This window comes from Thiosulfatihalobacter marinus, assembly GCF_016019955.1.
Lineage (GTDB): Bacteria > Pseudomonadota > Alphaproteobacteria > Rhodobacterales > Rhodobacteraceae > Shimia > Shimia marinus_A.
The window spans coordinates 282,353-396,497 of the sequence record NZ_JAECRZ010000002.1; the positions used below are offsets into that span (position 1 = coordinate 282,353).

Sequence of the window (114,145 nt, forward strand, 5' to 3'; positions counted from 1 at the left end):
GTCAGGTCAAACCCCTTGGAATTCACCCGCTCGGGCGCAAAAAGTTCGGGGCCGCGCGGCAGATGCGGCGCCGGATCGTCAAGCGCCTCGAACGGATCGCGGGCGACGGTTTCGGCGGGCACGTCCGCGTCGACAATCTGGTTCACAAACGAGCTGTTGGCGCCGTTTTCCAGCAGGCGGCGCACCAGATAGGCCAGCAGATCGCGATGCGCGCCAACCGGCGCATAAATGCGGCAGCGGGTGTCGCGCGTGGTCAGAACGATGTCGTGCAGCGCCTCGCCCATACCGTGCAAGCGTTGGAATTCAAAAGCGGATTTGTCGCTGGCCATGTCCAGGATCGCGGCCACCGTATGGGCGTTGTGGGTGGCAAATTGAGGGTAAATCCGGTCGGTCATGCCCAGCAGTTTGCGCGCGTTGGCGATATAGCTGACATCGGTCGCCGCCTTGCGGGTAAAGACGGGAAACCCGTCAATGCCCAGAACCTGCGCCCGCTTGATCTCGGTATCCCAATAAGCCCCCTTGACCAGACGCACCATGATCCTGCGGTCCAGCCTGTGCGACAGCTCGTAAAGGTAATCCAGCGTGGCCCCGGCGCGCTTGCCATAGGCCTGCACCACCACGCCGAACCCGTCCCATCCGGCCAGGGCGGGCTCTCCCAGAACCGCCTCGATCACGTCCATCGAAATGGACAGGCGGTCGGCCTCTTCCGCGTCGATATTCAGCCCCATTCCGGCGGATTTCGCCAGCAGCGCAAGCGAGCGCAGGCGTGGCACCAACTCGTCCATCACGCGGGCGCGCTGGGCGATTTCATAGCGCGGATGCAGGGCCGACAGCTTGACCGAGATGCCGGGATTGTTGCGGATGTCGTCGTCGCTACAGGCCGCGGCGATGGCCGTGATCGCGCGCGAATAGGCGAGGTGATAGCGCATGGCGTCAGCGTCGGTCCTGGCGGCTTCGCCTAGCATGTCATAGGAATAGGTGTATCCCTTTTTCTCCATGTTCGCAGCGCGTTGCATGGCCGATGTGATGCTTTCACCCAGCACGAACTGTCGCCCCATTTCCTTCATGGCGCGCGCCACGGCGGTGCGGATTACCGGCTCGCCCAGCCGCTTGACCGCACCGCGCAAGCTGCCGATCAGGCCGGGCTCGCGATCCTCCAGAACCTTGCCGGTCAGCATCAGCGCCCAGGTCGAAGCGTTGACCAATGACGAGGTGGAATGCCCCAGATGGCGCCCCCAATCGGACGGGGCGATCTTGTCCTCGATCAGCGCATCGATGGTTTCCGCGTCCGGCACACGCAACAACGCCTCGGCCAAGCACATCAGCGCGATGCCCTCGTCGGTCGACAGGCCGTATTCGGCCAGAAAAACCTCCATCAGCCCCGGCTGTGTCCGGTCGCGAATGGCGCGCACCAGATCGGCGGCCCGGGCGCTGATGCGGGCGCGGTCCTCGGGCGACAGGGCGGCCTCGGCCACCAGGCGATCCAGCAGCGCGGCCTCGTCGCAATAGGTGGTGGTATCGATCAGGGTGCGGGCTTGGGAACGGGGCATGGCGAACTCCATTGAATTGACATAGTATACGTGGCATTTGGCAGGCGGATTTGCCGAATTTTGGGATTTGGCGGGCGGAATGGCTGAAAATGGCGGGCGAAACGATGCAAATTGAACAGGTGGCTCTGGATCGGTTCGATCGCGCGATTCTGGAGGTTCTGGCGGCGGACGGGCGGGTTTCGATCACCGATCTGGCCCAGCAGATCGGCCTGTCCAAAAGCCCAACCCAGGCCCGGCTGCGCCGGCTGGAAAAGGAGGGCGTGATCACCGGGTACCGCGCCCTGCTGGATCCGGTGCGGCTGGGGCTGGACCATGTCGCCTTTGTCGAGGTCAAGCTGACCGACACGCGCGAAGCGGCGCTGCGGGCCTTCAACAAGGCCGTGGCACAGGTGCCCGAAATCGAGCAGGCGCATATGATCGCCAGCCATTTCGATTACCTGCTCAAGGTGCGCACCCGCGATATGGCGGCCTATCGCGCCGTGCTGGGCGAAAGGATTTCCGCACTGCCGCATGTGGCCAGCACGTCGACCTATGTGGCGATGGAGGCGGTCAAGGATACCGGCCTCGCAGAGATGTGACTTGGTTGAGGGCAGCCCTGCATGGCAGAATTTCAGGATGAAACCCGTATTTGTTGCCTTGCTGTTCTTGTCCACCCCGGCCTGGGCCTGTCCCGACGCCCCGGATCACAGCGCGCCGCTGAACGCACTGATCGCCCGGTTGCAAGCGGCGCCGGACGAGGCATCGGCGCAGGTGATTGCCAACCAGATGTGGGCGTATTGGGCCGATGCGCCTGACGACGCGGCTCAAGAGATCCTGGACCAGGGCATGACCCGGCGCGCGGCCTGGGATCTTCTGGGCGCGCGCGAGGATTTCGACAGGCTGGTGGACTATTGCCCGGATTACGCGGAAGGGTACAACCAGCGCGCCTTTGTCAATTTCCTGCGCGGTGATTTTGCGGCGGCACTACCCGATCTTGAAAAGGCACTGAGCCTGTCTCCCAATCACATCGGTGCCCTGTCCGGGCGGGCGCTGACACTGGTGGGGCTGGGGCGCGATGCCGAAGCACAGGATGCGCTGGCGCAGGCGCTGGAACTCAACCCATGGCTGCCGGAACGCAGCCTGTACCGCGCACCGGAAAGCCGACACAAATCCGGTCAGGAACTCTAGCCTTCCTCGCTTTACACCGAATTCGCATTGGGTATTGTCGCGCAACCGTCATCAGGCAGGCCCGCGTGGTGGAATGGTAGACACAGGGGACTTAAAATCCCCAGGCCGATGAGGCCGTGCCGGTTCGAGTCCGGCCGCGGGTACCACCATGAAATCGCAGGACAAAATTCGCGAATAGTGCCGGTCTGGTTGTATCAGTCGCGCCGGCCCGCAAAGCGGCCTTCCCATTCGGCGCGCTCTTCATCGGTGATCTTGCGGAACAGAACGTCAGGCACGCTGAATCCGTGTCCCGGCGCCAGGGTCTGCAATGCAGCGGGAACGTCGTCGGGCCAGGTCCGGTCGTCGCTGTGCATGGCCGCCATCATGGCTTGGCTGGCATCGGGAATGAAAGGGGCCGACAGCACCGCGTAAATCCGGATCAGGTTCAGCGCGAGCCGGATCTGCATGGCGGCGGTGTCGGGGTCTTCCTTGAAGGTCGACCAGGGGGCGGCGGTTTGCAGGTATTCGTTGCCCGCCACCCAGATTGCCCGCAATTCCTGGGCCGACTTGCGCACTTCGCGCGCGCCCATGTGATCCTGGTAGGCCCCGATGCGCGTGGTCAGCTCGTCGATCAGCGCGGTTTCCGTGGCGCCATGGCTGCCACCCGCGGGAACCACTTCGCCAAATTTCGACCGGCAGAATTTGGTCACGCGGCTGACGAAATTGCCCAGAACGTCAGCGAGATCCTTGTTCACCGATTGCTGGAAGTTTTCCCAGGTGAATTCGCTGTCAGAACTTTCCGGCGCGTGGCTGAGCAGCCACCAGCGCCAGTAATCCGGGGGCAGGATGTCCAGCGCCTGATCCATGAACACGCCGCGCCCGCGCGAGGTGGAGAACTGGCCGCCATCGTAATTGAGGTAGTTGAAGGACTTGATATAGTCGACGGCCTTCCAGGGTTCTTCGGAGCCCAGGATCGTGGCCGGGAAGGACAGGGTGTGGAAGGGCACGTTATCCTTGCCCATGAACTGGGTATAGGTCACGTCCCCGGCGCCCCTGTCGGTGCGCCACCAGCGTTCCCAATTGTCGCCCTTGCCCGCGTCCACCCATTCCTGGGCGCAGGCGATGTATTCGATCGGGGCGTCGAACCAGACGTAGAACACTTTGCCTTCCATGCCGGGCCAGTCTTCGGTGCCCTTTTTAACCGGGATGCCCCAATCCAGATCGCGGGTGATGCCGCGATCCTGCAAGCCGTCACCGTCGTTCAGCCACTTGTTGGCAATCGACGTGGTCAGAACCGGCCAGTCGGATTTGCTGTCGATCCAGTCCTGAAGTTTTTCCCGCATCTGCGACTGACGCAGGAACAGGTGTTTGGTTTCGCGCTCTTCCAGGTCGGTAGAGCCGGAGATGGTGGAATAGGGATTGATCAGGTCGGTCGGGTCAAGTTGTTTGGTGCAATTGTCGCACTGGTCGCCGCGCGCGCCTTCAAAGCCGCAATTGGGGCAGGTGCCCTCGATATAGCGATCCGGCAGAAAGCGGCCGTCGGCATTGGAATACATCTGTTTTTCAGTAACTTCGCTGATCAGGCCCAGCTCTGCCAGGCGCCCGGCGAAATGCTGGGTCAGACGGTGGTTGCGCGGCGAGGACGAGCGCCCGAAATGATCAAAGCTCACGCGGAATCCGTCCGCGATCCGTGCCTGTGCCTCGTGCAGTTCGGCGCAGTATTCCGCCACCGGCATACCGGCCTTTGCGGCGGCAAGTTCTGCGGGGGTGCCATGTTCGTCGGTGGCGCAAAGGAACAGCACCTCATGGCCGCGCGCGCGCAGGTAGCGGGCATACAGATCGGCGGGCAGCTGGCTGCCAACCAGATTGCCCAGATGCTTGATCCCGTTGATATACGGAAGGGCCGAAGTGATCAGGTGGCGCGCCATGTCAGGTTCCCTTGGTTGTGCGTGCGCATCGTCTAGACCAAAGTGGCGCGCTGTTCCAGAGGGGCAATCCTGCCCATCGGTACGGCCCCGGGATTTCATGGCTTACTCGTCGGGGTCGTTTTCATCCTTGGTGGTGCGTGGCGGGGTTTCGCGCTGACGGCGGGTCAGGCGCCCGATGGTGAAGGAGGTGCGCGGCGCATAGACGTAACGCGTCCGTTTTTCGGCCGTCGGGCGCGCGCGCATCCGGGTCAGGCCAAAGACGATCAGCACGACATGCCCGACGGCGATCATTACGAACAGGGCAGAGGGCCCGTACCGCTGGATGAGGCCCGAGGCGAAGAGCGGCGCGGCAATGGCGCCAAGGGCGTAAAAGAACATCAGCGCGGCCGAAAGCTCGACCCGCTCCTCCGAGGTGGCAAAGTCATTGGCATGGGCGGCGGCGACCGAGTAGATGGGAAAGGCGGTCAGGCCAAAGACAGTGGCGTTGAGCATCACAAGCGTCGTGTTGCCGCCCCCGATCAGGATGGTTGTGATACAGGAACCGACGGCGGCGGCGGACAGCCAGATCAGCACCCAACGCCTGTCATATTTGTCGGCCAGCCAGCCCACCGGATATTGCGCCAGCGCGCCGCCCAGCACGAAGGCGGCCAGGAACCAGGCGATCTGATTGGTCTGCAAGCCCACCTCTGTGCCATAGACCGGTCCGACCATGCGAAAGCTGGCCGAACTGAGTGCGGCGACGACCACGCCAGCGGCGGCCAGCGGCGAGCGCGAGACGGCCAGCATCGGGCGCAAGCGTGGGGCGTCCGGCGTGGCGGGCTGGGGAGATCTGGTCAGCGTGATCGGCAATAGCGCGGCGCAGAACAGGATGGCGAGGATGTTGTAGGAAACATAGGCTGCCGGTTCCAGAACGCTGATCACCAGCTGTGCGGCAAGCGATGCGCCCATGTCCACCACACGGTAAACGCCCATGGCGCGCCCGCGTGTCTCGTTTGTGACCTTGGCCTGCAACCATGCCTCGACAACGGTATAGCATCCCGCCACGCACAGGCCCGACCCGACGCGCATCAGCGCCCAGGCGATCGGGTCGACCACGACGAAATGCGCGATCATTGAAATGGCGCCCGTCGCGGTAAAGGCCGCGAAGGCGCGGGAATGGCCGACGTTGCCGATCAGGCGTGGCGCCCACCAGCAGCCGATGAAAAAGCCAAAGAAATGCGCCGAGCCGAGCAGGCCGATCTGAGACGTGGAAAAGCCCAGCACGATGCCTGAAAGCGCATCCAGCGGGCCGACTCCGCCGGAACTCAGCTGAAGCAGGATCACGGACAGGAACAGGGCGGAGAAGGAAATTATCATGCGCATAATTTCCCAGCATCGCGGCTGGGGCCGTGGCGGCAAGTGGTAATTCGACGATTAAGTGTCGTTTTTGTCGGTTTGAGGGATGTTGCCGCCGTGCCCTGTCACCCGCCTGATGTAGAGCGGGGCGTCACGCCGGGATATTGGGGATGCTGTCCGGGGTGGTCAGCCGGGGTTTGCCCGCAAGGTCCGTGACCCGCCAGCGTTTGACCGGGTCAGTACGGGCGCGCAGTCGTGTCAGGGTCCAGGCCTCGGTGTCGGGCGTATGGGCGGGGGCCATATGCCAGCGGCTTTCCACCCCCTGCGCGCCCCCATCTGCGGGGGTAAGGATCAGGCCCAGCGGCGGCTGCCCGGTATCGGCGGCGCCGGTTTCGGCTGCCAGGTGCAGGCGGCGCACCGGGGTCAGCCCCGGCAGGCCGGGCAGATCGGCCACCACCAATGGCACCAGCCCGGCGCGCAACGTTTCCTCCATGGTCCAGAGCACGTCCTCGGGGCGGCGCGGGGTAAGGAAGGTGAACCGCCCCGGATGCACGAAGCGGGCCATGCCATCGGGGTTGAGCGGCGCGGCACTCCATTCCGGGGCGATCCAGAACACAGGGCCGCGGCTGTGCCGGGCCAGCCACAGGGCAAAGCTGTGGCGCGCCGGGCCGCACCCCTCGTGCAGCCGGGCCAGCGCCAGCGCGATGCCGGGGGCGGGTTCGAGCATGAGGCGGGGGCGTTCGGGGCTGCGTGTGAGGAGGTGAGTCGGCATGTCGGAATTCTAGCGCGTTCCCGTATTGTTCTCAATATGGGATGCTTTACCCGGCACCGGGAATACGGCACCGTGACCGCAGGCAAGCGGAGGGTGACATGGCTGGGCACGGATATGAGAGCGGGCGGTTGAACCTGCCTTTCGTGGGAATAGCGACATTCGGCAAGCGGCCCTATGTCGAGGACTGGTCGGCCATCGCGGCGGATGTGGCGGTGCTTGGCGCGCCGTATGATTTTGGCACGCAATGGCGCAGCGGCGCGCGGTTTGGGCCCAGGGCGGTGCGTGAAGCCAGCACATTGTTCAGTTTCGGCCATGCCGGGGCATATGACCACGAGGATGACGCGAGCTATCTGGGGGGCGACGTGCGGATTGTCGATCTGGGCGACGCCGACATCGTGCATACCGACACCGCTCAAAGCCATGCCAATATCAAGGCCGGTGTGCGCGCGATACTGGATGCGGGGGCGTTGCCGGTGGTGATCGGCGGCGATCATTCGGTGAATATCCCCTGTATCAATGCGTTTGACACGCAAGGGGACATCCACGTCCTGCAAATCGACGCGCATCTGGATTTTGTCGATAAGCGCCACGGGGTGCGGTATGGCCATGGCAACCCGATGCGGCGTGCGGCAGAGCAGGCCCATGTCACCGGGCTGACACAGGTGGGCATTCGCAATGTCAGTTCGACAGCACGGGAAGGTTACGAGGATGCCCGCAGCATGGGCAGCGACATCCTGAGTGTGCGCCAGGCCCGTGCCCTGGGGCCAGAGGGCGTGATCGGGCGCATACCCGAAGGCGCCAGAGTGTACGTGACCATCGATATCGATGCGTTTTGTCCTTCGATCGCGCCGGGTACGGGCACGCCCAGCCATGGTGGTTTCCTGTATTACGACGTGTTGGAGATGTTGCAGGCGCTGGCGCGGCGGCACGAGGTGGTGGGCATCGATCTGGTCGAGGTGGCACCCGACTATGACCCGACCGGATCGACGGCGATCCTGGCGGCGCAGGTGCTGTTGAATTTTCTGGGTTTCATTTTCCACGCGCGCAAGGCGGGTTGAACTTGCCGCATCAGGCTCTACTCTGCGACCAACCGCGAATGAGACAGGATACCTGACATGAAAATGAACCCCTTGGGGCGGACCGGCATCAACGTGTCCGAGCTTTGCCTTGGCACGATGACATTCGGCACACAGACCGATGCGGCCGAAGCCCGCGCTCAGATGGATATGGCGTTGGATGGGGGGATCAATTTCTGGGACACCGCCGAGATGTACCCGGTGAACCCGATCAGCGCAAAGACCCAAGGTGACAGCGAAAGGATCGTCGGCAGCTGGTTCGAAAAGACCGGGCGCCGCAAGGACGTGGTGCTGGCGACCAAGCATTCCGGCAACGGCCTGCCCCATATTCGCGACGGGGCAGAGATCAGCGCGGCATCCATCCCCGAGGCGATTGACGGCTCGTTGAAGCGGCTGAACACCGACTATATCGACCTTTATCAGTTCCATTGGCCCAATCGCGGCTCTTACATGTTCCGCAAGAACTGGCGCTACGATCCGTCAGGGCAGGACCGGGCCAGCACCATCGCGCATATGGAAGAAACGCTTGATGCCTTGCAGCGCGAAGTAGAGCGCGGGCGCATCCGGGCCTTTGGCCTGTCCAACGAAAGCGCCTGGGGCACGTCTCAGTGGCTGCGCCTGTCCGAGGGGCGGGGCTTGCCGCGCGTGGCATCGGTGCAGAACGAATATTCGCTGTTGTGTCGGCTCTACGATACCGACATGGCGGAAATGAGCGCGAATGAAGATGTGGGGCTGATGGCGTTTTCACCGCTGGCCACGGGACTTTTGAGCGGAAAGTACCAGCACGGCGCGGTGCCGGACGGATCGCGTCTGGATGTGGCGCGGGCGCAGGGCGGCACGGCGGATCTGGGTGGGCGTCTGACCGCGCGGGCTTTTGAAGCGGTGGATGCCTATCTGGCAATCGCGCAGCGCCACGGGCTGGACCCGGTGCATATGGCGCTGGCCTTCACGGTGCAGCGCCCGTTTGTCTGTTCCGCGATTTTTGGCGCGACGCGGCTGGATCAGTTGGCGCATGTGCTGAAGATGGATGGGCTGCGACTGAGCGACGCGGTGCTGGCCGAAATAGACGAGGCACATCGCGATCATCCGATGCCCTACTAGGCGCATCGCGGCCGGTTTACCCGTATCAGGGCTTGCCAATCGGCCTGCCTCCGCGTTAGGGCGGTGCAGGCTGCGCCGGAGGACATATGCAGGACGAGATTTTGGCAGTCGTACGGGCTTCGGTCCTGCGCAGATGGTTCGGGATCGTTGTCATGGCGGCTTTGGGCGGATTGTTGATCTATCTGGCCATGTCCCGCCCGCCGGCCTTGCAGTGGCAGGTATTCCTGATCGGGATGGGCGTTTTTGCTTTGTGGCTTGCGGATGCCACGCGGCGGGCCACCGAAAACCAGATCGAGCTGACGCAAGACGGGCTGCGCAGCAGTTCGGGTGAAGTGATCGCCCTGATTGACGAGATCGAACGGGTCGAGCGCGGCATGTTTGCCATGAAGCCTTCCAATGGCTTCCTGTTAAGGCTGAAAAGCCGTCGGCAACGCAGCTGGCAGCCGGGGCTTTGGTGGGCGCTGGGCCGCCGCGTCGGGATTGGCGGCGTAACGCCCGGTTCTCAATCCAAGGTCATGGCGCAGATGCTGGAAGCGTTGCTGGTCGAGCGGGCTCAGGCCCCGGACCAGGCCAGCTGAGGTGCGAAACGGGGGCGGGTGAACACGAACGTATCCATGTCGACCGTCCCAAGCCCGATATTGATGGGCGGATCGTATTTGCCGAAGGTTTGCACGACAATCAGACGTTCGCCATTCACAAGCTCGGGCAGTTTGCTGGACATGTTGGCCAGGCTTTGCTCGGTCAGGCCCTCATCCAGCCCTGTGCCATAGCTCCAATCCAGGAAATAGTCTTCGTCGATGTCGCTCCAGGCCACAACGCTGACCCGCAAGGACGAGATCGAATCGAGGCTGGATATCGCCTTGAACAGATCAAGCGCGTTGTCGACATATTCTTCGTCCACCGCCGCCGTTTCCCGCGACAGCATGTCGGAAATGGTATAGGCCGCTTTTTCGGTGGTGCTGCGGGTCTGGTACATATCGAAAAAAAGCGCCATCGCCATGAACGCCCAGAACAGGACCGGCAGCATGATCGCCGCCTCGACCGCGACGGTGCCACGCGTGTCTTCTCGAAAGCGGTTCAGGAAGGATTTCAGGCTATGCAACATGTTGGATTACCTCGGTTCCTGAACAAATGCGGAGGTGGCCACGAGCGCATAATCCCCGGCGCTGTCCACATTAAAAGTGGCGCCCAGCCCGGTGGTTGGAAACAGCGGCTCGATCTTGGCACAGGCCCGCAACACCATGAGGGTGTTTTCGCCGCCGGCCTGGAACGATGTGAGCGGCTGCACCTCTTCGGCGCGGTTGGTGCAGACCGTGGTGGTCGGGATCCCCGTCCAGTCGCGCAGGTCAAGCGTGATCATTTCAAGTTTCAGATTGTTGGAGCAATCCGGGATCATTCCGGCCGCATCGCAGATCTGATCCCGTATCTCGTCATGTTCAAATTCGGCGCCTGTCGAAAGTCGGATGTCACGTACGACAATATCCAGCCCGCGTTCAAGAAAGGCATAGCGCATCGTCAACATGCCAAGCTCTACGGCAGATAGCATGATCACGAACAGGAAAGGCACCATGATCGCGAACTCGATTGTTGCGTGCCCGTCCTCGTTACGCCGGAACCGGGAGAGGAAGCTGCGTTTGTTCTGGGTCATTGCGTCAACCTCAGCTGGCGGATGGAGGTGGCAATCGCGGCAAAGGCATCGCGAATTTCCAACCCGTCCACGTCAAAATAGTGACTGTCGGAACTGGCGCAGTCCTTGAGCACCGCCTGCCCTTCGGAAGGGGCCTCGAAGCCGATGGTGAAGACGATGATGCCCTCGTCCTTGGCCGCATCGCAGACTGATTTGGCGCGCGAATTCTTTGTGCTGGTGCCGTACCATCCCTGAACTCCGTCATCCCAATAGGAGCGCGCGGAACTCTGGCCCATCCAGGGGGCATAAAGCTGATCGGCGACCCAGCGGGGCGAGGTGTAGGCCCAGAGATCGGGATATTTGACCACGACCGCCTCGCCGGGTTCGTCGACCTCGACGGTCGTTGTTGTCTTGACCCACTTGTAGCGCCTGCACGATCCGTTCCGGCGGTAGGATTTACAGACTTTTTCCTTTGTGGTTTCTTCTTCTTCGTAGACACCGTTGCCCCAGGCATGATCGAACCAGCCCTGGCGCCAGTTGCCATCGGGGTCAGTGTGGCCGGGCCAGTAGAACAGCGGCTCTTCGGTAACTCCGTCATTATCTTCGTCAAATTCATCCTGGCCGACATAGATCGAATAGATCTCTTCCTGTTCGTTCCACCAGATGTTGGAGGCACCTTCGGAGAACTCGTCCTTGATGTAGTATTGCGTGGTATTTTTGCCGTCCGTCATCAACACGATGACCTTGAGGGATTCGGCGTCGGCGTAAGAGAACGGGCGCCCGGAGAAATCCGCCGGTACCGTTCCGTCATCGACCATGTCTTCGATGGCGGGTTGCAGCGCCGGGTCCAGCAGCGCGGTACCCCATTTCATGCCGATGTCGATGGACGTGTTGCCGCCGCCCCACATGTCGTCGATGAAGTCTTTCAGCTCTTGGGTGTTATTTTGCAGCACGACCATCTGGCGCGAAGGATCGACCTCGCAGACCGGATCGCCATTATTGTAGCTGCCGGTCCTGCCGCCAACCGGGTAGCTGGGATCGTCGTCGCGCCAGTCGTTTTCGTTCCATGGGTCGAAATGGGCGGTTCGCTGAAGCTCTTGCGTAGGCGTAATGGCGGTTGTCGTGAAATCGTTGCTGTCGAAATCGACGCAGTTGGAATAGGTGTGTTCGGCGGTCACGTTCAGTTTGTCAAACAACGCCGTCGGCCCGGATACCTGGGTGGCATAGGGCACGATCGAGACAGACAGGGTGCCGTCCTCGGTGTTGTCGTCCATCGTCTGCACAAATTCCTTGGCCGCCACCTTCAGGTTGGTCAGGCGGCTGTTGCTGTTCATCGAGCCAGAAACGTCGAGCACCAGCGATATTTCGATATTGCCGATCCGTTCGACCGCGGTCCCGGATGCGGGCACCGAGAGCGTATCCACTCCGACCATCTTCATGAACATGGTTTTGGTTTCGGTCTTGGCCGAGGCCTCGACCTGACGATAATTCAGCCCCTCGCTGACGGTGACGTTGCTGAGATAGTCAGACATGCCGGCCTTGTTGAAATAATCTGCCACGACCTCGTCGGGTGAGCGGGTCTGATCCAGGTCGGCGGCGGCAAGAATGGCGCGATCCAGCGTGTGCTGCATCTTCGTGCGCTTCATTTCGGAATACATCACGTCGATGCCGACGCCGCCGATCATCAGGATGATGAGGAACAGGAACACCGCGAAACCGACGATGACACCGTCTTCCTCGCGCGCGAACCGCATCAGCCAGCCACGCATCCCCAGCCTGTTTTCACGGATCTTGCCCCGTAGAAAGTCTTGCTCGATCTCTCGCATCGGTCCTGTACCTCGCCTTGGCGCGAAAAGAATGCGGGCCGGATGCCGGATACTTTGCGCCACTGTCCTTTGTCTTTCATGAATCGGGCGAAAATGGGGCGAAACAGGGTTGCGATGGGGGATTTTGCCGGAAAATAACCTTTTGGATACATGTGCTTGATTACAGTGCCAGTGTTTTCGTCGGCTTTGTTGCGATGGGCGAAACAACCGCTAAAAATGTGCCTGTTTCTTAATCAGCCCTCGCTAAGGCTGACCAAACGGGCGTAGTGTGCCGAAAAGCCGCCTGTGGCGGCGAGTCGCAGTTTCGACGTAACGGGAGGATTGGATGAGCGCGATCAAGGAACCGAGTTTTCGTGAAAGTGTGGACCTGATGTTCAACAGGGCGGTGGCCCTGATGGACCTGCCGCCGGGGCTGGAAGAGAAGATCCGGGTCTGCAACGCCACGTATACGGTTCGGTTCGGTGTGCGCTTGCGGGGGCAGATCCAGACATTCACCGGATACCGCTCCGTCCATTCCGAACACATGGAACCGGTCAAGGGCGGAATCCGCTTTGCCATGGGGGTAAATCAGGATGAGGTCGAGGCGCTGGCCGCGCTGATGACCTATAAATGTGCGCTGGTCGAGGCGCCGTTTGGAGGTTCCAAGGGTGGGCTGAGGATCGATCCGCGTGAATATGACGAGCACGAGCTGGAACTGATCACCCGCCGGTTTGCCTATGAGCTGGCCAAGCGCGACCTGATCCATCCCAGCCAGAATGTGCCGGCTCCGGATATGGGCACGGGCGAACGCGAAATGGCCTGGATTGCGGATCAATATGCGCGGATGAACACGACCGACATCAATGCGCGAGCCTGTGTGACGGGCAAGCCGCTGAACGCGGGCGGGATTTCGGGGCGTGTCGAAGCCACGGGGCGCGGTGTACAATACGCGTTGCAAGAGTTTTTCCGGCATCCGGAGGATGTTGCAAAAACCGGCCTGACCGGCACGTTGGACGGAAAGCGCGTGATCGTGCAGGGGTTGGGCAATGTGGGCTACCACGCGGCCAAGTTTCTGAGCGACGAGGATGGCGCTTCGATTGTTGGCATCATCGAGCGCGACGGCGCCCTGTTCAACCCGGCCGGGCTGGATGTGGATGCTGTGTATCAATGGCTGGTCAAGCATGGCGGTGTAACCGGATACCCGGATGCAACGCACCTGCCCGAAGGCGCCGTTCTGTTGGAGGAAGAATGTGACATTCTGATCCCTGCGGCGCTGGAGGGAGTCATCAATCTGGGAAATGCCAAGCGCATTCAGGCCCCGCTGATCATAGAGGCCGCGAACGGGCCGATCACGGCCGGGGCGGATGACATCCTGCGCCAGAAGGGAACGGTAATCATTCCAGACATGTACGCCAACGCGGGCGGTGTAACGGTATCCTATTTCGAATGGGTCAAGAACCTGAGCCATATCCGGTTTGGCCGCATGCAGCGCCGCCAGGAAGAAGCGCGCCACCAACTGGTGGTGGATGAACTGGAAAAGCTGAGCAAGGCCGCTGCCATTCCTTACACGTTGTCGCCCGAGTTCAAGCTGAAATACCTTCGGGGGGCGGGCGAGCTGGAGTTGGTAAGATCCGGTCTGGATGACACGATGCGGATTGCCTATCAGTCCATGCGCGAGGTTTGGCACACGCGGGCCGATGTCGAGGATTTGCGAACGGCGGCCTATCTGGTGTCTATCAACAAGGTGGCCGCCAGTTATCGCGCCAAGGGGCTGTAGCTGGCGCAGGTCGGGGAGGGAGAACGCATTCCTGGAATGGGATCGTGGGCCTGTTGCGATTATTGGGGTTTGGACGCTGGACGAGCGTACATCCGTGACCCAGTGAGTAGACATCCGGGATGCCGGCACCGCGACACCGAGTTTTTGTCATCTGTTTGCCCAATCCGTTCGTAGGCATTTTGCCGGGCTGATCCGGCAGGATCAGGGATTGGGGCAGAATGACATCAGGAATTCGGAAATTGGGCGCTGTGGCATTGATCTCCTTGGGTGCCGCGAGCGCAGCCCGCGCGCAGGAGGCCGGGTGGACACCTGTTGTGGATGGGTTGGCCTTGTTTCAGTCCGACGCGGCGCTGAATGGTGGCGGGGGCTTTTCCGCGAACCGACAATATCTGCGGGCCGGCGCGCTGTATCGTAACCCCGAAGGCGCATCGTTCGGGTTTCTGCTGAGCTATGGGCAGGTGCAGTACGATTTCGCAACTCCGGGCGCCGCGCCGTGGGGCGACGTGAACGATGTCAGTTTCTCTGCGCCGTTCAGGTTTCGCGCCGGGGACCGGGCCAATGTACTGATCGCGCCTTCCGTGCGTTGGGATGGCGAGAACGGCACAGGCGCGGGCGCCATGACTTACGGTATTTTTGCCGGGGTCAGCTGGGAGATCAGCGAGCGGCTGGAAATCGGCCCGGCCTTTGGCGCGTTTTCGGAACTGGGGAACACGGATGTGAACGTGTTTCCGGCGCTGCTGGTCAACTGGCGGTTTGCCGACCGCTGGAGATTGAGCACCTCGACCGGATTGGGGGCGTCTCAGGGGCCTGGGCTGTCGCTGTCCTACAAGGCAAGCGATGTGGTTGATCTGTCACTGATCGCGCGGTCCGAGAGTAACCGGTTCCGCCTGGACAATGTCGGTCTGGCACCGGGTGGCGTGGGCGAGGACCGCAGTCTTCCGGTGGTGATGGCGTTACAATACCAGCCCAACCCCGGCATGACGCTGAGCGTTTTTGCGGGCGCGGAGCTTGACGGGCGCTTGCAGCTGGAGAACGCGGCGGGCGCTGTGATCAGCCGCCAATCCTATGACCCGGCCGGACTTGTGGGCGTGAGCTTTCGGTTGACGTTCTGATCCGGTCCGGCGCCTTGCGAATAATCGCGGCGAGTCGCGGGTTGACCAGCTTTTGTCGAATTCACTCTGGTTTTTTGGGGTTCAGTTTGTACTCATGGGCAAAGTGCGAATTGATGCTGCCGGGAGAGGATCATGCGGTTTTCAGGCTGGAAGGTTCTCAGGGAAGGGCTGACCGGGAACAAGGGTTGGCGCGCGCATTGGCGCGATGCCCATCCAAAGCCGGAATATGACCTGGTGATCATCGGCGGTGGCGGGCATGGCTTGTCGACCGCCTATTATCTGGCCAAGAACCACGGGCTGACCAATGTGGCCGTTCTGGAAAAGGGCTATCTTGGTGGTGGCAATGTCGGACGCAATACGACCATTGTGCGCGCCAACTATTTCTTGCAGGGCAATTCCGAGTTTTATTCCCATTCTCTGAAGCTGTGGGAAGGTCTGGAAGACGATCTGAATTACAATGTCATGCATTCCCAGCGCGGGCTGATCAACCTGTTTCACAGCGACGGACAGCGCGATGCCTTTGCGCGGCGCGGCAACATGATGGTCAATCAGGGCGATGACGCGATCCTGCTGGACCGCGAGGGGGTGCGCAGGCATCTGCCCTATCTGGATTTTGAACAGACGCGGTTTCCGATCTACGGCGGGCTGTATCACCCGCGCGGCGGCACGGCGCGGCATGACGCTGTGGCCTGGGGCTATGCGCGGGGGGCATCGGACCGGGGTGTGGATCTGGTGCAGAATTGCGAAGTGACCGGTATCGACATCGAGAGCGGCGTGGTCCGGGGCGTGCAAACCACAAAGGGGCCGATCCGCGCAAGGAAGGTGGGGATCATCGTGGCCGGCCGGTCCGGGCTGGTGGCGGGCATGGCCGGACGACGGCTGCCGATCGAAAGCCACGTGTTGCAGGCATTCGTGACCGAGGGGCTGAAACCGGTAATCAACCATGTCATCAGCTTTGGCATGGGGCATTTCTATATCAGCCAGTCCGACAAGGGGGGGCTGGTGTTCGGCGGCGACCTTGATTTTTATGCGTCTTATGCGCAGCGGGGCAATCTGCCGATGAAAGAACATGTGATGGAGGCGGGGATGACGCTGATGCCGATGATCGGCAAGGCGAAGGTGCTGCGCAGCTGGGGCGGGGTCATGGACATGACGCCGGATGGGTCGCCTGTCATCGACAAGATGGAAGGCATCGATGGGCTCTATATCGATTGCGGCTGGAACTATGGGGGCTTCAAGGCGGTTCCGGCGTCGGGCTGGTGCATGGCGCATCTGATGGCGACCGACACACCTCATGAGGTTGCCGCCGGATTCCGCCTGGACCGGTTCCGCACCGGTGTGGGCATCATGGACGAAGAGGGCACGGGCTCTCAGCACAATCTGCATTGAGGGCCGGGGCATGGGTATCGCGTTTCAACTTTTGACAACCGCAGAGAGGCCGAAATGAGACTGACCTGTCCGATTTGCGGCGAGCGTGACCGGCGCGAATTCTACTATGTCGGGGACGCGGTGCTGTTGCGAAGACCGGATCCCGAGGCCAGCGATGTGGTGTGGGACGACTATCTGCACAACCGCGACAACCCGGCGGGAGAGACGCGCGACCTGTGGTATCACGAAGCGGGCTGTGCCGGGTGGATTGTCGTGACGCGCAACACGCTCACTCATGAGGTGATCGCGACGGAACTGGCCTCGAAAGTGTCGGAGGCGCAGGCATGAGGGTGGCGGGCAAGGGGCTGGTGAACCGGTCGGCGCCGGTGACATTCCGTTTTGAGGGGCGCAGCTATCAGGGCTTTGAGGGCGATACGCTGGCCTCGGCCTTGTTGGCAAACGAGGTGCGCGTTTTGGCGCGATCCTTCAAGTACCACCGCCCTCGCGGGGTGATGGGCGCAGGCAGCGAAGAGGCGAATGCGCTGGTGACGGTTGGGCGTGGCGCAGCGCAGGAACCCAACCTGCGCGCCACGGTGCAGGAGATTTATGAGGGGCTTGAGGCGAGACCGCAGAATTGCTGGCCCAGCGTGAACCTGGACCTGTTGTCGGTCAACGATCTGGCGGCGCCGTTTCTGGGGGCCGGGTTTTATTACAAGACGTTCATGTGGCCGCGTGCGTTCTGGGAAAAAATCTATGAACCGATCATCCGGCGTTCGGCGGGGCTGGGCGCGTTGAGCGGTGCGCATAACCCGGACCGCTACGAAAAGGCCTTTGCGTTTTGCGACCTGCTTGTGATCGGCGCCGGGCCGGCGGGGCTGATGGCTGCATTGGTGGCGGGGCGGGCCGGAGCGGATGTGATCCTGGCCGATGAAGACAGCCTTTTGGGCGGGCGATTGAACAACGAGGTCGAGGACATCGACGGTCAGGCGGCATCGGACTGGGCCGCCGGGGTTGTGGCGGAGTTGCGCCAGATGCCGAATGTGCGGGTCATGAGCAGAACAACCGTGACCGGCGCCTATGATCAGGGAACTTACGGCGCGCTGGAGCGTGTAGCACATCATCTGGGCAACCGGGGCGGGCGGCCTTTGGAATGCTTCTGGCGGATCGTGGCCCGGCGCGCGATCCTGGCTGCGGGCGCGATTGAACGGCCCGTGGCCTTTCGCAACAATGACAGGCCGGGCATCATGACGGCCAGCGCCGTGCGCACCTATTTGAACCGGTATGGCGTGGCGCCGGGGCGGCGGGTGACGGTGTTTGGCAATAATGACGATGCGCATCGCACTGCCCGTGATCTGGTTGCGGCGGGTGTGCATGTTGCCGCCGTGATCGACAGCCGCCGGGACGTGCCCGAGAGCGATGCCTATCCGATCTTTCGCGGCGCCCAGGTGTGCAACAGCTCTGGGCGTAAGGGTCTGGAAAGCGTTACATTCCGGACCGCCAGCGGCGAAGACAAGGTGGAAACCGACTGTCTGGCCATGTCCGGCGGCTGGAACCCGACACTGCACCTGACCTGTCACATGAACGGGCGGCCAACCTGGAATGAGGAAATCCAGAGCTTTGTGCCCATAGCGGGCATGATCCCCGGATTGGAGGCCGCCGGAGCCTGCAACGGCGCGTTTTCCACCCATGGTGCGCTGCGCGAAGGGGCCGAGGCCGCGACGCGCGCTCTGGAGGCGTTGGGCATGAGGTCAGGCGAATTTGATCTGCCCGAGGCCGGGGACGCGCCCTATCGAATTGCACCGCTTTGGGCGGTGGGCGGAAAGGGGCGGGCCTGGCTGGATTTTCAGAACGACGTGACCGTCAAGGACGTGAAACAGGCCGCACAGGAAAACTTTGCCAGTGTCGAACACATGAAGCGGTATACGACGCAAGGCATGTCGCCCGATCAAGGCAAGAATTCGAACGTTGCGGCGCTGGCGGTTTTGGCCGACGCGACGGGACGCGGCATTCCCGAGACCGGGACAACAACATTCCGCCCGCCCTATGTGCCGGTGTCGATTGCGGCGCTGGGCGCCGGGGCGCAGGGCAGCGGTTTTGCGCCCCAACGTTACACCACCAGCCACAGGGCCAGCGTGGAACGCGGCGCACCGATGATCGAGGCCGGGCTGTGGTACCGCCCGGGCTATTTCCCGGTGCCGGGCGAAAAGACGTGGCGCCAGGCCTGCGATCGCGAGGTCAATATGGTGCGTAGCGCCGTCGGCGTGTGTGATGTTTCGACCCTTGGCAAGATCGACATTCAGGGACCGGATGCGGGGGTGTTTCTGGATTTTGTCTATACCAACATGTTCTCGACCCTGAAGGTGGGGCGCGTGCGCTATGGTCTGATGCTGCGCGAAGACGGAACGGTAATGGATGATGGCACCACGGCGCGGCTGGGGGAACACCACTATGTGATGACAACCACCACCGCCGCCGCCGGGCCGGTGATGCGGCACCTGGAATATGTACATCAGTGCCTGCGGCCCGATCTGGATGTGCAGATGATTTCTGTCACCGAGCAATGGGCGCAGTTCGCGGTGGCCGGGCCAAGGTCACGCGAGTTGCTCGATGCGCTGGTGGAAGAAGAAGTCAACGCCGGGACATGGCCGTTCATGGGCTGCGGCGAGATCACCGTTCAGGGTGTAGGGGGGCGGTTGTTCCGGATTTCGTTCAGCGGCGAACATGCCTATGAAATCGCGGTGCCGTCGCGCTATGGCGACAGCCTGTTCCGGCTTTTGACGGCACGCGCCGAGGCTTTGGGCGGGGGGCTGTACGGGATGGAGGCGTTGAACGTGTTGCGGATCGAAAAAGGGTTCATCACCCATGCCGAAATCCACGGGCGGGTGACAGCGTTCGATATTGGCATGGAGCGAATGGTGAGCGCCAGCAAGGACTGTATCGGCAAGACCATGAGCGAACGTCCCGGGCTGAACGGAGCCGAACGGGAGCAATTGGTGGGCCTGAAGCCGGTCGGGCCGGTCAAGCAGTTGACGGCCGGCGCGCATCTGTTCGAAAGGGATGCCGCGCCGGTACGACAGAACGCTCAGGGATACACGACATCTGTCGGGTTTTCCCCGACTTTGGAAAGTTTCCTGGGGCTTGGGTTTCTGAGAAACGGGCGCGCGCGCCATGGCGAAGAGGTGGTCATGGTGGATCACCTGCGCGGCGTGACAACCCGCTGCGTGGTGTGTGATCCGGTATTCCTTGATCCCGAAGGAGGGCGGGTGCGTGGCTGAGCTGATTGCGAAATCGCCTTGTGAGGGGCTGCTGCCGATTGAATGCGGTGGTGTGACGTTAAGCGAACTGCCCAGTATGCCGATTACCTCGGTCATGGCGCACAAGGGGCGGGAGAAGGCGCTGTCGCAGGCGTTGAAGGATGCGCATGGCATGGCGTTGCCTCAGCCTAACCGGATGACCGGCCGCGAAGGCGCCAGGGCGGTGTGGTTTGGCCAGGGGCAGGTCATGCTGATTGGACCCGTGCCCAACGCCGCATTGGCCGAACATGCGGCGGTAACGGATCAATCCGATGCCTGGGCGACCGTCCGGTTGGAGGGCGCGGGCTGTGAAGATGTGCTGGCGCGGCTTGTGCCCCTTGACCTGCGGCGGCACCGGTTCAAACGCGGTCATGCCGCCCGAAGCCAGTTGCAGCACATGAACGTGTCGCTTGCCCGTGTCGGTGACAATGCGTTCCTGATCATGGCATTCCGCTCCATGGCATCGACCCTGGTTCACGATTTGGAGACAGCGATGAAAGGGGTTGCAGCGCGCCTCTCATCCTGACATCACGGAAAGCACCTTTGTGAATTGGAGGATTCCGCAATGCGTCTGCTGCCTGTCTTTGCCCTTGTTGTCACTTCATTTGCGGCTGTGCCTGTCTTTGCCGACCAGAATGCGGAATGCGAGATGCAGGCCAGGATCGTGACTCGTGCCACGGAATTGCGCCTGGAACGCAAGAGTGAGAAAAAGGCGGTGGAAAGCATGATGTCCGGGCAGGATCCCGATGTCGCGGAAAAATACATTGCTGCCGTGCCGGCAATTGCCGACTGGGTTTATAACGGTCTGAAGCGCAAGCAGCTGAAGATGGATCCGGGTGCCGCCTACTTTCAAAGCTGCATGAGCCAGTAAAGAACCTGTCACGGGTTATGGACAGCGCCCATCGCGCGCTCCATATTACCTGACATGAGTCTGCCCCCCGGTTTCCTGGATGAATTGCGCACGCGCACCAGCCTGACACAGGTGGTGGGCCGCAAGGTCATGTGGGATGCCCGCAAGTCCAATCAGGGCAAGGGCGACATGTGGGCGCCTTGCCCGTTTCACCATGAAAAAACGGCTTCTTTTCATGTAGATGACCGCAAGGGATTCTATTATTGCTTTGGGTGTCATGCCAAGGGAGATGCGATTTCCTTTGTCCGGGAAACCGAGAATGTCGACTTCATGGAGGCGGTGAAGATCCTGGCCGAGGAGGCCGGGATGCAGATGCCCGCGCGCGATCCGAAGGCACAGGCAAAGGCCGACCGCCGCACCCAATTGGTAGAAGTGATGGAAATGGCTGTGCGCCATTACCGGATGATGCTGAGCACCTCTCAGGGGGCAACCGCGCGCGCCTATCTGGAACGAAGGGGGCTGGATGAGGGCGCGCGCGACCGGTTCGAGATCGGTTTTTCCCCCGAAGGGTGGCAGGGCTTGTGGGATCACCTGACGGCCAAGGGCGTGGCCCCCGATTTGATCGTCGGGGCGGGGTTGGCCAAACCCTCGAACAAGGGGGGCAAGCCCTATGATACGTTCCGCAATCGGATCATGTTTCCCATCCGGGATGCGCGCGGACGATGCATTGCCTTTGGCGGGAGGGCCATGGACCCGGACGACAATGCCAAGTACCTGAATTCACCGGAAACAGATCTGTTCGACAAGGGTCACAGCCTGTATCACCATGGACCCGCGCGCGAGGCGGCCGGAAAAGGCCAGCCGCTGATCGTGGCCGAAGGATACATGGATGTGATCGCGCTGGCCCAGGCAGGGTTTGGTGGGGCGGTGGCGCCGTTGGGAACCGCCATCACCGAAGGCCAGTTGCAGATGATGTGGCGCATTTCCGACGAGCCGATTATCGCAATGGACGGAGACACGGCAGGGCTTCGGGCCGCGATGCGGGTAATCGACCTTGCCTTGCCCCTTCTGGAAGCTGGCAAAAGCCTGCGGTTTGCGCTGATGCCGGAGGGGCAGGATCCGGATGACCTGATCCGCGCGCGAGGAGCGTCGGCGGTTCAGAAGGTTCTGGATGGGGCCATGCCGATGGTCCGGTTGCTGTGGCAGCGAGAGATTGAGGGCAAGGTGTTTGACAGCCCTGAACGGCGCGCGGCGCTGGACGCGGCGCTGCGCCAGAAGATCAAGCTGATCCGCGATCCGTCGATCCGGACACATTATGGCGAGGCGATCAAGGAACTGCGCTGGCAACTGTTTCGCCCACAGCGTACTGGTGGCGGGACGTTTCGCCCGGGCTGGAAGGTGGGCCCCAAGGTGCAGAGCCACACCAAGGCGTCTGTACTGGCCGCGAGTGTTGGACCGGTCGAGCACCGGTTGCGCGAGGCGGTGGTTCTGGGCGTTCTGCTGGTATCGCCGGAATTGCTGGACGATTTCGAATATGCCATCGAAAGCATGGAGTGTTTCGATGAGGATAATGCGCTGATCCGGGATGCGCTGTTGCGCAATGCCAACAGCCCGGACCCGAGAGAGGCGGTTGAAGCGGCGCTGGGGATCGAGGCTGTTGAAAAGCTTTTGCGCCAGCCCTATGTCGCCATCACCCCCGCCATCCGAAATCCCGGCGACGTGGACATCGCGCGACTGACGCTGACCGAGGAGTTGGCCAAGCTCAAGACGGAGCGGGGACTGAACGCCGAGATTGCCGAGGCCGAGGAGGATATCCAAGGCGTCGCAGACGAGGCTGTGACCTGGCGGCTGGGACAGGCCGCGGAGGCGCGCAACAACGCCGTGCGCAGCCAGAAGGAAGACAGCCGCGAATTCGAGGTAGGCCCGAACGGAGCGGCCATAGACAAGGATGAACGCGCGGCACTGGACGCGCTGACGGAAAGAATCGATTTCACCAGAGGTGGCAAGCCGCGGCGCGGATAACGTCTTTTGGTGAGGATTACGTAAAGAAAACAGGGTAAACAGGGTTGCGAATCACCCGACCGCAAGATTGATTCGGTACACGCGAATCACCCTCAGCCCGAATTTGCAGGAGCACCCGCATGGCCGCGAAGGACACCGACGACCAGAAGCCAGCCGATCAGGAAGACGTTACTTCGCTGGACATGAGCCAGACCGCTGTCAAGAAAATGATCGGTGAGGCCCGGGAAAAAGGGTATATCACCTATGATCAGCTGAACCAGGTCCTGCCGCCTGATCAGGTGAGTTCCGAGCAGATCGAGGATGTGATGTCGATGCTGTCGGAAATGGGCATCAACATTATCGAAGACGAGGAAGCCGAAGAGGAAGAACAGAAATCGACCGCCGTGGTCGATACGTCCTCGGCCAATCGCGGCGTGGCGCTGGCCTCTGGTACGGGCGAAAAGCTGGACCGGACGGACGATCCCGTGCGCATGTATCTGCGCGAGATGGGCTCTGTCGAGTTGTTGAGCCGCGAGGGCGAGATCGCGATCGCCAAACGGATCGAGGCCGGGCGCAACACGATGATTGCCGGGTTGTGCGAAAGCCCGCTGACATTCCAGGCAATTACGATCTGGCGCGACGAATTGCTGTCGGAAGAGATCCTTCTGCGCGATGTCATCGATCTGGAGACCACCTTTGGCAACCAGATGGGCGAGGAAGAAGAAACCGAAACGGTTGTTGATACCTCGAACGTGAATGCCGCGCCGAAGAAAGAAGATGACAGTCCCGAGCTTGACGCGGATGGCAATCCGATAGTCAAGGAAGACGACGACGATGATGACGAGCAGGCCAACATGTCGCTGGCCGCGATGGAGGCCGCGCTGAAGCCGCGCGTCCTTGAAACGCTCGACACGATCGCCCGCGACTTTGTGAATCTGAGCGATTTGCAGGATGCACGTATCTCGGCCACGTTGAACGAGGATGACAGCTTTTCCAAGAAGGAAGAAGCGACCTATCAGAAGCTGCGGTCGGAAATCGTGGAACTGGTGAACGAACTGCACCTGCACAACAACCGTATCGAGGCGCTGATCGACCAGCTTTACGGCATCAACCGGCGGGTGATGCAGATCGACAGCGCGATGGTGAAGCTGGCGGATCAGGCCCGTATCAACCGGCGCGAGTTTATCGATGCGTATCGCGGGCGCGAACTGGATCCGACCTGGCTGGACGACATGTCGCAAAAGCCGGGACGCGGCTGGCAGATGTTCATGGAGCGCTCTTCGGAAAAAGTGGAAGAGCTGCGCAACGACATGGCCCAGGTGGGCCAGTATGTTGGTCTGGATATCAGCGAATTCCGCCGCATCGTGCAGCAGGTCCAGAAGGGCGAGAAAGAGGCGCGTCAGGCCAAGAAGGAAATGGTCGAAGCCAACCTGCGGCTGGTGATCTCGATTGCCAAGAAATACACCAATCGTGGCCTGCAGTTCCTGGATCTGATCCAGGAAGGAAATATCGGCCTGATGAAGGCCGTCGACAAGTTCGAATACCGCCGGGGTTACAAGTTTTCCACCTATGCCACCTGGTGGATTCGGCAGGCGATCACCCGGTCCATCGCCGATCAGGCCCGCACGATCCGCATCCCGGTGCACATGATCGAGACCATCAACAAGCTGGTCCGCACGGGCCGCCAGATGCTGCACGAGATTGGCCGCGAACCGACACCAGAGGAATTGGCCGAAAAGCTCCAGATGCCGCTGGAGAAAGTGCGCAAGGTGATGAAAATCGCCAAAGAGCCGATCAGCCTTGAAACCCCGATCGGCGACGAGGAAGACAGCCAGCTTGGCGATTTCATCGAGGACAAGAACGCTGTCCTGCCTCTGGACTCGGCCATTCAGGAAAACCTGAAAGAGACCACGACAAGGGTTCTGGCCTCGCTCACGCCGCGTGAAGAGCGGGTTCTGAGGATGCGTTTCGGCATCGGTATGAATACCGACCACACGTTGGAAGAAGTTGGCCAGCAATTTAGCGTGACCCGCGAGCGGATCCGCCAGATCGAGGCCAAGGCGCTGCGCAAGCTCAAACATCCCAGCCGCAGTCGCAAGCTGCGCAGCTTCCTGGATCAGTAAGATAACAGCGGGGCCGGCAGGCCCCGTTTGTCTAGGTCACGAAGTTCTGATCGGCTTGCCATTGGTCGGCCGCCGCTTTGCCTGTAGCATCGCTCCAGTGCCCGGAGATTTTCATGTCGCGATTGAAGCTGAGTTTTTTTGTATTGGGGGTGCTTGTAATGGCCGGGCCGGCGGCAGCGCAGGCATTCGGAATCGCCGTTGGCGGATATCGGTTGCAAACCAACCCGTTGCCTGGAAACAGCAATTTTGAAGTGATTATCGAAAACGGGGCCGGGCCCAGGCTGATCTGGTGCGAGGCCGGAAACTATGCCACCGCGCGGCTGAGGTCTTCGGCGACGGCGCGGTTGTATCTGCTCAATCCGCGCGGTCCGGCCAAGACCAGGGCCAAGCGCAACTCTGTGGGCTTCACGCTTGACCCGTCCCCGGAGGTGTTGGAGCAGGCGTCGCGACCGGGGCAGGCGAACAATTACTCGGTCTCGATCACCGAGGTGGGGTATAATCTGTCCGTGGGTCACACCAAGAGCTTTTGTGATTTGGGCATCATGAACCGGTTTTGATCCGGCGGACGGGGCCGGGCGTATACCCTGCTGAGGGTGAAAAGGAGCATACCGATGAAAAGAATTCGTATGCTGGGCGTGGTCGGATTTGTCGGCGTGATGGCCACCGGTCCTGCTATGGCCCAGGAAGAAGTTTTTGACGCAGCGTGGTTTCGGCTGGAAGTGAATCCGCTGCCCGGAGATGGAAATTACGAAGTGATCGCCGAGCCGGGCTATGCGAACCACCATATCTGGTGTTGGGCGGGGAATTACGCGCAGGCCTATCTCAAGGTGCCCGCGACAACCCGGGTTTACCTGATGACACCGGTGGGCCCGGCCAAGACCAAGGCACGCCGTCGCGGTGTCGGGTTCACGGTAAACCCGTCGCCCGAAGTCAAGGCCAAGGACTCGAGGCCGGGGCAGGGTGGTAACTATTCCATCTCGATATCGAAGGTGGGATACAATCTTAGCATCGGCCATACGCGGAACTTTTGTGACATTGACCTTGGTAACTAAGGCTGATGCCGGTGCCGTCGATGATCCGCTTTGTGCCGGAACGCGTATCCTTTGAAAAAGGAGGACGCGATGAACGGAACATATGGACTTATCGTGGTGCTGGGCATCGCAATGGCAGGCGGGGTGTCCGCGAACACCAATGCGTTGAAGAATCCGGTTATCCAGCTGGGCAGGCCTGGCAGCTTTGAAGTGGTGAACAAGTGGAATGCCAAGGATCCATACATTTGGTGTTCCGCCGCGAAGACGGCCCGCTCCTTGGGCGTGCAAACGTCCGGGCGTTTATACGTCGCGCGTGCCTATGGTCCCAGCCTGACAGTTTCCGGAGAATACGGGGTGGTGTTTACCACCCGCCCGGATGAAAGCCTTCTGGTCCGATCCGGGGGCGCCTCGGGGGTGATGTCATTGCGCCATGTTGGCAGCAATATCAGCGTCGCGGCGGGATTGCGCAACTGCGTCAAGGAACTGGATCTCTGACCGGGCTTGAGCAACCGTCCTGACACAGACATCATGGCCCGATGCAGACAATGTTCGAAATACAAACGCGCGGCCAAGGCCTTTATGAATTCACCGACGAGGTCACGGCCTGGGTCGATGGGCAGGGTTCAGATATTGGACTGCTGACGCTTTTCGTGCGTCATACCAGTTGCAGTCTCCTGATCCAGGAGAACGCCGATCCCGAAGTTCAGACCGATTTGCGCAACTTTTTTTCCCGGTTGGTCCCGCCATCCACTGACCCGCGCATGGGATACCTGACCCACACTTATGAAGGCCCGGACGACATGCCGGCCCACATCAAGGCGGCCATGATGCCGGTCTCGCTGACGATCCCGGTGTCCCGGGGGCGGCCTGCGCTTGGCACCTGGCAGGGACTTTTTCTGTTCGAACATAGAAATGCGCCGCACACCCGTCAGGTGGCAGCGCATTTTTGTGCATGAATTGGCCCATTCCGAGCCCTCGAGCATGATATATGGCTTCTGGTCGCATTTTGAACGGGGAGGAAGAGGTATTTCTTCCCCTTCGCCTATGTAGCGGCGCGAATTGACCACTACCCAAAGATTTGTAGCTGCCCTATAGTACCTGTGGATAAGTGGGGGGCACACCCCATGCGCGGTGGAAAACAATAAGACTACGGACAGGGGGATGGCCCATGCGCTGCCCGTTTTGCGGAAATATCGACACCCAGGTAAAGGATTCACGCCCGGCTGAGGATCATGTTTCGATCCGTCGCCGGCGGTTCTGCCCGGCCTGTGGCGGGCGATTTACAACTTATGAGAGGGTGCAGTTGCGCGATCTTGTGGTGGTGAAATCGAACGGACGGCGCGAGGAATTCGACCGGGACAAGCTTGAACGGTCAATCCGGATCTCCATGCAGAAACGACCGGTCGAGCCGGAGCGGATCGACCAGATGATTTCGGGCATCGTGCGGCGTCTTGAAAGCATGGGTGAAACGGATATTCCGTCCAAGACGATTGGCGAAATCGTAATGGAGGCCTTGGCCCGTATCGATACCGTGGCTTATGTGCGGTTTGCGAGTGTCTACAAGAACTTCCAGGCCGCCGATGATTTCGACAAGTTCGTTTCCGAGCTTCGCCCGCACGCCCCGAACGAGGATTGATCCTGTCTGACAGTCGTTATATGGCGCTGGCCCTGCAACTGGGGCGGCGCGGTCTGGGACGTTGCTGGCCCAACCCCGCCGTGGGGTGCGTTATCGTGAAGGGAGGCAGGATTGTCGGGCGTGGCTGGACCCAGCCGGGCGGTCGGCCTCACGCGGAAACCGTGGCATTGCAGCAAGCCGGTGCCAGCGCGCGCGGTGCCACGGTCTATGTCTCGCTTGAGCCATGCGCCCATCACGGGCAGACCCCACCCTGCGCCAGGGCGCTGGTTGACGCGGGTGTGGCACGGGTGGTTGTGGCAGTCCAGGACAGTGATGCAAGAGTTTCCGGGCGAGGATTGGCGATGTTGCGAGATGCCGGCATCGCGGTGAAACTGGGTGTTTTGGAGGACGTGGCTGCGCGTGATTTGCAAGGGTTCTTTCTGAAAACCGATCTGGGTCGCCCGTTCTTGACGCTGAAGCTGGCAACAAGTCTGGACGGGCGCATTGCCACGGCCACCGGGGAAAGCCAGTGGATCACGGGGCCGGACTCTCGCCGGATGGTTCATGCGATGCGGATGCGCCATGACGCAGTGATGGTCGGCGGGGGAACAGCGCGCACGGATGATCCGATGCTGACCGTGCGCGGACTGGGTGCGAATGATCAGCCTGTACGGGTGGTGGTATCCCGTCGTCTGGACATGCCCCTGATGAGCAATCTTGCCCGTACGGCCCGTGACGCCCCGGTGTGGATTGCGCACGGCCCGGATGCCGACCCGGCCCTGTTGCGGGCATGGCGGGACCTGGGCGCAAAACTGTTGGCTTGCGACCTCGAAGGCGCGCATGTTTCCCCGGCTTCTGTGTTGGCCGCTCTGGGGGACAGGGGCCTGACACGCGTGTTCTGTGAGGGCGGCGGCGCGCTGGCGGCATCGTTGCTGGCGGCGGATCTTGTCGATGAACTGGTGACGTTTGCTGCTGGTGCGGTGTTGGGGGCCGAGGGCTATCCGGCCATTGGCGCATTGGGGGTCGAGCGCCTGCGAGATGCGCCACGGTTCGAATTGCAATCGCAGCGGGCGATGGGGGAAGACGTGATGGCAATCTGGCACCGCATCGAAGCCAGTTAGCGCCACATCCCCTGAAAACTGGCGAACTGCCCCTGAAGCTTGGACAGTAACCGATTGAACGTTCCAGGGTGGGGGATGTCGCCGTTGGCCAGCCTTTCGATGGCGGTCTCCACAGGGCAGGGCTGATTGCTGACCGGATCGAAATATCGCGGATAGTCGATCAGTGTGGCATGGACCAGTCCTGCCAACGTCGGCCTCGCCATGCGCCGCGCCGGTATCGTGCCGCGATCGTCTGTCAGACCCCAACCGGCATAGAACGGCGCCCCGAACGTGACAACGCGGCATCCCCGCAAAAGCGCTTCGAACCCGGTGAGCGAAGTCATTGTCCACACTTCGTCCACGTCTTGTAGCAAGGTGGCCATGTCAGCGTGGCGCACAACCATGTCAGCGATATCTCCGGCATCCGGCAGGGCGCCTGCCCGCAGTCCAGCCTCGACATCGGGGTGGGGCTTGTAGATCAGGACCGCATTCGGATTGGCCTGCCGCGCGGCCAGAAGCAATGCGCGATTGGTGCGGATCGTGTCGGCGCCGGTGAGGATCGAAGCGTCGTCCTCGACCTGCCCGGGCACCAGAATGCGGTGTCCCGGCATCAGATCGAACCTGTCGCCGTCAAGATTGTATTTGCTGATACCCATCTTGCATATGCGCCGCACCAATGCCTCTGCCCGCAAGGTTTGATCCGGGCGCAGGTTTTCTCGAGCGGCAATCAGCCGTTCCAGCCGGCTTGGCTGCTGCGGGTCATAGTAAATACCCAGGTCGTCACACACCAGTGACAAGGGGGGCACCAATTCCGCTCCCAGACCGCGAGAGCGCACAAACCCGTCCTCGACGCGCACAGACGCTTCCGGGCCCGGTTTGCTGGCCCAGACCATGGAGGGCCGGTCCGGCGCGGTTCTGTCAAATCTCAGCGGTTTGACGCTGCCAAAGAACTTCTGGAGGGGTTTGCGCTTCCACAGACGCATTCCATGGGCATTCCAGCCGCGCCGGTCCTCGCGCCAGGCGCGGGTTTGAGCCTCGAACTGGTTGATGGTCTCTTCCAGGGTGCAAAGCTGGTCCCGGCAGGGATCGTACCATGTCGGATACAGGAACATCGCCGCCGAAAACAACTGGGCGCGGGTCAGCTGCCTTTGTCGGCGGGCCACCGGAAACTCGTCTGTGGTTAATCCCCATCCGGCGTAGAACGGCTGCCCGAAAATGCGTGGTCTGTGTCCGGCGAAGATCGCCTCGAATCCCATTTGCGACGAAACGGTATAGACCCCAACTGCGCCCTCGAACAGTACCCATGGGCTAAGTGATTCTGTACAAACAGAAATTCTATCGTTTACATCCTCTGGGCCAAAATAGCCGGACCGCTGCCCGGCAGTGGTTTCCGGGTGGGTCTTGATGACGACGGGGCATCCGGGGTGTTCTTCCTGGGCCATGACAAGCATTTCACGAAACCGCGCGTGATCCGCGCCGCTGGCTGTGACGGACGCGTCGCCCCGTGTCTGATCGATGACCAGAACATATCCGGGCGGCGGCGGTGGCAGGGTGGGGTCGAGCCCGGCGTATTTGGTAAGATGGGCCTCGCGCAAACGTTCGATTGCGCCGCGTGCGCGGTTCAATAGCGCAGTGTCGTCAAGCGGATGGGTGGCGAGCAAGGTTTCGATGTCGCTGGGTCGGGACGGATCGAAATGCGGGGCTTTGGTGTCAAGGAACAGGCCCAGTGGCGCTTCCCTGGCGACGCGCCCCGGATGGAGAGACCGAAGAAAAGCGTCTTCGACATACAGCAGGCAGGCGCCGGTTTTCGCGGCGATGGCCTTGCCACGGTGCGCAGTTGGGCTTTGCCCCCAAACTGCAACCAGATCTTCCGCCTTGGGGCGCCCCAGCCGGATATCGTATCCGGCCAGAGACAGGATGCGACGCAAGCGGCGCTGGGTATAGAAGCCGCCATTGAATGCAAAAAGCCGCCGGGATGAGTTCCCGGCGGTTTTTTCGCCTGCCTGAGGTGTCACGGTCAGAGGCTGCCCAGACCGCTGAGCGTGTCGGCCGAGGTCAGAGTACCGGTGATGGCCGCGATGGTCTTGTTCCACGTTGTGATTGGCGCTTCGGTCACATAAAGCGTGTCACCGTCGCGGATCACGAAATCGCGGGCCATGAACATGCCGTTCGGCTTGGTGAGGTCCAGAACATAGACCATGCGTTGCGCGCCCTTGAGATCGGAGCGGCCCAATACCTGATTGGTTATCGCGTCGGCCTCGTTGCGCAAAATGAACACGCCGGTGGGATCGCCCGTGGTGGCGGACAGCCCGCCGACCTGGGCAATGGCTTCGATGGCTGACAGATCCTTGGTTGTGAAATTCACGCGGCTTTGCGTGCCGGTGGCACCCAAAGCGGTGAACGCGCGGGTATCTTCCTCGACCAGGATGCGATCGCCACCACGCAAAGCGATGTCCAGTTCCGGGTTGTCATAGAGATCCTGAAACCAGATTTGCCCGGATTGCTTGCCGCGCAAAACGGTGATCTGCGCAATTTCCGGCACGATGGTTACACCACCGGCATTTGCGAGCATGGTGGAAAGTGTCCGTGTCGGGCGTTCGATCGGATAGACGCCCTGGGCGCCGACCGAGCCGATCAACGACACAGTGGAGCCGTCCCCGGCTGCGCGACGCACTTCGACCTGGGGATCGGGTGTCTGTTCTTCGAGCTTGGCAGAAATGACGCGGCGGATACCTTCGGGTGTGTTGCCCGCTGCGCGGATTCGTCCGGCATAGGGCACGAAGATGAACCCGGCCCCGTCCACCTGTACTTCTTCCAGAATCGCCGCCACTTGGCCTTCGGGGCCAAGCAGGGGCTTGTCGACGTTTTCCCAGATTGTCAGCGAAAGGATATCACCGGGGCGGATCGTATCAGAGCCAAGTTGGCCAGCGTTCTTGAAATCTTCGGAAAATCCCAGAGCGGGGACCACGGCCGTGGCGCGGGTGACACGGTCATTTACAGCCACGACAAAGGCATCCCCTTCGCGCTGGACGGATCCGGCATAGATTTCGCGTTTGTTCGGACCGGGGCGTGGCACCAGCGAACAAGACGCCACGACGGCCCCAAAGGCCACGATGGTGGCGCACTTCGCCCATCGGGTTTGTAGGAGTTTCACTGCTCGGTCTCCTCGACCTTGTTATGTTCTGCCTCAGGTTTTTCCGACAACCTACCGGAATCCGTTCCAAAAATCCAGCGCTAGACCTTGTGTCGGTTACTTCACCAGACGCAACTGTTGCCTTGGCGCCGCTGTTCCCGTGCGCAGGGCGTCATAGGGATCATGGGGTGACAACATCATGTCGACCACATGGCGTAGCAACTGGCGGCGCCCACGCGCGGAATAGAACCCACCGGGCACCTGGCTGGTTTCAAGCAGAAAACGGCGATAGGTTTTATATGCCGCATTGTCAGGGCGGGTGGCCCCGGCAAAAAAATCCGTCAGGGGCTGCGTGCTGACGAATTCGGGCTGGTTGTAAACCGCATTGCCGAACACCTTGATCGGAATGCCGCGCCAAAGTACCTGCTGGGCTGCGGTGGAATTCACGGTAACAGCGCCCCGAGCATCGTTGAGAAGCTGTGCCAGCTTGCCCCCGCGCACGTAGTGGACTCTGTCGGCGATCCCGCTTTGTCGCGCCAGGCGCGAGATTTCGCGGCGCAGGGGAACGCGCCCGTCTTCGAGCGGATGCGCCTTGAAAACAAGGTGGTGATGGCGTGGCGCGCCTTTGGCGAAATTCGCGATCACAAGCTTCAGGAAATCTGTCATGCTGTCGAACGGAGAGTGCATTTGAAAGCTGCTGTCATGTTCAAGTTGCAACAGTGCGAGGTGATACGGAAAACCGCCATAACGAATGCGCAGCGTGGCGAGGCGACGCTCGATGGCCTGGAACGGCATCAGCACAAGCCTGCGCAGGTAAAGCTGAAACTCGCGTGTAACTGTCAGCGCCCTGTGGGGGCGGAAATTGCGGTAGTTGCGGTTCGCAAACATGACAAACCAGTGATAGAGCGCGCCATAAAACACATGCTGGCGCATGTCGCCCCAATGGCCCGGTGGCAGCGGCGCCTCCATGTCGGACCCTTCCAGCGCCTGCTCCATCTGCTGGACGGTCATGTTCATCAGGCGGGAATTGCCGTTGGAGCCGCCGCGTTCATAAGTCACCCAGTAAGGCCGCAGATAGCCCTCTTCGAAGACATGCACGGCGATCCCGGCTTGTCGGGCCCGGGCCACGGCCTGGGCATGGATCGGGCGGGTGTCGCCATAAAGGACAATGTCGGTGATGCCTTTTTCAGCCAGAATTTTGTCAAAGGTGGCGGGCCAGTCTTCCGGGGCATCGCGGTAGGGAATGTAGGTGGCGGCGTTACGCCAGAAGGCGCGGTCGCCGGCGTTGAAGCCCACGCGCCAGACCTGCGCGCCCGAGCGGCAAAGCATGCGCGCCAGCCCTGCAAAGAACGGGCCATGCGGCCCTTGCAGGAACAGGAATACCCGGTTATCGCCACTCGAATGGGTCATGTCAGCCTGTGCTCAAACGTTGTTTTCAAGTCAGATTAGCGGTTAGTTGCGGCAGAAATAAGGGGACATTTTGCCGAAGCGTGGCGGGTTGTCAGGCAGGGGTAGGGGCTGTAGGTCTGGAGCGAACAAGATATGGGGGTTGGCGGTGTTTACCGGGATCATCACGGATATTGGCGAAGTGCGCGCGCTGGAAAAGCGAGGCGATCTGCGGGCGCGGATCGCGACGGGGTATGACACGGGCGGGATCGAGCTTGGGGCGTCGATTGCCAGCGACGGGGTTTGTCTGACGGTGATCGACCTGGGGGCGGGCTGGTATGATGTGGAGATCAGCGCCGAAACCGTGTCCAGGACCAATCTTGGAGACTGGACGGTCGGCAAGCGGGTCAATCTGGAGCGCGCGCTGAAAGTGGGCGATGAACTTGGCGGTCATATCGTGTCGGGCCATGTCGATGGGGTGGCCGTGATCGTGGATATGAAGGACGAGGGGGACAGCACCCGGTTCACGTTCAAGACGCCGGAATCATTGGCGAAATTCATTGCGCCCAAAGGATCTGTGGCGTTGAACGGCACGTCGCTGACCGTGAACGAGGTGGATGGCTGCCAGTTCGGGATCAACGTGATCCCGCATACCAAGGAGGCCACGACCTGGGGGGACGCCCGGATCGGAGACAGGGTGAACCTGGAGATCGACACGTTGGCGCGCTATGTGGCGCGGCTGGCGGAGATGTCGGGTTAACGGCCATTCGGGGGTGAAATCGCCTGTCGGCGTCACGTCGGTATCATGTCGGTATTGTGTCGGTGCAAGACCTGCCTGTGTCAGGCAGATCCGTTCGTGTTGACGAGTGTTGCGAAAGCGTTGGCGGCGAGCGGCATCGCGTGCGGGGCAGGTTGGGGGGCCAGCCCCCCAAATGGGGAAATCGGAGATTTCCCCGCCCCCCGGAGTATTTCGGGCAAAATGAAGAGGCGGTGTTCCGTCGCGTCGGGGGCGAAGAACGCCGACCCGGCACTGGCATTCAAGCGGGTCATGGTCTATCTGAGCCACACCACTGGCCGGAGAGTATCCCATGACCTTTGAAACACCGGGTCCTGTCGAGCAGAGCCTGCGCGACGCGATCAGCCCGATCGAAGAGATCATCGACGACGCGCGCAACGGGCGCATGTACATTCTTGTCGATCACGAGGATCGCGAGAACGAGGGCGATCTTATCATTCCGGCCGAGTTTGCGGATGCGGCGGCGGTGAATTTCATGGCCACGCATGGGCGCGGGCTGATCTGTTTGCCGATGACGGCTGAACGGATCGACCGGCTGGGCCTGCCGATGATGGCGGTGAACAATTCGTCGCGCCACGAGACTGCCTTTACGGTGTCGATCGAAGCGCGCGAGGGGGTCAGCACCGGGATTTCGGCGCAGGACCGGGCGCTGACCATTGCCACGGCGATCAACGAACAGAACACGATGGCGTCGCTGGCCACGCCGGGCCATGTGTTTCCGCTGCGCGCCAAGCGGGGCGGCGTGCTGGTGCGGGCCGGGCATACCGAGGCTTCGGTGGATATTTCGCGCCTGGCGGGGCTGCATCCCAGCGCGGTCATCTGCGAGATCATGAACGCGGACGGCACCATGTCGCGCCTGCCGGAGCTGGTGACGTTCGCCAGGGCGCATGGGCTGAAGATCGGCACCATCAGCGACCTGATCGCCTATCGGTCGCGCAATGACAATCTTGTGGTGGAGACCAGGCGCGAACCTGTTGCCTCGGAATTTGGCGGCGATTGGGAGATGCGGATTTTTACCGACCAAATTCATGGCGTGGAACATGTGGTGCTGATCAAGGGCGACATCAGCACGTCCGAGCCGGTTCTGGTGCGCACCCATGCGTTGCACGAGGCCAGCGACGTTCTGGGGCTGGGGCCGAAGCCGGCAGACGAGCTGCCGCGCGCCATGCGGATCATTGCCGGGGCCGGGCGCGGGGTGGTGTGTCTGTTCCGCGAGCCGCGCCATAGCCTTTATGCTGACGAGGATGAAGGGCCGCGCACCATCAAGCATACCGGTTTGGGGGCGCAGATGCTGTCGAATATGGGGTTGAAGGAACTGGTGCTTTTGACGGATTCACCCCGGACGCGGTATCTGGGGCTGGACGCCTATGGGCTGAGTATCGTGGGCACGCGCCCGATTATGGCGGAGGACTAGACAATGGCGAGAGCGGAACAACATTACATTCTGCCGCGACCGGCGTTTGACAGGCCGGTCAAGCTGCTGATCGTGCGCGCGCCCTATTACAAGGATATCGCGGACAATTTGTTGGCGGGAGCGATTGCCGAGATCGAGGCCGTAGGTGGCCGCCATGACCTGGTGGATGTGCCTGGCGCGCTGGAGGTTCCCACCGCGATCGGGATTGCCGAGCGGATGAGCAATTTTGACGGCTATGTGGCGTTGGGATGCGTCATCCGCGGCGAGACCACCCATTATGAGACGGTGTGCAACGACAGCAGCCGCGCGCTTCAGATGCTGGGCTTGCAGGGGCTGTGCATCGGCAATGGTATCCTGACGGTGGAAAACCGCCCGCAGGCAGAAGTGCGTGCCGACCCGGAGGACCAGAACAAGGGTGGCGGCGCGGCGGCGGCGGCCTTGCATCTGATCGCGCTTGCCCGTAAGTGGGGCGGCCAGCGCAAGGGCGTGGGTTTTCTGCCCGAGTCCGAAGAGTACAGGATCGCTGGCGAGTTGAAGGACAACCCCACCGCATGACCCTTTCCGGCAATCAGAAACGCAAGATGAAATCCGCCGCGCGGCTTTATTCCGTGCAGGCATTGTTCCAGATGGAAAGCTCTGGCCAGACCGTGGATCAGGTACGGGTCGAGTTTCTGGACCACCGTTTTGGCGCGCAGGTCGATGAAGCCACCGACATGATCGAGGGAGATCAGGGCCATTTCATCAAGACGCTGGAAGATGCGGTGAATTATCAGGCGTCGATCGACCAGATGACGGATCGCGGCCTGGTGGCGAAATGGCCGATCAACCGGATCGATCCGACATTGCGCGCCTTGTTCCGGGCGGCGGGGGCCGAGCTTTTGCAATCCGGGACACCGCCCAAAGTGGTGATCAGCGAGTATGTGGCGATTGCCCGGGCATTTTTTCCGGAAGGCAAAGAGGCGAAATTTGTCAACGCCGTGTTGGATCACGTGGCGCGCGAGGCGAGGCCCGAGGCGTTCTGAAACCGCGGCGCGGCGGCTTGTCGCGTATGGCGGCGTTCAGCGGGACGTGACTTGCGATCTGCTGGCAAAGGCGTACATTCGAGGGGTCATTGGAGTTTGTTTCATGCCCAAGCTGGTCCGTCTTTATATCACACAAGTCATTGTCGGGTTCGGATTGTCGGCCGTGTTCGTGGGGCTGTTGCTTTACGCTAATGTCGGCAACCTGGGACATCTGGTGAAAAATTCATCGGGCGGCGGTCTCGCGCTGGTGATGTTGTGGGCGCTGAACGGGATTGTGTTTGCCGGGGCGCAGTTCGGCATCACGATCATGCGCATGAAGGACGATGGCGGGACAGGGGGCGGCGGCAAGCGCGACGACCTGCCAGTGATGCGGGCAGAGCCTGTGCCGGTGAAAGTGGCCGCGCGGCGCGGGTGAACGCCGGAGCGATTTTTCCTTTTTGAGTTGGAAGCTGGCGCAGTGTCAGGATGTGGCCCAGCCTGACGGGTCCAGTTGGAACAGCTGGCGCAACTGTTCGTAGATTGCGGGTTCGCCCTGTTTGAGGGCTTTGGGCCTTTCAAAGAAAGCTTCAACCGCGACCGCAAAAAATTCCTCGTGTCCTTCGGCGCCATAGGGATCGAGCACTGTTCGGTGCCCGGCCTGCACCATGGCGACATGATTTTCGTAGGCCGGCAGAAAGGCACGTTCCCAGGCGGCATAGCTTTGTGCGGGATCCAGGATGGGGACGCCGTCGGTTTGGCCGGACAGGTCATCGATCTGGTGGGCAAATTCGTGAAAGACGACGTTGTGTCCATCGCTGTCGTCAAGCGCGCCCTGTCGGGTGTGTGCCCAGGACAGCACCACCGGCCCGCGCGACCAGCTTTCTCCGGTGCGGATGATCTCGCGCTCGGTCACGACAAAGCCGCTTTGGCGGGCCTGGCGCGATTTGAAGGCGCCGGGATACACCAGAATTGTGGTGAGATGCGTGTACCAGGTGTTGGTGTTGGCAATCAGGAGGCAGGCCTGGGCGGATATCGAAAGGCGCATTTCCTCGGTGATTTCAAGCCCGTTGCAGCCGATGAAATCCACCTGGTCGAGAAAGGCATTGATCTTGCCTTCGAGCCTGTCCCGGAAATCTGCCGGAAGTTTGCGGATCAGGGGAACCTGTTGCAAAACGATGGCGCGTTCGCGATCGGTCAGGGGCGTTTCCAGAAGGCTTTGGCGGTGGTGTTTGTGGCTGATGTAGCGATACAGCAGCAGGCCGAGGGCGGGCAGCAGGGCCAGAAGAAGGAGGATGGTCGGCATGGAGGGGCCTTTGCTGTCTGGACAGGACAAAGTTAGGCGCTGGGGCGTGGAATGCAACGGGTGAGAGAAGTGGCGGGCCCGCAAACGCAGCCGTGGGGTTATCTCATTCCCGAGGACCTGTATATACAGGTGGGCGCCAGGTAATCAGGCCAGGGCCTGAACAGAGCCAGCTCCCTCGGAATTGCTTAAGGCCACCGGAATGCAACCGTATCACGAGAAGGGCAGAACCCGCCGTTCATGTATCTATGCGCGGGGCGCGGCGCGCACAAGGGGGGCGACCGGGAAACGCCGTACCGGTCAAGGGGAATTTCCAGGTACCTGTGCGGTGCGTCAATCGCCCCCACCGACACTGGCGGCTGGCGAAAAGGTCTTCAGGGCGCGCGCGCGCCGGGCCTGAATCTGACTTTCGGAGGCTTGTCATTTGTTCATGAATTGTTCACATTCGACGCATGGATGAAAACATGCAGCCCGGACAATTGCTGGCGCGTGGCGTGAGCCGTCATTTACGCGGCCACGGGTTCGTTTCAATCGAGGAATTTGTGCCCGCGCGCGGCCTGCGTGTGGACGTGGTGGCGCTTGGCCCAAAGGGGGAGATCTGGGTGGTGGAGTGCAAATCCAGCCGCGCCGATTTCCAGACCGATTCCAAGTGGCAGGGCTATCTGGAATGGTGCGACCGCTATTTCTGGGCAGTAGACAGCGCGTTTCCGACCGATCTGTTGCCCGACGATACAGGGTTGATCGTGGCCGATTCCTATGACGCGGAGATCATCCGCATGGCCCCCGAAGACAGGCTGGCGCCGGCGCGGCGCAAAAAGCTGATCCAGAAATTCGCGATGGATGCGGCGCGTCGCCTGCATCGGTACCGCGATCCGAAACTGCCCGCCTTGCCGGAAGACGAGCCCGGCATTTTCGGCAAGTAAAACACCGTATCAGGTGGCGCTCAGGTTGACAGCTTGCGCGCGGCGGCGGCGGCGGCCAGGATTTCCTCGGCGATTTCCTGGGCTTCGTCCGGGTCGAAATCCATCGGTATCTCGGCATCACCAGCTTCGATGAAAATGCGCACGAAACCCTGATCGGTGGGGCCGATTTGCAGATTGGCCTCGATATCGCGTTCGGTGTTGATACCCATTTCGGTTCTCCTGTGCTGCGGTTTCGGGTAGCCTGAAAGCCGTGGAAAGGCAAGCAGAGGCGAGGGCGGCACATGGCGGAGCACGGCATCATTCTTCGGGATTTCGGGGCGGGCGATCTTGAATGGCTGGTCGAGGCCCACGCCACGATCTATGCGCGCGACGAAGGGTTTGATGGCACGTTCGCCGCGCTGGTGGAGGAAATTCTGCTCGATTTTCTGAACAATCAGGACCGGACATGCGAACGCGGCTGGGTGGCCGAACACGAGGGGCGACGGCTGGGCAGTATCTTCTGCGCGCGCGGGCCGGGGCCGGGGCAGGCCAAGCTGCGCCTGTTTCTTGTGCTGCCCGAGGCGCGCGGGCTGGGGTTGGGCAAGCGGCTGCTGGACACCTGCATGAGCTTTGCGCGCGGGGTTGGCTATGACGGGATGACCCTGTGGACTCATGAAAGCCATGCCGCCGCCTGTGCCCTGTATGCGGCTTTCGGATGGCGTTTGACGGGATCGAAACCGGTGCACAGTTTCGGTGTCGATCTTGTCGAACAAACTTGGGAAATCACGTTTTAGGCGCTTGCAATCGAAGGCGCGGAGCGGTAAATCGCCCGGACAGTGCCGCCTTAGCTCAGTTGGTTAGAGCGCTGGATTGTGGATCCAGAGGTCCCCTGTTCAAGCCAGGGAGGCGGTACCATCTTTTTCTTATTTTCGGAAATTTGAACATATCGCACGCTAAATGGCCGGCGCATTGTTTCCTTTTTTATATCAAAGCCTTGTATTTAGGCGGTACTGTTTCCGCGGCGTGCCGGGCGGTGGGCCAGGCCGCTAAAAACCTTGCCAAATTGTCGCATATCGCCAACGATATGGGGTGGCGAACGAAACTTTTCAAATTCGCGGTTTTTTGAACGGGGGCGCAGGAATGATTGATCCTGCAATCGGCAAACGAGGGATGCGTCTTGCCCTGGGCCTGATATTGATGGCCCTGTCGGCGCTCGCGTTCAGCGCCCGGATCCCTGCGAGTGCGGAAATCGATCCCCTTTCAGCACCCTACGAGAAAGTTGCCTACACGGGTGATGAGACTTTGCGCGATTTTGTTGCCCGGCATCTGAACGACCCTGACCTGTGGCCAACCGTTCTGAAGATCAACCTGTTGGGCTCGCCGGCGGATCTGGTGCCGGGCGCGGTGCTGGACATGCCGGTGCGCCAGGTTGCATTGGCAGATGATGCGTTGATGGTGTCGCTGAACGCGATCCAGAAGGCCACCGCCGAGGGCGCTCGGCTGTTTGCACCCGAACAGATCGGCAGCGCGATCGACAGCCGGGATTCCGCGGTGGAGCAGCGCAGCCAGGGCGAATGGCGCGAGGTGGTTGTGTTGGCGGGGACGGCCACGGAATATGCCAACGAAGCCTTCGAGATCGCCGTGGCACAGCGCGACAAGTCGGCAGAGGCGCTGATTACGGACATCTATGGCGATGTCGAAGGCCGCGATCCGGCCGAGGCCAGCTGGACCGACCGGTCGCTGAACGACATTCTTGTCGAGTTTGAGCGATTGCGCACGTTGTCCAATTCCACGACGCAGGTCACGTTTCGCGATCTCAGCCGGTTGCGTTTGAATGCCAATTCCAACGCGACGATCCAGCGCATGAGATCGGATCCGCTGACCGGTAAGGAAGTGACCAAGGTCAGCCTGTCCAACGGGGATTTCTATGCGCTTTTGAACCAGCTGTCGGATCGTGACAGTTTCGAGATTGATGTTCCTGGGATCACGACGACCACGGAATCGGATGATTTCTGGATCAAGAACAACGACCAGAACGCGTTGTTCGTGAATTACGACACCGCGGCGCTGGACATTGCGTCGGGGCTGGAAAATGTGTCGCTGGGCAAGGATGAAGGTGTGGTGATCACCCGTGGCGGCGAAACCGCGCGCGCCACCGTGCTGGAGCGGGCGCTGTTGTCGCTGCCAGAGAACAAGGCGGATGTTTACGGCAGCGCGGTGGACCTGAGGTGGCAGGTTTTTCCCGAGGCCGCCGGATATTGGTTCGAAGTGGCCGCCGATCCTGGATTCAACCGGATGCTGGCGACGGAATGGGGTGTCAAGGAAACGGCGAACCGTGTCGAGAACCTTAAACCGGGGACGCATTACTGGCGCGTTGCGGCGCTGGACAAGCTGGGCCTGCCGGGGAAATGGAGCGAAGTGCGTCAGTTCGACCTGCGGGTGGACGCGACGCCCCCCTTCCTGACCCTGTTGGCCCCGCCCGAGAATACGCTTGTGGAGCGAGACAGGATCGAGGTGTTGGGCGCCTCTGAAAAGGACGTGACGCTGACGCTGAACGGCGATCCGGTGGAGGTGGCGGAAGATGGGTCGTTCCTGGTGGCCGCCACGCTGGTTCCGGGGAACAATTCGCTGTTGGTCGTGGCCACGGATGCGGCGGGCAACAGATCCGAAAAGCGCCGCCAGGTTTTGTTCGAGCCGCGCAGGGCTGTGGAGATCACCCTGGATGCGGATTTGCCGCGAACCGGCGAAGTTCTGGTCAGCCGGACCGCGGAAATGACGGTGCTGGCCACGAGTACTGCGGCGCCTGGAATGACGGTGATCTTGCGGGACGCGGCGGGCGCCGAGGTGGGCCGCACACGTGTGGGCGGCGGCGGCACCATTGGCATCAGCGTGCCGGTCACGACCGACGTGGTGCCGTATTCGCTGGAAATTCTGAGCCAGGGCGGCAGCCCGGCGGGGCAGATCGGCTTTGAGGTGCAGCGCGACAGCGAAGCGCCCGAGATCGTTCTGGATGTGCCGCCCCCGCGGGCCACATCGGATGATCTGCTGGACCTGACCGGGCTGGTGGGCGATGCGGTTTCGGCCACGCTGAACGGTGCGCCGATGGAAATCTTTGACGGCTTTTTCGTGATGCAAGTGACCTTGCAGCCGGGGCGGAACGTGTTCGAGTTCCGGGCCGAAGACGCGGCAGGCAATGCCGGTGTGTTGGTGGTGGAAACGGTTCTGGACCTTGATCCGCCCGAGATCGTCGAGGCGCGCATGACGCGCCCCGGCGGCGAGGGTGGCCCGATCGAGATCGTGGTGGAGGCGCGCGATGCCTCGGGGCTGCGTCAGGCGGCGCCATATCTGGTTGAGGTTGGTGACGAGGAATTTGAAGGATACCTGCGCTGTGACAGCGCCGGCGGCATCTGCCGGGCAAGCCTGCCCGCCGCCAGCGGTGACATGACCCTCGTTGAGGTGATCGTGCAGGATTATGCAGGAAACGAGGCGATCCGGTGACTGGGATGAATGAATTGATGCACCGCGTCAGGCGGCTGGGGCTTTTTGCGACGCTGGTGTTGGGGGCGACGGGGGTCTCGGCTCAGGACATGGCGCCACCGCTGGATCAGGGCCTGCTGGTTGTCTATGGTGTTCTCGCCCCGACGCGGGAAGGGGACGTGGACAATAAGGAAACCATTTTCTTCAGTGTTCCCAAAGATATGCGGGACCGTCTTTATGTGCGTATCTTCGACCCGGAAATGAGCGGAGAGCATGATTTCCGCTATGGTCGCTATGGCAATACCAGAACCGTGTACCGCATCAGCGGTGGCGACGGGGCTTATAGCGGTGTGACCCTGCCCGAGCCGGTGCGTTCGGGTTCGCAGCCCCGCAAGGTGCGCAAGGCCGAGTTGATGGCGACGATGCCGGGCGAGGTGCTGCGGGAGGAGACATTTGCGGGGGATCCCGCGACCAGCGGCACGTGGGTTTCGATCGGGTCCGTGCGTGCGCGGCAGGGCGAGGTGATCGGCGATCGCGCCTGGTTCCGGCTGGATGTGCTGGGCGCGGATGGTGACGATGGCAACGGGTTCAACGTGGATATCAGCCTGGCACGGGATGTGCATCGCCGCCCCGAGGGGCTTGAGATGGTGGCGTATCAGCCGACGGTGCGTTGGCCCGGCGGCAATATCGGCACGCGTGTCGAGTTTCTCAATCCGGGCGGCGGGCCGGTGACGGTTCAGAATTTTGACGGCGCGGCGGGGGATCTGCGACTGAACGGCATGTATGCCGACACCGTGCTGCGCGCCTCGGGGCAAAATCAATGGCTGTCTGAAGAGGTGGCGCCGGGCGAAGAGCTTTTGGCGATCACCCTGAAGGGCGGTTTCGAGACCCCGAATGACATTACGCTGAGCGTGTTTGACCAGACCGGCGCGGCGCTGCCGATCAACATGCCGCCGCGACAGGCGCCGAACCCGGAGCGGCCCGCGGCGCTGCCCCGGGCGCGCGAGCTGGCGGATTGTTCCAGCGTGGCCTTTGACGGCAGTTTCGAAGGCGCGGACCCGCTGTTGAGCTATCGCTGGGATTTTGGTGACGGCGGAACATCCGACGAGCCGGTGATTGTTTACAGCTATGCGACAGCGGGCCGGCTGGAGGCGCGCTTGCGTGTGCTGGAGGCTGGCACGCGCGCCGCGCGCGGCAACGAAGCGAGTGTGCCGGTGCATGTGCGCGTGGCGCCCAGAGCCGAGGCGGGGATGCCGGTGACGGTGGCGCCCGGTGACGTGGTGCCGTTCGATGCAAGCGGTTCTGTGCCCAGCGACAGCCCGATCACGAGCTATCTGTGGACATTTGGCGATGGTGACGTTTCGGCGCTGCCGTCGGTCGAGAAAGTCTATGGCGAACCGGGTGCGTATCGCGCGGTGCTGCGGGTGATGGATGACAGCAACCACCCGTGTAACTTTGGTGTGTCGACCCGGCTGGTGACGGTGAATTTTCCGCCGGTGGCCGAGGCCGGAACCGACATGAACACCATCGTGGGGCGCCCGATCACCTTGGACGGATCGGCGAGCTATGATGTGGACGGCGCGATTCTGTACCATGACTGGGACATGGGGGACGGCACCGAGCTGGAAGGCGCGCGCATCACCCATATTTTCACCGAGCCGGGCGTGTACAGCGTGGCGTTGTCGGTGACGGATGACAGCGGGGTGAGCAATGCCACCTCGCAGGATCGACTGACCATAAGGGTGAACGCACCGCCGGTGCCGGTGATCGAAGGGCCGGGCGAGCCTGTTGCAGTGGGTGAGGCGGTGTTGCTGGACGGGTCGAAATCCAGCGATGCGGACGGGGTGATCCTGAGCTACCTGTGGGATTTCGGCGATGGCGCGATGGGTGAGGGCGAGACCGCGGAATATGCCTGGGCCAGCCCCGGCGTATACGAGGTGACGCTGACGGTGATCGACAATTCCGGCACCGGTTCGGCGACCCAGACCGCGCGGTTCGAAGTGATCGTGAACACGCGCCCCTTTGCCGAGGCCGGGCCGGATCAGTTCGTGACCGCCTCGGAAGTTCAGTTCGATGGCGGCGCATCGCGCGACATCGACGGGCGGATTGCGCAATATCTGTGGGAGTTTGGCGACGGACGGACCGGGCAGGGCCCGCGTCCGGTGCATTCCTACGAGCGTCCGGGCACCTATCAGGTGGCGCTGACCGTCACCGATGACAGTGGCGCGCCCCAAAGCAGCAACCGCGACACGATGACCGTAACGGTAAATGCCGCGCCGATCGCCGATGCGGGGCCTGCGCTGACCGTGGCGCCGGGCGAGGAGTTTGTTCTGGATGCCGGGGCCTCGATCGATCCTGACGGGCGTATTGCCGCGTATGTCTGGCGCTTTGGCGACGGCACCACCAAGGCTGGTGAACGGGTGTCCTATGCGCTGACCCGGCCGGGGCTGCACCGGGTGCGTCTGGAAGTGACGGATGATTTTGCAGGCGGCGGTGCCAGTGACGAAGGCGAAGTGCTGATCACGGTCAACGAACAGCCCGTGGCCGTCGCCGGGCCGGATATCCGCATCGCGCCGGATGAAACCGTGCGCTTTGATGGGCGCGGCTCGTTCGACCGGGATGGCAAGCTGGCCGGGTATCGCTGGGAGTTTGACGACTTGCAGAAACCGCTGGAAGCGGCGGTGATCGAGCGGGCCTGGCCGACGGCGGGGATATACAATGCCCGTCTGGTCGTGCGCGACGCAAGCGGTGTTGCCAACAGCGCGGCGACGGATACCGTAACCATCCAGGTCAACCACCGCCCGGAGGCCGATGCCGGGCCGGTGATCGACACGGACCGGCTGAGCGTGCGGCTGGATGGCGGCGGATCAAGCGACGCCGATGGCGATGCGCTGATCTATATGTGGGATTTCGGCGATGGATCCGCGCCGGTCTTTGGACGCGAGGTGTCTCATGTCTTCCCCAAGGCGGGCCGCTACCCGGTGACATTGCGGGTGGATGACGGATCGGGCCTGAGCAATGCGCGCGATGTGGATGCCACGACGGTCATCATCAACGCACCGCCAATGGCGGCGGCGGGAGGCAACCGCAATGTGTGTTCGGGGCAGTCGATCCTGTTCGATGCTTCGGCCTCGAGCGATGCGGATGGCGATCTGTTGCGCTATGCGTGGGATTTCGGGGACGGCACGCAGTCGGAGATCGTGAACCCGACCAAGACGTATGAGTTGCCGGGCACCTATCCCGTGACGCTGCGCGTGGCGGATGAAAGCGGATCGGAGCGCGGCACGGATATGGACCGGATCGCAGTGATCGTGCAGGAAGGCCCGATTGCCGATGCCGGCAAGGATCTGACCATCTGTGTCAATCAGGAAGTGCGGCTGGATGGAACCGGATCCACCGATGCGGACGGGTCCGTCAATGCGTTTGAATGGACATTCGGCGATGGCAGCCGCGCCAGCGGGGCGACGCCGGTCAAGAGCTTTGAGCGCGCCGGTACCTATGCCGTGACCCTGACCATTACCGGCGACGCCAAGGGGCAGTGCAGCCCGCTGGACACCGACACGGTGAATGTGACGGTGTTGCCCGCGCGCAGCCAGTCGATCGAGGCGGTGGAGCGTGCTCCGGTCGGAGAGGCGGTGCGGTTCGCGGTGGTTCTTGGGGATGAAACCGGGACCGGTGCGCCGACGGCCTATCGCTGGAGTTTCTCGGATGGCGGTAGCGCCGAGGGTGCGGAAGTCAGCTATGCCTTCACCGAACCGGGCACCTATCTTGCAACGCTGGAAACCTCGCTTGAGGGCGAGCAGCTGGATTGCGGCACGCTTGTCACCCGTCACCAGATCATCGTGAACGCGGCGCCGCAGCCGGCCATTGACGGGCCCGAGGTTGTGGCCGTGGGCGAGCTGGTCAGTTTCGATGCGGGTGGTTCGGTGGACACCGATGGCGTGATCACCAGCTTTGCCTGGGATTATGGCGACGGGACCACCGGCACGGGCGTGGTGGGCAGCCACAGCTTTACCGAGCCGGGCACCTACACCCTGCGCCTGCGGATCGAGGACGATGCGAATGTGGGCAACAGCGTGGCCGAGATAGAGCGCGAAGTGGTGGTGAACCCGGCGCCGATTGCGGGGCTGGAAACGCCGCCCGCCCTGTGTGTTGGAACGCCGCGCCAGTGGGCGGTCACGACGGAACCGGGGGTGGACGTGACCTGGCAGTTTGGTGACGGTGCTACGGCAGTGGGGACATCGGTGGAGCATGTCTTTGACAGGCCGGGGCTGTATCCGGTGGCCGTGACCACGAATGACGGGCGCGGATTGCCCAATTCGGTTTATCGCGAAGAGGTTTATGCGCGGGTCAATGCGGTTCCCGAGGCCGACGCGGGACCGGATCGGCTGGTGTGTCCGGGTGAGGACGTGACGTTCAGCGCCGGGGCCTATGACGCGGACGGACAGATCGCGCGCCTGATCTGGCGTTTTTCGGACGGGATCGAGATGGAAGGGGCCGAAGTGCGCCGCAGCTTTGACACGCCGGGGCCGTTGGAAGTGGAGCTGAGCGTCATGGATGACAGCGGCGCCATCTGCAATGTGGGTACGGACATGGCGGCGATCCTGGTCAATGGCGCGCCGCAGGTCGATGCCGGGCCCGACCGTCAAACCCCGGTGGGGGCAGCGCATGACGTGCTGCGGTTCGATGCCAGCGGCGCCAGCGATCCGGACGGTCAGGGGCTTTTCATCAACTGGGACTTTGGCGACCAGACCAATATGGCCGGCGCGGTGGCGCGTCATCGCTTTGCCAGCCCGGGCACCTATACGGTGACGGTCACGGCGCGTGACAGCACGGGGCTGGCCTGTGGCGTGGCGACAGACACGGCCAAGGTGACGGCCGTGGCGCGGGAGACCGGCAACTGATGCGGTTTCCGCTACCGCTCAAGTTTTTCCTGTTTGCGGCCATGGTGGCAGTGGTGCCGCTTGCGCTTGTGGGGCAGAACCTTGTCCAGATCACCCGCGATGAGTTGAAAAGTGCGGCCAACGAGGATCTGACCGGTGTGGCCGCGCAATTGCGCAGCGAGTTTGACAACCTGTACCAGGGGCGCTGGCTGGCGCCGTTGATGGTGATCCGGTCCGGTGTGGATAACCCGGACCTGGATGTGGCGCAGAAGGTTTCGTTGCTGACGCTTGGGATGCAGCAGCTGGACAGTGTCATCGCCCTGCAATTGAGCGTGGAAGGCTCGAATATTCCGATGCTGGTGTCCGACCAGAGCTTTTCGCAGAAACTGCAAGCCGCCGGGCTGGATCCGAACTCCATTCTGGCGGCGTCCGGTGAGTTGATAGCCAGTATCGAGGGAACCGGGCAGTTTGGACGACCGCTGATCAGCCGGATCGGTGAAACCGGCGATTGGATTGCCACTCTGGCGCTGCCCATGGAAACGCGGATCGCGGGGCGGGGGCTGACGCTTGTTGCGCGAATCGATCTGGCGTCGCTGCGCCGGTCGGTCGAGCGCCACCCGTTCAACCAGCGCGGCGAGATCACGATTGTCGATCACGCCGGGCGGCGGGCGTTGGTGGACAACCCGGAAGTGATCGCGAACCGGGCCATCGTTGCCTCGGCCATGCCGCTGATCGTTGCGGGCGCGCGGGCGGACGCGCTGGAAAACTATGTCCGCCCGGACGGGACGGTGATGTTGGGGGCCTATGCCTTTCCCGACTGGTTTCCCTGGGCGGTGATCACGGAACTGAGCGAGGAGAATGCCTATGCGGTGATCTACCGGATGATGGAGCGCATCGTGGTTGTCGGTGCGTTGGGCTTTGCGGCGGCCACGGCTGCGGCGCTGATCTTTTCGCGCAGGCTGACCGGACCAATTGTGAAGATTGGCCGGGTGGCGGATGCAATCGGTGAGGGGGATTTTGCGGCGCGCGTTGAAAAGGTGCGGACGCGGGACGAGATTGGCGATCTGGCCACGCGGATCAACGTGATGGCCGGGCAATTGGGCGAGCGGCTGGAATTGATGAAATTTGTCAGCCACGAGACCATGAGCGCCATTCAGAAACAGGATGGCGGTGCAATACGGCGCGGCGGCGAGCGGCGCGATGTCACGATGCTGTTTTCGGATATTCGCGGCTATACCGCATTTTCCGAAACGGTCACGCCGGAAGAGGTGATCGAGGTTCTGAACCGTTACTTCGAGTTTCAGTCCGAGATCGTCGAGCGCCATGGCGGGGATATCGACAAGTTTGTCGGTGACGAGTTGATGGCCATGTTCGTGGGCGAGGACAAGGAGGATCGCGCCGTGCGTTGCGGGGTGGAGATTCGGAATTCCCTAGCCGAGCATTTCGGCGGCAAGGATGGCGGGCACGAGCTTGCGGTGGGGATCGGGATCGCCTCGGGGCATGTTGTGCTGGGCGCGATGGGCGCGCGTCAGCGGATGGATTACACGGTGCTTGGGTCTACCGTTAATCTGGCGGCCCGGCTGTGTTCAAAGGCGGGGCCGTGGCAGGTTCTGGTGGATCGCGCAACGTCCGACCTGGTGGATTTGGATCTGCGGGTCGAGCCGCTGGAAGCGGTGGTGTTGAAGGGGTATGCCGATCCGGTGCCGGTGTTCCTGGCGGATTTCGAGCCTGACGCGCTTGAGGCCGAAGAGGCCTGACGCATGTGGTTGGCACGCGCCGAAGCTATTTGACGGCGATTTCCTGACGCAGCGCACCGGTGATGCGATCATAGATCAGGATGCGGTTGTCATCGGTGACAACGGCAAACCAGCCCGGCGCGGCGGTCACGGCCACAGCACCTGCGCCATCCGGAAGGGAAATCTCTTCGGGCAGGACCGGGCCGCTGTCGCGGAAACGGATGACAAGCAGCGCGACCACCACTACAAGCCCGAGAATCATTACCGCTGTCAGCCCTGTCACCAGCAGGCGCAGCAGCTTCAGATTGGCCGGTTCAGCCGGCTCCGGAGATTGATCCATGTCGGATGCCATGTCGGAGACTCTTGTGTCTTTCGTGATTGCGGAGAACCCGCCCAAGCGCCTTGATAAGGCGCTTTCGCGCGATGTGCCAGAGGCGGCGGTATTGTCGCGCACGCGGCTGGCCCGGCTGATCGCGTCGGGAGCGGTGCGGCTGGACGGGGCGGTGGCGACGGACCCGAAGGCGCGGGTGCATGGGGGTGAGGTGGTTGAGATCGCGGTGCCAAGGGCCGAAGAAAGCCATATCGGCCCCGAGGATATTCCATTGGACGTGGTGTTCGAGGATGACGATCTGATTGTGATCAACAAGCCGACGGGCATGGTGGTTCATCCCGCGCCGGGGACACCGAATGGCACGCTGGTGAACGCGCTGCTGCATCATTGCGGTGATACACTGTCGGGTGTGGGAGGCATGAAACGGCCCGGAATCGTGCACCGGATCGACAAGGAAACCAGTGGCTTGCTGGTGGTGGCCAAGACGGACGTGGCGCATCAGGGGCTGGCGGCCCAGTTCGAGGCGCACAGCGTGGAGCGATATTACCGGGCGGTGTGCAATGGAGTGCCCGATGCCAATGATCCGCGGCTGCGCGGCGTGCGCGGCGTCAGTTTCGAGCCGGGCAATATCATGCGCATCACAACCCAGCTGGCGCGCCACAAGACCGACCGGCAACGCCAGGCGGTGCTGTTCGAGGGCGGGCGCCATGCGGTCACGCGGGTGCGAATCGTCGAGCCGTTCGGAAACCCGGCGGCGGCGGCGCTGGTGGAATGCTGGCTTGAAACCGGGCGGACACACCAGATTCGGGTGCATATGGCCCATACAGGGCACGGGTTGATCGGGGATCCGGTTTATGGCGGGCGCCGCAAGCTGGCCGAAAAGGCGATCGGGCCGGCGGGCGCCGAGGCAGCGCGCGGATTTGCGCGGCAGGCGTTGCACGCGGCGGTCCTGGGATTCGGGCATCCGGTCAGTGGTGAAACCCTGCGGTTCGAGGCACCGATCCCGGACGACATGGCGGCGCTGATCGTCGCGTTGCGGGACGGCTAGGGCGGATTTGTGCCCGTGATTCACAGGATTTATCACGATTTCGGGAGATTTTGAGGCTGGCACCCTGAGGGTCTTGCCGTCACAATCTGCACATGGTCGTGAATTCGTGGATGTACGCTGTCAAACCTGCCGCAGATACCTTAGTCTTTTGTTAAAGAAATATCCTGTCGTCCCTTGAATGGGCGTGTGCGCTCACTAGATCGATGTTAAGGCAATAAACATTTGGGAGGCCGAGTACCATGAGCAACTATGCAAACCTTCCCGCCCCGACGCCGGAAGGCGGGCTGAACCGGTATCTTCAGGAAATCCGGAAATTCCCTCTGTTGGAGCCGGAAGAGGAATACATGCTGGCCAAACGCTGGGTCGAGGAACAGGACGCGGCGTCGGCGCATAAAATGGTTACGTCACACCTGCGGCTGGCGGCAAAGATCGCCATGGGCTACCGCGGCTATGGGCTGCCACAGGCCGAGGTGATTTCCGAGGCCAATGTGGGCCTGATGCAGGCGGTCAAGCGGTTCGACCCTGAAAAAGGGTTCCGCCTGGCGACCTATGCGATGTGGTGGATCCGTGCGAGCATTCAGGAATACATCCTGCGGTCCTGGAGCCTTGTCAAACTGGGCACGACCAGCGCGCAGAAAAAGCTGTTCTTCAACCTGCGCAAGGCCAAGGCCCGTATCGGTGCGCTGGAGGACGGTGATCTGCGGCCAGAAAACGTGGCCCGGATTGCCCATGATCTGGGCGTGACCGAAGACGAGGTCATCTCGATGAACCGGCGCCTGTCGGGCGGCGATGCCTCGTTGAATGCGCAAGTCGGCTCTGAGGGTGAAGGCACCATGGAGTGGCAGGACTGGCTGGAGGATGAAAGCGCCGATCAGGCTTCGGATTACGAGGCGCGCGACGAACTGGAAGCGCGGCGCGAGTTGCTGGCCAAGGCGATGGACGTTCTGAATGACCGCGAAAAGGACATTCTGACCCAGCGCCGCCTGATGGAAAACACGGTCACTCTGGAAGATCTGAGCGGGCAATATGGTGTCAGCCGTGAACGTATCCGCCAGATCGAGGTGCGGGCTTTTGAAAAGCTGCAAAAGAGGATGCGTGAATTGGCGGCGTCGCGCGGGATGCTGAGCGCCTCGTGATCACGGCTTGGCTTGTGTCCGCGAACATCCTAGCCTCTCACCTGACCGGGTGAGAGGCTTTTTCGTGGGCATGTGTGATGGGTGACAAGGGTCTGGTGGTGCATCTTCCCGAGGCGTGGCTGGCAGACCGCACGCAGATGTTGCCGTTCTATCACAAGCTGTTCGAGGGGCTGGACCGTCTGGGCGTTGATTGGGCCGCAGAACGGATTGACAGGGAGGCGGCGCTGGCGCGGATTGAACGCGACGGAAAATTCCACATTTTCAACCACGGTCGTGTTGTGCACCCCCGGGCGCTGAACGCGGGCGTGGCCTACATCTATCCGTTCTGGAACCTGGACCCGCAGGGCATCCGCGCGTTTTCGTCGATTGGCGCGGCGCCGTTTCGCGCCCATACGGTGGATGCGGACAAGGCACGGGCATTTCTGGGAAAGCTGCGGGCGCGGTGGGTGGACGAGCGGGCATCGCGCTATGAACAGCCCGACTCGCGCGAGGATTTGCCCGAGGGCGCCGTGGCGGTATTCTTTCAAAGCGAGGCCCATCGCGGGGTCGGGGAAACCTGCCACATGGATCGCTGGGCCATGCTGGATGCCGTGCTGAAGGGGTGGGACGGGCCGGTTATCGTCAAGCCGCACCCGCGCGAGATGGACGAAGCCATGTTTGCGCGGCTGCTGGAGGTGCAGGCACGCGAGGCCAGGCTGGTGATCAGCCAGGGCAATATTCATGATATTCTGGAGGTGGCGGCGCGGGTGGTGACAATCAATTCGGCAGTGGGCATCGAGGCCTATCTGCATCGCAAGCCGGTAATCCTGTGCGGGCAGGCGGATTTTCATCACATCGCGGATGTCGCGCGGTCGCCGCAAGAGGTGGTGGACCTGTTGGAGGCACCGCCCCGGGGGCGTGTCTATGCCAAATACCTGTACTGGTATTTCCGAAAAAGATGTGTGGATGTGGGGCGTGCGGATGTTGCAACCCAGGTGTTGCGGAAGATAGCGCTAACGGGTTACGCAATGGAATGACAGGAATGGCCGGGCCTGTACCGGGCAGCAAAGGAGGGAAGCGGGATGAGTGAAAATGTTGTGCGTTGGGGGATTCTGGGCGCGGCCAATTTTGCGCGTCAGCATATGGCGCCGGCCATTCACGCGGCGCATGGCGCAGAGTTGGTGGCGCTGGCCACGTCGCGGCCCGAGAAAGCCGCCGGGTTTCAGAGTTTTGCACCTGGGCTGCGTGTTCATGACAGCTATGAGGCGCTGCTGAGTGACCCGGAGGTGGATGCCATTTATGTCCCGCTTCCCAACCACATGCATGTGGATTGGTCGATCCGGGCGCTGGAGGCGGGCAAGGCGGTTTTGTGCGAAAAGCCTGTGGGCATGGATGTCGCGGAAATCGACCGTTTGATTGGGGCGCGCAACTCGGCGGGGTTGCTGGCGGCCGAGGCCTTTATGGTCGTGCACCATCCTCAGTGGCAACGGGCGCGTGATCTTTTGGCCGAGGGCGCGGTGGGCCGTTTGGGGCATGTGAACGCGGCATTTTCCTATTTCAACGATGACATGGGCAATATCCGAAACCAGGCTGCCACGGGTGGCGGCGGGCTGCGCGATATCGGAGTGTATGTGATGGGATCGGTCCGGTTTGCGACCGGTCAGGAGCCGGAAGGGCTGGAGTATTCCCGCGTGCAAATACAGGATGGTGTTGATCTGTTTGCCGATATGGGCTTTCGCTTTGAGGGGTTCACCTATCAGGCCTACACATCAATCCGCATGGCCAATCGGCAAGAGGTGCATTTCCACGGCGACAAGGGGGTGATGAGCCTGAGTTGCCCGTTCAATGCCGGGGTGTTCGATCAGGCGGAGCTGCGAATTTCCTATCCGGATCAACGGGTTGTGGTGGAGCGGTTTCCGGGCGTGAACCAATACGTCTTGCAGGTGGAAGCCTTTGGGCGAAGCCTTTTGACGGGGGTGCCCTATGCCTGGACGCTGGAGCAGGCGCGCGGAACACAAGCCATGATCGATACGGTCCTGGCCTCGGCCTAGGTGTTTGATCCTGGGGCCGGGGGCCGGTCAACGCCCACCCACCCGCCCCGTTGCCCGGCCCCCGGCGGCGCGCTATCGTGATGGTGTGTGACAGGAGGCAGCCATGGCCGGAGGATGGGCGCGCGACGGCGCGGTGAGTGAGCAGATCGAAGCCTCGATCAATGACGAACTGGCGCGGATGAAGGCGCGGAAATCACCCGTCGGCGAGAGCCTGACCCATTGCGCGGACTGCGAGGAGGAAATCCCCGAGGCACGGCGCAGGGCGGTGCCGGGAGTGAAACTGTGCATAGACTGTATGGCGGAACGCGACGGCGCCCGGGCGGCGCGCGGCGGGATCAATCGGCGGGGATCCAAGGACAGTCAGTTGAAGTGAGGGGCAGGTGGCAAAATGGCCTGTTGGATCGCGGGCAAGTGTTCAACATGCGCATGATGCGGTTTCGCACAGGCCGGGCGGCCCGCCATTCAGGCCGGGCGATCTTGCCCGGCGCCGTTCCAATTGCGATGGGCAGGCTGCCATCCTGAGGGCTCTGCCTATCTCAGTCCCGCCGCCAACAGCGCCCTCATCATGCGGTCTTTGTGCCTGGGATTGAAGTAGGGGTAACGCTCTTCATAACGTTGAAACGTATAGTCGGAATCGATTGTCTTCAGATCGGCGATTTGTTCGCGCGCTTCGTCCGCTCGCCCCGCTTCGGCAAGAATTGCTGTCATCACGATCCGGGCCGGAGGAAAAGACGGTGCCATGCGAATGGCGCGATGCACGTGATCTTCGGCGCGTACGAGATCGCCCATCAGAAAATAGCCGTGACCGATATGGTGGATCACATTCGGCGTTGCCACCGGATCGAAACGCAGCGCGGTCAGCCCGGCCTGGACGGCGCGTTCGGGCTGTCCGGCATAGTTCAGGGCCTCGCTGAACCAGGCATGTGTATCGGCGCTGTTGGGATCGATCTCGATCGCCTGTTCGAAGCTTTCGATCGACAATTCGGTTTGGCGCAGAAAGGTCTGAACCCAGCCCAGACGGCAATGCGCCAGAGACGAATTCGGCGCGAGTTCCACCGCGCGCCGGGCTTTTTGGGCCGCAACCAGCAGGCCATCGTCATAACCCGGCCAGGCAAATGACCAGCCACTTTGATAGGGGAAGACCTGTCCGGCCCAGGCATCGGCGAAGGTTGGATCAATCGCCAGGGCGCGGTCCAGAAGGTTTATGCATTCCTTGTTGGTCTCGGGGGAGAACATGAAGAATTTGGCCCGCCCCTTCAGGCTTAGTTCGTAGGCCTGGACACTGTGAGTTCCGCGGTCCGTGCCCGGACGCGCCGAAAGGCTTGGGTGGACCGCTGAGATGATCTTGCCGGTGATTTCGTCCTGAAGTGCGAAGATATCCTCGAGATCGCTGTCATAACGTTCCGCCCAGACATGGCCTCCGGTCTTTGTGGAAATCAGCTGTGCGGTGATCCGGATCCGGTTTCCGGCCTTGCGCACACTCCCCTCAAGCACATGGGCAACGCCGAGTTCCTGTCCGATCTCGGTGACGCTTTTGGGAGAGTTCCGGTAGGAAAACGATGAGTTGCGCGCAATGACAAACAGATCCCGATTCTTGCCCAGGTCGGTGATCAGATCTTCGGTTAGATCATCTGCAAAATAAATCTGTTCCTGATCAGCGCCGATATTGACGAATGGCAGGACGGCAATCGACGCCTCGCCCGGGGCGGGCGGTGGATCGCCTGAACGCGGCGCAGCCGGAGGGGTGTCGGAAGAGATGTCCCCGACAAACCGAAACCCCTGCCGTGGCAGGGTCTTGATGACGGCCTGCGTGTTGCCGTCATCGCCCAGCGCCCGTCGCAGCGCATTGATGCGGCTGTTCAGAGTGCTGTCGCCCACCATCCTTCCCTGCCAGACCGTGTCGAAAATCTCGTCCTTGGGCACAACACGGTCCGTGTTTTCAACAAGGTATATCAAGAGTGAAAAGGCCTGGGGCTGAAGCGGGATCTCGTCGCCGTTGCATGACAGCTCTCGCCGTTCGCCATCGATTTCGTAGGGGCCAAATCGATAAATCATACGCCGGCAAGCCCGCGGCAAGAAGAAACGACAGTTCGGCAAGTCATCGGTAATCCCTTCGTCAAGCGAGACCGCAACGCTGTCTCTAGGGTGGTCGTTGAACAGCAGATGAGGACCAAAATGGCACAGCAGACCCCCAGCCCCGAGAATAGCATTGAACCCGGTTCGCTCAAGCAGTTTGCCCCGGAGCACGCGCCTGTCCGGACGACAGGCCGTGACCTGTGGAGAAAATTCGGCAAGGCGTTCTGGGCAGTCACCGAGGAGTCCGGGAGGGCGGATACGAAACCTTTCGAAGGGCTGCTTTGATTGCCGAAACGGTGAAAGCGGCGTGGCCAGGGGGGGCGAAACCCGTCTGTCACACCGCTTTTGCGCGGAATGCCGCGCGGGAATCGCGCCCGATGCGTCGGGAGCGGTTGTTTGTTGCAATTCGTCGGGCGGCCTGACCCCGGGCCAAATGTGACTGTGAAGGCCCTGGGCAGAGCCAGAGGAGCGGCGTCAGGTGTCTTTCGACCGGGAGCTACCCCTCCATCGCCTCCAACTCGTCGATCATGTCGGAGATCATCGTCAGACCCTTGTCCCAGAAGGCCGGATCAGACGCGTCCAGACCGAATGGCGCGAGAAGTTCCTTGTGATGTTTGGAGCCGCCCGCCTTGAGCATGTCGATATATTTGTCCTGGAAACCGTCCGCGCCCGAGGCGTAGACCGCATAAAGCGCGTTCACCAGGCCGTCGCCAAAGGCATAGGCGTAAACATAAAAGGGCGAGTGCACGAAATGCGGGATATAGGCCCAGAAGGTTTCGTAGCCGTCCATGTAATCAAATGCAGGCCCGAGGGATTCGGCCTGAACCGACATCCAGAGCGCGTTGATATCGTCGGGGGTGAGTTCGCTTTCACGGCGTGCGGCGTGCAGTTTGCATTCGAAATCGTAAAAGGCGATCTGGCGCACGACGGTGTTGATCATATCCTCGACCTTGCCGGCGAGCAGCACCTTGCGCTGTTCCTGCGTCTCGGCCTCGTCCAGCATGGCGCGGAAGGTGAGCATTTCGCCAAAGACAGAGGCGGTTTCGGCGAGGGTGAGCGGGGTTGACGAGAGCATTTCGCCCTGTTCGGCGGCCAGTACCTGATGCACGCCATGGCCCAGTTCATGCGCCAGTGTCATCACGTCGCGCGGTTTGCCGAGGTAGTTGAGCATCACGTAAGGGTGCACGTTGGTGACGGTGGGGTGGGCAAAGGCGCCGGGGGCCTTGCCCGGTTTCACGCCGGCGTCGATCCAGCCCTTGTCAAAGAACGGTTCGGCCAGCGCGCCCAGGCGCGGGTCAAACGCGGTATAGGCGTCCATCACGGTCTTGCGGGCCTCGTCCCATCCGACGATACTGTCGTCTTCCATGGGCAACGGCGCGTTGCGGTCCCAGACCTGCATCCGGTCCAGCCCCAGCCATTTGCGTTTGAGTTCGTAATACCGGTGGGAAAGCCTGGGATAGGCGGCCACCACGGCGTTGCGCAGGGCTTCGACCACCTCGGGTTCGACATCGTTGGACAGGTGCCGGCCGGTTTGCGCGGTGGGCATCTGGCGCCAGCGGTCGATCACCTCTTTTTCCTTGGCGGCGGTGTTGTGCACGCGGGAGAAAATCTTGAGGTTTTCGCTGAACACGCGGGCCAGTTCGCGGGCGGCGGCCTCGCGTTTGGCGCGGGCCTTGTCGGTGAGGAAGTTGAGCGTGCCCTCGATATTGTAGTCTTCGCCGTCCACCTGAAAGGTCAGCCCGGCGATGGTTTCGTCAAACAGCCTTTCCCACGCATCGCCCACGACGCCAAGGTCGTGCAGGAATTTTTCCAGTTCGTCGGAAAGCTGGTGGGGCTTCATGGCGCGGATCCGGCGGAAGACCGGTTCGTAGCGGGCGAGATCGGCATTATGCGCAAAGGCGGCGGCGAGTTGTTCGTCTTCGAGCCGGTTGAGTTCAAGGGTGAAGAACACCAGCGGCGTGGTGAAATTCGTCAGTTTTTCCTGACAGTTGGACATGAATTGCGCGCGTTCGGCATCGGTGGTGAGCTGGTAGTAGCGCAGGCCCGCATAGGACATGATGCGGCCCGATACCTGGCTGATTTTTTCGTTGCGCAGAACGCAGGTCAGCAGGTCGTCGGCGGAGAGGCTGGCCAGCTTGCCCTCGTAGTCGGCGGCAAAGGCGGCGCATTCGGTTGCCAGCCAGTCCAGATCCGCCTGAAGTTCGGGCGCGTCGTCGCTGGTGTAAAGATCGCTGAGATCCCAATCCGGCAGGTTGCCAAGCCCATCGGTGCCGCTGGTGGCGTTTGCGTCGCGGACGGGGAAGGGAAGGCTCTGCATGGCGGACTCCTGTTGGGATATTGTGTTGGCTCACAGATAGGCAGAGCGATGCGGGGGGTTCAAGGGGGATGCTGCGCAAACGGCCCGCCTGGCCATGAAGGGCGCGTTTGCCGGCCCGTCGGAGTTGAGTATTTTGGCAAGATGAAGGTGGGATTAGCGGTGCGTGTCAAACAGCGCCTTGGCCTGATCGAAGATGTCGCTGCGCATCTGCGGCGCCTCCATCAGAACTTCGTGTTCGCCGCCCGGCACAATCTCCAGCCGGCCATTGGACCACCGCGCCATGCGGTCATGGATTGCGGCAATGTCGACGATCTTTTCCTGATCGCCAAGGAAAGTGATGGCAGGCACATCCGGCGAGGGCCGCGCCCGCAGGATGCGGGTTTCCTTCAGGGCTTCGTGCAGCCAGTGCAGGCTGGGACCGCCCAGGGCCAGATCGGGGTAGCTGTGCATCTGGTCCTGCATATAGCGATACATTTCGGGATCGGTGGTCAGGGAGTTGCCCTCGAACGGAGCGTCGAGCACATATGTTTTTTCCCCGGTGCCGGGGGCATAGCGGTGGCCGTGGCCGGTGCGGGAACTGGCCCAGGCCATGGCCCAGGCGGCCGGGCGCATCAGGGCGGACATCATGATGCCGAACATCGGCCCGGTGAAAACGGCGGCCTTGACCGGCATGTCCTGCATCAGGGCACGCAGTCCGATACAGCCGCCCATGGAATGGGCCACAAGATACCAGGGTTGCGGCAGGTCGAGTTGCCTGGCGGTCTCGATTACGGCGGCCACGTCCAGCTGGTAATCCGAAAAGTGTTTCACATAGCCCGCGCGCCGGTCGTCGATCAGCCGGTCGGCAAGACCCTGTCCACGCCAGTCAATCGACACCTGGGCATAGCCGCGCGCGGCAAAGTCGCCCGCGGCGCGGCCATACTTCTCGATATATTCGGTTCGTCCGGGGAACAGGAACACCGTTCCCCGTGCGTTTTCGCGCGGCCAAAAGGCCATGCGGATGCGCGCGCCGTCTTCGCAATGCAGCCACCAGGCCCGTGCGGGCGGGCCTTTGGCAACCTCGTGATAGAAGGGGGCGTCGCGCAGGTGCATCAGGCCAGAACCGACCCAAGACGCATGGCGGCGCCCATGTCGCCGTCCACGGTCAGCTTGCCGGACATGAAAGCGGCGGTGGGGTTCAGTTCGCCGTCCAGGATAGACTGGAAGGTTTCGACATCGGCCGACAGGGTCACGTCGGTTTCCTCGTCCGAGGCGCGCACGCCTTCGCTGTCGATCACGATGGCGCCTTCGCCTTCGATGGCGAATTTGGCCGAGCCGTCAAACGATTCGCCGGACAGTTTTTCGGCCAGGGCGGCTACGGCGGCCGTTACGATTTCGCTCATGTGGTTGATCCTTCACTTTGTCGTGCACATCTTGGGTTTCACCAATGCACAGGCTACAATCTCTTACGTTATGGTCAACTTGATGCAACTTCTCAAACCTGTCGTGACGGCATTTGTGCTGTTTGTCGCCGCTTTGCAACCACAGGTTGTGAATTCGCAAGGCGTTGGCATGAGTCCCGAGGAGATTGACGCGCTTTTGTTGCGGCTGCGGGACGCGCCGCCGGTGGAGGCATTGAACATGGCCGAACATCTCAAGCGGGAATGGAGCATCTCGGGTTCGGCGACGGCGGACTTTCTGCTCCGGCGCGGGCGCGATGCGATGGAGCGTGGTGAGCCAGAGGTGGCGGTGGAGCATTTCACGGCTTTGGTGGATCACGCGCCGGGCTTTGCGCAGGGGTGGGCCGAGCGGGCGCGTGCCTATTTCGAACTGGACCTGTATGGCCCGGCTGTTGGGGATCTGGAGCAGGTGCTGGCGCTGAACCCCCAGCATTTCGAGGCGATCATGGGGCTTGCCGTGATTCTGGATTCAATGGATCGCATCCAGGATGCCTATGACGCATATCTTCAGGTCAAGGCTATACATCCCAATCAACCGGGCCTAACAGACGCATTGGAGCGGCTTGAACCTTTGGTTCAGGGGCGCGATCTGTAGGGCCGGAAAACCGGGGTCACGACAGGCGGGAATCATGTCCGGCGAGCGGCAAATCACGGCGGTGCTGGGACCGACCAACACCGGCAAGACGCATTACGCCATCGAGCGGATGCTGGGCTATCGCACGGGGGTGATCGGATTGCCGCTGCGCCTTTTGGCGCGCGAGGTTTATGACCGGATCGTGGCCGTGCGTGGGCCGTCGGTGGTGGCGCTGGTGACCGGCGAGGAGAGGATCGTTCCGCCGCGCACGCAATACTGGGTGTGTACGGTCGAGGCGATGCCCGAGGGTATGGGGCCGGATTTTCTGGCCATCGACGAAATCCAGCTTTGCGCCGATCCCGAGCGGGGGCATGTGTTCACGGATCGCCTGTTGCGGGCGCGGGGGACGCAGGAAACGCTGTTTCTGGGCAGCGACACGATGCGCGGCGTGATCGGCGAACTGGTGCCCGGCGTGCAATTCATGCGCCGCGAGCGCATGTCGATGCTGAGCTATTCCGGGCCGCGCAAGATCAGCCGGATGCAACCGCGTTCCGCGATCGTGGGGTTTTCGGTGGACAATGTGTATGCCATTGCCGAGCTGATCCGGCGCCAGAAGGGCGGCGCGGCGGTGGTGATGGGGGCGCTGTCACCGCGCACGCGCAACGCCCAGGTGGATTTGTACCAGAATGGCGATGTTGATTTCCTGGTGGCGACGGATGCCATTGGCATGGGGCTGAACCTGGATATCGACCATGTCGCGTTTTCGGCGCTAAGCAAGTTTGACGGACGCCGGATGCGGCCGCTGTCGCCCAACGAACTGGGCCAGATCGCGGGCCGCGCCGGGCGTGGCATGAGCCATGGCACATTTGGCGTGACCGGCGAGGCGCCCGCGCTGAGCGCCGAAATGGCCGAGGCGATCATGGAGCATCGCTTTGCCCCGATCCGAAAGCTGAACTGGCGCAATGACCGGCTTGAATTCGGCAGTATCGACGCGCTGATCGCCTCGCTGGAGGCCGGGCCGGGGGACGACCGTCTGATCCGGGCCCGCGAGGCCGATGATCTTTCGGCGCTGAAGACTCTGGCGGCACAGGCGGAGGTACGCGCGCGTGCCGGTGACGGCAAATCCGTGAAACTGTTATGGGACGTGTGCCGCGTGCCGGATTTTCGGGGGATCAGCCATGCCGAACATGCGGCGCTGGTTGAGGGGATTTTCGGCTATCTGCACGAATACGGGCAGGTGCCCAACGACTGGCTGGCGCGGCAGGTTCGGCGGATTGACAGGACAGATGGCGACATTGACACACTGTCCAAACGTCTGGCCTTTATTCGGACGTGGACATATGTCGCGCAGCGAAAGGGCTGGGTTGATGACGAAAACCATTGGCGCGGCGAGACTCGCGCGGTAGAAGACCGCCTGTCGGATGCGCTTCACGCGCGGCTGACGCAAAGATTTGTGGACCGGCGCACATCCGTATTGCTGCGCCGGCTCAAACAGAAGGAGGCCCTTTTGGCCGAGGTAAACGACAAGGGTGAAGTGACCGTCGAGGGCGAATTCGTCGGGCGGCTTGAGGGGTTCCGTTTCAGTGCCGACAAGGCAGAAACCGGGCAGGAGGCCAAGACGCTGCGGCAGGCGGCGTTGCAGTCTTTGGCGCCGCAGTTCCATTTACGCGCGGACCGGTTCTATAACGCGCCCGATACCGAGATCGACTTTACCGAACAGGGGGGTCTGATGTGGGGCGAACATGCCGTGGGCAAGCTGGTTGCCGGGGCAGAGCCCATGAGGCCGATGGTCGAGGTGTTCGTCGATGACGAGGCCGGGGCGGAGGTGGCGCAGAAGGTGCAGCGCCGTTTGCAGCACTTTATTGACCGCAAGGTGGCCGCGCTGTTCGAGCCGCTGCTGAACCTGAGCCGGGACGAGGAACTGAGCGGGCTGGCGCGGGGCTTTGCCTTTCGCATGGTCGAGAACCTTGGGATCATCCCGCGTGGCGAAGTGGCTGAAGAGGTCAAGGAGCTGGATCAGGACGCGCGTGGCGCGTTGCGCAAGCACGGCATCCGGTTTGGCCAGTTCACGGTTTTCATGCCGTTGCTTCTGAAGCCCGCACCTACGCGGTTGCGTCTGGTTTTGTGGTCCTTGGCCAACGGTTTGCAGGAATTTCCCGAGGCGCCGCCGCCGGGCCTGGTAACAGTTCCGGCCGGTCAGGGGCTGCCGCGTGGCTATCACGCCATGGCGGGGTATCGCGCCGCCGGAGAGCGGGCAATCCGCATCGATATGCTGGAGCGTCTGGCCGATATGTTGCGGGTGGAAGACAGCCGTGGCGGGTTTGAAGCCAAGGCGGACATGTTGTCGATCACCGGCATGACGCTGGACCAGTTCGCCGACCTGATGCAGGGGTTGGGCTACAAGGCCGAGAAGGGCGAGCGGGAAAAGGTCAAGCCCGCACCCGAGGCAAGGCCCGAACCCGAGGCGGTCGCCGGGCAGGACAGCCCGACGGACGGGGCCGAAGACCAGGGCGCACAGGCCCCGGCTTTGGACGGCGAAGCAGAACAGCCCGCACAGGATGCGTCCGAGGAAGCGGCTGTTGCGGTCCAGACCGACAGCGTAGGCGAGGCACCTGCCGAACCTGAAATCGAAGTGTTCTACACTTTCGCCTGGGCTGGTCGTCAGAATAATCGCGGTCCGCGCCGTGGTGCCGGGCAAGGCCGGCGCGATCAGGCCGCGGGCAAGACGGGCAAGCCTCAGGGCAAGGGGGGCAAACCCCGCGGCAAGGGACCGCAACGCGACAACAGTCCCAAGGCATTTTCGGCCCGCCCGCCCAAAAAGGAAAAGGCGATCGACCCGGATAACCCGTTTGCCGCCGCGCTGATGGGGCTGAAGGACAAGGGCTGAGCCGTGAGCGACGCCGCCCCAAGGCAACGGCTGGACAAATGGCTGTGGCAGGCCAGGTTCTTCAAGACACGGACACTGGCCGCCAGGGTGGTGACTGGCGGGCATGTGCGCGTGAACAGCAACAAGGTGGGCAAGGCGAGCCATGGCGTGACCGTGGGCGATGTGCTGACCTTCCCACAGGCGCGGCGCGTGCGTGTGGTGCGTGTTACCGCGCTGGGAGAGCGGCGCGGCCCCGCAAGCGAAGCGCAGGGGCTTTACGCCGATCTTGCCCCCGAAGAGGAGCATGTTCCCCAATCGCCCGGCATGCGCGAAAATGGACGCCCGACCAAGCGCGATCGCCGCAATCTCGTTTCTTTGCGCGCATCGCGCCTTGAAGATTAGGGCAGGCTGATTTAGGCAGTCGGTCAAACCAGAAGCGAATGAGCTGAGCCATGACCTATGTCGTCACCGAAAACTGTGTTGCCTGCAAATACACCGATTGCGTGGAAGTTTGCCCGGTAGATTGTTTCTACGAGGGTGAAAACTTTCTGGTCATCCATCCAGACGAGTGTATCGATTGCGGCGTGTGCGAACCGGAATGCCCGGCGGATGCCATCCGGCCTGACACCGAACCGGACATGGAAAAATGGGTCGAGTTCAACCGGAAGTATTCGGAAATCTGGCCGGTGATCATCACCAAGAAAGATCCGCTGCCCAATGCAGACGAGCGTGACGGGGAGCCGGGCAAGATGGAAAAGTATTTCTCGGAGGCCCCCGGCGAAGGCGGCTGAGACGCGGCCCGCTGAGTGATTCGCCCATGGGTTCGGGCCATCGGGATCGCAAAAAAGCCTTTGGAAGGCTGGAAAAACCGGGACAAAGCGACTCCTTTGGCTGTTGAGCTTTAAGGGGCACGTTTTTTGTGTTATGCTCTTTGGACAAACAAATACCTGCCTGTAAGCCATCCCTGCGCTGCCAAGGGTGGTTTTTTTGACCAGCAACGGACCGTTTCGGAAAACCGAGGTTTCCCGGACATGTGTTTTGTGTCTGATCAAAGGGGCGCATCTTAGGAAAGATTGCATGAGCAAAGCCAAGAAGAACGAATTCCGCCCGAACGATTATGTCGTTTATCCGGCCCATGGGGTTGGTCAGATCATCTCTATCGAAGAACAGGAAGTTGCCGGAATGCAGCTGGAACTGTTCGTGATCTCGTTCGAGAAGGACAAGATGACATTGCGGGTGCCCACCAACAAGGCCACCGAAATCGGCATGCGCGGGCTGAGCTCGCCCGACGTGGTGACCCAGGCGATGAAAACGCTCAGGGGCAAGGCCAAGGTGAAACGCGCGATGTGGTCGCGCCGGGCGCAGGAATACGAGCAAAAGATCAATTCGGGCGATCTGATCGCGATTGCCGAGGTGGTGCGCGACCTGCATCGCAACGACGATCAGCGCGAACAGAGCTATTCCGAGCGCCAGTTGTACGAAGCTGCGCTGGAGCGGTTGACCCGCGAGGTCGCCGCCGTGTCTGGAGATGACGAAGCCGCCGCCGCCAAGCAGGTGGACGAGGTGCTGGTGTCGCGCGCGGCTTGAGTGCGGACCGCAGAAATTGATTGGGGCCGCTCCGCCACGGGGCGGCCTTTTTCATGGGCGGGTGCTTGTGTGCACCCGGCTGGCGCGGTTTAGTTCGGCCTGAAGGAGGTGCGCATGGGCGAGCTCAAGGCGCAGGTGGACGAACTGTATACCGGCAGGTCCAGGCGGTCTGTGCGGTTTCGCTATGCGTTGATCCTGTTTGATGCACTTACGATCATCCTGTTCGTGGGCACGGCGCATCTGCCGCACGGTCCGGGGCTGATCGCACTGAGCCGCGGGGTCGGGGTGATCATCGCGGCGGATCTGGTTGCCCGGATGTGGGTGGCGTCGGATCGTTGGGCTTTGGCGCGCCGGATCTACACCATTGCCGATATTGTCGTGATCGCCACCTTGTTTCTGGACCCGTTCCTGGCCGGCAACCTGGCCTTTCTGCGGATTTTGCGCGGTTTGCGGCTGATCCATTCCTATCATTTGCTGAATGACCTGCGCCGGGACAGCCGGTTTTTCCGCGAGCACGAAGATACAGTGATCGCATTGATCAACCTGTTTGTGTTCGTGATGGCAACGACGGCGGCGGTTTTGGTGTTCTTTATCGATCCGGGCGACAGCGCGACCCCCTATCTGGACGCGCTCTATTTCACCGTGGCGACGCTGACGACCACCGGGTATGGCGACATCACGCTGAACACGACAGGGGGCAAGGCGTTTTCGATTTTTGTGATGGTTGTGGGTGTCACCTTGTTCGTGCGACTGGCACGGGCGGTGATCCGGCCGCAGAAGGTGCGCTATGAATGCCCGGATTGTGGTTTGCAACGTCATGATGTGGATGCGATCCACTGCAAGCATTGCGGCGCGACGATCCATATCGAGACCGAGGGTGTCTAAAGCGCGGTCGTCAGGGCGATCAGCAGAACAATTTCCGTCACTTGCTGAGTGGCCCCCAACACATCGCCGGTTTGCCCGCCGATCTTTGCACGGGCCAGCCGGACCATGCCAAGGGCACAGAACGCGGCCAGAATCGCAAGGCCAAGGCCGGGAAGGCCCGTTGCCGCAAACGCTCCGAGCACGGCAAGGCCAGCTGCGAGAGCCGCCGTGACAGGGACGGCACGTCCCTGCGCATGGCTCAGCCCGGAGTCGCGGGAATGGGGCAGGGCCGCCATCAGCGCGGGCATGGTGGCGCGCGACAGCAGGGCAACGGCCAGCAGCGGCGCAAACCACGCGGGGCCCTGCAACAGGATGCCCACGGCCAGCCAGCGCGCCGCCAGCGACAGGCACAGCGCGATCACGCCATAGGCGCCGATGTGGCTGTCCTTCATGATGTCCAGCCGTCGGGCGGGCTCCCATCCCCCCCAGAAGCCGTCGGCGCAATCGGCCAGCCCGTCTTCGTGCATGGCGCCGGTCAGGATGACGCCAGCCGCGATCCAGATCAGGGCGGAAAGCATGGGCGGCACGCCGACCGCCAGCGCCAGCGCGGTGGGGGCCGCGGCCAGCGCCGCCACAACGGCGCCGGCCAGCGGGTAGGCCCAGGCCGCAGAGGCCCCGCGCGCGAAATCGGCGCGCACCGGCAGGCGCGACAGCAGGGCGATGGCCGTCAGAATATCGCCTGTCTGAATGATCTTGTCGGGTCTGGACATGGCTGCGTCTTTTTCCTGCCTTGCCGGGCGTTGGCATTCAGGTAAACAGCGCAAAACCAATGAGATCAACAGGAGCTTTGCCATGTCCGCCGACTTTTCCACCCTTGCCGCCTTTCGCGCGCTCTTGCAGGGCGCTCCGGGGATCGACCGGGCGGCGCAGGGCGCGGCCGAGGCGCGCAACGGGCAATTGACCAAACCTCCGGGGGCGCTGGGCCGGTTGGAAGACATGGCAATCTGGTATGCCGGTTGGCGCGGCGATCCGCGCCCCGACATTGCCGCGCCACAGGTGATTGTGTTTGCGGGCAATCACGGGATCACCGCGCAGGGTGTCTCGGCCTTTCCGGCGGAAGTGACGGAACAGATGGTGCTGAATTTCCGGCATGGCGGCGCGGCGATCAACCAGTTGAGCCGCGCAGCGGGGGCGACGCTGGATGTGCACGCCTTGTCGCTGGACCGGCCCACGGCGGATTTCACGCAAGGCCCTGCGATGGACGAAACAGAGGTTGTCGCGGCGTTGACGGCTGGCTGGAACGCGGTGAACGCCGATGCCGACCTGCTGGTTGTCGGCGAGATGGGCATCGGCAACACCACTTCGGCGGCGGCGATTGCGCATGCGCTGTTCGGGGGCGCGGCGGAAGATTGGGTCGGGCGGGGCACGGGCGTGGATGATGCCGGGCTGGCGATCAAGGCGCGGGTGGTGCGCGAGGGGGTTGCCCGCAACGGTGCGACCGAAGGGCTGGACGTGTTGCGCTGTCTGGGAGGGCGCGAAGTGGCGGCGATGGCAGGGGCCATTGCGCGGGCGCGCAGCCTGCGCATTCCGGTGATTCTGGACGGGTTCATCTGCTGCGCGGCGGCGGCGACCCTGGCGAGCGAAGTGCCCGGCGCGCTTGATCATGCGATTGCCGGCCATGTCAGCGCGGAAGCGGCGCACGGGGCGGTGTTGGACCGGCTGGGCAAGGAGCCGGTGCTGCGCCTGAACATGCGCCTGGGCGAAGCGTCGGGGGCGGCGGTGGCGATCAACGTGCTCAAGGCGGCGGTGGCCTGTCATTCCGGCATGGCAACCTTTGCCGAGGCGGGCGTTGCCGACGGTTAGGGGTGCTGTTCGTCTTTTTCCTCGTCCTGCGCCAGCAAGCGCGCTTCGAGCTCGCTTTCCAGTTCACGGGCACGTCGAACATAGGCGTCGTTCTGGGCTGATGGGATGTCGGCGCGCCAGAGCTGAGCCAGTTCCTGCACGGAATAGCGATCGTGCTTGTAGAAGATCTGTTCGGCGCGCGCGGCCTCGTATTCGCTGAGCCCCATGTTCTCCAGAACATAGCGCCCGGCCCGGAGGGAGCTGTCGAACATTTCTCGCACGATGTCGTTGGCGCCGGCCTGATACAGACGGAACACATGTGCCCGGTCGCGGGCACGGGCCACGATATGAAGGTCCGGGCGTTCGCGCCGCGCATAGGTGACGAGCTTGAGCGCCGCCTCGGGGTTGTCGAGCGCGACGACCAGAACATGGGCATCTCCCAGACCGGCGGCGTGCAGCATTTCGGGCCGTGTCGGATCGCCGAAAAAGCCCTTTACCCCAAAGCGGCGCATGTTTTCGATGGTGCGGATATCGTGATCAAGAACCACAGTCTGGAAGCCGGCTGAGCGCACCAGACGATTGACGATCTGACCGAAACGCCCGATCCCGGCAATGATCACCGGGCCGCGTTCGTCGATCTCGTCCTCGGCTGGGGCCGGGGTGTCGTTGCTGTCCCCGGCGTGTTTTGACAGCAGGTCATAAAGGATGAACAGCAGCGGCGTGATCAGCATCGTCAGCGCGATAACCAGAAGAAGCCGCTCGGCAGCCCAGTTGGGCAGCACGTTCTGTTGCGAGGAAAACGAAATCAGGACAAAGCCGAATTCCCCGGCCTGGGCCAGGCTAAGCGTGAACAGCCAAAGGTCGCGATGGCGCAGGCCAAAGGCGCGCCCCAGCAGGAACAGGATCGCGGCCTTGAGCGCGATGATGCCAAAGGCAAGGCCCAGAATCTGGGTGGGCGCGCGTGCCAGCACCTGAAAGTTGATCTGGGCGCCAACGGTGATGAAGAATAACCCCAGCAGCAGGCCCTTGAACGGTTCGATATCGCTTTCCAGCTCGTGGCGGAATTCCGAGTTGGCCAACAGCACACCGGCCAGAAAGGTGCCAAGCGCGGGGGAAAGCCCGACCAGTTCCATCAGAAGGGCAATGCCAACCACGATCAGCAGCGCCAGCGCGGTATACATTTCGGGCAGGCGGGCGGCGTGAATGAAACGGAATACAGGGCGGGTGAGATACATCCCGCCAATCACGATCACCGCAACGGCGCCGATCGTGACAAGGGTGACACCCCATCCCGGCAACCCCTCGACCAGCGACAGGGCTTGTTTGGCCTCGCCGCCGCCGGGTTTTTGAATGGAGCCGTCCGAGGCGATGGCGAGCAGTTCGGGCAGGGCAAAGAGAGGCAGAACCGCGAGCATCGGGATCACGGCGATATCCTGCGTCAGCAGCACGGAAAACGCGGATCGCCCGCCGCCTGTCTGCATCAGCCCTTTTTCCGACAAGGTCTGGAGGACGATGGCGGTCGAGGACAGGGCAAAGATCATGCCAACCGCAATCGAGGTGTTGAGGGGCAGGCCAAAGGCCATGGAGACCACAATCACCGCGCCGCCGGTCAGGCCGATCTGTAAGCCGCCCAAACCGATCAGTTTGTCGCGCATCGCCCAAAGTGCCCGCGGGTCCAGTTCCAGCCCGATCAGGAACAGCATCATGACCACGCCGAATTCGGCAAAATGCAGGATATCTTCGGTTTCGCTGGTTCCCACAAGGCCAAAAACCGGGCCAATCAGGATCCCAGCCGCAAGATACCCCAAAACAGAGCCCAGGCCCAGCCGCGCGGCGATGGGCACGGCGATCACGGCCGCCATCAGGAAGATCGTGGCCTGATAAAGTACGCTTTCCATGGTCTGTCCTGTTTCGGGCCGATCAGGTCGGCAGGGGGGCGTCGCGTTTGAGCTGATCCATCACAATCTGGCTTTGCACACGGCTGACGGCCGCGTGGGGCAGAAGAATCTCGTGAATCAACCGGTTCAGCGCGTTCAGATCGGTACAATAGACACGCAGCAGATAATCCGCATCCCCTGTCAGTGTCCATGCGCTGACAACTTCAGGACGGGTGCTGATCAGGGTCGAAAAGCTGCGCGCCTGTTCGGGGCCGTGCGTGCCAAGCTGCACCTGCACGAATGCCTGAACGTGCAGGCCGACGCGGATCGGATCGAGCCGGGCAAAATAGCCCTGGATATAGCCTTCGGTTTCCAGGCGCTGGCGCCGCCGCCCGGCCTGGCTGGGCGAGAGGTTGAGAATCTCTGAAAGCTCCTGCGCGGTAAGGTGGGCGTTTTTCTGGAGTGCCGAGAGCAGCCGAATATCTGTGCGATCCAGCATGTGCGTGATCCTTGCGTAAGTTTGCCGCATTATGCGCGAATTCCGCAATATTTGTCAAAATGATACACCACTTCGCGGATAACGCGCGCGAAGAGGCGCGTAGATTGCAGGCAGCGAACAAACATGCCCCTGAGGCACATCAAAAAGGAGACGCGACATGGGTCCTTTCCCGCATGACGCCCCGCGCGCCGAGATTTCCGAGTACAACCCCGCCGGCACGGACGGGTTCGAATTTGTCGAATTTGCCCATCCCGAGCCGCAGGAATTGCGCGATCTGTTCGCGCGGATGGGGTTTGCGCATGTGGCCAACCACAAGACACGGGCGGTCGAACTGTGGCAGCAGGGCGATGTGACCTATATCCTGAACAACGAGCCGGGCAGCTTTGCCGCGCGGTTTGTCGAGGAGCACGGCCCCTGTGCCCCGTCGATGGGGTGGCGCGTGGTGGATGCGCAAAAGGCGTATGCGCACGCGGTGTCCATGGGGGCCGAGCCCTATGACGCGGCCGACAAGACGCTGGACTGGCCCGCGATCAAGGGCATTGGTGGCAGCCTGCTGTATTTCACCGATCAGTATTACGACACCTCGCCTTATAATGCGGAATTCGACTGGACCGTGACCTCCAAGCCCGAAGGGGACGGGTTCTATTACCTCGATCACCTGACCCACAATGTGTTCAAGGGCAATATGGACAAGTGGTTCAAGTTCTATGGCGATCTGTTCAATTTCCGTGAAATCCGGTTCTTTGACATCGAAGGCAAATTTACCGGACTGTTCAGCCGCGCGCTGACCTCGCCATGTGGCAAGATCCGTATCCCGATCAACGAAGACCGGGGTGAAACCGGGCAGATCGTATCTTACCTCAGGAAATACAATGGCGAGGGCATCCAGCACATCGCGGTGGGTACGAACGATATCTATGACTCGGTCGATCGCATTGCCGCCAAGGGGTTGAAATTCATGCCCGGGCCGAACGAAGCCTATTACGATCTGTCCTACGAGCGGGTTTCGGGCCATGACGAGCCCAAGGACCGGATGATGCAACATGGCATCCTGATCGACGGCGAAGGTGTGGTGAATGGCGGTGAAACCAGAATCCTGTTGCAGATCTTCAGCAAGACCGTGATTGGCCCGATCTTCTTCGAATTCATCCAGCGCAAGGGCGATGACGGGTTTGGCGAGGGCAACTTCAAGGCGCTGTTTGAAAGCATCGAACGCGAGCAGATTGAAAGCGGCGAGATCGAAGCTGCGGAATAAGTCCGGTCCAACCGGAGGGAGGGGAGCGCCGTCCGCCAGCCTGGTGGGCGGCGTTTTCTCGTCTGATCCGGTCTTGGCCGCAACGTCAATGGTTGATCGAAACCGCAGCCTGGTGGACGTTTGCACCAACAGGGAGGCAAATATGACCCACGCACCGCTCGACAAGAAATATGTCACCGTCAATGGCAAGCGCATGGCCTATGCCGATATGGGAAAGGGCGATCCGATCCTGTTTCTGCATGGCAACCCCACCTCGTCCTATCTGTGGCGCAATGTGGTGCCCCATGTTGCCGATCTGGGCCGGGTGATCGTGCCGGACCTGATTGGCATGGGCGACAGCGAGAAGCTCGACGATGTCGGCGCCGGAAGTTACCGTTTTGTAGAACACCGCCGCTATCTGGACGGGCTTCTGGAGCAGGTCATCGCGGATGCGGGCAATGTGACGCTGGTGATCCATGACTGGGGATCGGCGCTGGGATTCGACTGGGCCAACCGGCATCGCAGCCGGGTGCGGGGCATCTGCTATATGGAAGGGATCGTGCGCCCGGTGAAATGGGACGAGTGGCCAGAGCCGGCCAAGCCGATCTTTCAGGCGTTCCGGTCGGATGCGGGCGAAGAAATGATCCTGCAAAAGAACCTGTTTATCGAGGCGGTTTTGCCGGGATCGATCCTGCGCGACCTGAGCAAGGCGGAAATGGACGAATACCGCAGGCCGTTCGCGAGCGCGGGCGAGGGGCGGCGCCCGACCCTGACCTGGCCGCGTCAGATACCGATTGACGGATCGCCCGAAGACGTGACCGGGATCGTACAGGCCTATGCAGAGTGGATGGCCACGAACGAACTGCCCAAACTGTTCATCAATGCGGAACCGGGCGCGATCCTGATCGGCGCCCCGCGCGCGTTTTGCCGGGGATGGAACAACCAGACCGAGGTGACGGTTTCCGGCAGCCATTTCATTCAGGAGGACAGCCCGGACGAGATTGGCACAGCCTTGCGCGCGTGGCTGTCCGCGATTCAGTCCGTGCGATAAAGCCCTTTGACAAGCGCCTCGGCGCGGACCTTGATCTGTCCGGGCGGCGTGCCGGGGGGCAGGGGCGGGCCGTAATGCACCTCGTAGCTGCCGCCCAGTTTCGACAGGAGTTCGGAAACGTAGCGCAGGCTTGCCACTTCGCGTCCGATCGCGTCATTCCCGCCGCTGAGCAGGCGGGCAAGGCGGCGGGTACGGTAGTAGTGTCGGGAGTTTGTCAGGTTGGCAGAGGCGGGCACGACCGGCGACCGGCAATCGTGTGACATGCGGGTGGCGCCCATGCGCCACGGGGGTTCGACAAGGCGCCCATCCACCATGTCGGGCACACGCCCCGACCCGAAAATCAGCAAGGCGCCTTCGTTCTGCAGGTGTTTTTTCATGTTGGCGCGGGTCGTGCGCGCCGACAGCGCATTGTTGTCGCGATCCAGATCGACCGGGATCAGCAGGCCCGGACCAAGAAACCGTTCGGACTCGCGGTTGGCCACAACCCTGAGATCGGGGCGATGGGGCAGCAAGGCGCCGGCATGGGCGATGAAATCGAACGTGCCGACATTATGTGTCGCACCGATGATGACGCGGCCATGCGTGGGAATGTTTTCCAGACCATGGGCCCTGATGTGGGTGCCGCCATTCATCCGGAGCAATGCGTGGACCAGATCGGCGCCGATCCTTCCGTCAAGCGCGATCAGCGTTTCTTCGGTTTCGCGCAGCGCAAAGAAGGATTGGCCGGTGAAGGTGCGATTGCCGGAATCGATCAGCGTCATCAACAGTCGCAAGGCTTTCAGGCGCAGTTTTGCGCCCTCGCCAATACGCAGGCGGGCGCGCAACAGTTCGTCCATCGGGGAGGGAGGGGAATTTCTTGCCAATGCTGCACCGGTGTTGGTCCATGTCCGGCCTGTCTAGCACAGACCGCCATGGTCGGCACGCATGGCTTAGGGTCAGGACCCATTGATCCTGCACCACTGGCGCCAAATCCACGAAATATCGGGGGTTTGGCGCGCGCCGGACATAGTGGCTCTATTTCCAAGCGTGCCAAGCCGCTGGGATGAAGTGGATTTGGCGTCCTGCGGATTTGACGGATTTGCCGCCTGACGTCCTTTCAATGCCTTGAAATAGAACCACTATTCCTGCGGCATTGTACGTAGTCAGACAGCAAATCTGTTAAACCAGTGGCGCAGGATTAATGGGTCCTGACCCTAGCCCTTGGGCAGTTTCAGCACGATGTTCTTGCCGGATTTCACGTAGCGCAATTCCTGATCGCCAATGGCTGCGACCTTGCCGCCGTCGATCCGGTCGCCTACCTGAACTTTCTTGTAGCGTCCGTTGGACAGCCGCACCAGCGCACGGCGGTTGTTGCTGGTACCATAAACGCCGATCAGATTGACCTGTTTGAGGTTGATGGCGTTCTTGATCGTGGCCTGGCGCGCAACCGAAGCGGTGGTGGGGATGCTGGGGGCGACCGTGGCGGCGACAGGCGTTGCCACGGCAACCTCGGACTTTTGCGCGCGTTGGGCCAGCTGAGCAATGTTGCTGGGGCGCTGGCGCGGGCGGGGCGACGCGTCAACGGCAAGCGCAGAGGGCGTTTCGTCGGCCTGGGCCTCGGCTGCCTCCTTGGCGCTGTTTGGGCGCGGTCGGGGGCGAAGGCGCGCGAGTTCCTGACGCGAAAGACCGCCCAGCGTGGCCCTTTCGTTGGATTCCTGAAGCGTATCGGGGCGCGGGCGTGGACGGACCGAGGCAATCCGATCCGCGTCCTCGGGCGAGAGGGCGCCGCGCGGGTCCGCCGCGCTGCGATCCGGCAGGCTTGGTGGTATGGATGGAGGCCGCCCGGCATAAACGAGGATACCGTCGGGTGACAGGGTGCCTTGGGCGCTTGCCGCAACAAGCCCGCGCGCGTCCAGATCGAACCGGGTGCCCTCGGGCAGCGGGTTCAGCCGGGCCTGAAGCGGAAGGTCCGTCCGAAGCGTGGCCGGGTTGGGCAGGGCGACCGCGTCCTGGGCGATCACGACCCTGTCGATCGACGTGGCATAGATGTCGTCTGCGCTCTCGGATGTGGGCGAAACCGGAGCAAGGGGGGCCCGTTCCCAGATACCGGTGACGGCATAACGGGATTCGGCCTCGAATTCAGTGGGCAAAACAGGCGGCTCGTCGTCGATCATCGCCTCGATTTCGGCGCTGTCCGTAATGCTGTCCGGCCCGGCCGGTTCCAGAATGTCGGTTTCCAAACGGACGGTTTCTTCGGGCGCAACGTCCGTTGGTTCCGCCTCGGGCTGGGCCGGGGGCCGAGGCACGGCGGGTGCCGCCGCCGGCGGTTCTCTCGCGGCCTCGGGATCAAGCATTACGACGCGCGGCGTGTCGTCACTCTTGAAAAGCCCGACAACACCGTCTTCGAGAAACAGTGCCGCCCAGATTGCGACTGCGACCAGAAACAGCAGGAGGATCGCCGTCATGACAAGGCCAAGGTATTTCGGCTTGCCCCCGACATCCTGTCCCGCGCGCGCGCCGAAACGCGTCATGCGCTGCCTTTCGGCGGCGCCGTCCTGTTTTCCCTTGTGGTCGCCACTTGCTGGCGGGGCTTTCTGCGGGGCGGTTTTGGCTGGCGCTGTGCGGGCTTGTTTGGCGGATGTGCCACGCCGGCTGAAGAACGTGCCGGGCGCCTTGATGGGGCCGTTCGCCGTGGCGTTGTCCTCTGGTTCCGGCGTCGGTTGTGCGTCCGCCTTCAGACCGGCGGCGACCCGGGCAGGATCAAAGCGCGGCGTGTGGTCCGTTGCGGGTGCGTCGCCAAGCGGGATCGTGGGCGCGTTGGTGTCGGCCCTGTCGCGGCTGGCCCCCCCCAATTCGGGTTTGGTCTCGCCGGCGGGGGTGTCGCGGTTGGCGCGGATCGAGGCAAAGGACGCGGGCGCCTCTGGCGGGTTCATGGAAACCGCAGCGGGCGCCTCTTCGGCGCTGGCCGACAGTGTCGGGGGTGGCGCTGTTGGTTGGGCCGGTGCCGCCTCGGGCGATGGCTGGGGCGATGCGGCAAGGCGCGCCGCGGGCTTTGGCTCGGCCCTTGACGGCGCGGGCAGCGGTCCTTTGCTGACGATGCGGATTGGCGTGGGGTCAAAATCGACCGTCGCGCCGTTCAACAGGGAGGAAGCGGCCTTGGTGGTGCCGAAGCCCGGGGCGGCATCAAAGGCACCTTCAGGCGGCATGGCGGTGAAGCAGACCGGGTTGAAGGCGTGTTCCACGGCAAACGCTTCGGCTTCTTCCAGGGTTTCGCGGGCCACGGCGGCAACCTGGGTGTTGCGCCCGGCGGCGTGCAGATCAAAGGCCAGCTGATCGGCGCCATAGGGTGTGTTTTCCTCCAGCGCCGCCACGGCCATTTCGCGCCGTTTGGCATCGCGCGCCCGCCCTGTGTCGATCGTAAGATACTTTATCTGATCGTTGGGCAGCACAACCGCCGTGGTGAATTGGCCCTCTGCGAGCGCCTTGGCCTGTGCGCGCAGCTTGTCCAGATCCGCGGCCAGATCCTCGGACTCGAGGGTGACTTCACCCAAAAGATGCCAGCCTTCGGCCACGCGCGTCAGCAGGCCGATTCCTTCGAATGAAAGCGAAAGAGCGAAATCCGGTTTCATATAACGGCTCTAGCACCCGATCATGGCAGAATGGAGTCCCGTCAGGGGAACAGGAGGATTTATAGCAAGTTATTGCCAAAGGGGAAGAAAAAGCGACGGGGCGCGGTGGTCTGCGCGCCGGAGCATACTAGATGATGGGGAAGGCAATGGATGCAAGGAGAGTGAAGATGCGTTTTGGTGTGGTTGTGGTGATGATCCTGGGATTGGCTGGCGCGGCAGCGGCCCAGGAGCGTACGATGCCGCTTGACGGCGTGGGCACCGTCGCGGCAGAGCCTGACATGGCAGTGATCACTGTTGGCGCCACCCAACAGGCCGACACAGCGGCGGCGGCGATGGGCGCCGTCAGCAAGGTGTCCGCCGCGATGCTTGCCGCCTTGCAGACCGCCGGTATCGATGCGGCCGACATTCAGACATCGCGGCTTTCGCTGTCCCCGGTCCATGATCGCAAGGGTTATGAGCAAGGCCGCCCCACACTGATCGGATTTTCTGCTTCGAACCAGGTGACGATACGGGTGCGCGCGCTGGATCGCGTGGGGGACGTGCTGGGCGAATTGGTGGCTGTCGGCGCGAATGACATGGGGGGCATCCGCTTTGAAATCAGTGATCCCGGGCCGCTTCAGGACGAGGCGCGCAGGCTCGCTGTCGCGGATGCGCGTGCCCGTGCCGAACTGTTTGCCGAGGCGGCCGGAGTCCGGCTGGGGCGGATCATGACCATCAGCGAGATCGGGAGCAGCGTGCCGCGCCCGGAAATGATGCGCGCGGCGGCCATGGCGGACGCGGTGCCCGTCGCCGCGGGCGAAGTCGCAATCCGGGCGCAAGTTCAGATTGTCTGGGAATTGCTGGATTGAGGCCGTGGCCGGACAATGACGGGGCGCCGTTGGGGCGCCCCGAAAGGTTTTGACGCGTTTGGGTCAGCTGTGCGCCTTGTTCAGCGCCTGGTCGAGATCGGCCATCAGGTCTTCTGCATTCTCGATTCCGATCGAGATGCGCACCACATTCGGCCCGGCGCCCGCGGCTTCCTGCTGTTCCGGTGTCAGCTGGCGGTGGGTGGTCGAGGCAGAATGGATGACCAACGAGCGGGTATCGCCCAAATTCGCCACATGGCTGAAAATTTCAAGTGAATCCACGAATTTGACACAGGCTTCGTAGCCGCCCTTGAGCGCCACGGTGAACAGCGCGCCAGCCCCCTTGGGGCAAACCTTGGCGGCGCGGTCATTATAGGGCGAAGAGGCCAGCCCGGCATAGGTAACGTAATCGACGTGTTGGTGACCTTCGAGCCAGTTGGCCACCCTGACGGCGTTTTCCACGTGCCGCTCCATCCGCAAGGACAGGGTTTCGATTCCCATCAGGGTATAGTGCGCTGCCTGGGGGTTCATCGTCATGCCAAGATCGCGCAGACCAATGGCAATGCCGTGGAACGTAAAGGCGAGCGGGCCGAATGTTTCATGGAATTTGAGGCCGTGATAGGCCGGTTCGGGCTGGCTGAGCGAGGGGAACTTGTCAGTGGATGACCAGTCGAACTTGCCCGAATCCACGATACAGCCGCCGGTGACGGTGCCGTTTCCGGTCAGGTATTTCGTCGTCGAATGCACCACCAGCGTGGCGCCCAGGCTGATCGGGTTGCACAGGTAGGGCGTGGCCGATGTATTGTCGACGATCAGCGGGATGTTGGCAGAGTCCGATATATCCGCCAACGCCCGGATATCGGTGACATAGCCGCCCGGATTGGCGATGGATTCGCAGAACACCGCGCGGGTGTTTTCGTCGATCGCATCGCGCACCGCGTCCAGATCATCCGTGTCCACGAACCTGGCGGACCAGCCGAAACGCTTGATGGTCTGGCTGAATTGCGTGACGGTGCCGCCATAAAGCCGGGTCGAGGCCACGACGTTGCAGCCGGGCCCCATGAGCGGGAACAGCGCCATGATCTGCGCGGCATGACCCGAGGAGCAACACACCGCGCCAACCCCGCCTTCCAGCGTGGCGATCCGTTCCTGAAGCACCGCGACGGTCGGGTTGGTCAGGCGGGAATAGATAAAACCCACTTCCTGAAGGTTGAAGAGTGCGGCGGCGTGCTCGGCATCGCGAAACACATAGGCGGTTGTCTGGTAGATCGGCGTCTGGCGTGCGCCGGTGGCCGGATCGGGGCGGGCCCCGGCGTGAATTTGAAGCGTGTCGAAACCGTAGGTGGGGCCGTCGGACATCGGTAATTACCTCCCGTTGAAAATGTCGACACAAGTGTTATTGCCAGCCGCGCCCGTGCGCAACGGGGGGGCGGTCGGTTTCAGGTTATGGAATGTAAGGCGTGCCGGCGGGTGGTGTCAGAACGGATGGGGCCGTCCGTCCCAGGTTTCAAAGCATCCGGTGGTTTCCAGTGACAATGCGTTGAAACGCCTGGCCAGCCCGTCAGCCGCCTCTTGCGCGGACATATCTGCGGCGTCGCCACCCATGTCGCTGCGCACCCAACCGGGATGATAGATGCCGACGGCAATGCCAATATGGCTAAGGTCGGCGGCCAGATTGCGCCCGAGGTTCAGCGCGGCGGCCTTGGATGCGCGGTAGATATAGCTGCCTCCCGGCGCGCGCTCTTGCGAGGCCATCTGCGAGGAAATGATCGCGATTTTTGGTGTCCTGGACAGTTGCAGGTTGGGCAGCAGCGCCTGAACCGTCAGAAAGACCCCGGTAACATTGGCCGCAAACGTATCCGCCCACATCTGGGCCGGATAGCCCTCGGCCAGGTTCTGATGCTTGTCGAGATACACCCCGGCATTGCACACCAGCAAATCAACAGGCCGCGCATCCAGCCGGTGTGCGAGCGCAGCCTGGCTTGCAGGATCGGTGACATCGAGCCGCTCGAATTCGCCCCCGGCGCGCGCGGTGCCTGTGACATGGTGTCCGGCGGCAGAGAGGGCTTGATCCAGCGCCTGTCCAATGCCGCGATTGGCGCCCGTAATCACGACATGCATGGCGGTCTCCCTGGTTTCAGTTCGTCTTGCGGCCGATATTGAAGGGCAGCGGCGCAACGGGAACGCCGTCCTCGATCAGGGCACGGGCCTCATCCGGGCGGGCCTCTCCGTATATTGCGCGCTCCGGGGCGGAGCCTTCGTGCATGGCGCGGGCCTCGGAGGCAAAGCGTCCACCCACATAGTCGGAATTCTGTTCGACATGTTTGCGCAGTTCGGCCAGCGCCTGTTCGGCGGGGCTGGCCGGGGCGGATAGCGGGCGATCGGGGGGCGATCCAGTGGGATTATCTGCGCCAGAAGCGGTGCTGCGCGCCGGTCGCACACTGGGCGCCATGACCGCCTTGTCCACATTCGTATCGCCACAGACCGCGCAGGACACCATGCCCGCGAGACGCAGCTTGTCATAGGCATCGGCCGACTTGAACCAGCTGTCAAAACGGTGATCTTTGGAGCATTTGAGTGAATAGTTGATCATCGGTTCGGGTGCGCCCGCGCCTTTCCCAAAAAAGAATGGACCCTGTTTAGATAGACAAGCCACCCGACAGCTTCAAGCGCGGCTATCGCAACAACCGGGCGTCGAAATCGCGGATGATGCGTGCCAGATCCCGGTTGGCGATGCGCGCGGCGGCCTTCTTTGGGGACACCCATTTGCGCCGGCGTTCGCCGGATTCGGGGAACTTGTTGCTGATCTTGCGCAGTTCCATCGGAAACAGGATCACGGTGCAGGACGCCGCTTTGCGCAAGTCCTTATCCTTGGGATAGGTGTAAAGGCCGCAAGGCTGTTTTGATACCTTGCCGCGTATCCCGGCCTCTTCCCAGGCTTCCTGGGCGGCGGCCTGATGTGGCTTCAGCCCCTTGATCGGCCAGCCCTTTGGCAGGATCCAGCGCTGAGAACGGCGCGAGGTGATCAGCATCACCTGGGTTTTGTCATTGTTGATCCGGTAAACCAATGCGCCATATTGCAGGAGCCGCCCCGCCTTTTCAGCCGTCTTGGCCATGGCTGCGATCCCTGCCGGATTTTGCAAACCCATGGGCGGTTCTCCATCGTCTCATCTGCTCGGCGCGACGTTACCAAAGCTCTGCCGGCTTCTCCAACGATTATTTGCCGTGCGGGAAAATGGGAATATGTGGGACCGCCGAAGAATTCGCCACCTGATAGGTGAAAGGGGGCGGAAAACGAGGCGAATCGACGTGTCTTGGGCGCGTTCCGCGCCGCGGAGGCGGCGAAATTCGGGTTTCCCGATGGGCGGGCGGCAGATTTCGAAAATATTTCGGGAAATCATGGGACCATGGGTCGTGTGTCTGGGTTGCACCATATGTGGGGTTAGATCTCCATTTTTATCCAACATGATGTGGATTAAGGTGCGGATGGAGCCACAGTATCTTGTTTTGGCTGGGGTTGGATTACAAAATATGGTGCCGAATGGGAAAAATTCTTGTTGCTTTCCATGATTTCCCATGTCATCCCTATATCCAAGATGAGGACGGGATCACAAGGGGCGCCAAAGACCCCGAAAGAACTCCAAAGTCAGGTTTCATACAGGCACCCGCTTTCATCGAAATGAAGAGATCCGGCGCGCGGGCGAGCAGACATCCCCCCAGGTGGCGCGCGCAGCTGGACACCCGCTAGAGCGGGACGAGGGCGGCGGATTGATCAGTGGCAGCAGATCAATCCGCCGTTTCGTTTCCAGGAGGCGGTTCCGGGGCGACAGTGAGAAAGGGCCGGCAGCCCGTGGCACGCAGGTTCAGAGGTGAAAGCGACCACAAGGTCGACAGCAAGGGCAGGGTATCTATCCCGGCCTCGTTTCGCCGTGTCATAGAGAGCTGCGATCCCGACTGGACCGAAGGTTTGCCCCCGCGCCTGATCCTTGTTTATGGCGGCGCGACGCGCGACTATATCGAAGGCTTCACCATCGAGGCGATGGATGAAGTGGACGAGAAAATCTCGAAATTCCCACGTGGTTCGGCCAAGCGAAAGTCGATGGAGCGTTTGTATTCGGCGCAATCGCTGGAGATCGTCGTGGATGAAACCGGGCGCATCGTGTTGCCGGTAAAGCTGCGCGAGAAGATCGGGCTGGAGGGCATGGCGCGGTTTGTGGCTTCGGGCGATACGTTCGAAATATGGAAACCTGAAGCCTATGACGCCTCGATCGAGGCCCTGGACGAGGATGGGTTCGACCCCGAACTTGATCCATCGGCGTATCTGGATGGGGATGTCGGCTGAGATGACCTCCGACAAAGCACATATCCCGGTGCTTATCGACGCAATCCTGAAACACTGTGCGCCCATCGGCGGGCGTTGGCTTGACGGCACCTTCGGGGCTGGCGGCTATACCCGCGCGCTGCTGGAAGCGGGGGCTGCGCATGTCACGGCGGTGGATCGCGATCCCCTGGCATTCGAAATGGCCGCGCCCTGGGTGGGGGATTACGGTGACAGGATCACGCTGGTGGAAGGGGTCTTTTCGCGGCTGGATGACTACGAACAGGCGCTGGACGGTGTCGTGCTGGACCTTGGGGTCAGTTCCATGCAGCTGGATCTTGCGGAACGCGGTTTCTCATTCATGAGGGATGGTCCGCTGGACATGCGGATGAGTCAGTCCGGGCCATCGGCGGCCGATATCGTGAACACGGCGGACGAGGCCGAAATCGCGGATATTCTGTTTCATTATGGCGAGGAACGTGCCAGCCGCCGGATCGCAAGGGCGATTGGGCGGGCCCGCGCCGAGGCTCCGATCGCCACGACATTGCGCCTTGCCGAGATCGTCGAAAGCTGCCTGCCACGCGCAAAGCCGGGACAAAGCCACCCGGCGACGCGCAGTTTCCAGGCATTGCGGATTGCGGTGAATGACGAATATGGCGAATTGTCCGCCGGGCTGGCGGCGGCGGAACGGGCGCTGGCGCCCGGCGGATTGCTGGCGGTTGTGACCTTTCATTCGGTCGAAGACCGCATGGTCAAGCGTTTCATCCAGGCTCGCGCCGGGAAAAGCGGCAACGTGAACCGCTATGCACCGGATACCAAACGGGAAGACCCGGCCTTTGAGCAGGTTACGCGCAAGGCTGTCGGTGCGGACGAAGACGAACTGGCCATCAATCCACGCGCGCGGTCCGCCAAGCTGCGCGTGGCGCGCCGCACGGCGGCGGCGGCCGGGAAGGTGTCGGAACAAGCGATTGGAATGCCAACTGTTGAGGGGCGAAGCTGATGCGAATGATCCTGTTCATGACGACGGCGTTGGCGGTGATCGGATTGGCGGTCTGGGCCTATCAGGAAAATTACCGCACGCAGAACGCCATTTCCGAGACCGAGCGTCTGCAAGGTGAAATCGGCGAGGCGCGGGCGCGACTGGCGGTTCTGCGGGCCGAATGGGCCTATCTCAACCGTCCCGAACGGCTGCGCGACCTTGCCCAGATCAACTACGACAGTTTGCAGTTGCTGCCGCTGCGGCCCGATCAGTTCGGCAAGATCGATCAGGTCGCGTTTCCGCCCCGCGATACCTTGATCGATCTGGATGATGCCGTGGATGTCTCGAGTGCGGGAGATCGGCCATGATCCGAAAGCCGTTGCGCCCTCTGGCATCGATCCTGCGCGCCCGTGATGCCGGGGAAAACCCGGACGCGATCGAACGCGAAAATGTCCGCCAGCGCCATGAAGAGATGCGCGACAAGGGCCGGGTGCGCGCCGAAGGGCGGCTGTTCATCATGGCGATTCTGTTTCTGGGCGGGTTCATCACGGTAAGCGCGCGTATGGCTGTTGTCAGCGTGTCCGAAGCGGTCGAGCCGCGCGCGAATTATTCAGGCAATCGCATCGTGGCGCAGCGTGCCGATATCGTGGACCGCCGTGGCCGCATTCTGGCGACCAATCTGGAAACCTATGCGCTTTACGCCCAGCCGCCGCAGATGATCGACAAGGAGCGCGTTGCCCGCGAGCTGGCGGCGATCTTCCCGGATCTCAAGGAAGAGCGCCTGGTGAAAGACTTTACCGGCAAGCGCAAATTCCTTTGGATAAAGAAGAAGTTGAGCCCCGAACAGAAACAGGCGGTGCATGATATCGGTGATCCGGGGCTGCAATTCGGGACGCGCGAGATGCGCCTCTATCCCAATGGCAAGCTGGCCGCGCATATCCTGGGGGGGGCAAGTTTCGGCAAGGAAGACGTGCGTGCCGCCGAAGTGATCGGTGTGGCTGGTGTTGAAAAATACTTTGACGAGGTCCTGAGGGATCCGGCCAATGGCGGCAAGGCGCTGACCCTGTCAATCGATCTGACGGTCCAGGCCGCCGCCGAGCGTGTATTGGCCGGCGGCATGAAACTGATGAATGCCAAGAGTGCGGCGGCGGTCCTGATGGATGTGAACACGGGCGAGATCGTATCGATGATCAGCCTGCCGGATTTCGATCCCAACGACCGCCCGCGCCCGCCAACCAAGGGCCTGCCCTCTGACAGCCCGCTGTTCAACAGGGCCGTTCAGGGATTGTACGAGCTGGGTTCGGTGTTCAAGATTTTCGCCGCGACGCAGGCGATGGAGCTGGGGCTGGCCAATCCGTCCACGCTGGTCAACACGGCTGGCCCTCTGCGGTGGGGCAAATTCAAGATCCGGGATTTCCGCGACTATGGATCGGAAATGACCCTGACCAAGGTGATTGTGAAGTCGTCGAATATCGGCACGGCGCGCATGGCCCAGCTGATCGGCGCCGAGCGGCAGCAGGGATTTCTGCGCGACCTGGGTTTCTTCGAGCCGATCCCGGTTGAACTGGTCGAGGCACATGGCGCAAAGCCCCTGTACCCGGACAACTGGTCGGAATTGTCGACCATGACGATTTCCTATGGCCACGGTCTGTCAACCAGCCCGCTGCATCTCGCGGCAGGCTATGCCGCGATTGCCAATGGCGGCAAGCGGGTCATTCCGACATTGCTCAAGCGCGACACGCCTCAGGACGGGCCGCGGGTCATTAGCCAGGAAAACGCCGAGGCCGCGCGGCGCATGTTGCGGATGGTGGTTACGGATGGGACGGCAAGCTTTGGCGACGTGCCGGGCTATGCCGTCGGTGGCAAAACCGGGACCGCCGACAAGCCCAAGGAAAACGGTGGCGGATATTATGACGACAAGGTGATCGCGACCTTCGCGTCGATCTTTCCGGCATATGATCCGAAATACGTTCTGATCGTGTCACTTGACGAGCCGGTCGAAACTTCGGGGCCGGAACCGCGCCGCACCGCCGGGTGGACGGCGGTTCCCGTCGCCGCCGAGATGATCACGCGCATCGCGCCGCTTCTGGGCTTGCGTCCCGACGTTGAACCCGGCCGCCTGACTGATATAACCCTGACGTCGAATTAGGCCGGAAAAGGGCAGGGGAAATGGCGGTACGGGAAAGACGGCTTTCGGACCTTGGACTGACCGCCGCTGGCGGCGCGAACCCCGGGATCACCGGGATCGCCGTTGACAGCCGTCAGGTGCGGGACGGGTTCCTGTTCGCCGCGCTGCCGGGTACGCGCGTGCATGGCGGCGAGTTCATTCAATACGCGTTGCGCATGGGCGCCGCCGCGATACTGACCGATGCCGAGGGTGCGCGGATCGCCTGCGCGGAACTGGCAGTGTCAGAATCTGTCGTGATCGTGGCCGACGATCCGAGGCAATCTCTGGCCTATTGTGCAGCGTTGTGGTTTGGAGCACAGCCCGGCGTCATGGCCGCTGTTACGGGGACCAATGGCAAGACGTCGGTGGCAACATTCCTGCGCCAGATCTGGCAGGCGCTGGGGCTTGAAGCGGTGAACCTGGGAACAACCGGGGTGGAGGGCGACTTTCAGGCGCCCTTGCAACACACCACACCCGAACCGATCACCCTGCACCGGGTCCTGGCGGAATGCAGCGCGGCCGGGATACAGTTCGCGGCGATGGAAGCCTCCAGCCACGGGCTGGCACAACGGCGGCTGGACGGGGTGCAGCTGCGCGCCGCCGGGTTCACCAATTTCACGCAGGACCATCTGGATTATCACGACAGCTTTGACGACTATTTCGATGCCAAGGCAGGGCTGTTCGCGCGGGTGTTGCCCGAAGAGGGCGTGGCCGTGATCAACACGGATGATCCGCGTGGTGTGGATATGGTGGCGATTGCCCACGCGCGTGGGCAGCAGGTGATCACGGTTGGCCGGGAAGGGGCCGATCTGGAACTGACCGCGCAGCGGTTTGACGCCACGGGACAGGATGTGCGCTTTACGTTTCGCGGTCGGGCCTATCTGGCGCGGCTGCACCTGATTGGCGGGTTTCAGGCGGACAACGTCATGCTGGCGGTCGGGCTGGCTGTGGCCTGCGGAGCCGAGCCGGAGCGGGTGTTTGACGTTCTGGGCGATCTCAAGACGGTGCGCGGGCGGATGCAACTGGCCGCGACACGGGCAAGCGGCGCCACGGTCTTTGTGGATTACGCGCATACGCCGGATGCGGTGGCCACGGCGCTGCGCGCGATGCGTCCGCATGTGATGGGGCGGCTGATTGCCGTGGTCGGCGCCGGGGGCGATCGCGATGCTGGCAAACGCCCGTTGATGGGGCAGGCGGCGGCAGACAATGCCGACCTGGTGTTTGTCACCGACGACAACCCGCGCAGCGAAGACCCGGCCCTGATCCGCGCCGCCGTTCTGGCGGGCGCGCCCGGGGCGGTCGAGGTGGGCGACCGCGCCGAAGCGATCCTGCGCGCGGTGGACGCGTTGCAACCGGGCGATGCCTTGCTGATCGCGGGCAAGGGGCATGAAAGCGGGCAGATCATCGGCGACGATGTGCTGCCATTTGACGATTGTGAACAGGCCAGCGTGGCTGTTGCGGCATTGGACGGGGGGATGGCATGAGCCTGTGGACCTCGCAAGACGCGGCAAGCGCCACCGGCGGTCATGCCAGTTGCGATTGGGTGTGTGACGGTGTTTCGATCGACACGCGCACGCTGCAACCGGGCGATCTTTTCGTGGCGCTGAAGGCGGCGCGGGACGGGCATGATTTTGTGGCGCAGGCGCTGGAGAACGGCGCGGCGGCGGCCTTGGTCAGCCATGTGCCCGAGGGTCTGTCCGGGGACGCACCATTGTTGATCGTGCAGGACGTGCAGGCTGGGCTGGAAGCGTTGGGCCGGGCGGGGCGCGCCCGCAGCGACGCGCGCGTGGTGGCTGTTACCGGTTCGGTGGGCAAGACCTCGACCAAGGAGATGCTGCGCGCCATGCTGGCCGGGCAGGGGCGCACCCATGCCAGCGTGGCCAGTTACAACAATCACTGGGGCGTGCCGCTGACGCTGGCGCGGATGCCGCGCGACACGGACTACGCGGTGATCGAGATCGGCATGAACCATCCCGGCGAAATCGCGCCGCTGGCCCGGCTGGCGCGCCCGCATGTCGCCTTGGTGACAAATGTGGCGGCCGTTCACCTTGAGGCCTTTGACGATGTTGACGGGATCGCACGGGAAAAGGCGGCGATTTTCGAGGGGCTGGAACCGGGCGGTATTGCGGTTTTCAATGCCGATCTGCCAACCACCCGGACCCTTGAAACCACAGCGCGGGAGCTGGGTATGGAGCTGCGCCCCTTTGGCCGGAAGGCGCCGGACTGGGCGCTTGCGGACGTCACCCTGAGCGGGGACACCACGGTGGCGCGCGCGCGGATTTCAGGCGCGCCATTGCTGTTCAAGATCAGGAGCGCGGGGGCACATTTCGCGATGAACGCGCTGGGCGCGCTGGTGGCTGTCGAGGCACTGGACGCGGATCTGGCCATGGCGGCGGGCGATCTTGGGCGGTGGTCGCCTTATACCGGGCGCGGCACGCGGGAAACCATCTGGCTTGACCCGGTGGAAACCGACCGCACGCTGGATCTGATCGACGATGCCTATAACGCCAACCCCACGTCGCTGGGCGCGGCGCTGGATGTGCTGGCGGCGGCACAGCCTGTTGATGGGGTGGGTCGCATCGGCCGGGGGCGGCGGATCGCCTTTGTCGGTGACATGAAGGAACTGGGCGACCAGGAGGCCGCGATGCATGCGGAACTGGCCAATCATCCGGCCATGAAGGACATTGATACGGTGCATACGGTGGGTCCGCTGATGCGGCACCTGCACGAGGCGTTGCCCGTGGAAAAGCGCGGGTTGTGGACACAAACCAGCGCCCAGATGGCGGCGGAGGTGCGTCATCTGGTGGATGCAGGCGATTGTTTGCTGGCCAAGGGCTCTTTGTCGATGGGTCTGGCCAAGGTGGTTGACGCCATTCGAAAACTGGGTCATCCCGCGCCGCACTCCAACAACGAGGACGCATGAATGTTTTATTGGCTGGCGGACCTGTCAGACGGCGGGGATTTTTTCAATCTGTTCCGCTATATCACGTTCCGTGCCGGTGGCGCCTTCATGACGGCCTTGCTGTTCGGATTCATCTTTGGCCCGCCGCTGATCAACGTGTTGCGCAGACGGCAGGGCAAGGGCCAGCCGATCCGGGACGATGGGCCAGAGGGGCATTTCGTCAAGGCCGGTACGCCGACAATGGGCGGGTTGCTGATCGTGGGCGCCTTGCTGACCTCGACCCTGCTTTGGGCGCGGTGGGATAACGGTTTTGTCTGGCTGGTGCTGTTCGTGACTCTGGCCTATGGGCTGATCGGGTTTGCCGACGATTATGCCAAGGTTTCCAGGCAGAATACCAAGGGTGTGTCGGGCAAGATGCGTCTTTTTCTGGGGTTCGTGATTGCCGGCATCGCGGCATGGTGGGCGACCAGCCTGCAACCTGAGGCGCTGCAACTTCAACTGGCCCTGCCGATATTCAAGAATACGCTGCTCAATCTGGGTTTCCTGTTTATTCCCTTTGCCATGTTCGTGATCGTGGGGTCCGCAAACGCGGTGAACCTGACCGACGGGTTGGACGGTCTGGCGATCATGCCTGTGATGATCGCCGCCGCAACGCTGGGCGTGATCGCCTATGCGGTGGGGCGCGTGGACTTTACCGAATATCTGGACGTTCACTATGTCCCGGGGACCGGCGAAATCCTGATATTCGTGGCCGGGCTTATCGGCGGCGGGTTGGGCTTTTTGTGGTACAATGCCCCGCCTGCGGCGGTGTTCATGGGCGATACCGGCTCGCTGGCGCTGGGCGGGGCGCTGGGCGCCATTGCGGTTGCCTCCAAGCACGAACTTGTGCTGGGGATCGTGGGGGGCCTGTTCGTGGTCGAGGCCCTGAGCGTGATCATCCAGGTGCTGTATTTCAAACGCACCGGAAAACGCGTGTTCCTGATGGCGCCGATCCATCACCACTATGAGAAAAAGGGCTGGTCCGAGCCGCAGATCGTGATCCGGTTCTGGATCATCACGCTGATCCTGGCGATGATCGGGCTGGCAACGCTGAAGGTGCGCTGAGCCACAAGCGGCATGGCAACCGGGAATGTTGGCATGGCAAACAAAAAGGGCCGGGCGAAAACGCCCGGCCCTTGTCGTGAAGGGTCGTTCCGTTACAGGATCTTGATACCGGCGTCGCGGATGTCGGCCAGGAACGCGGCCAGGCCCTTGTCGGTCAGCGCGTGGTTGACCATGGCCTTGATTACGCCCGGCGGCGCGGTCATCACGTCGGCACCGATCAGTGCGCAATCCTTGACGTGGTTCACGGTGCGGATCGAGGCGGCGAGGATCTGGGTTTCATAGCCGTAATTGTCATAGATCTGGCGAATCTCGGCAATCAGATCGGTTCCGTCGAGATTGATATCGTCCAGGCGGCCCAGGAAGGGCGAGATGAATGTGGCGCCCGCCTTGGCGGCCAGCAGCGCCTGGTTGGCCGAGAAGCACAACGTGACATTGACCATGTGGCCGTCATCGGTGAGCGCCTTGCAGGCCTTCAGCCCGTCCCAGGTGAGCGGCACCTTGACGGCGATATTGTCGGCGATCCCGACCAGCTTGCGGCCTTCGGCGATCATCGCGTCGGCGTCGGTGGCGGTGACTTCGGCGGAAACCGGGCCATCGACAAGGTCACAGATTTCCTTGGTCACTTCCAGGATATCACGCCCGGATTTCTTGATCAGCGAGGGGTTGGTGGTTACGCCATCCACCATGCCCAGCGCGTTCAGTTCCGCAATGGCGTCGATTTCTGCGGTGTCTACGAAGAATTTCATGGCACATATCCTTTGTTGGCTTGGCCTTGGGTCGGGTTGCCTTTACCTGATAGATGCCCATGCTGGAACCCCGAAAGCTGCGGGGATGCAGGAGAATGTTAGCGCAAAACACGCTGAGAGCAGAGGTGTGACTTGGCTGAGCCAGGCTATTTTGACGAAGGCGATCTGGTGGCGGTGCTGACAACTCAGCCGCTGGACCGGATGCTGGATTACAAGGCCCCCGAGGGTGGCTGTGTCGAAGGCGCCTTTGTCGAGGTGCCGCTGGGCCCGCGAAAGGTGCCGGGTGTGGTCTGGGGGCCGGGCAAGGGAGATTTCGACATCAGCCGTATCCGCCCGGTGAACCGTGTGCTGGATGTGGCGCCCATGGGGGCGGACATGAAAGCGTTTCTGGAACGCGCCGCCGAATACACGCTAACACCGTTGCATGCCATGTTGCGGCTGGCGACCCGTGCGCCGGGGCTGGGCGATCCGCCCTCGATGCGCAAGGTCTACAGGCTGGGGGAGGGCGCGCCCGACCGGCAGACCGATGCCCGGCGCAGGGTGCTGGACACGCTGAAGGAATATGGCGGGCTGGCGTTTACATTGGGCGAGCTGGGCGAGATGGCCGGGGTCACGAATTCGGTGATCAAGGGGTTGGTAAAGCAGGGCGTGGTGCGCGAAGAGGATACGCCGCGCGATCTGCCCTTTGCCCGGCTGGACCCGGCGCATGGTGGCAAGGCGCTGACCGAGGATCAGGCCGCAGGGGCAGAGGCGCTGCGCACCGGGGTGCGATCGGGGGTCTATGGCACGACGTTGCTGCGGGGGGTGACGGGATCGGGAAAGACCGAGGTGTATCTGGAGGCGGTCGCGGAATGTCTGCGCAAGGGCCGTCAGGCGCTGGTGTTGTTGCCCGAGATTGCGCTGACGGCGGAGTTCCTGACGCGGGTGGAAGCCCGGTTTGGCGCGCGGCCCGCGGAATGGCATTCCGGCGTGACCATGACCGAACGCCGCCGGACGTGGAAAATGGTCGGGCAGGGCGGCGCGCAGCTGGTGGTGGGCGCGCGCTCGGCGTTGTTTCTGCCCTATCGTGATCTTGGCCTGATCGTTGTCGATGAAGAACATGACACCTCTTACAAGCAGGAAGACGGGGTGTTGTACAATGCGCGGGACATGGCGGTGCTGCGGGCCTCGTTATGTGCGGCGCGGGTGGTGCTGGCCTCGGCCACGCCGTCGCTGGAGAGCTGGGCCAATGCGCAGGCCGGGAAATACGACAAGCTGGAACTGACGGCGCGGTTTGGTGATGCGGTGTTGCCGGACATGCGCAGCATCGACATGCGCGCCGAGGATTTGCCAAGGGATCGCTGGATATCGCCAACGCTCCGGGCGGCGGTGGACCGACGCGTTCTGGCAGGCGAGCAGAGCCTGTTGTTCATCAACCGTCGTGGCTATGCGCCGGTGACGATCTGCCGGGCCTGCGGGCATCAGGTGGGGTGCGACCAGTGCGATGCGCGGATGGTGGAGCACCGGTTTCTGAAGCGCCTGGTCTGTCATCAGTGCGGCGAGACCAAACCGATGCCCGAAACCTGCCCGTCCTGCGAGGTCGAGGGCAAGCTGGCGCCGGTGGGGCCGGGGGTGGAGCGGCTTGCGGAGGAGGCGGGCGCGTTGTGGCCCGAGGCGCGGCTGGCGGTGTTGTCTTCGGATCTGTTCGGATCGGCGCGGGCGCTCAAGGAGGGGATCGAGACCATTGCCGCCGGGGGGGCGGATATCATCATCGGTACGCAGCTGGTGGCCAAGGGGCACAATTTTCCGCTGCTGACGCTGGTCGGGGTGATCGATGCCGACCTGGGATTGCAGGGGTCCGACCTGCGCGCCGCCGAGCGCACGTTTCAGCTGATGCGGCAGGTGGCGGGGCGTGCGGGGCGGGCCGATAAACCGGGGGTGGCGATGTTGCAGACCTGCCAGCCCGAACATCCGGTGATCCGGTCGATCCTTGCGGGGGACGAGCAGGGGTTCTGGACGGCGGAAGCGGATGAGCGGCGCCATGCGGGCGTGCCGCCCTTTGGCCGCATGGCGGGGATCATCCTGTCCGGGGGAGATGTCAGCCAGGTGTTCGATCTGGGCAATGCGCTGGCCCGCAATGCGGGGATGCTGAGGGCCATCGGGGCCGAGGTGTATGGCCCCGCGCCTGCCCCGATCGCGCGCGTGCGCGGGCGCCACCGGGTACGGTTGCTGGTGAAGGCGGACAAGGGGGTGGCATTGCAGCCCGCGCTGGCGCAATGGATCGGCCAGTTTCGCCTGAAGGGTGATTTGCGGCTGGCGGTCGATATCGACCCGCAGAGTTTCTATTGAGCGGCCAAGGGGGCGCTGCCCCCGTCGCGCGAGGCGCGACTCCCCCGGAGTATTTTTGGCAAAATGAAGAAGGGGTCGCGTGATCCGGGGATTGGCACCGGTATCTGACCTGTTGAAAGCGGGATGAAGCCGATCGCGCGGGTCTGTTGTTGGCTGCGGTATTCCGGGGTGTGTCGGGCCGCCTCCGGGCCCTAGTCGGGCATGGTGAGGCGGGTTTGGGAGCCGCCGGATTGAAGGACAATTCCGGACTTGTCGATGGCGACAACCTTGCCGCCGGGGGTGCGATCGCCGGGCGCGACCTTGAGCGTGCGGCCGGAGCGCGTGAGCAGAAGCGCGCTGGGCGCGGTGCTGGTGCCCATCAGGCCGATCAGGGTAAGTCGTCTACGGGTGTGAAGAACACCGGGGATGGTGGCCTTTTCGGCCACGGAAGCGGGGGATTTGGCGGACATGGGTGAACTCTTGTGATTCTGCCTGGCCCGTCTGGGGCCGCATGGCGCCTGATAACAGGGCAATACCGGCAGGTTCAAACCGGTTCACCGCGCCGTCGGCAAGATCATGCCGCAGTGCGGCAGGGGGGTGGTTTGCAGGGTGCGCGGTTCGGGTACGCCGCCGTTTGCGTTATTCGGCGGCCTTCATCTCGAATCCCTTTTCGAGCATGTCTGACGGCGTGACCGGGTATTCGCCGGAGAAGCAGGCATCGCAATATTGCGGGCAATCCGCGGAGCGGCCCTTTGCCTCGCCTACAGCGCGATAAAGCCCATCGAGCGAGATGAACTTGAGGCTGTCCACGGCGAGATGTTCGGTCATCTCGTCCTCGGTCATGGTGGCGGCCAGCAGTTTTTCGCGCTGGGGCGTATCCACGCCGTAAAAACAGGGCCAGGCCGTGGGTGGGCTGGCGATGCGGAAATGCACCTCCCGCGCGCCGGCATCAAGGATCATTTCCTTGATCTTGCGGCTGGTAGTGCCGCGCACAACCGAATCATCCACGAGGATCACGCGCTTCCCTTTTATCAGGGCCCGGTTAACATTCAGTTTAAGGCGCACGCCCATGTTGCGAATCTGCTCGGTCGGTTCGATGAAGGTGCGGCCCATGTACTGATTGCGGATGATGCCCATGGCAAAGGGGATGCCGCTTTCCTGGGAATAGCCGATCGCCGCCGGAGTGCCGCTGTCGGGCACGGCGCAGACCAGATCGGCGTCCACGGGATTTTCGCGCGCCAGTTCCACGCCGATCTGACGGCGGGTTTCATAGACCGAGCGCCCGCCGATGATCGAATCGGGGCGCGAGAAATAGACATGTTCGAAGATGCAGAACTTGCTGGGGCGCGGGCGGAACGGAAAAGAGCTTTCGACCCCGTCCTCTTCGGTGATGACCACCATCTCGCCCGGCTTGATCTCGCGGATGTATTCGGCGCCGATAATGTCCAGACCGCAGGTTTCCGAGCTGAGCACCCAGCCTTCGCCCAGACGCCCCAGAACCAGCGGGCGCACGCCATGCGGATCGCGCACGCCGATCAGCTTGGTCCGGGTCATGGCAACCACCGAAAAGGCGCCCTCGACGCGGCGCAGCGCGTCTTCCATGCGTTCGGGGATGTTGCGTTGAAGCGAACGGGCCATCAGGTGAATGATGCATTCGCTGTCGCTGTTGGACTGAAAGATCGAGCCGCGCTCGATCAGCTCCTTGCGCAGCGCGTCGGCATTGGTGATGTTGCCGTTATGGGCAATCGCCGCGCCGCCCATGGAGAACTCACCAAAAAACGGCTGCACGTCGCGGATCACGGCGCCTTTTGAACCGGCGGTGGAATAGCGCACATGGCCGATGGCCAGCGGCCCCGGCAGGGTTTCCATCAGCGACGCCTTGGTGAAGTTGTCGCGCACATAGCCAAAGCGGCGGGCCGAGTTGAAACCATGTTCGGGGTGATGGCAGACGATGCCGCCGGCTTCCTGCCCGCGATGCTGAAGCGCGTGCAGGCCAAGGGCGACGAAATTGGCGGCATCGGCAAGACCGACAACGCCAAAGACACCGCATTCCTCTTTCAGTTTGTCGTCGTCCCCGAAGGGACGCAGCGCGTCAAAGTCAAAGGGATGTGCGGCGGGAAATTTTTTGGACAAGGCGAGTGGCTCCGAATCCATTGGGGCAGGCTTGCGCCCCTCTTAAGGGGTCGGGCACCGTATGTCACGAAAGGATCACATGCGCCATGGTCGCGGTCCGGTCAGCGCGCCGGTCATGGATCTGTTTGCGCACAAGATCGATATGCATCCGGGCGTGGTAGGCGGCGGGCCGGTATGCCGCGGGCAGGCCAAGTTCGGCAATGCGGCGGTCCATCTCGATCAGTTGTGTGTCCATCCTGTCCAGTGCCTGGCTGTCCTGCTGTTGCGCCAGCTGATCCTCGATCTGGCGGATCATCGGGTAATGTTGCCACACGCGCCAGCCCATGAAATAGGCATAAAGCGAGGGAAAGACGCGCAGCAGGGGGACGAGAATGAACAGGATCGGCAAGGTCAGAAGCAGCAGTCGGTTGACCTGGGCCGCCATCCAGTAAGGCAGCCACTGGTGCCAGGTGGAGGGGCCTTCCACGATCAGCTGGCGCGCCACGGTGTTGACCGTCATGTCGGTGCCGGTGACGGTGGGAAAGGTGTTGCGGCCGGTGATGATGTTGCGGGCCGCATGCAGTTCAATGGCGGCCATGGTCAGACGGTTGACCAGCGCAGGGTGCAGGTTGGGGCGCACGGCCAGACGCGCTTCGAGCGCGAGCACCTTTTGCGGCGCAGACGGCACCACGGGCGCCAGCGACACGGCGCCGCTGGGCACGGTGGCCACGGTGGCGTATTCCAGGCGGCGCGAAATGGTTTCGACATAGGAAAGGGGCAGGAAATCAAGGGTGGTATCCGTGTAGGCGCGGGCCAGATAGGGCGCATCCACGGTGGTGACGAACACGGCCATGTCGATCTGGCCGGCGGACAGCGCGGCAAGCGCATCGCCATAGGGCAGATCGAACAGGGTATTGGCCGATGGAGCGAGGCCAACCGCCTTCTGGAAGTCTTCAAAGGCGGCACGGGTGCCCGATCCGATCGCGCCGGAACTGATGCGCAGCCCCGACCAGAACGCGGGATTGCGGGCAATGGGCTGACCCTTGCGAATGACGAACAGCATTGGTTCGTAGAACACACCGGCAATGGCCTCGGCCAGGGTTTCGGATACGGGAATTCCCCCCTGTAGCAGGGCAACATCGACCTCTCCGCTGGTCAGAAGGCCCACATTGTCGACGGATCCGTCCGTGGACAGGATCTCTACGGTGATCCCGTCGCGCGCAAGGATGTCACGATAGCGCGCCGCCACTTCGGCATAGGCGCCGCCGGGCGGGCCAGCCGCGAAGACAACGGTTTTGGGGGGCAGCAGAACCGTCAGGATCAGGATCGGAACCACGATCACCGAGGCAAGTATGATTGCTATCCAGGCTCGCATTGATGTGAGTTCCGCCCAAGTGGTACTGCCAGAGGCTAGCCCCGCGGGTCATGCCCTGACAAGCGAAACCGTCGCGACAAAAAGAAGCCCGCGCGAGCGGCGCGGGCTTTGGGATGGGATTTGGAGGGGCCGGGCTTCATTCGCCGCAGACACCCACCAGGTCTTCGTATTGGCTGGTGATCCAGCCCAACGCCTCTTCGGGGTCGCGGTCTTCGATCTTTTGGGTCATGCGGGCAAAGACCTGCGCCGAGCGGCTGTCATCGACCATGGCAATGCTTTGCGAGGTGATCACCGTTTCGTAGACGAAGAACGTGATCGCGATCAACAGGATGCCGCGCAGAACGCCGAACAGGAACCCGACGCCCTGATCCAGCCCACCAAGGGCCGAGCGTTGGACCAGCGAGGAAAACAGCGGTGTAAAGAGCGACACGACCACCAGCGAGAGCGCAAAGACCACGGCAAAGCTGGCGATGATCGACAATTCGCAGCTGTCGGACAGGTACTCGCCCACGACGGGGATTTCCTGAACCAGCGGCTGCACCTGCGGCGCGAACATGAAGGCGAGAATGGCCGCGGCGATCCAGCCGGCAATGGCCATGGCCTCGCGCACGAAGCCGCGGCTGTAGGCCAGCAGCGCCGATATGATGATGACGCCCGCGACGACGCCGTCGATAATGGTGAAACCGTCCATGTATTCCCGTTCCCTCTGGCCAGGTTGGTCTGGCCCTTGTCCCATTGGCCGGTGGCAGGTCAGCCTGCTCCGAATGTTTCCCCCACAAAGCTGGCCAGATCCGACATGCGGTTGAGGGTGATGCCCTCGACCGCAAGGGGTTTGCCGCCTTTCGGAGCGATTGCCGATGAAAAACCAAGTTTTTGGGCTTCTTTCAACCTGTTTTCTGTCTGACCGACCGCACGAAGGGCACCAGAGAGGCTGATTTCGCCAAAAACCACGGTATCGGCGGGCAAGGCGGCATCTTCCCGCGCAGAGACCAGGGCGGCGGCGACGGCGAGATCGGCGGCCGGTTCGGAGATCTTCATGCCACCCGCGACATTGAGATAGACATCGAGACCCGCAAAGGGGATGCCGCAGCGCGCTTCGAGGACGGCGAGGATCATCGCCAGCCGCCCGCCATCCCAGCCCACCACGGTGCGGCGGGGTTGCGAATGGGGCGAGGGGGCGACAAGCGCCTGAAGCTCGATCAGCACCGGGCGGGTGCCCTCGATCCCGGCAAAGACGACGCTGCCCGGCGTGGGCTGGCCACGGTCGGACAGGAACAGGGCCGACGGGTTGGACACCTCGGCCAGCCCCTTGCCGGTCATCTCGAACACGCCGATCTCGTCCGCCGGACCAAAACGGTTCTTGACCGCGCGCAGGATGCGGAACTGGTGGCCACGCTCGCCTTCGAAATAAAGCACGGTGTCAACCATGTGTTCGACAACGCGCGGCCCGGCGATCTCGCCGGTCTTGGTGACGTGGCCGACAAGGATCACGGCGATGCCCTTGCGCTTGGCAAAGGCGGTCAGTTCATGGGCGGCGGCGCGCACCTGGGAGACCGAGCCGGGGGCGGAGCCAACCGTGTCGGACCACATGGTCTGGATCGAGTCGATGATCGCCAGCTGCGGGCGTTCGGCCTCCAGCGTGGTGAGAATGTCGCGCAGGTTGGTTTCCGCCGCGAGCATCACCGGCGATTTCGTCAGGCCAAGACGCTGAGCCCGCATCCGCACCTGGGCGCTGGCCTCTTCACCGGAAACATAAAGCGTTTTCAGACCCATACGGGCGAACCGTGCGGCTGCCTGCAACAGCAGCGTGGATTTCCCGATCCCCGGATCGCCGCCCACCAGCGTGGCCGAAGCCGGCACCAGCCCGCCACCCAGAACCCGGTCCAGTTCGGCAACGCCGCAGACGGTGCGCGGTGGCGGGGTTTCCTCGGTGGTGAGGTCTGTCAGGGCAACGCGCCGCCCCTTGGCGCTGCCCAGCGACGCGTTGGCGGGGCCGGCGGAAAGCGGGGCTTCCTCGGTGATGGAATTCCACTCGCCGCAGGCCTCGCAGCGGCCGGCCCATTTGGTGGTGACATTGCCGCAGGCGGTGCAGGTGAACTGGGTCTTGGATTTTGCCATGTTCCCGTTTTGGACCACTACCGGCGGCGCGTCAAATGGCTAATCGCGATCGAGGCCAGAATGCAGCCCGTGAACAGGTAAAGGCCCCAACCGGTTTCCACGGTGACATAACCCGCGCCTTTGACGATGACCACGTAAAGCGCGATCAGGAAGACATCCGCCATGGCCAGTTTTCCAAGGACTTCCAGCACCGGCAGCGTCTTGCGGCGCAGATAGCCGAACTGGATCAGAGCGATGCCGACAACCTTCAGGATTGGGGCAAAGATGGCCAGGAACGTGACCAGCAGCGCCAGCACCGGGTCGCTGTTCCACAGGGATTGCAGGCCGGAGATGATCGAGATTTCCGACAGGCCGAAGATGGGCAGAAGCCCGGCGCGCAGCAGCGGGGCAAACCACGCAATGGGAAAGAGGATCAGCAGGGCGAGATTGGCAAGGCGCAGGATCATGATGTGTCAGCTAGGGGCTTTTCGGGGCGTACGCAACGGGCCGCGCGTGGCACAGTGGATCGAATCAGGGTTAAGGTGTTGATATCATGAAAAATTGGGGGTCGGTATTGCGTCGGTATCCCGTCGGTATTGCGTCGGTGCAGGCGATGAGAAACGCGTTGTGGTGCGGCGTTAAGGCAGCGTGCGCAAGGGTCTGTTAATCAGCCCGGAGCCAAGGCCGCAGGCCGCCGGGCATCGCCCGACCGCCCCATGGGCGGGCGATTTTGCGCGGTTCGGGAACACATCAGAGTCGGCGTTGTGTGGTGAGATAAAGTGCGATGTCCCGACGCTTGATCGCCCACCCTCGGTCGGGCAACGCCCGGTTTCAGCGCACCGCCTCGATTGGTCCTTCGGCACTGCCGCTGATGAACTGCGTCAGGTAGGGATCGCCGGAATTGTCCATCTCGCCCACCGGGCCGGTCCACTGGATCACGCCGTCATGCAGCATGGCGACATTGTCGGCGATGGCGCGTACCGAGGTCATGTCGTGGGTGATGGTCATGGCGGTGGCGCCCATTTCGACGACGATCTCGCGGATCAGATCGTTGATGACGCCGGACATGATCGGATCAAGCCCGGTTGTGGGTTCGTCAAAGAAGATGATCCCGGGTTCGGCGGCGATGGCGCGGGCCAGACCGACGCGTTTCTGCATCCCGCCGGAGAGTTCGGACGGAAAGAGATCGGCAACATCGGGCGTCAGGCCGACGCGGCGCAGTTTCTCGATGGCGATCTCGCGGGCTTCGGATCTGGGACGTTTCAGCGAGCCGCGCAAGAGGCGAAAGGCGACGTTCTGCCAGACCGGCAGGGAATCAAACAGAGCGCCGCCCTGAAACAACATGCCAAAACGGGCCAGAAAGGCATCGTGGTCGCCCTGGGTGGCGTTTTGCCCATCCACCATGATGGTGCCGGCGTCGGGCGTGATCAGCCCCAGCACACATTTCAGCGCCACGGATTTGCCGGTGCCCGAGCCGCCGATGATCACCATGGACGTGCCTTGCGCGATGTCCAGATTGACGCCGCGCAGCACCGCCTTGGGGCCAAAAGATTTATGCACGTCCTGAAAGCTGATCATGTGGCGAAGAACAATGAGGTGAGCAGGAAATTGGCGGCCAGGATCAGCACGGCGGCGGCCTGGACCGAACCCTTGGTGGCCTGACCAACGCCCTGGGCGCCACGGCCGGAATTCATGCCGAAATAACAGCCCATAAGCGCGGCGATACCGCCAAAGGCAGACCCTTTGATGAGCGAGGAAATGATATCGGATGCCTCAAGGAAATCGGCGGTGTTGCGGATATAGCTGGCCGGGTTGAAACCAAGCTGGCCGGTGGCGACAAGAAAGCCGCCATAGATGCCGATAACATCGCCGATGCCCACCAGAACCGGCACCACGATCAGCGCCGCCAGAACGCGCGGCACGGTGAGGTATTTCATCGGGTGGGTCGACAGCGTGGTCAGTGCGTCGATCTGTTCGGTGACGCGCATGGTCGCGATCTCGGCGGCAATCGACGAGGTGACGCGCGCGGCGACCATCAGCCCAACCAGCACGGGGCCAAGTTCGCGCACCATGCCGATGGCAACGATCTGGGGCACCACGGCCTCGGCGGAAAAGCGCGACGAGCCGTCATAGATTTGCAGCGCCAGCGCGCCGCCGGTGAAGATCGCGGTCATGCCGACGACAGGCAGCGAGAGCCAGCCGATATGGAACAGGGCAAGCAGGAATTCGCGCCCGTAAAAGGGCGGGCGGACCATATGGGTGACGGCGCCGACAAAAAACAGGGTCACGTCGCCCAGCATCGCCAAAAGCGCCAGCGCGCGCCGCCCGATGACGGCAAGGGGATGGATCAGTCCCATCAGCCGCCCCGGTAGCGGCGGGCATACCGCTGGCCCAAAGCGGTGAGGATTTCATAGCCGATGGTGCCTGCGGCCCGGGCCACGCTGTCCACCGATTGATGCGGCCCCAGCAATTCGACAAAGGCCGGGCTTTCGTTCAGATCGGTGATGTCCACGCCGATCATGTCCATTGAAATGCGGCCGATCACCTTGCAGCGGGCTTCGCCGGCAAAGACAGAGATTTCGGGGCCCATTGCGCGGAAGATGCCGTCGGCATAGCCGGCGGCGATGGTGGCGATCTGGCTGTCGCGTTCGGCGATCCAGCTGTTGCCATACCCAACGGTTTCGCCGGCTGCCACGCCGCGGGTCTGGATCACGGGGATGGCAAGCCCGGCCACGGGGGCGGCATCGACAAAGGGCATCCCGCCATACAGGCCAACGCCGGGGCGGGTGAGATCGAAATGATAATCCGAGCCAAGCAGGATGCCACCGGTGGCCGCCAGCGAGCGGGGCACGCCGATCCCGTCGGTCATCTGGTGAAACACGGCAAGCTGGCGTGGGTTCATCGGGTGTTCGGGTTCGTCGGCGCAGGCCAGATGCGACATGACCAGGGTGGGATTGCGCCCCAGCACCATACCGGCCACGGCGGCCCATTCGGGCGCCTCCAGCCCGAGCCGGTTCATGCCGGTGTCCAGCTGGATGCCGAACGGATGGGCGGGCAGCGCCTCGACATGGCGCAGGATCTGGTCAAGCGAGTTCAGCATCGGGGTGAGGCCCATGTCCGAGATCATGTCGGTATCCCCGGCCATGTGGCCGGAGAAGACATTGATTTCGGGATCGGGGCCAACCGCCTGGCGCAGCGCGGCGCCCTCTTCGGCGGCGGCGACAAAGAAACGGCGGACGCCGGCCTTCATCAGGGTCCGGGCCACGCGGTCCGCGCCAAGCCCATAGCCATTGGCCTTGACCACGGCGCCGGTGTCGCAGGCGGTTTGTGCATCCAGCGCGCGCCAGTTGGCGGTAAGGGCGTCAAGGTCGATCGTGAGGGTCGCGGTAGCCATGATGCGTTTGTTGTCGCGCGCGACGGGGAGGTCAAGTGGAAAGGGCGCCATGCCCCGGCCCGTCAGCGCAAGTCAGGGCATGTAGGCGTTGGAATGCCACCAGATGCGCACCTCGCTGGCGAGACCATCGGGGGCGAATTCGGCCAGGAGCGTGCCATCCAGCGTAAGGCGCGGCAGCGGATCGCCCGGCGAACGGTCCGGCAGGCCGGTGCCGGTGGATTTGGCCCAGATCGCAAACAGCTCTTCAGAGGCGACCTGATAATCCACATGCCAGTGGCCGATGCCGCCGTTTGCTGTTTCGGCCAGCACCTTCACATTCATGCGGATGTCTTCCTGCAACAGGATGCGGTTCCAGTAGCCGATCAGTTCGGCCCGGCCTGACTGTACCTGGAACGGGGTGTTGTGATAGCGCCCGCTGGGGGTGAAGAGATCGGCGAACCCGTCGGGATCGCGGGTGGTCCAGACCCGGTGATAGGCGGTCATGAAATCATGGATGGTCATCGCGAAATCCTTTTGGGCAGGAAGATTGGCGACCGGCGCGCGCGCGTCAAGCGGCAACCGCCCCGCAGGATCGGGTGCCGGGTTCAGACGGCCGGATCAGGCGGCGGGATCGGGTGATGGGCGCGCCGGGCGGGGCGGTCCGGGCGTTTGTCACACCGGGCGTCAGAACTCGGCATCGCCGTCCTGTTGCCAGGGTTTCACGAGATTGCCGAACCGGGTGAAGCGGCCTTCGAAGCTGAGTTCGATGGTACCGATCGGGCCGTGGCGCTGTTTGCCGACCACGACTTCGGCCTTGCCGTGCAGGCGTTCCATGCGTTCCTGCCAGGCGGCCATTTCCTCGAGCCGGTCGTCAGAGGGTTTTTCGCGCTCGACATAATATTCTTCGCGAAACACGAACATCACCACATCGGCGTCCTGTTCGATGGAACCGGATTCGCGCAGGTCCGAAAGCTGGGGCCGCTTGTCATCGCGGCTTTCGACGGTCCGGCTGAGCTGGGACAGCGCGACCACCGGGATATTCAGTTCCTTGGCGATGGCCTTGAGGCCCATGGAAATCTCGCCGATTTCCTGCACCCGGTTCTGGGCGGTGCCGCGACAGAGCTGGAGATAGTCGACAATCAGCAGGTCCAGCCCGTGGGTGCGTTTCAGGCGGCGGGCGCGGGCGGCCAGCTGGGCGATGGGCAGGGCGGGGGTGTCGTCGATATAAAGCGGGCAGGCTTCGAGCGCCTTGGCGGCCTCGACGAAGCGGCGGAATTCCTGTTCGGTCATGTCGCCGCGCCGGATCTGTTCCGAGGGCACTTCGGAGGCTTCCGACAGGATCCGCGCGGCCAGCTGTTCGGCGCTCATTTCCAGCGAGTAGAACCCCACAACGCCGCCTTCGATGGCACCTATGGAACCGTCAGGCTTTTCGCCCTTGCGATAGGCCTTGGCGACGTTGAAGGCGATGTTGGTCGCCAGCGAGGTCTTGCCCATCGAGGGGCGCCCGGCCAGGATCAGAAGGTCCGAGGGATGCAGGCCGCCCAGCTTCTTGTCGAGATCGACAAGCCCGGTGGAGATGCCCGCCAGCCCGCCATCGCGCTGATAGGCGGCATTGGCGGAGTTCACCGCCTCGGTCACGGCCTTGAGGAAGGACACGAAGCCGCGTTCGGTCTGGCCCTGCTCGGAGAGCTTGTAAAGCGCCTGTTCGGCCTCGACGATCTGTTCCCTGGGTTCGGAGGTGACTTCGACCTTCTTGGCCTTGGAGGCGATATCGTTGCCCAGCCCGATCAGTTCGCGGCGCACGGCCATGTCGTGGATCATCTGCGCGTAGTCGCGCGCGGCAAAGGACGAAATCGCGGCGCCGGCGAGGCGGGCAAGGTAGGCGGCGCCGCCCAGTTCGCGCAAGCCTTCGTCGTCTTCCAGAAACGCCTTGAGCGTGACCGGCGAGGCGAGGTTGTTCTTGGCGATGCGCGCGGCGGCGACTTCGTAGATGCGGGCATGGACCGGATCGTAGAAATGCGCCGGTTTTAGGATCGCGTTCACCCGGTCGAAAATGTCGTTATTGGTCAGGATCGCGCCCAGCAGCTGTTGCTCGGCCTCGATCGAATGCGGCATCGGGTCGGTGTCTGCCGCTTCGGTTCCGGTCGCATTGATGGTTGCGATCTCGTTCATGTCTGTCCCCGTTTCCCCAAGTGCTGGGGTTCTAGACCAGAGGCGCGGCTGTGCGCAAATTGTATCTTTGTGTGGATGATTTGTGGATAACCCGCCTCTACCGTATCTTGGCAGATGCGGCGCGGGCGGGTCAACATGTTGTAGGCTGAAGCGTGTTTTTTGGGCGGGGACTTGCCGGATTTTATTGCCGTTCGGGGGGCGCTCAGCCCCGGGTGCGGGCCGCTTGCCAGGCGCGCGGATCACGCAGGAAGGATTCGACCTCGGCCAGGGTCTCGCCGGAAAAGGCCTGTTGCGCCCGGGCTTCGGCCAGTACGTCCCACCAGGTGCACAGATAGTGCAGGTCGACCCCATGATCGCCCAGCGTTTTCGTGGTCTCGGGGAAGATGTCGTAATAGAAGATCACCGCCGTGTGGCCACAGGTGGCGCCGGTCTCGCGGATCGCGTCGACAAAGGAAAGTTTGGAGCCGCCATCGGTGGTGAGATCCTCGACCAGCAGCACGCGTTCGCCTTCGGACATGGCGCCTTCGATACGGGCGTTGCGGCCGTAGCCCTTGGGTTTCTTGCGCACATAGGTCATCGGCAGCGCCATGCGTTCGGCCACCAGCGCGGCGAAAGGAATGCCGGCGGTTTCGCCGCCCGCGATATTGTCGAAGGCTTCGAAGCCGGCATTGCGCAGGATGGTGATGGTGAGGAAATCCATCAGCGTGGCGCGGATGCGCGGAAAGGAAATCAGCTTGCGGCAGTCGATATAGCTGGGCGAGGGCAGGCCGGAGGCCAGTGTGTAGGGCGCGTCCGTATTGAAGTTCACGGCGCCGATTTCCAGCAACATGCGGGCCGTGAGGCGGGCGATTTCGGACTGGTCGGGATAGGTGGTGGGGATCATCGGGTCATCCTTGGGCGTTGCGCCGGTGGCGGGGGCGGGATGCCTCCGGCAGGAGTATTTGGGGCAAAATGAAGATCAGGACACGTCCCAATAGACCGGAAAGCCGGGGTCGAACACGGTGACGGTATCGTCGCCGGCCCGGATCCCGGCGGGGAAGGCCGTGGGGGTGTCGGATTTGGTCAGGGTGAGGGTTTGGGCATTGACCGGCAGGCGGTAGAAGGCCGGACCGTTGCGCGAGGCGAAGGCTTCGAGCCGGTTCAGGGCGTTTTCTTCTTCGAATACGTGGGCGAGCAGGGCCATTGTGTTGGTGGCGGTGAAGCATCCCGCGCAGCCGCAGGCATTTTCCTTGAGGTGATCGGGGTGCGGCGCGCTGTCGGTGCCAAGGAAGAACCGTGTATCGCCCGAGGTGGCGGCGGCGCGCAGGGCGAGGCGGTGTTCCTCGCGTTTGGCAACGGGCAGGCAGTAATAATGCGGTTTGATCCCGCCCACGAGGATGTGGTTGCGGTTGATGATCAGGTGATGGGTGGTGATGGTGGCGCCAAGGTCTGTATCATTGGCCTTGACATAATCGACGCCGTTGGCGGTGGTGATATGTTCCATCACCACGCGCAGCCCGGGCGTGGCGCTGCGGATGGGATCCAGAACGCGGTCGATGAAGATGGCTTCGCGGTCGAAGATGTCGATGTCGGGGTCGGTGACTTCGCCATGGATGCAGAGCGGCAGGCCGATTTCGGCCATGGTGTCCAGTACCGGGCGGATCTTGTCGAAATCCCGCACGCCGGAGGCGGAATTGGTGGTGGCGCCAGCGGGGTAGAGTTTGAGCGCCCTGACCAGGCCGCTGGCGGCGGCGGCGCGTATATCGGCCGGGTCGGTGTGTTCCGTGAGATAGAGCGTCATCAGCGGCTCGAAATGCATGCCGTCGGGCAGGGCGGTCAGGATGCGGGCGCGATAGGCGGCCGCGTCGGCGCCGGTGACGACAGGTGGCACCAGGTTGGGCATGATGATGGCGCGGGCGAAATGGCGGGCGGTTTCGGGCAGGACGGCGGCCAGCATCGCGCCGTCGCGCAGGTGCAGGTGCCAGTCATCGGGGCGGGCAATGGTCAGGCTTTGGGTCATGGGGGCCGATTACACAAAAGCAGCGGCCTGCGCTAGGGGGTAGAATCGGGCCTCTCACCCGGCCAGTTTGCCCTTTTCGGCGGCCTGAACCAGCATGTTGAGCTTGCGCATATAGCGTGGCTCCCTGAGGCGGCGCGCGACATTGGCACAAAGCAGCGCCTTTATGAACGGGCGTTTCTGGCGTTCGATGGTCGTCAGAAGGGCGTCGAGATAGGGCAGATGCGTGCGCCGGGCCCGCCAGAGCCGGGACAATGCGTGTGGTGTCAGCTTGCCCGCGCCGGCCTTGGCAAGGATGCGGAACAGGATCTGCATGTCCAGCAGGTTGGACTCGATATCGTCGCCCAGAAAGGGCAGACGGGCCAGCGTGACATCGGGACGCCGGTACAGGGCCGCGTGCATCGCGTCGAGATCCACGCGCGGATCATAAAGCACGAAGCCTGCGCTGGCGGCTTCGAGCATGTCGGGAGCATATCCGTAGCGGTCCGAAAAGGACCGTTTGCGCGCCTGGGGATAGCGGCGGTCCCAGGGGGCGATGGCGGGATCGAGCGTGGCCTGGGGCTGAAGCACCACCACGGTGGCACCGGGCGCGGCCACGGAAAAAGCCGCCGCCGCATAGCCGCAACTGCCTGCGCCGTAAAATACGATCCGGTCGAAATCCTCAAAAAATCCATCATCCGAGAGCCGGTCGAAATAGGCATAGACCGCCGGATCGCGGAACCAGGTGTCGCCATCGGACAGAATGCACAGATGCGACCAGCCCAATTCGCGCACCAGTTCCCAACCCAGCGGCTGGCCGGTATCGCCGCGTTTCTGAATGCTGTCGATGGTTTCGAACGTGACCAGAAGAACCGGCTTGTCCTCGATCAGCGTGGCCCAGTGTGACGAACCCAGAGGCTGGAAATGCCCGTGCTCTTCGGCAATCTCGTCAAGTTTTTGCAGCCACGCATCGCGCGCCAGCCCCAGCATCGGGGCATCAAAGCCATTTGGCGAATCCTGCATATCCTCAATCCTAACCCGGCAAACCAGATACGGCACTTCGTGCTCTTGCTTTCAGCATAGATGCCATTTGCGGCAAAATTTGGGAAGAGCGGCAGTATCTACAACTTTGGTCGCGGGTCGTGGCGGTTGACGGGCCACGCCGGGCCGTGCAGCCTGATCCGGGCGAGGCAGAGGGGCATTTGATGGCGCAGATTGACAGTATCGACGCGGTGCAGGACATGCTGGGCGCGCAGGGCTATGTGTGCGGACGCGCGCTGGCGACGGTGGTGTTCCTGTCGCTGCGGCTTGGGCGGCCGATTTTCCTCGAAGGCGAGGCGGGCGTTGGCAAGACCGAAATCGCCAAGGCGATTGCCGCGGGGCTGGGGCGCGATCTGATCCGGCTGCAATGCTATGAAGGGCTGGATGCGTCCAGCGCGGTCTACGAATGGAACTTTGCCGCGCAGATGGTGGCGATCCGAACCGCCGAAGCCGGCGGCGGGGCCGACCGCGACCTGTTGCAGCGCGAACTTTTTGGCCCGGATTACCTGGTCGAACGCCCGCTGTTGCAGGCGATGCGCCCACATCCGGGCGGCGCGCCGGTTCTGTTGATCGACGAACTGGACCGGACCGATGAACCGTTCGAAGCCTTCCTGCTGGAAGCCCTGAGCGATTTTCAGGTGACGATCCCCGAGATCGGCACGATCAAGGCACCCGAACCGCCAATCGTGATCGTTACCTCCAACCGGACCCGCGAAGTGCATGACGCGCTCAAGCGGCGCTGCCTGTATCATTGGGTGGATTATCCGGATTTCGACCGCGAAATCGCAATCCTGCAATCGCGCGCGCCCGAGGCAGCCGAGGCACTCAGCCGCGAGGTGGTGGCCTTCGTGCAGGCGCTGCGCACCGAAGACCTGTTCAAGAAACCCGGTGTGGCCGAAACCATCGACTGGGCCAAATGTCTGCTGGCGCTGGACGTGGTCACACTCAGCCCCGAAGTGATCGCCGACACGCTGGGGGCCATTCTCAAATACCAGGATGATATTGCCAGGCTGCAAGGCTCCGAAGCGAGCCGGCTGCTGGACGAGGCGCGTCAGGGTCTGGAACCGGCCTGATGCTTCTTTTGGCCCCAAATATCCCGGGGGGTGCGGGGGGCTGGCCCCCCGTTGCGCGACATGGCTGAATACGCGCCGCTCGACATCCCGGACACCCCGAAACTGACCCACAATATCACGTGGTTCGCGCGCGCGTTGCGCAAGGCGGGCCTGCCGATCGGGCCGGGGCGGGTGATTGATGCGATCCGCGCGGTTCAGGCTGCGGGATTCACCGAAAAGCGGGATTTCTACTGGACGCTGCACGCCTGTTTCGTGTCGCGCCCCGAGCATCGCACGGTGTTTGCGCAGGTCTTTCGCCTCTACTGGCGGGATCCGCGATACATGGAACACATGATGGCGATGATGCTGCCCGCCATTCGCGGCGTGCAGGAAGAGCGTCAGGCCGGCGCCGGGGAAAAGCGCGCCGCCGAAGCGTTGCTCGACGGAGTGACGCAGGATGTGCCGGATGTGGATTTCGAGGAGGAAGGCACCGAGATCGAGGTGGATGCCTCGCTGACCATGTCCGCCGAGGAACGGCTGCGCACGCTGGATTTTGAACAGATGAGTGTCGACGAGATCGCCGCAGCCAAGCGGATGCTGGCGCGGCTGACCCTGCCGGTGCAGCCGATCCCGACGCGGCGCGGGCGCCCAGACCCGTTGGGCGCGCGCGCGGATTGGCGGCGCAGCCTGCGTGACGCGATGCGCCAGGGGGGCGAGATACAGCGCCTGGCCCGCAAAAGCCCGCGAATCCGCTGGCCCAACCTGATCGTGCTTTGCGATATTTCCGGCTCCATGAGTCAATACAGCCGGATGGTTTTGCATTTTCTCCATGCTGTCGCCAATCAGAAGGGGGCAGGCTGGGCCAGGGTGCACGGATTTACCTTTGGCACGCGGCTGACCAATATCTCGCGCCATCTGGCGACGCGCGATGTGGATGCGGCGCTGGCCTGCGCCGGGGCCGAGGCGCAGGATTGGGAAGGCGGCACCCGGATCGGCGACTGCCTGCACGCCTTCAACCGTGACTGGTCGCGCCGGGTGATGGGGCAGGGCGCGGTGGTGTTGCTGATCACCGACGGGCTGGACCGGGGCGCGGCAGATGCGCTGGGCCACGAGATGCAGCGGCTGCACCTGTCGGCGCGCCGTCTGATCTGGCTCAACCCGTTGCTGCGCTGGGACGGGTTCGCGCCCCGGGCACAGGGCATTCGCGCGATGTTGCCGCATGTGGACAGTTTCCGGGCCGGGCATTCGATTGCCTCGCTGGAAGACCTGGCGGCGGCGATCTCGCGTCCCGATGACGCCGGAGAGAAGGCGCGGCTGATGGCGATGCTGGGGCCGTGACTTGTGCTTTGCGCGCGCGACGCACATGTTCTGGAAGGGCGGTCATTTCGGGAGGCGAACCATGACAGCAAAGCTTGAAGGCGCGCCGGAACTGGCGCTGGAGTGGCATCGCGCGGGGCGCGGGGCGGTTCTGGCCACGGTGGTGGAAACTTGGGGCAGCGCACCGCGCCGGGTGGGGGCGCAGATGGTGGTGTCCGGGGACGGGCAGATCGAAGGCTCGGTGTCGGGCGGATGTGTCGAAGGCGCGGTGATGGTCGAAGCGCTGGAGGCGCTGGAGGAGGGCAAGGGACGGTTGCTGGAATTCGGCGTCAGCGACGGCGATGCCTTTGCCGTGGGGCTGGCCTGTGGCGGCACGATCCGGGTATTGGTCGAGCCGGTGGGCGCGGTGCTGAGCGAAACGGTGCTGGACGCGCTGGTCGCGGCCCGGGCCGGGCGGCGCGCGGTGGCCTATGTCTGCGACGCCGAGACTGGCGGCGGATTGCTGACGGAAGCAGGATTTGAAGACCGGTTCCGCATGGATCGTTCGGGGGTCGAAGAAGACGGGCGGTTTGTGGCGGTTCACAACCCGCCCTTGCGGCTGGTGATCGTGGGCGCGGTGCATATCGCGCAAAGCCTGGTGCCAATGGCGCGGATTGCCGGGTTCGATCCGGTCCTCATCGATCCGCGCAGTGCCTTTGGATCGCAGGCGCGGTTTCCCGGCGAAACCATTGTCGAGGACTGGCCGGACGAGGCGTTGGCCGCGATCGGGCTGGACGGGCGCACGGCGCTTGTTTTGCTGACCCATGATCCCAAGCTGGACGATCCGGCGCTACATGTGGCGCTGCGCTCGGACGTGTTTTATATCGGCGCGCTGGGGTCCAGGCGGACCCATGCGGCCCGCTGCGCGCGGTTGCGCGAAGCGGGGTTCGGCGATGGCGACATCGCCCGCATTCACGGCCCTGTCGGTCTGGATATCGGCGCGGCGGGCCCGTCGGAAATCGCCGTGTCGGTGTTGGCCGAGATGGTGCGGGTGCTGAGGACAGGGGCGTGAGGTTCGGTCCGGTCCCGTTGCACGAGGCCGAGGGGGCCATTCTTGCGCATTCGGTGAGGGCCGGAAAGACCAGGCTGCGCAAGGGCATGGTGCTGGATGGCGCGGCCCTGGCGGGTTTGGCCGAGGCCGGGATCACCGAGGTGATCGCGGCGCGGCTTGACCCCGAGGACTTGCACGAAGATCAGGCCGCGGAGCGGCTGGCGGCGGCCCTGGTGCCGGATCAGCGGGCGGCGCGGCTGGATCTGACACGGGCATTTACCGGGCGGGTCAATCTGGTGGCGGCCTGTCCGGGCGTGGCGGTGATGGATGTGGCGGCGCTGACCGCGCTGAACGCGGTAAACCCGATGATCACGCTGGCCACGCTACCCCCCTTTCAGCAGGTTGGCGCGGGGCAGATGGTGGGCACGGTCAAGATCATTTCCTATGGCGTGCCCGGTGGTGACGTTGCGCGGGCGGCTGCGCTGGGGCGGGGCGCGATCCGGCTTGCACCGGTGATACATGGGCGCGTGTCGTTGATTGTCACGGAAATTCCCGGCGGCGCCGGAGACAAGGGCCGCGCCGCAATTCAGGGACGGGTGGCGGCGCTTGGCATGGAGTTGTGCGAGGTGGTGATGGTGCCCCATCGTGTCGCGGATCTGGCCGCGGCTGTGGTGGCATCTGTCGGTGACATGGTGTTGATCCTGACCGGCTCGGCCACCTCCGATCCGCATGACGTGGCTCCGGAGGCGGTACGACGGGCCGGCGGCACGGTCGAACGATTCGGAATGCCGGTGGATCCCGGCAACCTGCTGTTTCTGGGGGCCCTGGACGGGCGGCCGGTGATCGGATTGCCGGGATGCGCGCGGTCGCCGGCATTGAACGGGGCGGACTGGGTGCTGGCGCGGGTGGCTTGTGGCATCGATGTGAGCCACGCGGATATCGCGGGGATGGGCGTGGGCGGCTTACTCAAGGAGATACCGACCCGGCCCATGCCACGCGCGCGGCGCGGATGAGGCGGGGGCCTCCGGCCTACGACCAATGTCTATGCCGAATTCCGCCGCCATTGGAAAAAGCGGCTTCTCAAGCGGGCCATACGCTGGTTTACTTTGCGCATAACCATAAAACACATCCATTTGGGAGGAGCCAATGTCACAGGTCACGATGACTGTGAACGGCAAGGAAATGTCCGGCGATGCCGAGGGGCGGACCTTGCTCAGCCAATTCTTGAGAGACACACTGGGGTTGACCGGAACGCATGTGGGCTGTGATACCAGCCAGTGCGGCGCCTGTGTGGTGCATGTCAACGGGCAGCCGGTGAAATCCTGCACAATGCTGGCGATGGAGGCCGAGGGCGCCGATGTGGCCACGATCGAAGGCCAGGCCGCGCCAGACGGGACGCTGAACACGATCCAGCAGGCGTTTCAGGATCACCACGGGCTTCAGTGCGGGTTCTGCACGCCGGGCATGGTGATGTCGGCCGCGGCCCTTCTCAAGGAGAACCCAAAGCCCAGCGAAGCCGAGATCCGGGACTATCTGGAAGGCAATATCTGTCGCTGTACCGGGTATCACAACATCGTCAAGGCGATCCTGGCCGCGTCCGGGCAGGACGTGGGATCGATTGCTGCCGAATAACACCGGCCTTGCGTCTGAGGAGGGCGCGGGGTTTTCGAGTATTTTCGGAACAATGAAAGGGATTGGAAGCGTGGGCTTTCGATCCGTTCTCAGGGAGGAATTCAGATGCCGAAAGATCATGGCATAGGCGCCAGCCCGAAGCGGCGCGAAGATATCCGGTTTTTGACCGGAGCTGGAAATTATACCGACGACATCAATGTAAACGGCCAGGCCTATGTGCATTTCCTGCGCTCGGATGTGGCGCATGGCCGGATCAATGCGGTAAATACCGGGGCCGCGGCGGCAATGCCCGGGGTGGTGCGGATATTCACGGGCGCCGATTTCGAAGGTGTCGGTGGATTGCCTTGCGGCTGGTGCGTGACCGACAGGCACGGTGAGCCGATGCAGGAACCGGCCCATCCGGTGCTGGCGCAGGGCAAGGTACGCCATGTGGGCGATCCGATCGCCGCCGTTGTCGCCGAGACCGCCGAACAGGCGCGGGACGCGGCCGAGGCGATCGAGGTGGATATCGAGGAACTGCCTGCGGTTGTCGACATGAAGGCGGCGCTCGCGGATGGGTCCACCAAGGTGCATGACGATCTGACCAGCAACCTGTGTTACGACTGGGGCTTTGTCGAAGAGAACAAGGATGCGGTAGAGCAGGCGATGCAGGACGCGGCGCATGTGACCACGCTGGAGCTGGTCAACAACCGTCTGATTGCCAACCCGATGGAGCCGCGCGTGGCGATTGGCGATTACAACCGTGCCACCGATGAGAGCACGCTTTACACGACAAGCCAGAACCCGCATGTGATCCGCCTGTTGATGGGCGCCTTCGTGTTGGGCATTCCCGAGCACAAGCTGCGCGTGATTGCGCCGGATGTGGGCGGCGGATTTGGCACCAAGATCTTCCACTATGGGGAAGAGGCGTTTTGTACTTTTGCCGCCAAGGCGATCAATCGTCCGGTCAAATGGACCGCTTCGCGGTCGGAAGCGTTCATGTCGGACGCGCATGGGCGCGATCACGTGACCAGGATCGAACTGGCGCTAGACAAGGACAACAACTTTACCGCCGTGCGCACCGAGACCTATGCCAATATGGGCGCGTATCTGAGCACCTTTGCGCCGTCGGTGCCGACCTGGCTGCATGGCACGCTGATGGCCGGGAACTACAAGACCCCGGTGGTCTATGTGAACGTCAAGGCAGTGTTCACCAATACGGTGCCGGTGGATGCCTATCGCGGGGCCGGTCGGCCCGAGGCGACGTTCCAGCTGGAGCGGGTGATCGACAAGGCGGCGCGGGAGCTGGGTGTGGACCCGATCGCGCTGCGCCGTCAGAACTTTATCACCGAGTTCCCCTATGCCACGCCGGTGGCGGTGGAATATGACACCGGCGATTATCACGGCACGATGGACGCGCTGGAGAAAATCGCGGACCTGTCCGGTTTCGAGGCACGGCGCAAGGAGAGCGAGGCGCGCGGCAAGCTGCGCGGGCTGGGTGTGAACTGTTACATCGAGGCTTGCGGCATTGCGCCGTCCAACCTTGTGGGGCAGCTGGGCGCGCGGGCCGGTCTTTATGAGAGCGCGACCGTGCGGGTGAATGCCACCGGCGGACTTGTTGTCATGACAGGATCGCACAGCCACGGGCAGGGGCATGAAACCTCGTTCCCGCAGGTGATCGCCGAGATGATCGGGATTGATGAAAGCATGGTGGAAATCGTGCATGGCGATACCGCCAATACGCCAATGGGCATGGGCACATACGGATCACGCTCGCTGGCGGTTGGGGGCTCGGCCATGGTGCGGGCTACCGAGAAAATCATCAACAAGGCCAAAAAGATCGCGGCCCATCTGATGGAGGCCGCGGAGGCCGATATCGAGCTGAAGGACGGGCAGTTTTCGGTCGCGGGCACGGATAAATCCGTGGCCTGGGGCGATGTCACGCTGGCGGCCTATGTGCCGCATAACTATCCGCTGGAGGATATCGAGCCGGGGCTGGAGGAAACCGCGTTTTATGACCCGGCGAACTTTACCTATCCGTCCGGGGCCTATTGCTGTGAAGTCGAGCTGGACCCGGAGACCGGGAAGGTGACGATCGAGCGGTTCTCGGCGGCGGATGATTTCGGCAATATCGTCAACCCGATGATCGTGGATGGCCAGGTGCATGGCGGCATTGGGCAGGGCATTGGTCAGGCGCTGCTGGAAGGTTGTGTCTATGACGAGAACGGCCAGTTGCTGAGCGCGTCCTACATGGATTACGCGATGCCACGGGCCGATGACGTGCCGTTCTACAATGTGGATCATTCCAGCCAGACGCCCTGTACCCATAATCCGCTTGGGGTGAAGGGCTGTGGCGAGGCCGGTGCGATCGGATCGCCGCCGTCGGTGGTGAACGCGGTGATCGATGCGTTGCAGTCGGGAGGGCATGATGTGACCCATATCGATATGCCGGTGTCGCCGGGCCGTGTCTGGGCCGCGATGCAGGGGTAAGACGAGAGGGCAGGACCGGGGGCTGTCTGCCCCCGGACCCCCGAGGATATTTCTAGCCAAAAGAAGGGCGGGAAGACGCTCTTTGGAAAGGAAGCGAAATGTATGAGTTTGAATTTGTGAAGCCGGGCTCGGTGGCCGATGCGGTTACAGCGCTGGGAGAAGAGGACGCGCAGGTGCTGGGCGGGGGGCAGACATTGATCCCGACGCTGAAGCAGCGCCTTGCCAGTCCGGGCAAGCTGGTCAGTCTGGCCGGTATCGCGGAAATGCAGGGTGTGTCCACGGATGACGCGGGCCGGATTTGTGTGGGTGGCGGGACCGTCCACGCGGATGTGGCGGCCAATGCCGGTGGCTATCCGGCGCTGGCCGGGCTGGCGGGCAATATCGGGGATCCGGCGGTGCGGGCCCGCGGAACCATTGGTGGGTCGCTGGCCAACAATGATCCGTCGGCCTGTTATCCGGCGGCGGCGCTGGCATCGGGGGCGAGCATCGTCACCAATGCGCGCGAGATCGCGGCGGACGACTATTTCCAGGGCATGTTCACAACGGCGCTGGACGAGGGCGAGATCATCACGGAGGTGAAATTCCCGGTGCCCGAGGCGGCCAATTACCAGAAATTCGAGCAGCCCGCGTCGCGGTTTGCGCTGGTCGGAGTGTTCGTGGCGAAATATGCCGACGGGGTACGGGTGGCCGTGACCGGGGCTTCGCAAGAGGGAGTGTTTCGCTGGCGTGCGGCGGAGGCTGCGCTGAGTGCCGATTTCTCGGCCGATGCGGTGCCGGAGGCGCCTGCTGCGGACGGGATGATTTCCGATCTGCATGGTACGGCCGCTTATCGCGCGCATCTGGTGGCAGTGCTGACCCGGCGGGCGGTGGCGGCCTGTGGATAGGGCGGATCGCCTCTGGCGGGCGTATTTCAGGCAGAATGAAGAGAGGGGCGTCGCGTTTGCGGCGCCTTTTTCATTCAACCGGGCTTTCGCGCGATCAGGTCTATCAGGGCTGACATGCCGGAATGGCCGCGCCCCTCCTGGACTTCGCGGTCGTATTCCCTGAGGACGAGGATGTCCCAGCCGGCGAAGGCGGCGCGCAGGATGGTCTCGGTGTACATGTTTTCGGCAAAGGGCGGGCCGCCGGTGCCATAATCCAGTTGCTTTGGTCGATAGCCGTGCAGCATGACGAGGCCGCCCGGCTTTGTGGCGTCCTTGATGTGCCGGAACTGGGTGCGGCGCCCGTCAGGGCCGACAAACTGGATGAAGATCCCCGCCACGAGATCGAATTGTTGCGTCGGCCAGGGCTGTGCCATGATGTCGAGCTGTCGGAAATCGACCTGCACGCCGCGTTCGGTTGCCAGGTCGCGGGCGCGGGCGATGGCCGTGGGGGCAAATTCCAGCGCCGTGACGTTCAGGCCGCGTTCGGCCAGGTGGACCGAGTTGCGGCCTTCGCCGTCGGCCACGGAGAGGGCGGTATGGCCCGGAGTCAGGTAGTCGTCATGGTCCAGCAGGAACTGCGCCGGGGTCTTGCCAAAAACGAACTCGGGCGAGGACGCGAAACGTTCTTCCCACATGGCGGGCTCCCTGAAAGGAAAACCCCCGCCGCAGGGCGGGGGCGAAACCTGATTGGATCAGCGTGCCAGCGGGCCGATCATCATGATCATCTGGCGGCCTTCCATCTTGGGCATATTCTCGATCTTGCCCAGTTCCTTGACATCTTCGGCCACCCGTTCGAGCAACTCGCGCCCCAGGTTCTGGTGCGCCATCTCGCGACCGCGAAAGCGCAGCGTAACCTTTACCTTGTCGCCCTTTTCCAGGAACTTGACCACGTTGCGCATTTTCACTTCGTAGTCGTGAGTGTCCGTGTTGGGGCGGAACTTGACCTCTTTGACCTGGATGGTGGTCTGTTTCTTGCGGGCCTCGGATTCGCGTTTTTGCTGTTCATACTTGAACTTGCCATAATCCATGATCTTGCAGACCGGCGGATTGGCGTTGGGCGAGATTTCCACAAGGTCCAGTCCGGCCTCTTCCGCCATGGTCATGGCCTTGGCGGGGTGCACCACGCCGACATTTTCGCCGTCAGCCCCGATCAGGCGAATTTCGGGCGAGCGAATGCGATCGTTGATACGAG

At 62.5% G+C, this 114,145-nt stretch carries 104 protein-coding genes and 2 tRNA genes (2 of these 106 cut by a window edge); 63 read left to right on the forward strand and 43 right to left on the reverse strand.

The window, feature by feature from the left end; all coding sequences use genetic code 11:
• Positions 1-1,550: the 5' end (the start) of a bifunctional proline dehydrogenase/L-glutamate gamma-semialdehyde dehydrogenase PutA gene (gene putA, locus I3253_RS04385; RefSeq protein ID WP_197916426.1), read on the reverse strand. Its footprint begins 1,873 nt before the window's first position; 1,550 of the gene's 3,423 nt are visible here — the first part of the coding sequence; it begins with the start codon at positions 1,548-1,550; the stop codon falls past the left edge of the window.
• A 104-nt stretch (positions 1,551-1,654) separates the two neighbouring features.
• On the opposite strand from putA, the gene I3253_RS04390 reads away from it, so the two are divergent.
• From I3253_RS04390 to I3253_RS04400, 3 genes are all read left to right on the forward strand, one after another.
• Positions 1,655-2,128 carry an Lrp/AsnC family transcriptional regulator gene (locus tag I3253_RS04390; RefSeq protein ID WP_197916427.1) on the forward strand — a complete coding sequence of 158 codons (474 nt, stop codon included), beginning with the start codon at positions 1,655-1,657 and terminating at the stop codon, positions 2,126-2,128.
• A 37-nt stretch (positions 2,129-2,165) separates the two neighbouring features.
• On the forward strand, positions 2,166-2,717 hold the full coding sequence (locus I3253_RS04395; protein ID WP_197916428.1) for a tetratricopeptide repeat protein: 552 nt from the start codon (positions 2,166-2,168) through the stop codon (positions 2,715-2,717).
• Positions 2,718-2,776: 59 nt separating this feature from the next.
• Positions 2,777-2,863: transfer RNA gene (locus I3253_RS04400), tRNA-Leu, on the forward strand.
• Between the two features lie 48 nt (positions 2,864-2,911).
• On the opposite strand, the gene metG is transcribed toward I3253_RS04400, so the two are convergent.
• The 3 genes from metG to I3253_RS04415 form a co-directional block, all read right to left on the reverse strand.
• A complete protein-coding gene (gene metG / locus I3253_RS04405) occupies positions 2,912-4,624 on the reverse strand; it encodes a methionine--tRNA ligase (RefSeq protein ID WP_197916429.1) in 1,713 nt (570 codons plus the stop codon).
• 102 nt (positions 4,625-4,726) lie between these two features.
• Entirely contained in the window at positions 4,727-5,986 is a 1,260-nt protein-coding gene (locus tag I3253_RS04410; protein ID WP_197916430.1) for an MFS transporter, read from the reverse strand.
• Between the two features lie 124 nt (positions 5,987-6,110).
• Positions 6,111-6,731, reverse strand: a complete 621-nt coding sequence (locus I3253_RS04415) for an ImuA family protein (RefSeq protein WP_232236995.1) — start codon at positions 6,729-6,731, stop codon at positions 6,111-6,113.
• A 98-nt stretch (positions 6,732-6,829) separates the two neighbouring features.
• On the opposite strand from I3253_RS04415, the gene speB reads away from it, so the two are divergent.
• The 3 genes from speB to I3253_RS04430 all read left to right on the forward strand — a co-directional run bounded on the left by speB (position 6,830) and on the right by I3253_RS04430 (position 9,486).
• Positions 6,830-7,789 (forward strand): agmatinase, encoded by a 960-nt coding sequence (speB, locus tag I3253_RS04420; RefSeq protein ID WP_197916431.1) that lies wholly within the window; start codon positions 6,830-6,832, stop codon positions 7,787-7,789.
• A gap of 57 nt (positions 7,790-7,846) precedes the next feature.
• Positions 7,847-8,908: an aldo/keto reductase gene (locus tag I3253_RS04425; RefSeq protein ID WP_197916432.1), complete on the forward strand. Its 1,062-nt coding sequence runs from the start codon at positions 7,847-7,849 to the stop codon at positions 8,906-8,908.
• An 86-nt stretch (positions 8,909-8,994) separates the two neighbouring features.
• On the forward strand, positions 8,995-9,486 hold the full coding sequence (locus I3253_RS04430; RefSeq protein WP_197916433.1) for a hypothetical protein: 492 nt from the start codon (positions 8,995-8,997) through the stop codon (positions 9,484-9,486).
• Here I3253_RS04430 and I3253_RS04435 read toward each other — a convergent pair.
• Genes I3253_RS04435 through I3253_RS04445 form a run of 3 tightly spaced genes read right to left on the reverse strand, consistent with a single transcriptional unit; the run spans position 9,462 to position 12,361 of the window.
• Complete coding sequence (locus I3253_RS04435) at positions 9,462-10,013, reverse strand: TadE/TadG family type IV pilus assembly protein (protein WP_197916434.1); 552 nt, start codon at positions 10,011-10,013, stop codon at positions 9,462-9,464. The genes I3253_RS04430 and I3253_RS04435 overlap by 25 nt on opposite strands.
• Before the next feature lie 6 nt (positions 10,014-10,019).
• On the reverse strand, positions 10,020-10,556 hold the full coding sequence (locus I3253_RS04440) for a TadE/TadG family type IV pilus assembly protein (protein WP_197916435.1): 537 nt from the start codon (positions 10,554-10,556) through the stop codon (positions 10,020-10,022).
• The gene (locus tag I3253_RS04445; RefSeq protein WP_232236996.1) at positions 10,553-12,361 is read right to left on the reverse strand and encodes a TadE/TadG family type IV pilus assembly protein; all 1,809 of its coding nucleotides are present in this window, start codon (positions 12,359-12,361) and stop codon (positions 10,553-10,555) included. The genes I3253_RS04440 and I3253_RS04445 overlap by 4 nt, the downstream gene beginning before the upstream one ends.
• A 325-nt stretch (positions 12,362-12,686) precedes the next feature.
• Between I3253_RS04445 and I3253_RS04450 the strand changes: the two genes are divergently transcribed.
• From I3253_RS04450 to ribD, 15 genes are all read left to right on the forward strand, one after another.
• A complete protein-coding gene (locus I3253_RS04450; RefSeq protein WP_197916436.1) occupies positions 12,687-14,117 on the forward strand; it encodes a Glu/Leu/Phe/Val family dehydrogenase in 1,431 nt (476 codons plus the stop codon).
• A 248-nt stretch (positions 14,118-14,365) separates the two neighbouring features.
• The gene (locus I3253_RS04455) at positions 14,366-15,229 is read left to right on the forward strand and encodes a hypothetical protein (RefSeq protein WP_332255684.1); all 864 of its coding nucleotides are present in this window, start codon (positions 14,366-14,368) and stop codon (positions 15,227-15,229) included.
• Between the two features lie 132 nt (positions 15,230-15,361).
• Positions 15,362-16,618, forward strand: coding sequence for a sarcosine oxidase subunit beta family protein (locus I3253_RS04460; RefSeq protein ID WP_197916437.1), 1,257 nt, complete (start codon positions 15,362-15,364; stop codon positions 16,616-16,618).
• 54 nt (positions 16,619-16,672) lie between these two features.
• Complete coding sequence (locus tag I3253_RS04465) at positions 16,673-16,945, forward strand: sarcosine oxidase subunit delta (RefSeq protein ID WP_197916438.1); 273 nt, start codon at positions 16,673-16,675, stop codon at positions 16,943-16,945.
• Positions 16,942-19,872 carry a sarcosine oxidase subunit alpha family protein gene (locus I3253_RS04470; protein WP_197916439.1) on the forward strand — a complete coding sequence of 977 codons (2,931 nt, stop codon included), beginning with the start codon at positions 16,942-16,944 and terminating at the stop codon, positions 19,870-19,872. The genes I3253_RS04465 and I3253_RS04470 overlap by 4 nt, the downstream gene beginning before the upstream one ends.
• Complete coding sequence (locus I3253_RS04475; RefSeq protein ID WP_197916440.1) at positions 19,865-20,416, forward strand: sarcosine oxidase subunit gamma; 552 nt, start codon at positions 19,865-19,867, stop codon at positions 20,414-20,416. Before I3253_RS04470 ends, I3253_RS04475 begins: the two co-directional genes overlap by 8 nt.
• Positions 20,417-20,455: 39 nt before the next feature.
• On the forward strand, positions 20,456-20,761 hold the full coding sequence (locus I3253_RS04480) for a hypothetical protein (protein WP_197916441.1): 306 nt from the start codon (positions 20,456-20,458) through the stop codon (positions 20,759-20,761).
• 54 nt (positions 20,762-20,815) lie between these two features.
• Positions 20,816-22,762, forward strand: coding sequence for a DNA primase (gene dnaG, locus I3253_RS04485; protein ID WP_197916442.1), 1,947 nt, complete (start codon positions 20,816-20,818; stop codon positions 22,760-22,762).
• A gap of 119 nt (positions 22,763-22,881) precedes the next feature.
• Complete coding sequence (gene rpoD / locus I3253_RS04490) at positions 22,882-24,864, forward strand: RNA polymerase sigma factor RpoD (protein WP_197916443.1); 1,983 nt, start codon at positions 22,882-22,884, stop codon at positions 24,862-24,864.
• Between the two features lie 113 nt (positions 24,865-24,977).
• A complete protein-coding gene (locus tag I3253_RS04495; RefSeq protein WP_197916444.1) occupies positions 24,978-25,421 on the forward strand; it encodes a hypothetical protein in 444 nt (147 codons plus the stop codon).
• Positions 25,422-25,475: 54 nt separating this feature from the next.
• Positions 25,476-25,916 carry a hypothetical protein gene (locus tag I3253_RS04500; protein WP_197916445.1) on the forward strand — a complete coding sequence of 147 codons (441 nt, stop codon included), beginning with the start codon at positions 25,476-25,478 and terminating at the stop codon, positions 25,914-25,916.
• A gap of 69 nt (positions 25,917-25,985) precedes the next feature.
• Positions 25,986-26,390 carry a hypothetical protein gene (locus I3253_RS04505; protein ID WP_197916446.1) on the forward strand — a complete coding sequence of 135 codons (405 nt, stop codon included), beginning with the start codon at positions 25,986-25,988 and terminating at the stop codon, positions 26,388-26,390.
• 41 nt (positions 26,391-26,431) lie between these two features.
• A complete protein-coding gene (locus I3253_RS04510) occupies positions 26,432-26,851 on the forward strand; it encodes a secondary thiamine-phosphate synthase enzyme YjbQ (protein WP_197916447.1) in 420 nt (139 codons plus the stop codon).
• Between the two features lie 212 nt (positions 26,852-27,063).
• Positions 27,064-27,531: a transcriptional regulator NrdR gene (gene nrdR / locus I3253_RS04515; RefSeq protein ID WP_197916448.1), complete on the forward strand. Its 468-nt coding sequence runs from the start codon at positions 27,064-27,066 to the stop codon at positions 27,529-27,531.
• Positions 27,532-27,551: 20 nt separating this feature from the next.
• On the forward strand, positions 27,552-28,631 hold the full coding sequence (gene ribD, locus I3253_RS04520) for a bifunctional diaminohydroxyphosphoribosylaminopyrimidine deaminase/5-amino-6-(5-phosphoribosylamino)uracil reductase RibD (RefSeq protein ID WP_197916595.1): 1,080 nt from the start codon (positions 27,552-27,554) through the stop codon (positions 28,629-28,631).
• Here ribD and I3253_RS04525 read toward each other — a convergent pair.
• From I3253_RS04525 to I3253_RS04535, 3 genes are all read right to left on the reverse strand, one after another.
• Entirely contained in the window at positions 28,628-30,625 is a 1,998-nt protein-coding gene (locus I3253_RS04525; RefSeq protein WP_197916449.1) for a capsular polysaccharide biosynthesis protein, read from the reverse strand. The two genes, ribD and I3253_RS04525, sit on opposite strands and share 4 nt — an antisense overlap.
• 2 nt (positions 30,626-30,627) lie before the next feature.
• Complete coding sequence (locus I3253_RS04530) at positions 30,628-31,764, reverse strand: polysaccharide biosynthesis/export family protein (protein WP_332255685.1); 1,137 nt, start codon at positions 31,762-31,764, stop codon at positions 30,628-30,630.
• A gap of 96 nt (positions 31,765-31,860) precedes the next feature.
• Complete coding sequence (locus tag I3253_RS04535) at positions 31,861-33,153, reverse strand: capsule biosynthesis protein (RefSeq protein WP_197916450.1); 1,293 nt, start codon at positions 33,151-33,153, stop codon at positions 31,861-31,863.
• 145 nt (positions 33,154-33,298) lie between these two features.
• Here I3253_RS04535 and I3253_RS04540 point away from each other — a divergent pair, with 145 nt between their 5' ends.
• The 5 genes from I3253_RS04540 (at position 33,299) to I3253_RS04560 (ending at position 36,776) form a co-directional block, all read left to right on the forward strand.
• On the forward strand, positions 33,299-33,889 hold the full coding sequence (locus I3253_RS04540; RefSeq protein ID WP_197916597.1) for a riboflavin synthase: 591 nt from the start codon (positions 33,299-33,301) through the stop codon (positions 33,887-33,889).
• Positions 33,890-34,217: 328 nt separating this feature from the next.
• Positions 34,218-35,339 carry a 3,4-dihydroxy-2-butanone-4-phosphate synthase gene (ribB, locus tag I3253_RS04545; RefSeq protein WP_197916451.1) on the forward strand — a complete coding sequence of 374 codons (1,122 nt, stop codon included), beginning with the start codon at positions 34,218-34,220 and terminating at the stop codon, positions 35,337-35,339.
• 3 nt (positions 35,340-35,342) lie between these two features.
• Entirely contained in the window at positions 35,343-35,894 is a 552-nt protein-coding gene (locus I3253_RS04550) for a 6,7-dimethyl-8-ribityllumazine synthase (protein WP_197916452.1), read from the forward strand.
• Positions 35,891-36,361, forward strand: coding sequence for a transcription antitermination factor NusB (gene nusB, locus I3253_RS04555; protein WP_197916453.1), 471 nt, complete (start codon positions 35,891-35,893; stop codon positions 36,359-36,361). Before I3253_RS04550 ends, nusB begins: the two co-directional genes overlap by 4 nt.
• Before the next feature lie 103 nt (positions 36,362-36,464).
• Complete coding sequence (locus tag I3253_RS04560; protein ID WP_197916454.1) at positions 36,465-36,776, forward strand: hypothetical protein; 312 nt, start codon at positions 36,465-36,467, stop codon at positions 36,774-36,776.
• A 45-nt stretch (positions 36,777-36,821) separates the two neighbouring features.
• Here the strand turns inward: I3253_RS04560 and I3253_RS04565 are convergent, their stop codons facing one another.
• On the reverse strand, positions 36,822-37,643 hold the full coding sequence (locus I3253_RS04565; protein WP_197916455.1) for a M90 family metallopeptidase: 822 nt from the start codon (positions 37,641-37,643) through the stop codon (positions 36,822-36,824).
• Positions 37,644-38,092: 449 nt separating this feature from the next.
• Between I3253_RS04565 and I3253_RS04570 the strand changes: the two genes are divergently transcribed.
• Complete coding sequence (locus I3253_RS04570) at positions 38,093-38,563, forward strand: MmcB family DNA repair protein (RefSeq protein ID WP_197916456.1); 471 nt, start codon at positions 38,093-38,095, stop codon at positions 38,561-38,563.
• Between the two features lie 20 nt (positions 38,564-38,583).
• On the opposite strand, the gene I3253_RS04575 is transcribed toward I3253_RS04570, so the two are convergent.
• Entirely contained in the window at positions 38,584-38,772 is a 189-nt protein-coding gene (locus I3253_RS04575) for a DUF6324 family protein (protein ID WP_197916457.1), read from the reverse strand.
• A gap of 72 nt (positions 38,773-38,844) precedes the next feature.
• Between I3253_RS04575 and I3253_RS04580 the strand changes: the two genes are divergently transcribed.
• The 5 genes from I3253_RS04580 to I3253_RS04600 all read left to right on the forward strand — a co-directional run bounded on the left by I3253_RS04580 (position 38,845) and on the right by I3253_RS04600 (position 48,659).
• On the forward strand, positions 38,845-39,336 hold the full coding sequence (locus tag I3253_RS04580; RefSeq protein ID WP_197916458.1) for a GNAT family N-acetyltransferase: 492 nt from the start codon (positions 38,845-38,847) through the stop codon (positions 39,334-39,336).
• Between the two features lie 44 nt (positions 39,337-39,380).
• A tRNA-His gene (locus tag I3253_RS04585) sits at positions 39,381-39,457 on the forward strand.
• Positions 39,458-39,682: 225 nt separating this feature from the next.
• Entirely contained in the window at positions 39,683-42,040 is a 2,358-nt protein-coding gene (locus I3253_RS04590) for a FecR domain-containing protein (protein WP_197916459.1), read from the forward strand.
• 5 nt (positions 42,041-42,045) lie between these two features.
• Positions 42,046-46,923, forward strand: coding sequence for a PKD domain-containing protein (locus I3253_RS04595; RefSeq protein WP_197916460.1), 4,878 nt, complete (start codon positions 42,046-42,048; stop codon positions 46,921-46,923).
• On the forward strand, positions 46,923-48,659 hold the full coding sequence (locus tag I3253_RS04600; RefSeq protein ID WP_197916461.1) for an adenylate/guanylate cyclase domain-containing protein: 1,737 nt from the start codon (positions 46,923-46,925) through the stop codon (positions 48,657-48,659). The genes I3253_RS04595 and I3253_RS04600 overlap by 1 nt, the downstream gene beginning before the upstream one ends.
• 25 nt (positions 48,660-48,684) lie before the next feature.
• Here the strand turns inward: I3253_RS04600 and I3253_RS04605 are convergent, their stop codons facing one another.
• Positions 48,685-48,990, reverse strand: a complete 306-nt coding sequence (locus tag I3253_RS04605; protein ID WP_232272111.1) for a DUF6476 family protein — start codon at positions 48,988-48,990, stop codon at positions 48,685-48,687.
• Between I3253_RS04605 and I3253_RS04610 the strand changes: the two genes are divergently transcribed.
• The 5 genes from I3253_RS04610 to I3253_RS04630 all read left to right on the forward strand — a co-directional run bounded on the left by I3253_RS04610 (position 48,977) and on the right by I3253_RS04630 (position 53,556).
• Positions 48,977-50,017 carry an RluA family pseudouridine synthase gene (locus I3253_RS04610; RefSeq protein WP_408647775.1) on the forward strand — a complete coding sequence of 347 codons (1,041 nt, stop codon included), beginning with the start codon at positions 48,977-48,979 and terminating at the stop codon, positions 50,015-50,017. The two genes, I3253_RS04605 and I3253_RS04610, sit on opposite strands and share 14 nt — an antisense overlap.
• Before the next feature lie 239 nt (positions 50,018-50,256).
• Positions 50,257-51,153, forward strand: coding sequence for an RNA polymerase sigma factor RpoH (rpoH, locus tag I3253_RS04615; RefSeq protein ID WP_197916462.1), 897 nt, complete (start codon positions 50,257-50,259; stop codon positions 51,151-51,153).
• 77 nt (positions 51,154-51,230) lie between these two features.
• Positions 51,231-52,169: a capsular polysaccharide export protein, LipB/KpsS family gene (locus tag I3253_RS04620; protein WP_197916463.1), complete on the forward strand. Its 939-nt coding sequence runs from the start codon at positions 51,231-51,233 to the stop codon at positions 52,167-52,169.
• Positions 52,170-52,214: 45 nt separating this feature from the next.
• Complete coding sequence (locus I3253_RS04625) at positions 52,215-53,183, forward strand: Gfo/Idh/MocA family protein (protein WP_197916464.1); 969 nt, start codon at positions 52,215-52,217, stop codon at positions 53,181-53,183.
• Positions 53,184-53,286: 103 nt separating this feature from the next.
• Entirely contained in the window at positions 53,287-53,556 is a 270-nt protein-coding gene (locus tag I3253_RS04630; protein WP_197916465.1) for a DksA/TraR family C4-type zinc finger protein, read from the forward strand.
• 158 nt (positions 53,557-53,714) lie between these two features.
• On the opposite strand, the gene I3253_RS04635 is transcribed toward I3253_RS04630, so the two are convergent.
• Positions 53,715-55,238, reverse strand: coding sequence for a winged helix-turn-helix domain-containing tetratricopeptide repeat protein (locus tag I3253_RS04635; protein ID WP_197916466.1), 1,524 nt, complete (start codon positions 55,236-55,238; stop codon positions 53,715-53,717).
• Between the two features lie 120 nt (positions 55,239-55,358).
• On the opposite strand from I3253_RS04635, the gene I3253_RS04640 reads away from it, so the two are divergent.
• Positions 55,359-55,544 carry a hypothetical protein gene (locus I3253_RS04640; RefSeq protein WP_197916467.1) on the forward strand — a complete coding sequence of 62 codons (186 nt, stop codon included), beginning with the start codon at positions 55,359-55,361 and terminating at the stop codon, positions 55,542-55,544.
• Between the two features lie 211 nt (positions 55,545-55,755).
• Here the strand turns inward: I3253_RS04640 and I3253_RS04645 are convergent, their stop codons facing one another.
• The 3 genes from I3253_RS04645 to I3253_RS04655 form a co-directional block, all read right to left on the reverse strand.
• Positions 55,756-57,576, reverse strand: coding sequence for a M3 family oligoendopeptidase (locus I3253_RS04645; protein ID WP_197916468.1), 1,821 nt, complete (start codon positions 57,574-57,576; stop codon positions 55,756-55,758).
• A 153-nt stretch (positions 57,577-57,729) separates the two neighbouring features.
• The gene (locus tag I3253_RS04650) at positions 57,730-58,668 is read right to left on the reverse strand and encodes an alpha/beta fold hydrolase (RefSeq protein ID WP_197916469.1); all 939 of its coding nucleotides are present in this window, start codon (positions 58,666-58,668) and stop codon (positions 57,730-57,732) included.
• On the reverse strand, positions 58,668-58,958 hold the full coding sequence (locus I3253_RS04655) for an SCP2 sterol-binding domain-containing protein (RefSeq protein WP_197916470.1): 291 nt from the start codon (positions 58,956-58,958) through the stop codon (positions 58,668-58,670). Before I3253_RS04655 ends, I3253_RS04650 begins: the two co-directional genes overlap by 1 nt.
• An 82-nt stretch (positions 58,959-59,040) precedes the next feature.
• On the opposite strand from I3253_RS04655, the gene I3253_RS04660 reads away from it, so the two are divergent.
• The 6 genes from I3253_RS04660 to I3253_RS04685 all read left to right on the forward strand — a co-directional run bounded on the left by I3253_RS04660 (position 59,041) and on the right by I3253_RS04685 (position 64,927).
• Entirely contained in the window at positions 59,041-59,610 is a 570-nt protein-coding gene (locus tag I3253_RS04660) for a tetratricopeptide repeat protein (protein WP_197916471.1), read from the forward strand.
• A gap of 34 nt (positions 59,611-59,644) precedes the next feature.
• The gene (locus tag I3253_RS04665) at positions 59,645-62,476 is read left to right on the forward strand and encodes a helicase-related protein (RefSeq protein WP_197916472.1); all 2,832 of its coding nucleotides are present in this window, start codon (positions 59,645-59,647) and stop codon (positions 62,474-62,476) included.
• Between the two features lie 3 nt (positions 62,477-62,479).
• Positions 62,480-62,857, forward strand: a complete 378-nt coding sequence (locus I3253_RS04670; RefSeq protein WP_197916473.1) for an RNA-binding S4 domain-containing protein — start codon at positions 62,480-62,482, stop codon at positions 62,855-62,857.
• Positions 62,858-62,907: 50 nt separating this feature from the next.
• Positions 62,908-63,246, forward strand: coding sequence for a ferredoxin FdxA (gene fdxA, locus I3253_RS04675; RefSeq protein ID WP_197916474.1), 339 nt, complete (start codon positions 62,908-62,910; stop codon positions 63,244-63,246).
• A 286-nt stretch (positions 63,247-63,532) separates the two neighbouring features.
• Complete coding sequence (locus I3253_RS04680) at positions 63,533-64,042, forward strand: CarD family transcriptional regulator (protein ID WP_197916475.1); 510 nt, start codon at positions 63,533-63,535, stop codon at positions 64,040-64,042.
• A 114-nt stretch (positions 64,043-64,156) separates the two neighbouring features.
• Positions 64,157-64,927, forward strand: coding sequence for a potassium channel family protein (locus I3253_RS04685; protein WP_197916476.1), 771 nt, complete (start codon positions 64,157-64,159; stop codon positions 64,925-64,927).
• Here I3253_RS04685 and I3253_RS04690 read toward each other — a convergent pair.
• Positions 64,924-65,676 carry an adenosylcobinamide-GDP ribazoletransferase gene (locus I3253_RS04690; protein ID WP_197916477.1) on the reverse strand — a complete coding sequence of 251 codons (753 nt, stop codon included), beginning with the start codon at positions 65,674-65,676 and terminating at the stop codon, positions 64,924-64,926. The two genes, I3253_RS04685 and I3253_RS04690, sit on opposite strands and share 4 nt — an antisense overlap.
• An 82-nt stretch (positions 65,677-65,758) precedes the next feature.
• On the opposite strand from I3253_RS04690, the gene cobT reads away from it, so the two are divergent.
• Positions 65,759-66,769 (forward strand): nicotinate-nucleotide--dimethylbenzimidazole phosphoribosyltransferase, encoded by a 1,011-nt coding sequence (gene cobT, locus I3253_RS04695; protein ID WP_197916478.1) that lies wholly within the window; start codon positions 65,759-65,761, stop codon positions 66,767-66,769.
• Here cobT and I3253_RS04700 read toward each other — a convergent pair.
• On the reverse strand, positions 66,766-68,646 hold the full coding sequence (locus I3253_RS04700; protein WP_197916479.1) for a monovalent cation:proton antiporter-2 (CPA2) family protein: 1,881 nt from the start codon (positions 68,644-68,646) through the stop codon (positions 66,766-66,768). The two genes, cobT and I3253_RS04700, sit on opposite strands and share 4 nt — an antisense overlap.
• 22 nt (positions 68,647-68,668) lie before the next feature.
• The gene (locus I3253_RS04705; protein ID WP_197916480.1) at positions 68,669-69,124 is read right to left on the reverse strand and encodes an Lrp/AsnC family transcriptional regulator; all 456 of its coding nucleotides are present in this window, start codon (positions 69,122-69,124) and stop codon (positions 68,669-68,671) included.
• A gap of 157 nt (positions 69,125-69,281) precedes the next feature.
• Between I3253_RS04705 and hppD the strand changes: the two genes are divergently transcribed.
• Positions 69,282-70,379 carry a 4-hydroxyphenylpyruvate dioxygenase gene (gene hppD / locus I3253_RS04710; protein ID WP_197916481.1) on the forward strand — a complete coding sequence of 366 codons (1,098 nt, stop codon included), beginning with the start codon at positions 69,282-69,284 and terminating at the stop codon, positions 70,377-70,379.
• A 142-nt stretch (positions 70,380-70,521) separates the two neighbouring features.
• A complete protein-coding gene (locus tag I3253_RS04715) occupies positions 70,522-71,409 on the forward strand; it encodes a haloalkane dehalogenase (protein WP_197916482.1) in 888 nt (295 codons plus the stop codon).
• Here I3253_RS04715 and I3253_RS04720 read toward each other — a convergent pair.
• A complete protein-coding gene (locus I3253_RS04720) occupies positions 71,394-72,233 on the reverse strand; it encodes a 1-acyl-sn-glycerol-3-phosphate acyltransferase (RefSeq protein WP_197916483.1) in 840 nt (279 codons plus the stop codon). The two genes, I3253_RS04715 and I3253_RS04720, sit on opposite strands and share 16 nt — an antisense overlap.
• 369 nt (positions 72,234-72,602) lie before the next feature.
• Positions 72,603-75,017 carry a hypothetical protein gene (locus I3253_RS04725; protein WP_197916484.1) on the reverse strand — a complete coding sequence of 805 codons (2,415 nt, stop codon included), beginning with the start codon at positions 75,015-75,017 and terminating at the stop codon, positions 72,603-72,605.
• A gap of 167 nt (positions 75,018-75,184) precedes the next feature.
• On the opposite strand from I3253_RS04725, the gene I3253_RS04730 reads away from it, so the two are divergent.
• Positions 75,185-75,865: an SIMPL domain-containing protein gene (locus I3253_RS04730; protein ID WP_197916485.1), complete on the forward strand. Its 681-nt coding sequence runs from the start codon at positions 75,185-75,187 to the stop codon at positions 75,863-75,865.
• 63 nt (positions 75,866-75,928) lie between these two features.
• Here I3253_RS04730 and I3253_RS04735 read toward each other — a convergent pair whose 3' ends face one another.
• From I3253_RS04735 to I3253_RS04750, 4 genes are all read right to left on the reverse strand, one after another.
• Positions 75,929-77,221, reverse strand: coding sequence for an O-acetylhomoserine aminocarboxypropyltransferase/cysteine synthase family protein (locus tag I3253_RS04735; RefSeq protein WP_197916486.1), 1,293 nt, complete (start codon positions 77,219-77,221; stop codon positions 75,929-75,931).
• Between the two features lie 117 nt (positions 77,222-77,338).
• Positions 77,339-77,983 carry an SDR family NAD(P)-dependent oxidoreductase gene (locus tag I3253_RS04740; RefSeq protein ID WP_197916487.1) on the reverse strand — a complete coding sequence of 215 codons (645 nt, stop codon included), beginning with the start codon at positions 77,981-77,983 and terminating at the stop codon, positions 77,339-77,341.
• Positions 77,984-77,999: 16 nt separating this feature from the next.
• Complete coding sequence (locus I3253_RS04745; protein ID WP_197916488.1) at positions 78,000-78,455, reverse strand: DUF1178 family protein; 456 nt, start codon at positions 78,453-78,455, stop codon at positions 78,000-78,002.
• 82 nt (positions 78,456-78,537) lie between these two features.
• Positions 78,538-79,011, reverse strand: coding sequence for an NUDIX hydrolase (locus I3253_RS04750; RefSeq protein WP_232236999.1), 474 nt, complete (start codon positions 79,009-79,011; stop codon positions 78,538-78,540).
• 701 nt (positions 79,012-79,712) lie between these two features.
• On the opposite strand from I3253_RS04750, the gene mraZ reads away from it, so the two are divergent.
• The 7 genes from mraZ to mraY are packed head-to-tail and all read left to right on the forward strand — an operon-like array spanning position 79,713 to position 87,332.
• Positions 79,713-80,204 carry a division/cell wall cluster transcriptional repressor MraZ gene (mraZ, locus tag I3253_RS04755; protein WP_197916490.1) on the forward strand — a complete coding sequence of 164 codons (492 nt, stop codon included), beginning with the start codon at positions 79,713-79,715 and terminating at the stop codon, positions 80,202-80,204.
• Between the two features lies 1 nt (position 80,205).
• The gene (gene rsmH, locus I3253_RS04760; RefSeq protein WP_232237000.1) at positions 80,206-81,180 is read left to right on the forward strand and encodes a 16S rRNA (cytosine(1402)-N(4))-methyltransferase RsmH; all 975 of its coding nucleotides are present in this window, start codon (positions 80,206-80,208) and stop codon (positions 81,178-81,180) included.
• Complete coding sequence (gene ftsL / locus I3253_RS04765) at positions 81,180-81,527, forward strand: cell division protein FtsL (protein ID WP_197916492.1); 348 nt, start codon at positions 81,180-81,182, stop codon at positions 81,525-81,527. The genes rsmH and ftsL overlap by 1 nt, the downstream gene beginning before the upstream one ends.
• Positions 81,524-83,308 carry a peptidoglycan D,D-transpeptidase FtsI family protein gene (locus tag I3253_RS04770; protein WP_197916493.1) on the forward strand — a complete coding sequence of 595 codons (1,785 nt, stop codon included), beginning with the start codon at positions 81,524-81,526 and terminating at the stop codon, positions 83,306-83,308. The genes ftsL and I3253_RS04770 overlap by 4 nt, the downstream gene beginning before the upstream one ends.
• A 20-nt stretch (positions 83,309-83,328) precedes the next feature.
• On the forward strand, positions 83,329-84,810 hold the full coding sequence (locus I3253_RS04775; protein ID WP_197916494.1) for a UDP-N-acetylmuramoyl-L-alanyl-D-glutamate--2,6-diaminopimelate ligase: 1,482 nt from the start codon (positions 83,329-83,331) through the stop codon (positions 84,808-84,810).
• Entirely contained in the window at positions 84,807-86,249 is a 1,443-nt protein-coding gene (locus I3253_RS04780) for a UDP-N-acetylmuramoyl-tripeptide--D-alanyl-D-alanine ligase (protein ID WP_197916495.1), read from the forward strand. The genes I3253_RS04775 and I3253_RS04780 overlap by 4 nt, the downstream gene beginning before the upstream one ends.
• Positions 86,250-87,332 carry a phospho-N-acetylmuramoyl-pentapeptide-transferase gene (gene mraY, locus I3253_RS04785; protein WP_197916496.1) on the forward strand — a complete coding sequence of 361 codons (1,083 nt, stop codon included), beginning with the start codon at positions 86,250-86,252 and terminating at the stop codon, positions 87,330-87,332.
• A 92-nt stretch (positions 87,333-87,424) separates the two neighbouring features.
• Here mraY and fsa read toward each other — a convergent pair whose 3' ends face one another.
• Positions 87,425-88,078: a fructose-6-phosphate aldolase gene (gene fsa / locus I3253_RS04790; RefSeq protein ID WP_197916497.1), complete on the reverse strand. Its 654-nt coding sequence runs from the start codon at positions 88,076-88,078 to the stop codon at positions 87,425-87,427.
• Positions 88,079-88,210: 132 nt separating this feature from the next.
• Between fsa and I3253_RS04795 the strand changes: the two genes are divergently transcribed.
• Entirely contained in the window at positions 88,211-90,406 is a 2,196-nt protein-coding gene (locus I3253_RS04795) for a primosomal protein N' (protein ID WP_197916498.1), read from the forward strand.
• A 191-nt stretch (positions 90,407-90,597) separates the two neighbouring features.
• Here the strand turns inward: I3253_RS04795 and I3253_RS04800 are convergent, their stop codons facing one another.
• From I3253_RS04800 to I3253_RS04865, 14 genes are all read right to left on the reverse strand, one after another.
• Entirely contained in the window at positions 90,598-90,855 is a 258-nt protein-coding gene (locus I3253_RS04800) for a hypothetical protein (protein WP_197916499.1), read from the reverse strand.
• 169 nt (positions 90,856-91,024) lie between these two features.
• Positions 91,025-92,539, reverse strand: a complete 1,515-nt coding sequence (gene purF / locus I3253_RS04805) for an amidophosphoribosyltransferase (RefSeq protein WP_197916500.1) — start codon at positions 92,537-92,539, stop codon at positions 91,025-91,027.
• Positions 92,540-92,582: 43 nt separating this feature from the next.
• Complete coding sequence (locus I3253_RS04810; protein ID WP_197916501.1) at positions 92,583-93,872, reverse strand: TAXI family TRAP transporter solute-binding subunit; 1,290 nt, start codon at positions 93,870-93,872, stop codon at positions 92,583-92,585.
• A 136-nt stretch (positions 93,873-94,008) separates the two neighbouring features.
• Positions 94,009-94,563 (reverse strand): CvpA family protein, encoded by a 555-nt coding sequence (locus tag I3253_RS04815; RefSeq protein WP_197916502.1) that lies wholly within the window; start codon positions 94,561-94,563, stop codon positions 94,009-94,011.
• A 59-nt stretch (positions 94,564-94,622) separates the two neighbouring features.
• The gene (gene radA, locus I3253_RS04820) at positions 94,623-95,990 is read right to left on the reverse strand and encodes a DNA repair protein RadA (protein WP_197916503.1); all 1,368 of its coding nucleotides are present in this window, start codon (positions 95,988-95,990) and stop codon (positions 94,623-94,625) included.
• A gap of 17 nt (positions 95,991-96,007) precedes the next feature.
• Positions 96,008-96,436, reverse strand: a complete 429-nt coding sequence (locus I3253_RS04825; RefSeq protein WP_197916504.1) for a paraquat-inducible protein A — start codon at positions 96,434-96,436, stop codon at positions 96,008-96,010.
• Positions 96,437-96,800: 364 nt separating this feature from the next.
• The gene (locus tag I3253_RS04830; protein WP_197916505.1) at positions 96,801-97,547 is read right to left on the reverse strand and encodes an ABC transporter ATP-binding protein; all 747 of its coding nucleotides are present in this window, start codon (positions 97,545-97,547) and stop codon (positions 96,801-96,803) included.
• On the reverse strand, positions 97,544-98,326 hold the full coding sequence (locus I3253_RS04835) for an MlaE family ABC transporter permease (RefSeq protein WP_197916506.1): 783 nt from the start codon (positions 98,324-98,326) through the stop codon (positions 97,544-97,546). The genes I3253_RS04830 and I3253_RS04835 overlap by 4 nt, the downstream gene beginning before the upstream one ends.
• Complete coding sequence (gene alr / locus I3253_RS04840) at positions 98,326-99,363, reverse strand: alanine racemase (protein WP_197916600.1); 1,038 nt, start codon at positions 99,361-99,363, stop codon at positions 98,326-98,328. Before alr ends, I3253_RS04835 begins: the two co-directional genes overlap by 1 nt.
• 72 nt (positions 99,364-99,435) lie before the next feature.
• On the reverse strand, positions 99,436-99,864 hold the full coding sequence (locus I3253_RS04845) for a nuclear transport factor 2 family protein (protein WP_197916507.1): 429 nt from the start codon (positions 99,862-99,864) through the stop codon (positions 99,436-99,438).
• A gap of 162 nt (positions 99,865-100,026) precedes the next feature.
• Positions 100,027-101,514: a replicative DNA helicase gene (locus I3253_RS04850; RefSeq protein ID WP_197916508.1), complete on the reverse strand. Its 1,488-nt coding sequence runs from the start codon at positions 101,512-101,514 to the stop codon at positions 100,027-100,029.
• A gap of 202 nt (positions 101,515-101,716) precedes the next feature.
• A complete protein-coding gene (locus I3253_RS04855; RefSeq protein ID WP_197916509.1) occupies positions 101,717-102,397 on the reverse strand; it encodes an orotate phosphoribosyltransferase in 681 nt (226 codons plus the stop codon).
• 75 nt (positions 102,398-102,472) lie between these two features.
• Complete coding sequence (pyrC, locus tag I3253_RS04860; RefSeq protein WP_197916510.1) at positions 102,473-103,513, reverse strand: dihydroorotase; 1,041 nt, start codon at positions 103,511-103,513, stop codon at positions 102,473-102,475.
• A gap of 54 nt (positions 103,514-103,567) precedes the next feature.
• Positions 103,568-104,512, reverse strand: a complete 945-nt coding sequence (locus tag I3253_RS04865; RefSeq protein WP_197916511.1) for a phosphoadenosine phosphosulfate reductase — start codon at positions 104,510-104,512, stop codon at positions 103,568-103,570.
• Positions 104,513-104,694: 182 nt separating this feature from the next.
• Here I3253_RS04865 and I3253_RS04870 point away from each other — a divergent pair, with 182 nt between their 5' ends.
• The 7 genes from I3253_RS04870 (at position 104,695) to I3253_RS04900 (ending at position 112,914) form a co-directional block, all read left to right on the forward strand.
• On the forward strand, positions 104,695-105,603 hold the full coding sequence (locus I3253_RS04870) for an AAA family ATPase (RefSeq protein WP_197916512.1): 909 nt from the start codon (positions 104,695-104,697) through the stop codon (positions 105,601-105,603).
• Positions 105,604-105,663: 60 nt separating this feature from the next.
• Positions 105,664-106,920, forward strand: coding sequence for a vWA domain-containing protein (locus I3253_RS04875; protein ID WP_197916513.1), 1,257 nt, complete (start codon positions 105,664-105,666; stop codon positions 106,918-106,920).
• Positions 106,921-106,981: 61 nt separating this feature from the next.
• The gene (locus tag I3253_RS04880) at positions 106,982-107,950 is read left to right on the forward strand and encodes an XdhC family protein (RefSeq protein WP_197916514.1); all 969 of its coding nucleotides are present in this window, start codon (positions 106,982-106,984) and stop codon (positions 107,948-107,950) included.
• Positions 107,947-108,942, forward strand: coding sequence for a molybdopterin-binding protein (locus I3253_RS04885; RefSeq protein ID WP_197916515.1), 996 nt, complete (start codon positions 107,947-107,949; stop codon positions 108,940-108,942). The genes I3253_RS04880 and I3253_RS04885 overlap by 4 nt, the downstream gene beginning before the upstream one ends.
• 133 nt (positions 108,943-109,075) lie before the next feature.
• Positions 109,076-109,561, forward strand: a complete 486-nt coding sequence (locus I3253_RS04890; RefSeq protein ID WP_197916516.1) for a (2Fe-2S)-binding protein — start codon at positions 109,076-109,078, stop codon at positions 109,559-109,561.
• 105 nt (positions 109,562-109,666) lie between these two features.
• On the forward strand, positions 109,667-112,030 hold the full coding sequence (locus tag I3253_RS04895) for a xanthine dehydrogenase family protein molybdopterin-binding subunit (RefSeq protein WP_197916517.1): 2,364 nt from the start codon (positions 109,667-109,669) through the stop codon (positions 112,028-112,030).
• A 98-nt stretch (positions 112,031-112,128) separates the two neighbouring features.
• Entirely contained in the window at positions 112,129-112,914 is a 786-nt protein-coding gene (locus tag I3253_RS04900) for an FAD binding domain-containing protein (RefSeq protein WP_197916518.1), read from the forward strand.
• A gap of 74 nt (positions 112,915-112,988) precedes the next feature.
• Here the strand turns inward: I3253_RS04900 and I3253_RS04905 are convergent, their stop codons facing one another.
• Positions 112,989-113,588 (reverse strand): SAM-dependent methyltransferase, encoded by a 600-nt coding sequence (locus tag I3253_RS04905; protein WP_197916519.1) that lies wholly within the window; start codon positions 113,586-113,588, stop codon positions 112,989-112,991.
• 57 nt (positions 113,589-113,645) lie between these two features.
• Positions 113,646-114,145 carry the 3' portion of a translation initiation factor IF-3 gene (gene infC / locus I3253_RS04910; protein ID WP_456300819.1) on the reverse strand. It continues 88 nt past the right edge of the window, so only the last 500 of its 588 coding nucleotides appear in the window; the start codon falls outside the window, past its right edge; it ends in the stop codon at positions 113,646-113,648.

What these genes read in the sequence shown, in the direction of transcription:
- I3253_RS04625 (WP_197916464.1), top strand. Translation starts at nt 52,215, where the DNA reads ATGAGTGAAAATGTTGTGCGTTGGGGGATTCTGGGCGCGGCCAATTTT.
- I3253_RS04725 (WP_197916484.1), bottom strand. Translation starts at nt 75,017, where the DNA reads ATGAAACCGGATTTCGCTCTTTCGCTTTCATTCGAAGGAATCGGCCTG.
- I3253_RS04505 (WP_197916446.1), top strand. Translation starts at nt 25,986, where the DNA reads ATGAACGGAACATATGGACTTATCGTGGTGCTGGGCATCGCAATGGCA.
- pyrC (WP_197916510.1), bottom strand. Translation starts at nt 103,513, where the DNA reads ATGACCCAAAGCCTGACCATTGCCCGCCCCGATGACTGGCACCTGCAC.
- hppD (WP_197916481.1), top strand. Translation starts at nt 69,282, where the DNA reads ATGGGTCCTTTCCCGCATGACGCCCCGCGCGCCGAGATTTCCGAGTAC.
- I3253_RS04800 (WP_197916499.1), bottom strand. Translation starts at nt 90,855, where the DNA reads ATGTCCGCCAAATCCCCCGCTTCCGTGGCCGAAAAGGCCACCATCCCC.
- I3253_RS04445 (WP_232236996.1), bottom strand. Translation starts at nt 12,361, where the DNA reads ATGCGAGAGATCGAGCAAGACTTTCTACGGGGCAAGATCCGTGAAAAC.
- I3253_RS04745 (WP_197916488.1), bottom strand. Translation starts at nt 78,455, where the DNA reads ATGATCAACTATTCACTCAAATGCTCCAAAGATCACCGTTTTGACAGC.
- I3253_RS04880 (WP_197916514.1), top strand. Translation starts at nt 106,982, where the DNA reads ATGACAGCAAAGCTTGAAGGCGCGCCGGAACTGGCGCTGGAGTGGCAT.
- dnaG (WP_197916442.1), top strand. Translation starts at nt 20,816, where the DNA reads ATGAGTCTGCCCCCCGGTTTCCTGGATGAATTGCGCACGCGCACCAGC.
- metG (WP_197916429.1), bottom strand. Translation starts at nt 4,624, where the DNA reads ATGGCGCGCCACCTGATCACTTCGGCCCTTCCGTATATCAACGGGATC.
- I3253_RS04750 (WP_232236999.1), bottom strand. Translation starts at nt 79,011, where the DNA reads ATGGGTTTGCAAAATCCGGCAGGGATCGCAGCCATGGCCAAGACGGCT.
- I3253_RS04705 (WP_197916480.1), bottom strand. Translation starts at nt 69,124, where the DNA reads ATGCTGGATCGCACAGATATTCGGCTGCTCTCGGCACTCCAGAAAAAC.
- I3253_RS04815 (WP_197916502.1), bottom strand. Translation starts at nt 94,563, where the DNA reads ATGGACGGTTTCACCATTATCGACGGCGTCGTCGCGGGCGTCATCATC.
- I3253_RS04740 (WP_197916487.1), bottom strand. Translation starts at nt 77,983, where the DNA reads ATGCATGTCGTGATTACGGGCGCCAATCGCGGCATTGGACAGGCGCTG.
- I3253_RS04390 (WP_197916427.1), top strand. Translation starts at nt 1,655, where the DNA reads ATGCAAATTGAACAGGTGGCTCTGGATCGGTTCGATCGCGCGATTCTG.
- I3253_RS04735 (WP_197916486.1), bottom strand. Translation starts at nt 77,221, where the DNA reads ATGTCCGACGGCCCCACCTACGGTTTCGACACGCTTCAAATTCACGCC.
- rpoD (WP_197916443.1), top strand. Translation starts at nt 22,882, where the DNA reads ATGGCCGCGAAGGACACCGACGACCAGAAGCCAGCCGATCAGGAAGAC.
- ribD (WP_197916595.1), top strand. Translation starts at nt 27,552, where the DNA reads ATGGCGCTGGCCCTGCAACTGGGGCGGCGCGGTCTGGGACGTTGCTGG.
- I3253_RS04835 (WP_197916506.1), bottom strand. Translation starts at nt 98,326, where the DNA reads ATGGGACTGATCCATCCCCTTGCCGTCATCGGGCGGCGCGCGCTGGCG.
- ribB (WP_197916451.1), top strand. Translation starts at nt 34,218, where the DNA reads ATGACCTTTGAAACACCGGGTCCTGTCGAGCAGAGCCTGCGCGACGCG.
- I3253_RS04500 (WP_197916445.1), top strand. Translation starts at nt 25,476, where the DNA reads ATGAAAAGAATTCGTATGCTGGGCGTGGTCGGATTTGTCGGCGTGATG.
- I3253_RS04665 (WP_197916472.1), top strand. Translation starts at nt 59,645, where the DNA reads ATGTCCGGCGAGCGGCAAATCACGGCGGTGCTGGGACCGACCAACACC.
- I3253_RS04465 (WP_197916438.1), top strand. Translation starts at nt 16,673, where the DNA reads ATGAGACTGACCTGTCCGATTTGCGGCGAGCGTGACCGGCGCGAATTC.
- I3253_RS04415 (WP_232236995.1), bottom strand. Translation starts at nt 6,731, where the DNA reads ATGCCGACTCACCTCCTCACACGCAGCCCCGAACGCCCCCGCCTCATG.
- I3253_RS04850 (WP_197916508.1), bottom strand. Translation starts at nt 101,514, where the DNA reads ATGAACGAGATCGCAACCATCAATGCGACCGGAACCGAAGCGGCAGAC.
- I3253_RS04660 (WP_197916471.1), top strand. Translation starts at nt 59,041, where the DNA reads ATGCAACTTCTCAAACCTGTCGTGACGGCATTTGTGCTGTTTGTCGCC.
- I3253_RS04830 (WP_197916505.1), bottom strand. Translation starts at nt 97,547, where the DNA reads ATGATCAGCTTTCAGGACGTGCATAAATCTTTTGGCCCCAAGGCGGTG.
- I3253_RS04565 (WP_197916455.1), bottom strand. Translation starts at nt 37,643, where the DNA reads ATGCCGACCATCCTCCTTCTTCTGGCCCTGCTGCCCGCCCTCGGCCTG.
- I3253_RS04855 (WP_197916509.1), bottom strand. Translation starts at nt 102,397, where the DNA reads ATGATCCCCACCACCTATCCCGACCAGTCCGAAATCGCCCGCCTCACG.
- I3253_RS04810 (WP_197916501.1), bottom strand. Translation starts at nt 93,872, where the DNA reads ATGCGAGCCTGGATAGCAATCATACTTGCCTCGGTGATCGTGGTTCCG.
- I3253_RS04480 (WP_197916441.1), top strand. Translation starts at nt 20,456, where the DNA reads ATGCGTCTGCTGCCTGTCTTTGCCCTTGTTGTCACTTCATTTGCGGCT.
- I3253_RS04535 (WP_197916450.1), bottom strand. Translation starts at nt 33,153, where the DNA reads ATGACCCATTCGAGTGGCGATAACCGGGTATTCCTGTTCCTGCAAGGG.
- I3253_RS04550 (WP_197916452.1), top strand. Translation starts at nt 35,343, where the DNA reads ATGGCGAGAGCGGAACAACATTACATTCTGCCGCGACCGGCGTTTGAC.
- I3253_RS04395 (WP_197916428.1), top strand. Translation starts at nt 2,166, where the DNA reads ATGAAACCCGTATTTGTTGCCTTGCTGTTCTTGTCCACCCCGGCCTGG.
- nusB (WP_197916453.1), top strand. Translation starts at nt 35,891, where the DNA reads ATGACCCTTTCCGGCAATCAGAAACGCAAGATGAAATCCGCCGCGCGG.
- I3253_RS04620 (WP_197916463.1), top strand. Translation starts at nt 51,231, where the DNA reads ATGGGTGACAAGGGTCTGGTGGTGCATCTTCCCGAGGCGTGGCTGGCA.
- I3253_RS04635 (WP_197916466.1), bottom strand. Translation starts at nt 55,238, where the DNA reads ATGATTTATCGATTTGGCCCCTACGAAATCGATGGCGAACGGCGAGAG.
- I3253_RS04825 (WP_197916504.1), bottom strand. Translation starts at nt 96,436, where the DNA reads ATGATCCTGCGCCTTGCCAATCTCGCCCTGCTGATCCTCTTTCCCATT.
- I3253_RS04450 (WP_197916436.1), top strand. Translation starts at nt 12,687, where the DNA reads ATGAGCGCGATCAAGGAACCGAGTTTTCGTGAAAGTGTGGACCTGATG.
- I3253_RS04715 (WP_197916482.1), top strand. Translation starts at nt 70,522, where the DNA reads ATGACCCACGCACCGCTCGACAAGAAATATGTCACCGTCAATGGCAAG.
- purF (WP_197916500.1), bottom strand. Translation starts at nt 92,539, where the DNA reads ATGGATTCGGAGCCACTCGCCTTGTCCAAAAAATTTCCCGCCGCACAT.
- I3253_RS04440 (WP_197916435.1), bottom strand. Translation starts at nt 10,556, where the DNA reads ATGACCCAGAACAAACGCAGCTTCCTCTCCCGGTTCCGGCGTAACGAG.
- I3253_RS04510 (WP_197916447.1), top strand. Translation starts at nt 26,432, where the DNA reads ATGCAGACAATGTTCGAAATACAAACGCGCGGCCAAGGCCTTTATGAA.
- I3253_RS04770 (WP_197916493.1), top strand. Translation starts at nt 81,524, where the DNA reads ATGATCCGAAAGCCGTTGCGCCCTCTGGCATCGATCCTGCGCGCCCGT.
- I3253_RS04655 (WP_197916470.1), bottom strand. Translation starts at nt 58,958, where the DNA reads ATGAGCGAAATCGTAACGGCCGCCGTAGCCGCCCTGGCCGAAAAACTG.
- I3253_RS04430 (WP_197916433.1), top strand. Translation starts at nt 8,995, where the DNA reads ATGCAGGACGAGATTTTGGCAGTCGTACGGGCTTCGGTCCTGCGCAGA.
- I3253_RS04895 (WP_197916517.1), top strand. Translation starts at nt 109,667, where the DNA reads ATGCCGAAAGATCATGGCATAGGCGCCAGCCCGAAGCGGCGCGAAGAT.
- I3253_RS04685 (WP_197916476.1), top strand. Translation starts at nt 64,157, where the DNA reads ATGGGCGAGCTCAAGGCGCAGGTGGACGAACTGTATACCGGCAGGTCC.
- I3253_RS04460 (WP_197916437.1), top strand. Translation starts at nt 15,362, where the DNA reads ATGCGGTTTTCAGGCTGGAAGGTTCTCAGGGAAGGGCTGACCGGGAAC.
- nrdR (WP_197916448.1), top strand. Translation starts at nt 27,064, where the DNA reads ATGCGCTGCCCGTTTTGCGGAAATATCGACACCCAGGTAAAGGATTCA.
- I3253_RS04560 (WP_197916454.1), top strand. Translation starts at nt 36,465, where the DNA reads ATGCCCAAGCTGGTCCGTCTTTATATCACACAAGTCATTGTCGGGTTC.
- I3253_RS04600 (WP_197916461.1), top strand. Translation starts at nt 46,923, where the DNA reads ATGCGGTTTCCGCTACCGCTCAAGTTTTTCCTGTTTGCGGCCATGGTG.
- ftsL (WP_197916492.1), top strand. Translation starts at nt 81,180, where the DNA reads ATGCGAATGATCCTGTTCATGACGACGGCGTTGGCGGTGATCGGATTG.
- I3253_RS04650 (WP_197916469.1), bottom strand. Translation starts at nt 58,668, where the DNA reads ATGCACCTGCGCGACGCCCCCTTCTATCACGAGGTTGCCAAAGGCCCG.
- radA (WP_197916503.1), bottom strand. Translation starts at nt 95,990, where the DNA reads ATGGCAAAATCCAAGACCCAGTTCACCTGCACCGCCTGCGGCAATGTC.
- I3253_RS04700 (WP_197916479.1), bottom strand. Translation starts at nt 68,646, where the DNA reads ATGGAAAGCGTACTTTATCAGGCCACGATCTTCCTGATGGCGGCCGTG.
- I3253_RS04575 (WP_197916457.1), bottom strand. Translation starts at nt 38,772, where the DNA reads ATGGGTATCAACACCGAACGCGATATCGAGGCCAATCTGCAAATCGGC.
- I3253_RS04780 (WP_197916495.1), top strand. Translation starts at nt 84,807, where the DNA reads ATGAGCCTGTGGACCTCGCAAGACGCGGCAAGCGCCACCGGCGGTCAT.
- I3253_RS04435 (WP_197916434.1), bottom strand. Translation starts at nt 10,013, where the DNA reads ATGTTGCATAGCCTGAAATCCTTCCTGAACCGCTTTCGAGAAGACACG.
- I3253_RS04640 (WP_197916467.1), top strand. Translation starts at nt 55,359, where the DNA reads ATGGCACAGCAGACCCCCAGCCCCGAGAATAGCATTGAACCCGGTTCG.
- mraY (WP_197916496.1), top strand. Translation starts at nt 86,250, where the DNA reads ATGTTTTATTGGCTGGCGGACCTGTCAGACGGCGGGGATTTTTTCAAT.
- I3253_RS04900 (WP_197916518.1), top strand. Translation starts at nt 112,129, where the DNA reads ATGTATGAGTTTGAATTTGTGAAGCCGGGCTCGGTGGCCGATGCGGTT.
- I3253_RS04425 (WP_197916432.1), top strand. Translation starts at nt 7,847, where the DNA reads ATGAAAATGAACCCCTTGGGGCGGACCGGCATCAACGTGTCCGAGCTT.
- I3253_RS04580 (WP_197916458.1), top strand. Translation starts at nt 38,845, where the DNA reads ATGGCGGAGCACGGCATCATTCTTCGGGATTTCGGGGCGGGCGATCTT.
- I3253_RS04470 (WP_197916439.1), top strand. Translation starts at nt 16,942, where the DNA reads ATGAGGGTGGCGGGCAAGGGGCTGGTGAACCGGTCGGCGCCGGTGACA.
- I3253_RS04680 (WP_197916475.1), top strand. Translation starts at nt 63,533, where the DNA reads ATGAGCAAAGCCAAGAAGAACGAATTCCGCCCGAACGATTATGTCGTT.
- I3253_RS04890 (WP_197916516.1), top strand. Translation starts at nt 109,076, where the DNA reads ATGTCACAGGTCACGATGACTGTGAACGGCAAGGAAATGTCCGGCGAT.
- I3253_RS04645 (WP_197916468.1), bottom strand. Translation starts at nt 57,576, where the DNA reads ATGCAGAGCCTTCCCTTCCCCGTCCGCGACGCAAACGCCACCAGCGGC.
- alr (WP_197916600.1), bottom strand. Translation starts at nt 99,363, where the DNA reads ATGGCTACCGCGACCCTCACGATCGACCTTGACGCCCTTACCGCCAAC.
- I3253_RS04570 (WP_197916456.1), top strand. Translation starts at nt 38,093, where the DNA reads ATGGATGAAAACATGCAGCCCGGACAATTGCTGGCGCGTGGCGTGAGC.
- rpoH (WP_197916462.1), top strand. Translation starts at nt 50,257, where the DNA reads ATGAGCAACTATGCAAACCTTCCCGCCCCGACGCCGGAAGGCGGGCTG.
- speB (WP_197916431.1), top strand. Translation starts at nt 6,830, where the DNA reads ATGGCTGGGCACGGATATGAGAGCGGGCGGTTGAACCTGCCTTTCGTG.
- I3253_RS04495 (WP_197916444.1), top strand. Translation starts at nt 24,978, where the DNA reads ATGTCGCGATTGAAGCTGAGTTTTTTTGTATTGGGGGTGCTTGTAATG.
- rsmH (WP_232237000.1), top strand. Translation starts at nt 80,206, where the DNA reads ATGACCTCCGACAAAGCACATATCCCGGTGCTTATCGACGCAATCCTG.
- I3253_RS04905 (WP_197916519.1), bottom strand. Translation starts at nt 113,588, where the DNA reads ATGTGGGAAGAACGTTTCGCGTCCTCGCCCGAGTTCGTTTTTGGCAAG.
- I3253_RS04875 (WP_197916513.1), top strand. Translation starts at nt 105,664, where the DNA reads ATGGCTGAATACGCGCCGCTCGACATCCCGGACACCCCGAAACTGACC.
- I3253_RS04690 (WP_197916477.1), bottom strand. Translation starts at nt 65,676, where the DNA reads ATGTCCAGACCCGACAAGATCATTCAGACAGGCGATATTCTGACGGCC.
- I3253_RS04870 (WP_197916512.1), top strand. Translation starts at nt 104,695, where the DNA reads ATGGCGCAGATTGACAGTATCGACGCGGTGCAGGACATGCTGGGCGCG.
- I3253_RS04865 (WP_197916511.1), bottom strand. Translation starts at nt 104,512, where the DNA reads ATGCAGGATTCGCCAAATGGCTTTGATGCCCCGATGCTGGGGCTGGCG.
- I3253_RS04410 (WP_197916430.1), bottom strand. Translation starts at nt 5,986, where the DNA reads ATGCGCATGATAATTTCCTTCTCCGCCCTGTTCCTGTCCGTGATCCTG.
- I3253_RS04590 (WP_197916459.1), top strand. Translation starts at nt 39,683, where the DNA reads ATGATTGATCCTGCAATCGGCAAACGAGGGATGCGTCTTGCCCTGGGC.
- cobT (WP_197916478.1), top strand. Translation starts at nt 65,759, where the DNA reads ATGTCCGCCGACTTTTCCACCCTTGCCGCCTTTCGCGCGCTCTTGCAG.
- I3253_RS04775 (WP_197916494.1), top strand. Translation starts at nt 83,329, where the DNA reads ATGGCGGTACGGGAAAGACGGCTTTCGGACCTTGGACTGACCGCCGCT.
- I3253_RS04610 (WP_408647775.1), top strand. Translation starts at nt 48,977, where the DNA reads ATGTCGGATGCCATGTCGGAGACTCTTGTGTCTTTCGTGATTGCGGAG.
- fsa (WP_197916497.1), bottom strand. Translation starts at nt 88,078, where the DNA reads ATGAAATTCTTCGTAGACACCGCAGAAATCGACGCCATTGCGGAACTG.
- fdxA (WP_197916474.1), top strand. Translation starts at nt 62,908, where the DNA reads ATGACCTATGTCGTCACCGAAAACTGTGTTGCCTGCAAATACACCGAT.
- I3253_RS04845 (WP_197916507.1), bottom strand. Translation starts at nt 99,864, where the DNA reads ATGACCATCCATGATTTCATGACCGCCTATCACCGGGTCTGGACCACC.
- I3253_RS04605 (WP_232272111.1), bottom strand. Translation starts at nt 48,990, where the DNA reads ATGGCATCCGACATGGATCAATCTCCGGAGCCGGCTGAACCGGCCAAT.
- I3253_RS04730 (WP_197916485.1), top strand. Translation starts at nt 75,185, where the DNA reads ATGCGTTTTGGTGTGGTTGTGGTGATGATCCTGGGATTGGCTGGCGCG.
- I3253_RS04595 (WP_197916460.1), top strand. Translation starts at nt 42,046, where the DNA reads ATGAATGAATTGATGCACCGCGTCAGGCGGCTGGGGCTTTTTGCGACG.
- I3253_RS04630 (WP_197916465.1), top strand. Translation starts at nt 53,287, where the DNA reads ATGGCCGGAGGATGGGCGCGCGACGGCGCGGTGAGTGAGCAGATCGAA.